The 89,617-nt window shown below is 58.5% G+C and carries 83 protein-coding genes, 2 tRNA genes and 1 other RNA gene; 59 read left to right on the top strand and 27 right to left on the bottom strand.

Annotation, left to right across the window (positions count from 1 at the left end; translation table 11 throughout):
* Positions 1–427 precede the first annotated feature (427 nt).
* The 9 genes from KKO72_RS12885 (at position 428) to KKO72_RS12845 (ending at position 6,230) form a co-directional block, all read left to right on the top strand.
* Entirely contained in the window at positions 428–793 is a 366-nt protein-coding gene (locus KKO72_RS12885; protein ID WP_214938857.1) for a DUF2513 domain-containing protein, read from the top strand.
* 56 nt (positions 794–849) lie between these two features.
* Positions 850–1,272: a PH domain-containing protein gene (locus KKO72_RS12880; RefSeq protein WP_214938855.1), complete on the top strand. Its 423-nt coding sequence runs from the start codon at positions 850–852 to the stop codon at positions 1,270–1,272.
* A gap of 8 nt (positions 1,273–1,280) precedes the next feature.
* Positions 1,281–1,919 (top strand): hypothetical protein, encoded by a 639-nt coding sequence (locus KKO72_RS12875; RefSeq protein WP_214938853.1) that lies wholly within the window; start codon positions 1,281–1,283, stop codon positions 1,917–1,919.
* Positions 1,920–2,329: 410 nt separating this feature from the next.
* Positions 2,330–2,917 carry a hypothetical protein gene (locus KKO72_RS12870; protein WP_214938851.1) on the top strand — a complete coding sequence of 196 codons (588 nt, stop codon included), beginning with the start codon at positions 2,330–2,332 and terminating at the stop codon, positions 2,915–2,917.
* A 56-nt stretch (positions 2,918–2,973) separates the two neighbouring features.
* On the top strand, positions 2,974–3,363 hold the full coding sequence (locus KKO72_RS12865; protein ID WP_214938849.1) for a hypothetical protein: 390 nt from the start codon (positions 2,974–2,976) through the stop codon (positions 3,361–3,363).
* A 50-nt stretch (positions 3,364–3,413) separates the two neighbouring features.
* The gene (locus tag KKO72_RS12860; protein WP_214938847.1) at positions 3,414–4,028 is read left to right on the top strand and encodes a LysE family translocator; all 615 of its coding nucleotides are present in this window, start codon (positions 3,414–3,416) and stop codon (positions 4,026–4,028) included.
* A 166-nt stretch (positions 4,029–4,194) separates the two neighbouring features.
* A complete protein-coding gene (locus tag KKO72_RS12855) occupies positions 4,195–4,929 on the top strand; it encodes an alpha/beta hydrolase (RefSeq protein WP_214938845.1) in 735 nt (244 codons plus the stop codon).
* A 10-nt stretch (positions 4,930–4,939) separates the two neighbouring features.
* Positions 4,940–5,500 (top strand): hypothetical protein, encoded by a 561-nt coding sequence (locus KKO72_RS12850; protein ID WP_214938843.1) that lies wholly within the window; start codon positions 4,940–4,942, stop codon positions 5,498–5,500.
* 199 nt (positions 5,501–5,699) lie between these two features.
* The gene (locus KKO72_RS12845; protein ID WP_214938841.1) at positions 5,700–6,230 is read left to right on the top strand and encodes a GNAT family N-acetyltransferase; all 531 of its coding nucleotides are present in this window, start codon (positions 5,700–5,702) and stop codon (positions 6,228–6,230) included.
* A 3-nt stretch (positions 6,231–6,233) separates the two neighbouring features.
* Here KKO72_RS12845 and KKO72_RS12840 read toward each other — a convergent pair whose 3' ends face one another.
* Positions 6,234–7,352 carry a beta-ketoacyl-ACP synthase III gene (locus KKO72_RS12840; protein WP_214938839.1) on the bottom strand — a complete coding sequence of 373 codons (1,119 nt, stop codon included), beginning with the start codon at positions 7,350–7,352 and terminating at the stop codon, positions 6,234–6,236.
* A 311-nt stretch (positions 7,353–7,663) separates the two neighbouring features.
* Here KKO72_RS12840 and KKO72_RS12835 point away from each other — a divergent pair, with 311 nt between their 5' ends.
* Complete coding sequence (locus KKO72_RS12835) at positions 7,664–9,634, top strand: type VI secretion system Vgr family protein (RefSeq protein WP_214938837.1); 1,971 nt, start codon at positions 7,664–7,666, stop codon at positions 9,632–9,634.
* 135 nt (positions 9,635–9,769) lie between these two features.
* Here the strand turns inward: KKO72_RS12835 and KKO72_RS12830 are convergent, their stop codons facing one another.
* Complete coding sequence (locus KKO72_RS12830; protein WP_214938835.1) at positions 9,770–10,240, bottom strand: SRPBCC family protein; 471 nt, start codon at positions 10,238–10,240, stop codon at positions 9,770–9,772.
* Between the two features lie 173 nt (positions 10,241–10,413).
* Here KKO72_RS12830 and KKO72_RS12825 point away from each other — a divergent pair, with 173 nt between their 5' ends.
* The 3 genes from KKO72_RS12825 (at position 10,414) to clpA (ending at position 14,217) form a co-directional block, all read left to right on the top strand.
* Positions 10,414–11,409: a tRNA-dihydrouridine synthase gene (locus KKO72_RS12825; protein ID WP_214938864.1), complete on the top strand. Its 996-nt coding sequence runs from the start codon at positions 10,414–10,416 to the stop codon at positions 11,407–11,409.
* Positions 11,410–11,445: 36 nt separating this feature from the next.
* Positions 11,446–11,808, top strand: coding sequence for an ATP-dependent Clp protease adapter ClpS (gene clpS / locus KKO72_RS12820; protein ID WP_078363265.1), 363 nt, complete (start codon positions 11,446–11,448; stop codon positions 11,806–11,808).
* An 81-nt stretch (positions 11,809–11,889) separates the two neighbouring features.
* On the top strand, positions 11,890–14,217 hold the full coding sequence (clpA, locus tag KKO72_RS12815; RefSeq protein ID WP_214938833.1) for an ATP-dependent Clp protease ATP-binding subunit ClpA: 2,328 nt from the start codon (positions 11,890–11,892) through the stop codon (positions 14,215–14,217).
* A gap of 287 nt (positions 14,218–14,504) precedes the next feature.
* Here clpA and KKO72_RS12810 read toward each other — a convergent pair whose 3' ends face one another.
* A complete protein-coding gene (locus KKO72_RS12810; protein WP_078366708.1) occupies positions 14,505–15,056 on the bottom strand; it encodes a phasin family protein in 552 nt (183 codons plus the stop codon).
* A gap of 194 nt (positions 15,057–15,250) precedes the next feature.
* Here KKO72_RS12810 and KKO72_RS12805 point away from each other — a divergent pair, with 194 nt between their 5' ends.
* From KKO72_RS12805 to KKO72_RS12785, 5 genes are all read left to right on the top strand, one after another.
* The gene (locus KKO72_RS12805) at positions 15,251–16,204 is read left to right on the top strand and encodes a histone deacetylase (protein ID WP_214938831.1); all 954 of its coding nucleotides are present in this window, start codon (positions 15,251–15,253) and stop codon (positions 16,202–16,204) included.
* A gap of 64 nt (positions 16,205–16,268) precedes the next feature.
* Entirely contained in the window at positions 16,269–16,976 is a 708-nt protein-coding gene (locus tag KKO72_RS12800) for a nitroreductase (protein WP_251140628.1), read from the top strand.
* A 245-nt stretch (positions 16,977–17,221) separates the two neighbouring features.
* Positions 17,222–17,494, top strand: a complete 273-nt coding sequence (locus KKO72_RS12795; RefSeq protein WP_214938827.1) for an HU family DNA-binding protein — start codon at positions 17,222–17,224, stop codon at positions 17,492–17,494.
* A gap of 15 nt (positions 17,495–17,509) precedes the next feature.
* Positions 17,510–17,585 (top strand) — tRNA-Val (locus tag KKO72_RS12790).
* Positions 17,586–17,644: 59 nt separating this feature from the next.
* Complete coding sequence (locus tag KKO72_RS12785) at positions 17,645–19,561, top strand: SurA N-terminal domain-containing protein (protein ID WP_214938825.1); 1,917 nt, start codon at positions 17,645–17,647, stop codon at positions 19,559–19,561.
* Between the two features lie 108 nt (positions 19,562–19,669).
* Here the strand turns inward: KKO72_RS12785 and KKO72_RS12780 are convergent, their stop codons facing one another.
* The 3 genes from KKO72_RS12780 to KKO72_RS12770 are packed head-to-tail and all read right to left on the bottom strand — an operon-like array spanning position 19,670 to position 22,886.
* Entirely contained in the window at positions 19,670–21,133 is a 1,464-nt protein-coding gene (locus tag KKO72_RS12780; protein ID WP_371736877.1) for an NAD(P)H-hydrate dehydratase, read from the bottom strand.
* A gap of 3 nt (positions 21,134–21,136) precedes the next feature.
* Complete coding sequence (locus KKO72_RS12775) at positions 21,137–22,024, bottom strand: MBL fold metallo-hydrolase (protein ID WP_214938821.1); 888 nt, start codon at positions 22,022–22,024, stop codon at positions 21,137–21,139.
* A gap of 10 nt (positions 22,025–22,034) precedes the next feature.
* The gene (locus KKO72_RS12770; RefSeq protein WP_251140627.1) at positions 22,035–22,886 is read right to left on the bottom strand and encodes an HDOD domain-containing protein; all 852 of its coding nucleotides are present in this window, start codon (positions 22,884–22,886) and stop codon (positions 22,035–22,037) included.
* 295 nt (positions 22,887–23,181) lie between these two features.
* On the opposite strand from KKO72_RS12770, the gene rpsB reads away from it, so the two are divergent.
* The 16 genes from rpsB to KKO72_RS12690 all read left to right on the top strand — a co-directional run bounded on the left by rpsB (position 23,182) and on the right by KKO72_RS12690 (position 38,323).
* The gene (rpsB, locus tag KKO72_RS12765; RefSeq protein ID WP_180129956.1) at positions 23,182–23,934 is read left to right on the top strand and encodes a 30S ribosomal protein S2; all 753 of its coding nucleotides are present in this window, start codon (positions 23,182–23,184) and stop codon (positions 23,932–23,934) included.
* Between the two features lie 87 nt (positions 23,935–24,021).
* Entirely contained in the window at positions 24,022–24,945 is a 924-nt protein-coding gene (gene tsf, locus KKO72_RS12760; RefSeq protein WP_214938818.1) for a translation elongation factor Ts, read from the top strand.
* Positions 24,946–25,008: 63 nt separating this feature from the next.
* A complete protein-coding gene (gene pyrH / locus KKO72_RS12755) occupies positions 25,009–25,731 on the top strand; it encodes a UMP kinase (RefSeq protein WP_214938816.1) in 723 nt (240 codons plus the stop codon).
* A 54-nt stretch (positions 25,732–25,785) separates the two neighbouring features.
* Entirely contained in the window at positions 25,786–26,346 is a 561-nt protein-coding gene (frr, locus tag KKO72_RS12750) for a ribosome recycling factor (RefSeq protein WP_214938814.1), read from the top strand.
* Between the two features lie 6 nt (positions 26,347–26,352).
* Complete coding sequence (uppS, locus tag KKO72_RS12745) at positions 26,353–27,081, top strand: polyprenyl diphosphate synthase (RefSeq protein ID WP_214938812.1); 729 nt, start codon at positions 26,353–26,355, stop codon at positions 27,079–27,081.
* A gap of 6 nt (positions 27,082–27,087) precedes the next feature.
* Positions 27,088–27,933, top strand: coding sequence for a phosphatidate cytidylyltransferase (locus tag KKO72_RS12740; RefSeq protein ID WP_214938810.1), 846 nt, complete (start codon positions 27,088–27,090; stop codon positions 27,931–27,933).
* A gap of 9 nt (positions 27,934–27,942) precedes the next feature.
* Positions 27,943–29,154, top strand: a complete 1,212-nt coding sequence (gene dxr, locus KKO72_RS12735) for a 1-deoxy-D-xylulose-5-phosphate reductoisomerase (RefSeq protein ID WP_214938808.1) — start codon at positions 27,943–27,945, stop codon at positions 29,152–29,154.
* A 21-nt stretch (positions 29,155–29,175) separates the two neighbouring features.
* Complete coding sequence (gene rseP, locus KKO72_RS12730) at positions 29,176–30,534, top strand: RIP metalloprotease RseP (protein WP_214938806.1); 1,359 nt, start codon at positions 29,176–29,178, stop codon at positions 30,532–30,534.
* A gap of 45 nt (positions 30,535–30,579) precedes the next feature.
* The gene (gene bamA / locus KKO72_RS12725) at positions 30,580–32,880 is read left to right on the top strand and encodes an outer membrane protein assembly factor BamA (RefSeq protein WP_214938804.1); all 2,301 of its coding nucleotides are present in this window, start codon (positions 30,580–30,582) and stop codon (positions 32,878–32,880) included.
* Positions 32,880–33,395, top strand: a complete 516-nt coding sequence (locus tag KKO72_RS12720; RefSeq protein ID WP_214938802.1) for an OmpH family outer membrane protein — start codon at positions 32,880–32,882, stop codon at positions 33,393–33,395. The genes bamA and KKO72_RS12720 overlap by 1 nt, the downstream gene beginning before the upstream one ends.
* A gap of 21 nt (positions 33,396–33,416) precedes the next feature.
* On the top strand, positions 33,417–34,418 hold the full coding sequence (gene lpxD / locus KKO72_RS12715; protein ID WP_214938800.1) for a UDP-3-O-(3-hydroxymyristoyl)glucosamine N-acyltransferase: 1,002 nt from the start codon (positions 33,417–33,419) through the stop codon (positions 34,416–34,418).
* A gap of 15 nt (positions 34,419–34,433) precedes the next feature.
* The gene (gene fabZ, locus KKO72_RS12710; RefSeq protein ID WP_214938798.1) at positions 34,434–34,871 is read left to right on the top strand and encodes a 3-hydroxyacyl-ACP dehydratase FabZ; all 438 of its coding nucleotides are present in this window, start codon (positions 34,434–34,436) and stop codon (positions 34,869–34,871) included.
* Between the two features lie 10 nt (positions 34,872–34,881).
* On the top strand, positions 34,882–35,676 hold the full coding sequence (lpxA, locus tag KKO72_RS12705; RefSeq protein ID WP_214938796.1) for an acyl-ACP--UDP-N-acetylglucosamine O-acyltransferase: 795 nt from the start codon (positions 34,882–34,884) through the stop codon (positions 35,674–35,676).
* Between the two features lie 16 nt (positions 35,677–35,692).
* Positions 35,693–36,835: a lipid-A-disaccharide synthase gene (gene lpxB / locus KKO72_RS12700; RefSeq protein ID WP_214938794.1), complete on the top strand. Its 1,143-nt coding sequence runs from the start codon at positions 35,693–35,695 to the stop codon at positions 36,833–36,835.
* Positions 36,836–36,866: 31 nt separating this feature from the next.
* A complete protein-coding gene (gene rnhB, locus KKO72_RS12695) occupies positions 36,867–37,544 on the top strand; it encodes a ribonuclease HII (protein WP_251140625.1) in 678 nt (225 codons plus the stop codon).
* A complete protein-coding gene (locus tag KKO72_RS12690; protein WP_214938790.1) occupies positions 37,544–38,323 on the top strand; it encodes an RNA methyltransferase in 780 nt (259 codons plus the stop codon). The genes rnhB and KKO72_RS12690 overlap by 1 nt, the downstream gene beginning before the upstream one ends.
* Positions 38,324–38,385: 62 nt before the next feature.
* Here the strand turns inward: KKO72_RS12690 and KKO72_RS12685 are convergent, their stop codons facing one another.
* Positions 38,386–40,752, bottom strand: a complete 2,367-nt coding sequence (locus KKO72_RS12685) for a TonB-dependent receptor (RefSeq protein WP_214938788.1) — start codon at positions 40,750–40,752, stop codon at positions 38,386–38,388.
* Positions 40,753–40,840: 88 nt separating this feature from the next.
* Positions 40,841–42,127, bottom strand: coding sequence for a sigma-70 family RNA polymerase sigma factor (locus KKO72_RS12680; RefSeq protein ID WP_214938786.1), 1,287 nt, complete (start codon positions 42,125–42,127; stop codon positions 40,841–40,843).
* Positions 42,128–42,369: 242 nt separating this feature from the next.
* Here KKO72_RS12680 and carA point away from each other — a divergent pair, with 242 nt between their 5' ends.
* The 5 genes from carA to KKO72_RS12655 all read left to right on the top strand — a co-directional run bounded on the left by carA (position 42,370) and on the right by KKO72_RS12655 (position 48,751).
* Positions 42,370–43,557: a glutamine-hydrolyzing carbamoyl-phosphate synthase small subunit gene (carA, locus tag KKO72_RS12675; protein WP_214938784.1), complete on the top strand. Its 1,188-nt coding sequence runs from the start codon at positions 42,370–42,372 to the stop codon at positions 43,555–43,557.
* Positions 43,554–44,234 carry a leucine efflux protein LeuE gene (gene leuE, locus KKO72_RS12670; RefSeq protein WP_214938782.1) on the top strand — a complete coding sequence of 227 codons (681 nt, stop codon included), beginning with the start codon at positions 43,554–43,556 and terminating at the stop codon, positions 44,232–44,234. Before carA ends, leuE begins: the two co-directional genes overlap by 4 nt.
* Positions 44,235–44,301: 67 nt before the next feature.
* Complete coding sequence (gene carB / locus KKO72_RS12665) at positions 44,302–47,601, top strand: carbamoyl-phosphate synthase large subunit (RefSeq protein ID WP_214938781.1); 3,300 nt, start codon at positions 44,302–44,304, stop codon at positions 47,599–47,601.
* A gap of 204 nt (positions 47,602–47,805) precedes the next feature.
* A complete protein-coding gene (gene greA / locus KKO72_RS12660; RefSeq protein WP_078363239.1) occupies positions 47,806–48,282 on the top strand; it encodes a transcription elongation factor GreA in 477 nt (158 codons plus the stop codon).
* A 46-nt stretch (positions 48,283–48,328) separates the two neighbouring features.
* On the top strand, positions 48,329–48,751 hold the full coding sequence (locus tag KKO72_RS12655; protein WP_214938774.1) for a DUF4149 domain-containing protein: 423 nt from the start codon (positions 48,329–48,331) through the stop codon (positions 48,749–48,751).
* 76 nt (positions 48,752–48,827) lie between these two features.
* On the opposite strand, the gene KKO72_RS12650 is transcribed toward KKO72_RS12655, so the two are convergent.
* On the bottom strand, positions 48,828–49,301 hold the full coding sequence (locus tag KKO72_RS12650) for a YhbY family RNA-binding protein (RefSeq protein ID WP_214938772.1): 474 nt from the start codon (positions 49,299–49,301) through the stop codon (positions 48,828–48,830).
* Between the two features lie 27 nt (positions 49,302–49,328).
* Between KKO72_RS12650 and KKO72_RS12645 the strand changes: the two genes are divergently transcribed.
* The 9 genes from KKO72_RS12645 (at position 49,329) to KKO72_RS12605 (ending at position 56,485) form a co-directional block, all read left to right on the top strand.
* Positions 49,329–50,021, top strand: a complete 693-nt coding sequence (locus KKO72_RS12645) for an RlmE family RNA methyltransferase (protein ID WP_214938770.1) — start codon at positions 49,329–49,331, stop codon at positions 50,019–50,021.
* Between the two features lie 99 nt (positions 50,022–50,120).
* Positions 50,121–52,040 carry an ATP-dependent zinc metalloprotease FtsH gene (gene ftsH / locus KKO72_RS12640; RefSeq protein ID WP_214938768.1) on the top strand — a complete coding sequence of 640 codons (1,920 nt, stop codon included), beginning with the start codon at positions 50,121–50,123 and terminating at the stop codon, positions 52,038–52,040.
* Positions 52,041–52,089: 49 nt separating this feature from the next.
* Positions 52,090–52,995, top strand: a complete 906-nt coding sequence (gene folP / locus KKO72_RS12635) for a dihydropteroate synthase (protein WP_214938761.1) — start codon at positions 52,090–52,092, stop codon at positions 52,993–52,995.
* Entirely contained in the window at positions 52,992–54,323 is a 1,332-nt protein-coding gene (glmM, locus tag KKO72_RS12630) for a phosphoglucosamine mutase (RefSeq protein ID WP_214938759.1), read from the top strand. The genes folP and glmM overlap by 4 nt, the downstream gene beginning before the upstream one ends.
* A 9-nt stretch (positions 54,324–54,332) precedes the next feature.
* Positions 54,333–54,836: an N-acetyltransferase gene (locus tag KKO72_RS12625; RefSeq protein WP_214938757.1), complete on the top strand. Its 504-nt coding sequence runs from the start codon at positions 54,333–54,335 to the stop codon at positions 54,834–54,836.
* A 21-nt stretch (positions 54,837–54,857) separates the two neighbouring features.
* On the top strand, positions 54,858–55,190 hold the full coding sequence (locus KKO72_RS12620; protein ID WP_214938755.1) for a hypothetical protein: 333 nt from the start codon (positions 54,858–54,860) through the stop codon (positions 55,188–55,190).
* Between the two features lie 88 nt (positions 55,191–55,278).
* Positions 55,279–55,497, top strand: a complete 219-nt coding sequence (locus KKO72_RS12615) for a hypothetical protein (protein ID WP_214938753.1) — start codon at positions 55,279–55,281, stop codon at positions 55,495–55,497.
* 91 nt (positions 55,498–55,588) lie between these two features.
* Positions 55,589–55,662, top strand: a tRNA-Gly gene (locus tag KKO72_RS12610).
* A 76-nt stretch (positions 55,663–55,738) separates the two neighbouring features.
* Positions 55,739–56,485 (top strand): heparin lyase I family protein, encoded by a 747-nt coding sequence (locus KKO72_RS12605; RefSeq protein ID WP_214938751.1) that lies wholly within the window; start codon positions 55,739–55,741, stop codon positions 56,483–56,485.
* Between the two features lie 44 nt (positions 56,486–56,529).
* Here KKO72_RS12605 and KKO72_RS12600 read toward each other — a convergent pair whose 3' ends face one another.
* The 7 genes from KKO72_RS12600 to gabT all read right to left on the bottom strand — a co-directional run bounded on the left by KKO72_RS12600 (position 56,530) and on the right by gabT (position 64,830).
* The gene (locus KKO72_RS12600; RefSeq protein WP_214938749.1) at positions 56,530–58,008 is read right to left on the bottom strand and encodes an NAD-dependent succinate-semialdehyde dehydrogenase; all 1,479 of its coding nucleotides are present in this window, start codon (positions 58,006–58,008) and stop codon (positions 56,530–56,532) included.
* A gap of 70 nt (positions 58,009–58,078) precedes the next feature.
* Positions 58,079–59,035, bottom strand: coding sequence for an agmatinase (speB, locus tag KKO72_RS12595; RefSeq protein WP_214938747.1), 957 nt, complete (start codon positions 59,033–59,035; stop codon positions 58,079–58,081).
* Positions 59,036–59,158: 123 nt separating this feature from the next.
* Positions 59,159–59,977 (bottom strand): ABC transporter permease, encoded by an 819-nt coding sequence (locus KKO72_RS12590; RefSeq protein WP_214938745.1) that lies wholly within the window; start codon positions 59,975–59,977, stop codon positions 59,159–59,161.
* A gap of 24 nt (positions 59,978–60,001) precedes the next feature.
* Entirely contained in the window at positions 60,002–61,243 is a 1,242-nt protein-coding gene (locus KKO72_RS12585) for an ABC transporter permease (protein ID WP_214938743.1), read from the bottom strand.
* Positions 61,244–61,270: 27 nt separating this feature from the next.
* Complete coding sequence (locus tag KKO72_RS12580) at positions 61,271–62,302, bottom strand: ABC transporter substrate-binding protein (RefSeq protein WP_214938741.1); 1,032 nt, start codon at positions 62,300–62,302, stop codon at positions 61,271–61,273.
* Positions 62,303–62,364: 62 nt separating this feature from the next.
* Entirely contained in the window at positions 62,365–63,456 is a 1,092-nt protein-coding gene (locus KKO72_RS12575) for an ABC transporter ATP-binding protein (RefSeq protein WP_214938739.1), read from the bottom strand.
* A gap of 81 nt (positions 63,457–63,537) precedes the next feature.
* A complete protein-coding gene (gene gabT / locus KKO72_RS12570) occupies positions 63,538–64,830 on the bottom strand; it encodes a 4-aminobutyrate--2-oxoglutarate transaminase (RefSeq protein WP_214938737.1) in 1,293 nt (430 codons plus the stop codon).
* Positions 64,831–65,085: 255 nt separating this feature from the next.
* Here gabT and KKO72_RS12565 point away from each other — a divergent pair, with 255 nt between their 5' ends.
* Positions 65,086–66,474, top strand: a complete 1,389-nt coding sequence (locus KKO72_RS12565) for a PLP-dependent aminotransferase family protein (protein ID WP_214938735.1) — start codon at positions 65,086–65,088, stop codon at positions 66,472–66,474.
* Positions 66,475–66,638: 164 nt separating this feature from the next.
* A complete protein-coding gene (locus tag KKO72_RS12560) occupies positions 66,639–67,649 on the top strand; it encodes a LacI family DNA-binding transcriptional regulator (RefSeq protein WP_214938733.1) in 1,011 nt (336 codons plus the stop codon).
* Positions 67,650–67,742: 93 nt separating this feature from the next.
* Here KKO72_RS12560 and KKO72_RS12555 read toward each other — a convergent pair whose 3' ends face one another.
* From KKO72_RS12555 to KKO72_RS12525, 7 genes are all read right to left on the bottom strand, one after another.
* Positions 67,743–69,275, bottom strand: coding sequence for a tripartite tricarboxylate transporter permease (locus KKO72_RS12555; protein ID WP_214938731.1), 1,533 nt, complete (start codon positions 69,273–69,275; stop codon positions 67,743–67,745).
* Between the two features lie 17 nt (positions 69,276–69,292).
* Positions 69,293–69,754, bottom strand: coding sequence for a tripartite tricarboxylate transporter TctB family protein (locus tag KKO72_RS12550; RefSeq protein ID WP_214938729.1), 462 nt, complete (start codon positions 69,752–69,754; stop codon positions 69,293–69,295).
* A 58-nt stretch (positions 69,755–69,812) separates the two neighbouring features.
* Entirely contained in the window at positions 69,813–70,784 is a 972-nt protein-coding gene (locus tag KKO72_RS12545) for a tripartite tricarboxylate transporter substrate binding protein (RefSeq protein ID WP_214938727.1), read from the bottom strand.
* Between the two features lie 123 nt (positions 70,785–70,907).
* Positions 70,908–71,951, bottom strand: coding sequence for an exo-alpha-sialidase (locus KKO72_RS12540; protein WP_214938725.1), 1,044 nt, complete (start codon positions 71,949–71,951; stop codon positions 70,908–70,910).
* A gap of 39 nt (positions 71,952–71,990) precedes the next feature.
* Positions 71,991–72,926 (bottom strand): dihydrodipicolinate synthase family protein, encoded by a 936-nt coding sequence (locus KKO72_RS12535; protein WP_214938723.1) that lies wholly within the window; start codon positions 72,924–72,926, stop codon positions 71,991–71,993.
* A 21-nt stretch (positions 72,927–72,947) separates the two neighbouring features.
* Positions 72,948–74,597, bottom strand: a complete 1,650-nt coding sequence (locus KKO72_RS12530; protein WP_214938721.1) for a hypothetical protein — start codon at positions 74,595–74,597, stop codon at positions 72,948–72,950.
* 48 nt (positions 74,598–74,645) lie between these two features.
* Positions 74,646–76,235 carry an FGGY-family carbohydrate kinase gene (locus tag KKO72_RS12525; RefSeq protein ID WP_214938719.1) on the bottom strand — a complete coding sequence of 530 codons (1,590 nt, stop codon included), beginning with the start codon at positions 76,233–76,235 and terminating at the stop codon, positions 74,646–74,648.
* A gap of 324 nt (positions 76,236–76,559) precedes the next feature.
* Here KKO72_RS12525 and alaS point away from each other — a divergent pair, with 324 nt between their 5' ends.
* The 7 genes from alaS (at position 76,560) to ssrA (ending at position 83,615) form a co-directional block, all read left to right on the top strand.
* Positions 76,560–79,184, top strand: a complete 2,625-nt coding sequence (alaS, locus tag KKO72_RS12520) for an alanine--tRNA ligase (RefSeq protein ID WP_214938717.1) — start codon at positions 76,560–76,562, stop codon at positions 79,182–79,184.
* Positions 79,185–79,341: 157 nt separating this feature from the next.
* Positions 79,342–80,118, top strand: coding sequence for a ferredoxin--NADP reductase (locus tag KKO72_RS12515; protein WP_214938715.1), 777 nt, complete (start codon positions 79,342–79,344; stop codon positions 80,116–80,118).
* Between the two features lie 2 nt (positions 80,119–80,120).
* Entirely contained in the window at positions 80,121–81,149 is a 1,029-nt protein-coding gene (locus KKO72_RS12510) for an adenosine kinase (protein ID WP_214938714.1), read from the top strand.
* A gap of 266 nt (positions 81,150–81,415) precedes the next feature.
* On the top strand, positions 81,416–81,718 hold the full coding sequence (locus tag KKO72_RS12505; RefSeq protein WP_214938712.1) for a high-potential iron-sulfur protein: 303 nt from the start codon (positions 81,416–81,418) through the stop codon (positions 81,716–81,718).
* A 103-nt stretch (positions 81,719–81,821) separates the two neighbouring features.
* Positions 81,822–82,532 carry a bifunctional 2-polyprenyl-6-hydroxyphenol methylase/3-demethylubiquinol 3-O-methyltransferase UbiG gene (gene ubiG / locus KKO72_RS12500; RefSeq protein WP_214938711.1) on the top strand — a complete coding sequence of 237 codons (711 nt, stop codon included), beginning with the start codon at positions 81,822–81,824 and terminating at the stop codon, positions 82,530–82,532.
* Positions 82,533–82,545: 13 nt separating this feature from the next.
* Positions 82,546–83,226 carry an HAD family hydrolase gene (locus KKO72_RS12495; protein WP_214938709.1) on the top strand — a complete coding sequence of 227 codons (681 nt, stop codon included), beginning with the start codon at positions 82,546–82,548 and terminating at the stop codon, positions 83,224–83,226.
* Positions 83,227–83,238: 12 nt separating this feature from the next.
* Positions 83,239–83,615: a transfer-messenger RNA gene (gene ssrA, locus KKO72_RS12490) on the top strand.
* 209 nt (positions 83,616–83,824) lie between these two features.
* Here the strand turns inward: ssrA and KKO72_RS12485 are convergent.
* The 3 genes from KKO72_RS12485 to KKO72_RS12475 all read right to left on the bottom strand — a co-directional run bounded on the left by KKO72_RS12485 (position 83,825) and on the right by KKO72_RS12475 (position 86,955).
* A complete protein-coding gene (locus tag KKO72_RS12485) occupies positions 83,825–84,505 on the bottom strand; it encodes a heme-binding protein (RefSeq protein WP_214938707.1) in 681 nt (226 codons plus the stop codon).
* Between the two features lie 117 nt (positions 84,506–84,622).
* Positions 84,623–85,453 carry a M90 family metallopeptidase gene (locus KKO72_RS12480; protein WP_214938705.1) on the bottom strand — a complete coding sequence of 277 codons (831 nt, stop codon included), beginning with the start codon at positions 85,451–85,453 and terminating at the stop codon, positions 84,623–84,625.
* A gap of 248 nt (positions 85,454–85,701) precedes the next feature.
* Positions 85,702–86,955: a GNAT family N-acetyltransferase gene (locus KKO72_RS12475; protein WP_214938703.1), complete on the bottom strand. Its 1,254-nt coding sequence runs from the start codon at positions 86,953–86,955 to the stop codon at positions 85,702–85,704.
* 34 nt (positions 86,956–86,989) lie between these two features.
* Here KKO72_RS12475 and KKO72_RS12470 point away from each other — a divergent pair, with 34 nt between their 5' ends.
* Together KKO72_RS12470 and KKO72_RS12465 are read left to right on the top strand one after the other, a co-directional pair.
* The gene (locus KKO72_RS12470) at positions 86,990–88,666 is read left to right on the top strand and encodes an NAD+ synthase (protein ID WP_214938701.1); all 1,677 of its coding nucleotides are present in this window, start codon (positions 86,990–86,992) and stop codon (positions 88,664–88,666) included.
* A 98-nt stretch (positions 88,667–88,764) separates the two neighbouring features.
* Positions 88,765–89,103 carry a P-II family nitrogen regulator gene (locus KKO72_RS12465; RefSeq protein WP_078365769.1) on the top strand — a complete coding sequence of 113 codons (339 nt, stop codon included), beginning with the start codon at positions 88,765–88,767 and terminating at the stop codon, positions 89,101–89,103.
* A gap of 25 nt (positions 89,104–89,128) precedes the next feature.
* Here KKO72_RS12465 and KKO72_RS12460 read toward each other — a convergent pair.
* Positions 89,129–89,617, bottom strand: a 489-nt coding sequence (locus KKO72_RS12460; protein ID WP_256445089.1) for an RDD family protein, incomplete at its 5' end; no start/stop codon positions are given.

The following is an 89,617-nucleotide window of genomic DNA, read 5'->3' as shown; positions in this document are numbered from 1 at the left end:
GGGGTGTTGCATGACTTTTTGGCCTCTGGTCATTGTTGAATAAGGGTTTTTTACTATCTTTTTTGTAGTTTCCTTACCGCTTCGGTGCGTCCACCAGAACCAATTGCGTGGCCCGAACTGCTTCGGTGGGTGGCAGGGGCGGCATTGGGGCTGCGGCCTCATACTGTCAAAGGCCCAGAAAACGGAGTTTTGGCGCAGCCAAATCGGCCGCCACCCCAAAACCTTCCCTGCTGGCGAGTGGCTGTTGCCCTCGGATAAGAAGCCAAAACGCATCGAGTTCTCAACTCCCAAAGGTTGTTGATGGAAGTGGTTTATTTGCCAATCACCCCCAAACGGGGGCTACTCAAACTGCTCAGGGCCGCTGAGAATGGGGGGAAGTAGCTAAGGCCCATTCTCCGATCTGTAGCAATTCGCAAGGAATGAGTAAATGAAGCGAGATATTGATCTGGTCCGGCAGATCCTTTTAGACGCCACATCTCACGAGAATGGCTACGCGAATAGCAACCCGAAACTCAATGGTTACACAGAGGACCAAATTGGTCACCACATTTATTTGATGCAACAAGCAGGTCTTGTCGAAGCTGCGGACTCTTCCACACTGGACGGCACGAGTCCAACAGCCTTACTTATCAGCGTCACTTGGAAAGGACATGATTTCATTGAGGCCGCACGAAGCAACTCGATTTGGTCATCTGCCAAGGAAAAAGCAAAGTCAGTGGGTGGTTCCTTGAGCTTTGACCTCATGAAAGAACTACTCGTAGCGACGGCGAAAAGTCAACTTGGCCTCTCTTAGCTGTCCGTGCGCATCCCAACATATGAACAATCAATCGACCATCAGGGGAACAGCACATGGCAAGTTATGTTGAAGATGCACTCGTCACCAACGAGAAGCTCGTCCATTCTGGGCGTGTCAGCCTGTGGTCTGTATGGCATTTGATTGTGTTTGGTGTCCTTTTGACGCCCTTGTTTGGCTTGGGCTTGCTGCTTCTCGTTTCCGCATTCATTGAATTCAAAACTACAGAGCTGGCTATCACCAACCGGCGGATCATTGTTAAACATGGTTTCATCAGGCGCCGGACCATTGAAATGAACCTCAACAAGGTCGAGAGCATTCAGGTGGATCAGGGTGTTTTGGGCCGTATGCTCGATTTTGGTACCTTGGCCATCTCGGGTGGCGGTCTTCCTCAGGCAACGGTTGACGGCATCGCCGAGCCCATGAAGTTTCGCAAAGCGTTTATTGAAGCGCAGGAATTTGCCAGTAGCCTTGCCTGAGCCGCCTCATGCACCGCCGCCACCTGCTCCTAGCTTTCCCCGTGTGCTTCACCGCACACGCGCAGAACCTGGACCTGCCTCAGGCCAGCCCAGCCGATGCGGTCAATGTTTACATCATCCCCACCGATGGCGTTTCAGTGGATGCCGTGGGTGAGATTGCCCGAGCGCTAAGCAAGGCAACTGGCCTGTGGATCAAGGCAACCATGTGGGCGCCATCCGATGGCATCGAGCCGTTTGCGGGCACCAACCAGTATCCGGCCGAGGACTACTTTCCCCTGGGGGCTCGTGTTGGCCGCATGTTGCGAGAGGTGTCGCCCAGAACCTACTACATCGTGCTGACTGACCACGACATCAACTCCAAAAGCCGCAACTTCCGCTTCCAGTACTCCAGCCACAGCCCGATGGCCAACACCTCGGTGTTGTCGATTGCGCGCCTGCTCTACACCAACAACGGTACACCGGCTAGCAACGAGGTGGTGGGTGCGCGCGTGGCCAAGATGCTGCTGCGCATCGTGGGTGAAATGCGCATGGGCTGGAAACGCAGCAGCGACCCGGCTGACCTGATGTACGCACCCATCATGTCCATCGACGATGTGGATCGTATGGACCTGGCCTACTCGCTGCATACCCATCAACCGGCGCGTTGAGGTCGGCGGCCGCATCTGCCAGCCCTGCCCGAAGCCCTTTGCGTTTTGACTGGCGCCAGCATGCAGGGAGCCGCTTATGCCGAAGAGATGTGTGGCCTGTGACGCGGTGCCAGCACAGCGGCGCGCTGCTTGACCTGATGTGCACTCCTGGGCGCAGCGGTTTTTTGCCAATTTCCCCCAAACGGGGGATACCCAAACCGGGCTGCACCGCTGAGAATATGTTGGGATGCGGCGCCAGCCAATGCTTGAAGTTGCCATGGTCTGCTTCTGTTTATGGAGCACCTAGCCCTTTTGAAATAAGGGCTGGAGTCACTTTTTGATGTAACTCTCTTGTTGGGTGCTCTGAGGGTGGTGGTACAACCCGGCGTCTGGCATCATCCCTTCCATTTCCTACCCATGAGTGACCGGCCATGAAGATAGAACAGAAGAAGCTCTCCAATCGGCATACCTTCACCTTTGGTGCAGACAGCTTCAATTTCGCCTACCGTGACAAGTCCGGATCGGGTGATGTCGACATGGTCTACGCCGACTTTCCCCTCAAATCCTCGACGCGTATTGAGCAGAATATGTGGCTCAGAAATGTTGGGTTTTTATGGGCGGTCCTGGGTCTGGTGCAGGTGGGCTACGCACTGGTCAGCGCCAGGTCTTTGAGCGGAACCGGGTTTTGGCTGCTGCTGGGCTTGGCTTGTCTGTTGTGGGCCCACTTGAGCAAGGTCACCTACACCGTTTTTTCCGCTGAACGTGGCAGCGTCTGGGTCATCCAGGATGCCAAAAGCCATGATCAGATCATTGACGAAATCCAGTCACGCAAAAAAAGCCAGCTGCTGGCTTTGTACGGCGATATCAACCTGGACAATGGCCTCGACCGAGAGGTGGGCAAGTTCCGCTGGCTGGCAGAGCAGCGTGCCCTCAGCACCGAAGAGGCCGAGCGACGCATCGCACAGGTGCAGGCCGCCTTGAGTGCGACTCTGGTCAACCCCTCCACTGCCATCAATTGATGCTATCTGCGCCAGGGTCAATCGCAGCGCCACTTGGGTTTTATGGAGGAGTCACGATGAAGCTTTTGCACAGGTTGGGTGTGTTGATGGGCATGGCAGCGGCCACGGGCGCTGGCGCCGAACAAGCCGCTGCGCCTAAGAATGACCACGCCGTTGTGGTTCATTTCGCTTATGGATCGAAAGATCTGACCAAACTCTTTGCGCTGGAAGATGAGCTTGAGAAGGCCATGCTCTCGGCAGGTGCGGGTGAATTGGACGGCAACGAAGTGAACGTGGATGGCAGCGACGGCTATCTCTTCATGTACGGCCCGCATGCCGACAGGCTCTTTGCGGTGATCAAGCCGATACTTGACAAGACGCCCTTCATGCGTGGTGCTCAAGCCCAGTTGCGTTTTGGCCCACCACAGTCTGGTGCGCAAGAAAAAACCATTGTGATCAATCCCTGACACGACAGTCCAGACGCAGCCATGTTCCACCCACCTGATGCTACAAACACATGATCTCCCTTGAGTTTCTGATCACCTCCCTGATCGTTGTGCTGATCCCCGGCACGGGGGTGGTCTACACGGTATCTACCGGCCTGGTGCAGGGCCGCAAGGCCAGCGTGTATGCGGCTTTGGGGTGCACCGCCGGGATCGTGCCGCACCTGTTGGCAACTATTCTGGGCCTGACGGCTGTGATGCACACCAGTGCGTTGGGGTTTCAGGTGTTGAAGTACGCCGGGGTGGCTTACCTGTTGTATGTGGCGTATGCCACTTGGCGGGACAAGGCCGCTTTTGCGGTGGATGGCAGCATGGCCAAAACCTCGGCCACGGGCCTGGTGACCAAGGCGTTTTTGCTGAACATTCTGAACCCGAAGTTGACGATCTTCTTCCTGGCCTTTTTGCCACAGTTTGTGCAAGCCACAGGGCCCGCGCCTCTGGTGCAGATGCTGGTGCTCAGTGCAGTGTTCATGGCCATGACGTTTGGTGTTTTTGTGGTCTACGGCTTGATTGCGCATGTGTTTCGAGAGCTTGTGATTGAGTCGCAGCGTGTGCAGCGCTGGATGCGTTACAGCTTTGCGGCGGTGTTTACCGCCCTGGGTGCCAGGCTGGCGACCAGCGAGCCGTGATGGGCAGTTCTGCCGGGCACCCTGGTCCGTGTAAAGTCGGGGCAAGATCAATAGATGGTATTTTTGCCTGTAGCCCTTATCCAATCAGCACCATGAGCTATGTTTTAGATAGTATTTTTGCAGGCTCCACCGCTTGCCTGTGTCGCCGTTCAAACCAAAACCCGCCATGCTGAGCGGGGATCATCTTGACTTTCAGGTGCCGTTCCAGGGCGCGTTGCTGCATGGCAGCCGCTGGACGCCGCTAGGTGCCAGCCACACGGCGCTGATCTTGCATGGTGGTGGCACCTCAGCCGCCGAGGGGTTTGGCGAACTGCGCCGCTTTTTGCATGCCCGCCACATCGAGACCATCGCTTTTGATGCGGTGGGGCATGGCCGCACCGGGGGCGCCCAGTTGGGCACCACGCTGGAGGAGCGGGTGCAGCAGGTGATTGCCGTTGTTCAGTCGCAGGGGCTGGTGCCCGAGGCGCTGGCGCTGGTGGGTTTCAGCATGGGGGCCTACGTGGCAGTCAAGGCCGCTGCCCAACTTGGCGTGCCGCGCCTGTGTCTGGCCATTCCGGCGGCTTATGCCACCCAGGCCTACCAGGTGCCGTTTGGCCCGCAGTTCAGCCAGATCCTGCGTACACCCGACAGTTGGGTGGATTCGGATGCGTTTGACCTGGTGGCCGATTACACCGGCCACCTGCTGGTGATATCGGCCGAAGAAGACTGCGTGGTACCGCCCGAGATTCCGCACACCTACCTGACCTGTGCCAGCAAGAGCGCCAGCCGTCAGCACCACATCATCCACCGGGCTGGCCACCAACTCAGCGAGCACTATGCGCGCGAGCCACAGGCCCGTGAAGACGCTTACGCTGCTATCGCCGCGCTGTGCCAGCAGGGTAGTCACAGATCCCCAACCTGAGCCATACACCATGGGTGTTTCTTTAAGCTGGGTTGCGGTGCAAGGGCTTTCTGCCGAAGACGCTTTGTCACGGCTGGGTCTCAAACACACCGGCAACACTTGCAGTTACCCGTTCAAGGGCATCGCCAGCCATGGCTTGTTGGCAGACTGGTTCTTGGTGATGGCTGGTCGGTGTGACCACCGTATTGGTTTGCCGCCAAGCTTGTCGACGCTGTCAGCGGGTTGCCGCTTGGTGGCCTGCGCGTTGGAAGAACATGTCAACTACGCGTCGACCGCGCTTTGGCAGGACGGCCAGATGATCTGGCGTGTTGAACACCAGGGCGACGTTGACCCCGAGAACATGTCTTGCCAGGGCCAGGTGCCGCAGCGGTTCCATGGCTTGCTGGCCACAGCGCAGCCCGAGGACAGCGAAAGCCTTGAAGGCCACTTCCACATGGATGTGCCGCTGATACTGGCCAAAGAACTCACCGGCTTTCGCCACGACGAGTCCAACCCGGTGCTGGATAACACGCCGTTTGACGAATTGCTCGACCTGCAGCCCAAAGCCCGCTGGTGGAAGCCGTGGGCCTGAGCACCGGATTGGTGATCAGATTCATGGGTTGTTTGGGCTTATAGCCCTTGTTGTAAAAGGTTCAATAGCTATCTGAGTTGTAGCAAACGGGTTTGCAGGTGCAGGCTGCCAGGGGGCTCTGCCGCCAGCCTGCGCGCGAACAGCGACAATCCAGCTCCTTTTTGATACTTTGCCGGGTTGTTGCCCGGCCTTTTTTTGCATGTCTGAACCTATTGAAGTTGAAGTCCGTCCCGCCAAAGAGCGCGACGCCAAAGTGATTGCCGAAATCCAGGCCGCTGCCGCCCAGGCCGCGTTCAAGGCGCAGTTTCCCGGCGAGCCGATGCCGGAGTTTGATTCCCTGAAAAAGAGCCAGGCCTACTGGCGCGAAGCCATCGAGTTCGCCGACCCGCAGGTGCTGGTGGCGGTGGCCGAGGGTGATGTAGTGGGTTTTGTCGGTTTTGATCGCTCACGCGACCCCAAAACACCGGCCACCATGGGAGAAATCTGGTCCATGTACGCCCGCCCGAGCCACTGGGGGCAGGGCGTGGGCTTGGCGCTGTGGGACGCCGCGCGCGACGCATTGATCGAAGAAGGCTGCACCAAGGTCACCGCCTGGGTGCCGCTGGGTTACGAGCGTGCGCTGCGCTTCTTCGACATGGCCGGTTACAAACGCGAAATGACCAGCATCAAAACGGTGCTGGTGGGCCTGACGCGGATCGAAGAGATCCGCTTCAAGCGCGACCTGAAGTAAAACTCAGAGGCGGCGTACCACCACGCTGCCAATCGAGTACCCCGCACCAAACGAGCAGATCACCCCCACCTCACCAGCGGCAATGTCTGCCTGGTGGCGGTGGAAAGCGATGATGGACCCGGCCGAGGCGGTGTTGGCAAATTCATTCAAGATCACCGGTGCATCGTCTGCTGTGGCGTCGCGCCCAAGCAGGCGCCGGCTGATCAGTTGGTTCATCGCCAGATTGGCTTGGTGCAGCCAGAAACGGCGCACCCCGCTGGGGGCCAGGTCCAGCGTGGCCAGATGGTTGCTAATGTGCTCGGCAGCCATTGGGCAGACCTCCTTGAACACCTTGCGGCCTTCCTGGTAGAACAGCTGGTCGCGGTCGTCGGGGTTGCGGTCTTCCGAGCGCGACATGAACCCGGCGTTGTTGCGGATGTTGTTGGAAAACGAGGTAACCAGCTTGGTGCCCAGCACCTCAAACGCACCTGCCGGGGCGGAGTCTTGTCGCTCCACGAGGATCGCGGTGCAAACGTCGCCAAAGATGAAGTGGCAGTCGCGGTCCTTCCAGGCCAGGTGGGGTGAGGTGATTTCAGGGTTGACTACCAGCACCGCACGCGCTGAGCCGCTACGCACCGCGTTGACCGCCATCTCGATGCCGAAGGTGGCCGAGGAGCAGGCCACGTTCATGTCAAAGCCAAAACCCTGGATGCCCAGCGCCTGCTGGATCTCGATCGCCATGGCCGGGTAGGCGCGCTGCATGTTGGCGGCAGCGCAGATCACCCCGTCCACATCGGCGGCGGTTTTGCCAGCACGCTGCAAGGAGTCTTGCGCAGCGGCCACGCTGATCTCGGCCATCAATGAGATTTCTGAGTCTGGCCGACGCGTCAGGCGCGGGCGCATGCGTGTGGGGTCGAGCACACCGGCTTTGTCCACCACATAACGCTGCTGGATGCCGGACGCCTTTTCAATGAACTCCACGCTGGAGTGAGGCACCGCTGCTAGCTTGCCTGCTGCTATGTCAGCAGCGTGTTCAGTGTTATGCAGGTCGGCATATCGGTTGAAGGTGTCCACCAGTTCGGCGTTGCTGATGATGTGGGGGGGCACATAAAGCCCGGTGCTGCTGATACAAACGCGGTGCATGAAAGGGTCTTTCTGAAAGGGAGCGCAAGTCTGGAGGGCACTTGGCCACCCGCCATTATCGAACCTGCAGCAGGCCCCGCTGTTGCATTCCTTCAACGGCCATGTCAGTCAGCCAGGGAGAGCTGGCCTGCGGGTTCAGATGCCAACGGTGTCGCTGGTGCAAGCCCGCCTGGGTGCGGCAGAATGATGATCATGGCCGGGTCGTTCTGGTTGGCTGGGGGGCCAAGCCAATGCAGCTGGGTTCCACACCCATGCCATGTGACCAGCACGCCGGTGAATAGCTTGCAACGGGTCTCAAAGGAGGTTTCAGCATGCCTAGCTTGATGGACATCGTCTCATCACTCGGAAAAGACGCCTTTGTGTTTCAGCACCTGACGGCGCGCGAGGAGTTGTCCCGACCCAGTGTGTTCGAGGTGGACATGCTCAGCGCGCAGGCGGGCATCAGCGCCGCCAAAATACTGGGCCAGCGCCTAACGCTCAAGCACGAACTCAAGGGGGGTTGCTACCGGTACTTCAACGGCTACGTGACGCGTTTTCAGCAGATGGGCACGCGCGGTAAGTTCTACGCCTACCATGCCACGGTGCGCCCCTGGCTGTGGCTGCTGACCCGCACGGCGGACTGCCGCATCTTCCAGGACAAGACCGTGCCGGAAATCGTCCTGCAGGTGTTTGCCGATCACAAGGTGGCGGACACCCGGCTTGCACTTTCCAACAGTTACCGCAAACACAGCTACTGCGTGCAATACCGCGAGAGCGACTTCAACTTCGTCAGCCGCCTGATGGAGCAGGAAGGCATTTACTACTTTTTCATCCACGCAGAAGGGCGCCATACCCTGGTGCTGGCGGATGCGTACAGTGCACACGCACCAACCAAAGGCTACGACAAGCTGCTCTTCAAGGGGTCGGCCGAACCGGTGCGCCCCGACCAGGAATACGTCAGTCAGTGGGGCCATGCCTTCGAAATCCAGCCGGGCAGGTACGAGACCGATGCCTTCGACTTTGAACACCCGAGTACCGAACTCGCGGTGTCTTCAAAGATGTCGGCAGACCATGTGCTGGCTGACTACGAGGTTTATGACTACCCGGGGGACCATCTCTCCTCGGCAGATGGTAACCGGCTGGCTCGGACTCGCATGGAAGAGTTGCAGACTTCTGTCGACGTGGTTCACGGTGAAAGCAATGTGCGTGGCCTTTCGGTCGGGGCGCTGTTCACGCTGGGTGGACAGCCTCAGGCTGATCAGAATCAGGAGTACCTGGTGCTGTCGACGATCTACAAGCTGAGTTCGGGCGACCAGGATGGCGGCGTGGCGGCAGGTGACAGCTGTGTCTGCCGGTTCACTGTGCTTAGCAGCAAGCAGCCGTTTCGACCGCGACGGACAACACCCAGGCCACTGGTGCAGGGGCCGCAGACGGCCATCGTGGTGGGGCCTGCTGGTGAAGACATCCACACCGACAAATACGGCCGGGTCAAGGTGCAGTTCCATTGGGACCGTTATGGCAAAAAGAACGACAACAGCTCCTGCTGGGTTCGCATCTCACACCCGATGGCCGGCAAGGCCTGGGGCATGGTCACGATTCCACGCATCGGCCAGGAGGTGATTGTTGACTTTCTGGAAGGGGACCCGGATCAACCGATCATCACAGGCCGGGTCTACAACGCCGATCAGATGCCGCCCTGGGAGCTGCCAGCCAACAAAACGCAGAGTGGTGTTCTGACGCGCTCGACCCAGGGTGGATCAAGCGCCAACGCCAATGCCATCCGGTTCGAGGACAAAAAAGGCAGCGAGCAGCTCTGGATACATGCCGAGAAAAACCAGGACATCGAGGTCGAGAACGACGAAACACACTGGGTTGGCCACGACCGGACGCACAAGGTTGACCACAACGAGATGATCACTGTTGGCAGCAACCATAGCCTCACCATTGGTGCGTCGCAGGTGGTCGCGGTCGGGGCTTCGCAAACTGTCAGTGTTGGCGCCTCACAATCCGTCACTGTGGGGGCCAATCTGAGCGAGGTGGTTGGTGGTGCGCAAACCAGCACCGTTGCCAAGGGCCGCAGTACATCGGTGGCTGAGAGTGACACGCTGACGGTTGGCAAGAATCTGGTCATCGAAGCGGGTGATTCGGTCACCATCAAGACCGGCAGCGCCAGCATCGTGATGAAGAAGGACGGGACGATTCAGATCAAGGGCCAGAACATCACGATCGAGAGCGCAGGCAAGATCAATGTCAAGGCGAGCGGCGACCTGGTCATGAAGGGCTCGAAAATCCTGCAGAACTGACAAAGCGGACGACGAGCGAGCTGGCGATCGCCGGACGGCCATGATCAGAGTTTTGATCTTTTTGGCCGTTAGCCCTTGTTGTAAATGCGCAATTTGCTACTTATTAGATAGCAAATAAAGATGCCGTTGTGGCTTTCAGACCTCACCACCGAATTTTTGGGTAAGGTTGGCGATGTACTGTTCCACCAGTTTCTCAAACTCGGCCTGCACTGCGGGCACCACCACCATCTTGACCAGGCTGGGCAGGGGCATGGTCACCTCGCCCTGGATTTTCAGCGTCAAATGGGTAGACGTTTTTTTGTCGACGATCTTCCAGCTGCCCGACACCAGGGCGTTGCCTTCATCGGCCACCGGAGTCCAGATGACCGAGCCCTTGGCCGGGTTGCTCACATATTTGGAGGCATAAATGGTCTGCAGCACAAACTTGGCCACGCCAATTTTGGCCATCTCCCAGCGGTACACGTTGTCACTCAGGTCCACCAACTTGTCCAGCTTGGGAAAGTGGCTGGCGGACTTGGGCACATCGGACAGCAGCTCAAACACGGTGTGATAGGCCGCCTTGACGGCAAATTCGTAACCCAGATCCAGCTTGACAGTGATGGCCATCGTTGTCTCCCAAAAAGGTGATCTGCCAGTGGCGGCGATGTTCACATCCACCAGCGCACCAGAGCAGTGCAAATGATAGCCCGCTGTGTGTGCTGGCGGCGGGCTCAATTGCCGCCACAATCTGCCCCGTGCCAAATCTGCCTAACGACTCCCCAATCTTGCTTCTGGCCCCGATGGAGGGGCTGCTGGACTTTGTGCTGCGTGACATCCTGACCCGTGTGGGCGGGGTGCAGCGCTGTGTCTCCGAGTTCATCCGTATCACCGACACCTTGTTGCCAGAGCGCGTGTTTGAGCGCCTGATGCCCGAGTTGCTGCACGGCAGCCAGACTCGCTCAGGTGTGCCGGTACGCCCGCAGTTGCTGGGTTCTGACCCGATTTGTCTGGCCGACAACGCCGCGCGTCTGGCGGCCATGGGGCCGAATGGTGTTGACCTGAACTTTGGCTGCCCCTCGCCAGTGGTGAACCGGCACCGAGGCGGCGCAGCCTTGCTGGACGAGCCCGAGTTGCTGTTCAAAATTGTGTCCGAGGTGCGCCGGGCGGTGCCTGCGCAGCAGCCGGTGTCGGCCAAGATGCGCCTGGGTCTCAAGGACGACAGCCGGGCTGAAGCCTGTGCGCAGGCCATTGAGGCGGCAGGTGCCAGCGAGCTGGTGGTGCATGCACGCACCAAAGTGGATGGTTACCGCCCACCGGCGTATTGGGAGCGAGTAGGAGACATCCGCCAGGTGGTGAAGTTGCCGCTGGTGGCCAATGGTGAGATCTGGACCGCTGCCGACGCCCAAGCCTGCCGTCTGGCCAGTGGTTGCCATAGCTTGATGCTTGGGCGTGGCATCGTGGCCAATCCGGGCTTGGCGCTGGAGATTCTGGCCGCCCAGACGCCACACGGCGCAGGCCATCTGGAGCCGGGTTCAAACGCGGACATGGTGTTGCCCTGGGAGCAATTGCTGCCTTTGATAGCCGACTTCTGGCAGCTGGTGGGCTTGCATCTGCGGCGTGATCAGCAGACCGGGCGGCTCAAGCAATGGCTTAACCTGTTGCGCCGGGTCTATCCGCAGGCACAGCTGGCGTTTGAGGCAGTCAAGACCTTTCACCACCCGGCGGATGTGGACGCTTGGCTGGCAAAGCAGATGGGTGGGCTTGAATTTTGCATTGCTGGCGCCATGTCACAGTAGTCTGCAGCATCAGAGGCGGCTCGATAAAATGAATTCATGAGCACCAAAATACCGAAAATTATTCCGCAACGCCCTGTCAAACCTGAAGTGGACGACTCAGACGGCACGGTGGTGCTGGAGCGTCGGACCCAGAAAACCAAGCCGCCCAAGCTCTACCAGGTGGTCATGCTCAATGACGACTACACACCGATGGAGTTTGTGGTGATTGTGATTCAAGAGTATTTCGGCAAGGATCTGGAAACAGCGACCCAGATCATGCTGAAGATTCACCTCGATGGCCGAGGCGTCTGTGGCGTTTACTCGCGCGACGTGGCGGCCACCAAGGTGAGTCAGGTACTGGATGCAGCCAACAAAGCGGGGCATCCCTTGCAGTGTGTCGCAGAACCGTTGGATTCCTGAGCATCTGAATCCTTGTAGAGCCGCCCTGATTTCAAATCAGATTACAGTTGACCATCGAACCGAAGCTACTAAAGGAACACCATGATTGCCCAAGAATTGGAAGTCAGTCTTCACATGGCGTTTGTGGAGGCGCGTCAACAACGCCATGAATTCATCACCGTCGAACATTTACTGCTGGCTTTGCTGGACAACCCCAGCGCAGCCGAGGTGCTGCGCGCTTGTTCAGCCAATGCCGATGACCTGCGCAAGTCGCTTGTCACCTTCATTAAGGACAACACCCCGCAGGTGGCTGGCTCCGACGATGTGGACACCCAACCCACGCTGGGTTTCCAGCGCGTGATACAGCGTGCCATCATGCACGTGCAGTCCACTGGTAGCGGCAAAAAGGAAGTCACCGGTGCCAATGTGCTGGTTGCCATTTTTGGCGAAAAAGACTCCCACGCCGTGTATTACCTGCACCAGCAGGGGGTGACCCGGCTGGATGTGGTGAACTTCATTGCCCACGGTATCAAGAAATCAGATCCACCTGAGCCCATCAAGTCTGGCGAAAGCCCGGCTGATACCGAAGACGGTGGTGCGGAGAAAAATGAAAAGTCCTCGCCGCTGGACCTGTACACCCAAAACCTGAATCAGCTGGCCAAGGACGGCAAGATCGACCCGCTGATTGGTCGCGACTACGAGGTCGAGCGTGTCATCCAGATCCTGTGCCGTCGCCGCAAGAACAACCCGTTGCTCGTCGGCGAGGCTGGTGTGGGCAAAACCGCCATCGCCGAAGGGCTGGCCTGGCGCATCACCCAGAAAGACGTGCCCGACATCCTGGCCGAGTCGATTGTCTATTCACTCGACATGGGGGCCTTGCTGGCGGGTACCAAGTACCGCGGTGATTTTGAGCAGCGCCTCAAAGGGGTGCTCAAGGCCATGAAAGACAAGCCCAACACGATCTTGTTCATCGACGAAATCCACACGCTGATTGGTGCGGGGGCGGCCTCTGGAGGTACGCTGGATGCGTCCAACCTGCTCAAACCGGCGCTGAGTTCGGGTGCCCTCAAATGCATCGGTGCCACCACCTTCAGCGAATACCGTGGCATTTTTGAAAAAGACGCAGCCTTGTCACGCCGCTTCCAGAAGGTGGATGTGGTTGAGCCAACTGTCGAGCAGACGGTGGACATCCTCAAAGGGCTGAAATCGCGCTTTGAAGAACACCACAGTGTGAAATACGCGCTGGCGGCTTTGCAGGCAGCGGCGGAACTGAGCGCCAAGTACATCAACGATCGCCATCTGCCGGACAAGGCGATTGATGTGATTGATGAGGCAGGTGCCGCACAACGTATCTTGCCGGCCTCCAAACGCAAGAAGATCATCAGCAAGACCGAGGTCGAAGAGATTGTGGCCAAGATCGCCCGCATTCCCCCTGCCAATGTGTCCAACGATGACCGCGGCAAGCTCAAGACGCTGGAGCGTGACCTGAAAAACGTGGTGTTCGGTCAAGACAAGGCGCTCGACATGCTGGCCTCCAGCGTCAAGATGGCGCGCTCTGGTCTGGGCAAGGGTGACAAGCCGATTGGTGCCTTCCTGTTCAGCGGCCCCACGGGTGTCGGAAAGACCGAAGCGGCCAAGCAGCTTGCCTATATCATGGGCATTGAGCTGATCCGCTTTGACATGAGTGAGTACATGGAACAGCACGCGGTGAGTCGCCTGATTGGCGCACCTCCCGGTTATGTGGGCTTTGACCAAGGCGGGCTGCTGACCGAAGCCATCACCAAGAAGCCGCATTGTGTGTTGTTGCTTGATGAGATTGAAAAAGCCCACCCGGCGATTTTCAACGTGTTGCTGCAGGTGATGGACCACGGCACCTTGACCGATAACAACGGGCGCAAGGCTGACTTCCGCAACGTCATCATCATCATGACGACCAATGCGGGTGCCGAGACCATGAACAAGGCCACCATCGGTTTCACTAACCCGCGTGAGGCGGGTGATGAAATGGCCGATATCAAGCGCCTCTTCACGCCGGAATTTCGCAACCGTCTGGATGCCATCGTGAGCTTCAAGGCACTGGATGAAAACGTGATCCTGCGTGTGGTGGACAAGTTCCTGCTGCAGCTGGAAGCACAACTGGCCGACAAGAAGGTGGAAGTCACCTTCACCGACAAGCTGCGTAAACACCTGGCCAAGAAAGGTTTTGACCCGTTGATGGGTGCCCGGCCAATGCAGCGCCTGATTCAGGACACCATCCGGCGGGCACTGGCCGATGAGTTGCTGTTTGGTCGCTTGATGGACGGTGGCCGCTTGACGGTGGATTTGGACGACAAGGACGAGAGCAAAACCGAGGTGTTGCTTGATATCACCCCGTTGCCCAAAAAAGAGGGCAAACCCAAGCCTGAATCACAAGAGGCGACACTCAGCTAAGTCGTCAGAGCTTCCCCTGTCAACCGGTACGAGCCACGCGTGTGGTCTGTACCGGTTTTCTTTTTGCTGCAGAGGGGGAAAAAGCACAAAAAAAAGGGTTGGCCTTACGACCAACCCTTAAGGGATCCCTGAACCTGATGGTTACGAAAGGACCCGAGGAGACAACTAGCTGAAACGCGGGGTTTCCAAATTCAAAACTGTACCAAGTATCTCAGGGTTTTCCCTTAGTTGATTAGAGGTGCACACTTATTTTTGAGTCTGTCTGCTATATGCAACAAAGATGCCAATCAGCGTTTTTTAGCTGCAGGTTTGGCCGCATTGGCTGCGGTGCTGGTCACTGCGTTGAAATTGGCTTCAGCGACATCGGTGGCTTGTTTGACCGCTTTCTGGACCGATTCCAGAGCGTTGTTGGCCGCAGCGACAGCACTTTTCAGAACAGCCACAGCCGCTTCTGAGCCGGCTGGGGCACTTTTGACAGCCGAGTCCAACATGCCGGTGAATTGTTGCTGAGCTTGCGCAGCCTGACCTTCCATCGCTTTGGTGAATTCACTGGTGGTGCCAGAGGCGATTTCGTACAGATGGCGGCTGTAGGCGGCCGTTTTTTCAGCCAAAGGCTGGAAGATGCCGGACTGCAAAGCCAACAATTCCTGGGCGTCTTTGACGCTGAGCAGGGCCTTGGCGTTGTCGCCTGTTTCGGCCAAAGCGGCTTTGGAGGCACTCATGTTGAGTTCAACAATTTTCTCGACACCTTCAAAGGCCTTGGCGGTCAAACCTAACAAGGTATCAATGTTGGCTTTTTGGGCTGCCACAATTTGTTCCACAGTCAAAATTGTTGTCATCGTCATCTCTCCATCGGTTGTGTAAAAAAGTGAGCTGCGCCGAAACCTTGCTCAGACCTAAATATGTTGCAGTGCAGCATGATTCAAATTATAGAGACAAGTTCGCGGCTGGCAAGTGTTTGTTGTTGCATTGCAGCAATTTAGGTTGTTGTACCTAAATGACCTGTCTGTCAATGCAGCGACACAATTCGGGAATGGACGCTTTTTACGCTGATCATTTTGTGTTGCCTTTGCCGCCAGGGCACCGTTTTCCGATGCAAAAGTACGCCATGCTTCGCCAGGCGCTGAGTACGGAACTGCCGGAAATATGTCTGAAAGAGGCGCCTATAGTGAGCGACGCGCAGTTGGCACTGGTGCACAGCCCAGCCTACATCCATGCCATCCAGACCGGCGAGATGAATCCAGCTGCGATACGTGAGATTGGTTTTCCCTGGAGTCTTGAGATGGCTGAACGAGCGCGTCGTTCAGTTGGCGCCACCATAGCCGCTGTAGCGTCTGCTTTACAGCAGTCTGTGGCTGCCAATCTGGCGGGCGGAACACACCATGCCTATGCTGATAGAGGCGGTGGCTTTTGTGTATTCAACGATGTCGCCGTCGCCATCCGGTGCGCCCAAAGGGAGGCGATCAGCTGTGGGTCTGAGCCATTGCGGGTGGCAGTGATCGACTTGGACGTCCACCAGGGCAATGGCACCGCGCATATCTTCCAGGATGATCCAAGTGTCTTGACTCTGTCGCTGCATGGCGAGAACAATTTTCCCTTTCGCAAGGAGAACAGCGATCTGGACGTCGGCTTGCCGGATGGCTGTGGGGATGATGACTATTTGTACGCTCTGGAGAATGCCTTGGACACGCTTGATCAGCGCCTGCTCCCCGGTTTGGTGGTGTATCTGGCAGGTGTTGACCCTTTTGAGCGAGATCGCTTGGGCCGCCTCAAGCTGACTGCCAGCGGGCTTCAAACTCGTGATGAGCGTGTGTTTGCCTGGTGCCACCATCGACGCGTGCCCGTGGCTTTTGTGATGGCGGGGGGATATGGCTTGGACATCAGTGAAACCGTCCAGCTACAGGTCGCCACCTACCGGACGGCGTTGTCGTATTGGCGCCTGGCGCAGTCCGCGAATGTCTCACAACCTCAGGCCAGTTCTTCATGAGCCGATTTCTGCTTCAATCCGTTTGTTCTTAACCTGTTCATCACCAACACCTATGACTCAAACGATGGATTTTTTGGCGGAGCAAGCCGCTGTGGACCATGCCATCACATCTCGCATGTCGGTGCGTGCCTTCAGCCCACAGGAAGTTCCAAAAACGGAGCTGATGCAGCTGCTGGCGCTGGCGAGTCGGGCGCCCTCTGGCACGAACACCCAGCCTTGGAAAGTTTATGTCCTGCAAGGTGCCAGTCGTGACAGTCTGGTGGCCAAAGTGTGTGCTGCCCATGATGTTTTACGCGCCAATCCAGAGCTGGCCGCCGAATATCGGGAAGAGTACGACTATTACCCTGAAACATGGCTCAGCCCCTACCTTGAGCGCCGCCGCGAGAATGGTTGGGGACTCTACGGTTTGCTTGGCATCGGCAAGGGTGACAAGGACAAGATGCATATCCAGCATCAGCGGAATTTCCACTTTTTTGACGCCCCGGTGGGCTTGATGTTCACCATGGATCGTGCCATGGGTCGTGGCTCGTTGCTGGACTACGGCATGTTTTTGCAGAGTCTGATGATTGCGGCGCGTGCACGTGGCCTGCACACCTGTCCACAGGCGGCCTGGAACAGCTTTGCCAACATCATCAAGCCGCACATCGGTGCCGGTGCCAACGAGTTCCTGGTGTGTGGCATGGCCTTGGGTTACGCCGATCTGTCTGATCCCGTGAACACGTTTCATACACCGCGGGTTGTTGTGAACGAATTCACGACCTGGCTAGATTGAGGCCGTTCAAGATAGTGTAGGGATGCTGCAGCATCTCCCATGCCGGGCAAGTCAGCTTGCCGCAGTTGATAAAAGTTTGCGCTGCTGTTTCGTCGGCCCATTTAAATCCGCTTAGAATTCTCGTTAGTTGGGCGGTGTAAGTTGAATGTAACTGATGCCTGAAAGTCAAAAAACCATTTGTGCGAAGCAGCGAATAGCTTGCAGCTATAAATTTCGTGAACGCCAATTTTCCTAAGAGGTAGGTTGTGAATAAAACAGAACTGATTGATTACGTAGCATCCAATGCTGACATTCCCAAGGCGGTTGCCGCACGGGCGCTCGAGGCCACGATCTCGGCGGTCAAGCTGACTTTGAAGAAGGGTGACTCCGTGTCTTTGGTTGGTTTTGGCACATTCGCCGTCGGGAAGAGGGCTGCGCGAGTGGGGCGCAATCCCCGTACCGGTGCGTCGATTAAAATCAAGGCAGCCAAGGTGCCCAAGTTTCGACCTGGTAAGGCACTCAAAGACGCCATCAACTGAATTTCGTTTTCGGTGGGGTGATTAGCTCAGTTGGTAGAGCGGCGCCCTTACAAGGCGTAGGTCGGCGGTTCGAGCCCGTCATCACCCACCACCCATGCAAAGGCGAACTCTTGGTTCGCCTTTTTTGTTTGTCCGCAGGAGAGTTGTCACATGTTCGATATTTTTCGGAAACACACCAAGATCATGATGATTTTGTTGTTTCTGCTGATCATTCCATCCTTTGTGTTGTTCGGCATTGATCGGTACAACCAGGCGGGACAGTCGGACGAGGTTGTTGCCAAAGTCGGATCTGTGGAAATCACCAAAGGACAGTGGGAGCTCGCACACAAGAACGAGGTGGACCGACTGCGCGCGGCCAGGCCGGAGTTGGATGCCAAATTGCTGGATTCACCGCAGGCACGTTTTGCCGTCCTGGAGCGGCTGGTGCGCGAACGTGTGATGCTTGTGGCTGCTGAAAAGGCCAATTTGCAGACCAGTGATGCCCGTTTGGCCAGGTTCTTGCAGGAAGACCCCACCATCGCATCTCTGCGCCAGGCAGATGGAAAGTTGGATATCGAACGTTATCGGCAGTTGGCCGCCAGCCAGGGGCTCACCCCCGCAGGTTTTGAGAACTCCGTTCGCCAGAGCATTTCCCAGCAACAGGTTGAAGCTGGCATTGGTCGATCTGGTTTTGTGGCTGCAGCGCCTGCCGATGTCGCCTTGAGTGCTTTTTTTGAGAAGCGTGAAGTTCAGGTGGCCAATTTCCTGGCCAAGGACTATGCCGCCCGTGTGAATCCGTCTGACGCTGACCTGGAGAGCTTTTACCAAGCCAATCAGGCCTTGTTTAAGTCGCCTGAACATGCCAAGGTCGAGTACGTTGTGCTGGATATGGATGCGGTCAAAAAGGGCATCAAGCTCGCTGAGGCGGATGTGCGCGCCTACTATGTGCAAAATGTCGCGCGTCTGAGCGGTGTGGAGGAGCGCCGGGCCAGCCACATCCTGATCAGTGCGCCCAAGGATGCACCGGCCGCTGATCGGCAAAAGGCCCAGGCTCAGGCACAAGCTTTGCTCAAAGCTGTTCGCGCTGCACCTGACAGCTTTGCAGATGTCGCCAAAAAGAACTCTCAGGACACTGGTTCGGCCAGCAAGGGCGGAGATCTTGATTTCTTTGCACGGGGTGCCATGGTCAAGCCCTTTGAGGACGCTGCTTTTGCGATGAGAAAGGGCGAGATCAGTGACCTGGTCGAGTCTGATTTGGGTTACCACATCATCAAGCTCACCGATGTCAAGTCACCCAAGCCGCGCAGTTTTGAGGAGTTGCGCCCAGGTCTTGAGAACGATCTCAAGACCCAGCAAGCCCAACGCAAGTTCGCTGAATTTGCGGAGCTTTTCACCAACACGGTGTATGAGCAGTCAGACAGTCTCAAACCCGTGGCCGAGAAGCTGGGTCTGGAAGTCAAGACGGTTGACCATCTGCTGCGCCAACCAGCAGCCGGTGCCACGGGTGTCTTGGCCAGCGAGAAATTTCTCTCTGCTTTGTTTGCTTCAGACAGTGTGGAGAACAAGCGCAATACCGAAGCTGTCGAAACTGCGGTCAACCAGATGGCGGCAGGGCGTGTGGTGGCCTACAGCCCAGCGAGCACACTGGCTTTTGCAGAAGTGAAGCCGATGGTGCGTGCACGTGTGGTGGAGTCGCGTGCCGTTGAGCTTGCACGCCAGGATGGTGCGGAGAAGCTGGCCATCTGGAAAAAGGCGCCTGACAAGGCGTCGTTGCCAGGGGCCGTGGTGGTGTCGCGCGATCAGACACAGAACTTGCCAAGCCAGCTTTTGACGGCAACCTTGGCTGCAGACACCACCACGCTGCCTGCTTGGGTGGGGGTCGATTTGGGGGCAAATGGTTATGCCGTGGCCCGCATCAACAAGGTGTTGCCACGTGATTTGGCAGGCCAAGCTAACGCAGCACAAGATCGTGAACAGTACGCACGGTGGTGGAATGCTGCTGAAACCCGAGCTTATTACGCGGCCTTGAAAGACCGCCTGAAGGTTGAAGTGCTGGTGCCCGTGCCAGCTGCTAGCGTTACACAATAATTGCTGCTCTAGCCCTTATTTATAAAGGGCTAGTTGCTATATAAAAAGCAGTATATTGGCTGCGCTGCATTGGCTGACACCACCGCCGTGGTGAACCGGAGACGGGGTTTAGCCGCAGCTTGGGCCACCGTTGGCAAGTTGTTTGGCGGTCAGAGCCAGCTCTGGCGGCCAGCTGTCTGCCAGGTGGCCATGCTGGTAGACCGCGCTGCAGGCCGCATCGAAGGCTTTGTGACCCGCAGCCAGTTGCGCGCCCACCATGCCCGCAAGGACATCGCCCGTACCCGCACTGGCCAGGCGGGCGTTGCCAGTGATGTTGATGACTGGTGTTTGCTCCGGGCAAGCGATCACCGTGCCGGAGCCTTTGAGCACCACCGTGCAACCAAAGCGTTGAGCCATGGCCTGGGCAGCAGCCAGCCGGTCCCCTTGGATCTGGTGTGTGCTCACCGCCAGCAAACGGGCCGCTTCCAGCGGGTGCGGTGTCATGACTGTGGCTACATTTTGCCCTCGGCGTGCTGACAAAGTAGCTTGCAGTGTGCTGTCTTTTGCTATTTCATTAAGAGCGTCTGCATCAATCACGACAGGGGATTGAGAGCTCAAAACCTCATGCAATACGGTCTGGATCACCGGTCCACCGCCGCAGCCGCACACCAGTGTCATGCTGGACAGGTCGAGCGACCTGAACGTGCGAAACATCAACTCTGGCTGTTGAGCATCCACCTTCAAAGCGTCGTCATCCAGCAGCCCGACAAATACCCGACCCGCGCCAGCATGTAATGCCGCGCTGGCGGCCAGCAAGGCCGCGCCGGTCATGCCAGGGGCGCCGCCAATCACCGCCACATCGCCATAACTGCCTTTGTGGGTGGCGTGTTGTCGGACACACGCCAAGGGGCGGGCATTCAGGCGAGCCAGGGGCGCCACAGTGTCCAGTGTGTGTGTATCAGCCGCCAAGGCATCGAACCAGATCGCACCCGCAGCATCGCGTCCCTGGGCCGTGAACAGGCCAGGCTTCAGGGTGAGCAGGCTCAAGGTATGGCTGGCTTGCACAGACAACTGGTTGGCTTGGCCGGTGTCAGCATGTAGCCCGGAGGGGAGATCAACGGACAGTATCGGCCCGCCTTGGGCGTTGATCTGCCGGATCCAGTCGGCCAAGGGACCTTGGGGTTCCCGCAGGCTGGTGCCTATGCCGAGCAGGGCGTCGATGCACAGGTCAAAGTGGCCGCTGGGCAACTTTGTCTGAATGGAAAAACCTGCGTCCAGCAGTTTTTGGTGAGCCGCTGCTGCGTCGGCGGGGGCGTGTCCTGCGTCTCCGAGCCAGGTCACCACACAGTGTTTGCCCCATTGCTGCAGGTGCCAGGCGGCTTCCAGGCCGTCGCCCCCATTGTTGCCAGGGCCGCAAGCGATCCAGATTCGTTGTGCGTGGGGTGCGATGGCCAGGGCCAGACGTGCGACCGCCAGGCTGGCGCGTTGCATCAGTGTGTGAGCGGGGAGGGTCAGGGCAAGGGCGTATTCCAGCTGCCGTGTGTGATCCACTCCGTGCAAGATGTGGTGGATACCTGGAGTGATCTTGTACACAGCCTAGAACTCGTAACTATCGCCTTCTTTGGCCAGTCGGTAGATAGGGTCTCCGGCTTGGCGCGGGTGTTCACGCAACACCTGTTCAAACACCTGGTCGAGTGCGTCGTCACTGCGAGTCGGTTCGTGATGGGTGCAAAACAACATCTTGGCCCCGGCCAGTTTGGCGTATTCGATGCTCGTGTCAAAGGTGCCGTGCCCCCAGCCTTTTTTGGCAGGGTATTCCGCATGCGTGTATGAGCTGTCAGCGATCAGAACGTCGACGCCCGCCATGGCCTGCAGGATGTCGGCAGTTTTGGCGTCGACAAAGCTCTGGTACTCGGCAAACTCGGGGTCCTGTGATTCGTAAATATTGGGTGGGGGTTCATGGTCGCCGGTGAAAAAAACCGACTTGCCATTGGCTTCGATACGGTAACCAAAGTCGATCACCGGGTGGTTCATCATGTAGGGCGTGATGGTGGCTGAACCAATTTGGATACTCTCGTTGGGTGTGAGGGTGACGTACTCGATGCGGGCTTTTAGTTCCGCTTCACGCACCGGGAAGTAGCTGTACTGCAGTTGCACCGACATCACCTGCTCGACCCCCTTGCCGGTAACCGGGTCATAAGCCCCGTGCAGGCGCAGGGTGTTGCCAGGGATGAAGTTGGGTACAAACAGAGGCAGCCCCTGGATATGGTCCCAGTGGGAATGGGTGATCAAGACGTTGGCTGTCACAGGCAACTCGGTCAGCAGAGACTGGGACAGCGGGAAGATGCCGGTACCGGCATCCAGGATGATGAGTTCGTTGTTGTCGGTGCGCACCTCAATGCAGGTGGTGTTGCCGCCGTACCTGACCGTGGCTGGTCCTGGCGACGCAATGGAACCCCGGACACCCCAAAATTTGACTTTCATGCAGCGCCTGTCATAAGGTGGCAAACAGTTTTGCGTCGTCGAAAACCGAGTTCCAGTCGTCCGATGCAGCAATGACCTGATCCAGCGTGCCGCCCATGCGTCGTTGCACTTGTTCAGGCAGTGGGTGAATACACGGGTTGCCGCCAAATCCAAAACCCAATTGTTTGCTGATCTGGTTGGCGGTGAAAACGCAGGCGAACAGGCCGGTATCGACCTGGTTGGTCTCATACTGGTGAGAGATGGTGTGGATCAGTTCGGGCGCAAAGCGCCATTTTTCAACCAACATGGCGCCTACCAGCGCATGGTCAACCCCGACCGTTTGGCGAAGGGCCTCGTGCAAGGACGACTTGTTGGTCTGACTCAGACGCAAGGCCTGGCGGAATTCCTCGGGTAAAAACTGGGCAAACACCACTTTGCCAAAGTCATGCAACAAGCCGCCAATGAAGCAGTCCATCGGGTCAGCATCGCCAATCTGGGAGGCCAACTTTCTGGCGATGCCGGCCGTGGAGAGTGAGTGAAGCAGGTACTGGTCCACATCAAAGTCAGCCGCATTGTGTTTGGGCATCATGCCGATGGCTGCGATCGCCAGCGCCAGATTCTTGATGGTGTTGAAACCCAGGTACACCACAGCATTGTTCACCGAGGTGATTTGCCGAGGCAGGCTGTAATAGGCCGAATTGACCACCTTGAGGATCTTGACGGTGACCACCGGGTCTTTGTCAATCACTTGCACGATGTCTTTGGGCGTGCAATTCACATCGCGGGTGAGTTGCAGGATTTTCTCGACACTTTTTGGGAAGGCAGGCATGCCGTCAACTGCGTTGGCGAGTTTCAGAGAAAGATCCGGGGGCATGGTCTGCATGTTCTAACACTCGCGCGTCGGGTCGTACGGCCTCATCTTTTCAAATATTGCCTGTTAAGCCGATAGTCTAGGGTATTTGTTGTCTGGGTAACCCGCGTACCCGATTGGGTGAGGAGGTGAGCTGGCGTCAGCAATGCTATACTTGACAGGCTTTGTAGATGGTGCTGGCAAGATGCTGGTGCAGTGCAAAGCAAATCGCAAACCAGCCTCATCAAGGTGTTGTGGTGGCCAGGCAGACAGATGTTTGGTCAATGCAAAACGAGCTGGATTTTAGACTTAACCTTTGGAGTTATATATGGCAGTTACTATGCGCGACATGCTGGAAGCAGGCGTCCACTTTGGTCACCAAACCCGCTTCTGGAATCCCAAGATGGCCCCCTTCATTTTTGGCCATCGCAACAAAATTCACATCATTAACCTGGAAAAATCTCTCCCGATGTTTCAGGAGGCTGCCAAGTTTGTGCGCCAAATTTCCGCAAAGCGCGGCACGGTGCTGATGGTGGGTACCAAGCGCCAAGCGCGTGAAACCGTGGCTCTTGAGGCGCAGCGCGCTGGTGTGCCTTATGTTGATCAGCGCTGGTTGGGTGGTATGTTGACCAACTTCAAGACGGTCAAGACCTCCATCAAACGCCTCAAAGACATGAAGACGCAGCAAGAAGCTGGTCTGGATGCTATGAGCAAGAAAGAGCAGTTGATGTTTGCTCGCGAGTTGGAAAAGCTCGAAAAAGACATTGGTGGTATCCAGGATATGACCGTGTTACCTGATGCCATTTTTGTCATCGATGTGGGTTACCACAAGATTGCAATTGCTGAAGCCAAGAAGCTGGGTATTCCGCTGGTGGCTGTGGTTGACTCCAACCATTCCCCAGAAGGCATTGATTACGTGATTCCGGGTAATGATGACTCTTCCAAAGCTGTGACGCTGTATGCGCGTGGTATTGCGGATGCCATCATTGAAGGTCGTGCCAATGCGATTGATGATGTGGTCAAGGCTGTGGCTGCTGAGAGTGCTGACGAATTTGTGGAAGTGAACGAGGCGACTGCCTGAGGTTCTTGCGACCCCAAAAAAGGGGGCTTGGGTGCCCCTTTTTTTTAATTCGATTTTTAACTGACTGAACTGAATCCGGAGATACAAATGGCTGCAATTACCGCAAGCATGGTGGCTGAACTGCGTGGCAAGACCGATGCCCCCATGATGGAGTGCAAACGTGCGCTGACCGAGGCTGAAGGCGATATGGCCAAGGCTGAAGAAATTTTGCGTGTTCGTCTGGGCAGCAAGGCGGGCAAGGCCTCCAGCCGTGTGACGGCTGAGGGTGTTGTGACTTACGCCGTAGAGGGTGATGTGGGTGCTTTGTTGGAAGTTAACTGCGAAACCGACTTTGTCACCAAAAATGACAGTTTCTTGGCTTTGGCCAATGCTGCTGCTTTGCTGATTGTCAAGAACAACCCTGCAGACCTGGAAGCCTTGGGTGCTTGCGCCTATGCGCAAGAAGGTTTTGGCCCCACCTTGGAAGATGTCCGCAAGGGTTTGATTGGCAAGATCGGTGAAAACATGAGCTTTCGCCGTTTCAAGCGCTTCGCTGCGGGCAACAAGCTGGCTTCCTATTTGCACGGCACCCGCATTGGTGTGGTGGTCGAGTTCGACGGTGATGAAGCTGCCGCCAAAGACGTGGCTATGCACGTCGCTGCCATGAAGCCTGTGGCTTTGTCCAGTGACGATGTGCCTGCGGATCTGGTGGCGCGCGAGCGCTCGGTGGCAGCAGCCAAGGCAGCTGAAGATGCAGCTGTGGCTACCGCCGCTGGCAAACCTGTGCAGTCTGCTGAAATCGTGGCTAAGCGCATCGAAGGTGGTGTGCAGAAGTACCTCAAAGAAGTCTCTCTCTTCAATCAACCGTTTGTCAAAAATGACAAACAGAGTGTTGAGCAAATGCTCAAGGCATCGGCAACGCAGGTGAAATCCTTCACCTTGTACGTTGTTGGTGAAGGCATTGAGAAGAAGGTGGATGACTTCGCTGCCGAGGTGGCTGCCCAGGTCGCTGCCGCCAAACAAGCTGCTTGATCGGCAGTTCCTTCCTGCCACCCAGGTCGTTTATCCATCAACCCCATTCAAAAGGAGCATCTCATGACAATTGCCAAACCTGCTTACAAGCGCATTTTGCTCAAGCTGTCAGGAGAGGCGCTCATGGGGGATGACCAGTTTGGCATCAATCGCAACACCATCGTGCGCATGGTGGATGAGATTGTGGAAGTGACTCAATTGGGGGTTGAGGTGGCTGTGGTGATTGGTGGTGGCAACATTTTCAGGGGTGTGGCCGGTGGCTCGGTGGGTATGGACCGGGCGACGGCCGACTACATGGGAATGTTGGCCACGGTCATGAATTCGCTGGCCTTGGGTGACACCATGAACAAGGCTGGGTTGACGGCTCGGGTGATGTCGGCCATTGCCATTGAGCAGGTGGTTGAGCCTTATGTCCGACCCAAAGCTTTGCAATACCTGGAAGAGGGTAAAGTGGTCATTTTTGCGGCCGGTACGGGCAATCCTTTTTTCACCACTGACACGGCTGCGGCATTGCGTGGTGCGGAAATTGGAGCCCAAATTGTGCTCAAAGCGACCAAGGTGGATGGTGTTTATTCGGCTGATCCTAAGAAGGATCCAACAGCAACGCGTTACAGCAAAATATCTTTTGATGATGCGATCTCGCAAAACCTGGGCATCATGGATGCTACGGCTTTTGCGTTGTGCCGAGACCAGAAGTTGCCCATCAAGGTCTTTTCGATTTTCAAGAATGGTGCACTCAAACGGGTGGTTCTGGGTGAAGACGAAGGTACCCTGGTGTACGCATAAGCGAGCGACAATTCGCTTTTGCTGAAATGATGACTGTGGAGTGAGGAGTAGAAGATGCCAATTGCAGATGTCAAGCGGACTGCCGAAGCCAAGATGGACCAGTCCATTGCTGCGTTTCAACACAACTTGACCAAGATTCGTACGGGGCGAGTGAATCCGGCCATTCTGGACACGGTGCATGTGGATTACTACGGCGCAATGGTGCCTATTACTCAGGTGGCCAATGTGTCCTTGCTCGATTCCCGCACACTGAGTGTGCAACCCTGGGAAAAAGGCTTAGGTGCCAAGATTGAAAAAGCCATTCGTGACAGTGACTTGGGTTTGAACCCGTCATCCATGGGGGATTTGATTCGTGTGCCAATGCCTGCCATGTCTGAGGAGCGCCGCAAGGAGCTCACCAAAGTGGTTCGGAGTGAAGGTGAGACCGCCAAAATTGCGGTGCGTAACCTGCGCCGTGACGCCAATGAGGCGGTGAAAAAGTTGGTGAAGGATAAGTTGGCCTCAGAGGATGAGCAAAAGCGCTGCGAGGCTGATATTCAAAAAGTGACCGATAAACACATTGTAGTCATTGATCAGTTGGTGGCAAGCAAAGAACAAGACATCATGGCGGTCTGACCGGCCATGGCCTACGACCAGGTGCCTCACCACATTGCCATCGTGATGGATGGCAATGGACGCTGGGCGAACAAGCGGTTTTTGCCGCGCATTGCTGGACATCGACAAGGTGTTGAGTCGCTCAAACGTTGCGCCAAAGCCTGTGATGCCAGAGGCGTTCGGGTGCTCACGGTGTTTGCTTTTTCATCCGAGAACTGGAAACGCCCCACAGAAGAGGTGTCGGGTCTGATGGACCTGTTTGCCATGGCACTGATGCGTGAGGTGAACCAACTCAAGGCTGCGGGTGTTCAATTGCGTTTTGTGGGTGACCGTCGCGGCCTGTCTCCTCGGGTGTTGCGAAGCATGGAAGAGGGCGAGACTGCCACAGCTGGTAATTCCCGATTGATTCTCAATGCCTGTTTTAATTACGGCGGTCGTTGGGACATTGCCCAGGCGGCGCGAAAGGTGGCCGATCAGGGTTTGCCTCTTACCGAGGACAACTTGAACAGTGCCATGGCGCTGGCGCATGTGCCCGACCCCGATCTGTTGATCCGTACCGGTGGTGAACACCGCATGAGCAACTTCCTGCTCTGGCAAGGTGCTTACTCCGAGTTCTTTTTCACCGATGTGTTGTGGCCTGATTTTGACGAGGCTGCGCTGGACCAAGCCATCACCTCGTTTGCCCAGCGTGAGCGGCGCTTTGGCATGACCTCGGACCAGCTCGACGGCGAACCCGTCTCGACGGGCGAGCGCTAGTCTGCCATGCTCAAACAACGGGTACTGACTGCCCTGGTGCTGTTGATGGTGCTGTTACCAGCACTCTTTTACACACAACCTGAACCTTTTTTTCTGATTGCGGCGGTTTTTATTGCAGCCGCTGGCTGGGAATGGGCACGCATGAATGGTTTGAGCATGTCCTTGTCGCTGGTCGCTGGGTGTGTGTGTGTGTTGTCATGTCTCTGGATGTGGTGGACAGGCGTATTGGTGGATGCGTGGCCACGTGTCTGGTTGTTGACGGGTACGTTCTGGGTGCTGGGCGGGGCTTGGATGCTCAAGGCGGGTGTTCCGGCGTGGTCCCGGGTGGCGCGTCCGGTGCGCCTGCTGCTGGGCTTGCTCGCCCTGTGCCTGACCTGGCTGGCTGTGGTGCAGGCGCGTCTATTGGGTATCAATTTCCTGTTGTCGGTGCTGGCCTTGGTCTGGATGGCAGACATTGGCGCGTATTTTTCTGGCCGAGCCCTGGGCGGGCGTTTCACCCGCCGCAAGCTGGCGGTCTCCATCAGTCCCGGCAAAAGTTGGGAGGGTGTCTGGGGTGGTATGGCAGGAGTGATCCTGATGGCTTGTGTTTGGCGTTATGCCGATACCGCCAACGGCGCCAGTACACCGAGTTTTTACTCCCTGCTGGGTGAGCGGGGTTGGGGTTTCATGGTGGTGGCTGTGGTGTTTATGGCCGCCATGAGTGTGGTGGGTGATCTGGTCGAGTCGCTGGTGAAACGCAGCGCTGGCGTGAAGGACAGCAGCGCCCTGTTGCCTGGACATGGTGGTGTGCTGGACCGGGTTGATGCGTTGCTGCCCACGCTGCCACTGGCAATGGTGTTGGTATCTTTCTGAGAAGTGGTCATGACAGAACAAACCGGACTGACAAAACAACGTGTGGCGATTCTGGGCTCCACCGGATCGATTGGTGTCAGCACGCTGGAAGTCATCGCACTGCATCCCGAGCGTTTTGAGGTGTTTGCCCTGAGCGCATCAACCCAGGTTGACAAGATGTTGGCGCAATGTGCGCAGTTCAAGCCGGTGTTTGCGGTCATGGCCAGTGTTGAGCATGGCAAGGTTCTTGAGCGAAAATGCAAGGAGAATGCACTTCCAACCCGCGTTCTGTATGGGCCTGAAGCTATTGAAGAAATAGCGGGCCATGCCCAGGTGGACACCGTCATGGCGGCCATTGTGGGTGCCGCCGGTCTGGCCTCTTGCCTGGCCGCCGCACGTGCGGGTAAACGTTTGCTGCTGGCCAACAAAGAAGCGCTGGTGGTGGGGGGCGACTATTTTCTTGCAGCCGTGGCGGACGGTGGCGCCAAGCTGTTGCCGATCGACAGCGAACATTCGGCGGTTTTTCAGTCGCTGCCGGACGATGCCAGCATGTGGGCCAGCCAGATCAACAAAATCATCCTGACTGCCTCTGGTGGGCCGTTTCGCCGTCGTGACCCTGCCGAATTTGCCATCATCACGCCCGATCAGGCCTGTGCCCATCCGAACTGGGTGATGGGGCGCAAGATCTCAGTGGACTCGGCCACGATGATGAACAAGGCGCTGGAAGTGATCGAAGCCAAGTACCTGTTTGGCGTGTTGCCTGCCCAAATTGAGGTGGTGATCCACCCGCAAAGCGTGATTCACTCGATGGTGCAGTACCGCGACAACTCTGTCATTGCTCAACTCGGCACCCCCGACATGAAAGTGCCGATTGCCTACGGGTTGTCCTGGCCGGACCGCGTGACCTCGGGCGCCACGGCGCTGGACTTCAGCCGCATGGCGGATATGAGTTTTGAGTCTATCGATTCCCATGGACATGCAGAACGTTTCCCAGGGCTAAAACTGGCCTGGTCCGTGCTGGACGCCGCACCGGGCAGCACGGCGGTGTTAAATGCCGCCAACGAAGTGGCTGTGGCCGCCTTTCTGGCGGGAAACATCCGTTTTGATCAGATCCATGCGGTCAACTTGGATACTTTGGCTGCTTTACTTCCCAGTCCACCTCGGTCGCTGGATGACTTGTTGGCGCTGGATGCTTTGTCGCGCCGTGCGGCTGAGTCCGTGGTGCAACGCCTTGGCCGCTGACCGCCGGCCAACCACTTTCGTATGTTGACCCTTCCCGCCTTTCTGGTGGCGATTGCGCTGCTGATTGCGATCCATGAGTACGGTCATTACCGGATGGCGGTGGCCTGTGGTGTCAAGGTGCTGCGGTTCTCCATCGGTTTTGGCAAGCCGCTGTTGCGTTGGCAAGCCACACCAACGTCCACTGAATTCGTGTTGGCACTGTTTCCGGTGGGTGGTTTTGTCAAGATGCTCGATGAGCGCGAAGGCCCGGTAGAGCCTGCGCTGAAACACATGGCCTTCAACACCCAGTCCTTGCGCCGTCGGGCCGCGATTGTGGCGGCGGGCCCGGCTGCCAATTTGCTGCTGGCGGTGTTGTTGTACGCGCTGGTCAACTGGATGGGTGTGCTTTTGCCCGAAGCCATTCTGAGTCCGCCCCCGGCCGCTTCTCTGGCCGCCAAAGCGGGCTTGGTGGGCGGGGAGCGTGTCCTTCGCATGGGTACCACGGGGGCTGAACTGACGCAGGTGGACTCGTTTGAGGACGTTCGCTGGGCGTTAACGCGTGGCGCGATGGATGGTGAAGATGTCAGCCTGGTGGTGTCTGGTGCCAGCAACACCGAACGCGAGCTGCAGTTGCCCTTGTCCACACTTGAGAGCAGCCAGGTGGATGCCGAGTTGTTCAGAAGCATAGGCATTGCCATGCCCCTGACCCGACCAACCATGGGTGAACTGCAGGCTGACGGTGCAGCGGCGCTGGCAGGTTTGCGTGAGGGTGATGAGGTGCAGTCGGTGGATGGCCAGCCCATCATCGATGGACAACAACTGCGCAGTGTCATTCGCAACTCCGCCAGCCAGGGGCAGACAAAGACCCAGCGTTGGAAGGTGCTGCGTGGGGACCAGTTGCTGGAGTTGAGCGTGACCCCAAAAACGGTGCTTGATGGTGCTCAAACGATTGGGCGCATCGGTGGCTTCGTTGGCTCCCGCCCAGCCATGGTCACGGTGAGTTATGGGCCGCTGGATGGGATTTGGCGCGGCGTGGTCCAGACCTGGGACATTTCGGTGTTGACGCTCAAGATGATGGGCAAGATGTTGGTGGGGCAGGCGTCCATCAAAAACATCAGTGGTCCGCTGACGATTGCCGACTATGCTGGCAAATCGGCTGGCATGGGTGTGATCCAATACCTGACGTTTCTGGCGCTGGTCAGCGTCAGTCTGGGAGTGCTGAACCTGTTGCCGCTGCCGGTGCTCGACGGTGGGCACCTGATGTATTATCTTTGGGAGGGCGCTACAGGTAAGCCGGTGTCCGAACGCTGGATGGAACGTCTGCAACAAGGAGGCATTGCGATTTTGATCCTGATGATGTCTGTCGCCCTTTTTAACGATCTTTCCCGCTTGCTCGGTTAATTCTTGTTGTGCTGTTTGCACAACCTACATTTCTTCATTTTCACCATGCAACTCAATCGTTTTCGCCTGAACGCACTCGCTGCGGTGGCCGCTTTGGTAATGGCCGCTCCATCGGCTTGGGCTGTTGACCCCTTCACTGTCCGTGATATCCGCATTGAAGGTTTGCAGCGTGTTGAGCCGGGCACCGTGTTTGTGTCCATGCCGGTGCAAGTCGGTGATACCTACAACGATGACAAAGGCTCAGCAGCGATTCGTGCCCTGTTTGCCCTGGGCTTGTTCAAGGATGTGCGTATTGACATCAACGGTGATGTGCTGGTGGTGGTGGTCGAGGAGCGTCCCACCGTGGCAGACGTGGAGTTCGTCGGCACCAAGGAGTTTGACAAGGAGGTGCTGATCAAGTCGCTGCGTGATGTGGGTCTGGCTGATGGTAGACCCTTCGATAAGGCTCAACTTGACCGCGCTGAGCAGGAACTCAAACGCCAGTACATCAACCGCAGCCTGTACGCGGCCCAGGTGGTAACCACGGTGACGCCGATTGAACGTAACCGGGTTAACCTGACCTTTACCGTGAACGAAGGTGAACCTGCCAAGATCAGCGAGATTCACATTGTGGGCAACAAGGTGTTCAGTGAATCCACCTTGCGCGACCTGTTTGACCTAGATACCGGCGGCTGGATGAGCTGGTACACCAAGTCCAACCGCTATTCGCGTGCCAAGTTGAATGCCGATATTGAGACCTTGCGTTCTTATTACCTGGCGCGTGGTTACCTGGAGTTCAAGGTCGACTCGACACAGGTGGCGATTGACCCCAACAAGACTGACATCGGCATCACCATCAACATCACCGAAGGTGAGCGATTTGTGGTCAGCGGTGTCAAGTTGGCTGGCAATTACCTTGGCAAGGACGATGAGTTCAAGTCTTTGGTGTCCATCCGCCCAGGCCAGGCCTACAACGCAGATGAAGTGGCCAAAACCAGCAAGGCTTTCACAGACTATTTTGGCAATTTTGGTTACGCCTTTGCCCGGGTGGAGGCCGTACCTGAGATTGACCGGACCAACAACCTGGTGACCTTGACCCTGCAGGCCAATCCGTCGCGGCGCGCTTACGTGCGCAACATCAATGTGGCGGGCAACACCCGTACCCGCGATGTGGTGGTCCGGCGTGAATTCCGTCAGCTGGAGGCCTCTTGGTACAACGGTGACAAGATCCGTTTGTCTCGTGATCGGGTGGACCGTTTGGGTTACTTTTCCGATGTGTCAGTGGAAACACAGGAGGTGGCAGGTGCACAAGATCAGGTGGATCTGACGCTCAACGTGGTCGAAAAGCCCACGGGCAGTCTGAGTTTGGGCGCTGGTTTTTCCAGTGGTGACGGTTTGGGCTTGTCCTTCGGGCTGTCGCAGGAAAATGCGTTTGGCTCCGGTAACTCACTGGGCATCAAGATCAACACCAGCGATAGCAATCAATCCTTGGTTATCAGTACCACCGACCCGTATTTCACGGATGACGGTGTTTCCAGAACCATGGACGTGTATCGCAAAGTCTCCAGCCCCTATGAGGATGAGGACTACTACAAGCTGGTGTCCTCTGGGGCGGCCATTCGTTTTGGGGTGCCTTTTACCGAGATTGACACGGTGTATTTTGGTGCCGGGATCGAGAGTACGACCATCAAGCCTGGCACGCTGTTACCCACCTCTTACAAAGCCTATGGTGATGAATATGGGTATTCCAGTTCGGCCATTCCGTTCACCATGGGCTGGGCCCGTGACAGCCGCGACAGTGCCTTGGCACCCACCAAAGGCCGTTACCAGAAAGCCAATGCCGAGTGGTCGTTTGCCGGCGATGCCCGTTACCTGCGCACCACCTACCAGTTCCAGCAGTATCTTCCGTTGAGCAAGCAGTACACAGCGGCGTTCAACGTCGAAGTGGGTGTGGGCAAAGTGATGGGTGAGCGCTCTTACCCGGTGTTCAAGAACTTTTATGGTGGTGGTTTGGGCTCTGTACGAGGCTTCGAGTCCGGTACCTTGGGGCCAAGGGATGTCAGCGACACCCACATCGGTGGCAACCGCAAGATGAATGTGAATCTGGAGTTGCTGACACCGTTCCCCGGTGCTGGCAATGACCGTTCACTGCGCATGTACGGTTTTGTGGATGCCGGTATGGTCAGTGGCAACAATGGTGGTCTGGCGATCAATGAGAACGCCAGTGCCTTGCGTGCCTCGACGGGTGTGGGTATCAGCTGGATTTCGCCAGTTGGTCCCTTGCGTCTGGCCTTTGCCAAACCTTTGAAGAAATACGATGGCGATAAAATCCAGAGTATGCAATTTCAGATCGGAACGAGTTTCTAATGAATCAATATGTACGTCAGCTGGCCTTGGTGCTGGTAGGTGGTTTGTGTTTGGCTTCGGCGCAGGCTGAGGAAGTCAAAATTGGTTTTGTCAGCACAGACCGAGTGCTCAAGGAGGCAGCCACAGCTAAAGCCGCCCAGACCAAGTTGGAGCAGGAATTTTCCAAACGTGAAAAAGAGTTGACCGATCTGGGTGCCAGCATCAAGAGTTCGGCCGACAAGTTTGAGCGTGAGGCCCCCACCTTGCCAGAGGTGCAGCGTGTCACCCGCCAGAAACAACTGCTTGAGCAAGACCGAGACTTCCAGCGGAAACGCCGTGAGTTCCAGGAAGACCTGAACGCGCGCAAGAATGAGGAGTTGCAGCAGGTGATTGCACGCGCCAACAAGGCCATCAAGGACATCGCTGCCGCTGAAAAATACGACATCATTTTCCAGGACGCGGTCTACGTGAACCCCAAGATCGACATGACCGACAAAGTCATCAAGGCGCTCAACGCCGCCACACCTGTCAAGTAACCGAGCGAAAGGTTGGCCGCAGTGGCTTTGCGTGCGGGAACCCTCGTTGAGGCACTGGGTGGTGTGTTGTTCGGAGATGCTGATCGCTTGATCGAAGGCCTGGCGCCGCTGGAAACAGCGCAGCCAGCGCAGCTGAGTTTTCTCAGCCATCCCAAATACCAGCAACAACTCGCTGTCTCCAAGGCAGGGTGTGTCATTGTGGGTCCGCAGATGCAGACCCTGGCGCAGGCACGGGGTGACTGCATCGTGACCGACAACCCTTATCTGTATTTTGCCCGTGCCACCCAACTCTGGAAGGCCAGCCTGCCGCGACGGGAAACTCCGTTGATCCACCCGTCTGCGGTGATCGACCCAGAGGCCATCATTCACCCCAGTGCACAGATTGGTGCCTTGTGTGTGGTGGAGGCCGGGGCCAGTATTGGTGCAGATACCGTCTTGAAGTCACGTGTGACCGTCAGCGAGAACTGTCACATTGGTGAACGCTGCCTGCTGCACCCTGGCGTAGTGATTGGTGCCGATGGTTTTGGTTTTGCGCCTGACAACGGCACCTGGGTCAAGATTGAACAACTCGGCAACGTGTGTATTGGCAACGACGTCGAAATCGGTGCCAACAGCTGCATTGACCGCGGAGCGCTGGCGGATACGGTGATTGAAGACGGCGTCAAGCTTGACAACCTGGTCCAGATCGGCCACAACGTGGTTGTTGGCCAGCACACAGCCATGGCGGGTTGTGCCGGTGTGGCGGGCAGTGCCCACATTGGTGCCCATTGCACCGTGGGGGGTGGCGCGGTGGTGCTCGGCCATCTGACACTGGCTGATGGGGTCCATATCTCGGCGGCCTCGGTGGCCACCCGCTCGATTCTCAAGCCTGGTCATTACACGGGCATGTTCCCCATTGACGACAATGCCGCGTGGGAAAAAAACGCCGCGTCAGTCAAACAGCTGGCCAGCCTGCGCGAGCGCATCCGTGCGCTGGAAGCCCAGGTCAAGGTGCTGGCTCCCAACCCTTCTTCCAATTTGTAAACAAGGTCAGATATCATGGATATCCATCAAATTCTCAAGCAGTTGCCCCACCGATACCCGTTTTTGCTGGTGGACCGCGTGCTCGAGATCGACAAGGGCAAAACCATCAAGGCCCTGAAAAATGTCACCATCAACGAACCCTTTTTTGAAGGCCATTTCCCCCACCGCCCGGTGATGCCGGGTGTGCTGATGCTCGAAGCCTTGGCGCAGGCCGCCGCTTTGTTGGCCTTTGATGCGCTGGACACCTCGCCGACCGACGACATGGTCTATTACTTTGCCGGCATCGACGGTGCACGTTTTAAACAACCGGTGGAGCCGGGTGACCAGCTGATTTTGTCGGTGGAACTGCTGCGCATGAAAGCCGGCATTTTCAAATTCAAAGCCCGCGCGGAAGTGGATGGCGACTTGGCGGTTGAAGCCGAGTTGACCTGCGCCATGCGCAAAGTGAGCTGAAGACAACACTATGACCACCATCCACGCCACCGCCATCGTGGACCCGGCGGCCGAGCTTGACAGCTCGGTCAGTGTCGGGCCCTACAGTGTGATTGGACCCCACGTCAAGATTGCTGCGGGCACCACGGTGGGCCCGCATGTGGTGATCGAGGGCCACACCACCATCGGGCGCGACAACCGGATCTTCCAGTTCGCCTCACTTGGTGCGATACCGCAGGACAAGAAGTACGCGGGTGAGCCGTGCGAGCTGGTCATTGGTGACCGCAACACCATCCGCGAGTTTTGCACCTTCAACATCGGTTCGCCCGGTGATCTGGGTGTGACCCGTGTCGGTGACGACAACTGGCTGATGGCCTATGTGCACCTGGCCCACGATTGCCAGGTGGGCAACAACACGATTTTTGCCAACAACACCCAGCTGGCTGGCCACGTGCATGTCGGTGACTGGGCTATTTTTGGTGGCTTTACCGTGGTGCACCAGTTTGTGCGCATCGGTGCCCACAGCATGACAGCGATGTGCACCCTGCTGTTTGCCGACCTGCCACCGTTTGTGATGTGCCAGGGCCAACCTGCTGCGGCACGTTCGATGAACTTTGAAGGCCTGCGCCGCCGTGGTTTCTCGCCAGATCGCATCTCGGCCGTCAAAGCCATGCACAAGGCGTTGTACCGTGACGATCTGACCTTGCAGGCGGCCATGGAGCGCATCGCCGGCTTAAGTGAAAACCACCCAGAGGCCTTGTCAGACGTGGAGATGATGCTGTCATTTTTGAAGCAATCATCACCCCAGCGCGGCATTGTGCGCTAGCCAGGTAGCTCCGTTCATGAACAACGCGGCGCTGGTGGCGGGTGAAACCTCTGGCGACCTGCTGGCGGGTTTGTTGCTGGACGGCCTGCGCGCGCGTTGGCCCGATTTACACAGCATGGGTATTGGTGGCCCGCAGATGGCGCAGCGCGGGTTTGAGGCCTGGTGGCCACACGACAAACTGTCGGTGCACGGTTTTGGCTGGGAGGTGTTGCGCCGGTACCGCGAGATTGTGGGCATCCGCAAACAGCTTAAACAGCGCCTGCTGGCCAATCCGCCCGAGGTGTTCATTGGTGTCGACGCCCCCGATTTCAATCTGGACTTGGAAGCGGACCTGCGCGCACAAGGCATCAAGACGGTGCATTTTGTTTGCCCCTCAGTTTGGGCCTGGCGGCCTGAGCGGCTGGAAAAGATCAAACGCAGCGTCGACCACGTCTTGTGCATTTTTCCGTTTGAGCCTGAATTGCTGGCCAGCCACGGTATCGCCGCCACCTATGTCGGCCATCCGCTGGCCCAGGTGATTCCGATGCAGCCAGACCGTGCGCAAGCTCGCGCCAAGCTCGGGCTGGCAGCTGAGGGCAGGGTGGTGGCGATTCTGCCGGGTAGCCGTGAGTCCGAGGTGCGCCATCTGGTGGATGTGTTCTTTCAGGCTGCAGCCCTTATTAAACAAGCGCAACCAGCTACACAATTTGTAGTTCCCGCGATACCCGCCTTGCAACAACGCATCGAAGCCGCGGCAGCGGCCAGCGGGTTGGGCCAGGCCTTGAAAGTGGTGCGCGGGCAGTCTCACGCGGTGTTGGCTGCCTGTGATGTCACCTTGATCGCCAGTGGCACCGCCACGCTGGAAGCGGCTTTGTTCAAGCGCCCGATGGTGATTGCTTATCGCATGGGTGCGATGTCCTGGCAGATCATGCGGCGCAAGAAGCTGCAACCCTGGGTAGGCCTGCCCAACATCCTGTGTCGCGAGTTTGTGGTGCCCGAGTTGCTGCAGGACGCCGCCACACCGCAGGCCTTGGCCAAAGAAGTTTTGACCTGGCTCGACGCCGTAGCCCATGCGCCTGCGACAATCCAGCGCCTTGAAAACCGCTTTAGCGCGCTGCATGCCGAGTTGCAGCGCGACACACCCACGCTTGCCGCCCATGCCATCGCCAGCATCCTCTAAACCCAGACCGCGCCGCGCTGCGCAGGACAGCATGCAACAAGTTGCTCTGCAATGGGAGGCCCAGGGTCTGGTTGCCGGTGTCGACGAGGCCGGCCGTGGCCCGCTGGCCGGGCCAGTGATGGCCGCCGCCGTGATTTTGGACGATCAACATCCGATCGCCGGGCTGGCCGACTCCAAACAGCTCACCGCGCTCAAGCGTGACCAGCTGTATGACGAGATTCGTGCCAAGGCTCTGTGTTTTGCCGTGGCCCAGGCCACAGTGGAGGAGATCGACCAGCTCAACATCCTGCAGGCCACGTTGCTGGCGATGCGCCGTGCGGTGCTGGGCCTGCGTCTGCCACCCAAGCTGGTGCTGGTGGATGGCAACCGCCTGCCGGTGTTGCCGATGCGTTGTGAAGCCATCGTCAAGGGTGACTCGCTGATTGCCGCGATTTCGGCGGCCTCAATCCTGGCCAAGGTCACGCGGGACCGCTGGTGTGCGGATGTTGAACTCAGTTATCCGGCTTACGGCTTTGCTCAGCACAAGGGGTATGGCACGGCGCAACATCTGACGGCCTTGCAAAGCCATGGGGCTTGCCCGCTACATCGCAAGAGTTTTGCGCCAGTGCGTGAGGTACTGGCCGTTGGGGCAGGGTGTATCGACGTGCGGGTGGCCCCCCCCAGCCATCTTGATCCGCGTGAACCCTTGGCCACGGATGCTTTGTTGTGATGACCTCTTCGAATCCCCCTTTGCTGATCAGCTCACGCGACAACCCCTTGCTCAAGGAAGTCAAACGCCTGGCGCATGGCAGCACCGATTACCGCAAATTCAGTCGCTTTTGGGCGGAGGGAGACCATTTGGTGCGTGCCGCCTTGCTGCGCGGTGTGCGCCCGGTGATTGGCATTTTTTCAGAGTCTTTTTGGCCCCTAGCCCTTGATAAATATGGGCAAGCAGCTGCAAAAAACATAGTGATTCCTGATGCGCTGTATGACGGCCTGAGCGCGCTGGAGTCGCCCGCACGCATGGGCTTTGTGTTTGACTTGCCGCCAGTGGCTTTAATCGAGGCTCAGATGGCCAGTGTGATTCTGGACAGAGTTCAGGACGCGGGCAATGTGGGTTCTATCTTGCGCAGCGCGGGTGCTTTTGGTTTCAAGCAGATCATCGCCCTCAAAGGGACGGCGGCCTTGTGGAGTCCAAAAGTACTGCGTGCCGGCATGGGCGCCCATTTTGACCTGCGCCTGGTCGAGGGTGTGACCCCCGATGCGCTTGGGGCACTGAGCTTGCCCCTGCTGGTCACCAGTTCCCACCAGGGGTCTTATCTGCATCAGGCCGATCTGCCCTGGCCCTGCGCTTGGGTCATGGGCCACGAAGGGCAGGGGGTATCGCCCGCTCTGGAGGATCGCGCAGCACAGCACATCCGTATCGCCCAGCCGGGCGGTGAGGAGTCGCTGAACGTGGCCGCCGCCGCCGCCATTTGCCTGCATGCGAGTGGCGCCGGGCGGGGCTGAAGGGGCTTAGACCTGGCGCAGGCACCAGGGGCAGATCGGCAACGACCTGCCCCGATGCGATCTCAGAACTTGTAGCTCATGTTGATGCTGACGTTGCGCGGCTCACCCCAGGTGTAGGTGCTGTACCAGTTGAAAATGGTGTAGTACTTCTTGTCGAGCAGATTGCTGACATTCAGGTTGACCGAGAGGTTCTTGTCGATCTGGTAGCTGGCCATGGCATCGAGCAACCAGTAGCTGTCAACAGTGTGTTTGACGGTGCCCAGCGTGGGATGGCTGACGTCGCCCCAGGTTTTGTCTTGCCAGCGGGCACCACCACCCAGGGTCAGACCGGGCAGGTGCTTGGGCTTGTAGGTGGCGTTCAGGGTGAACTGGTTTTCCGGGGTCAACGTCGCTATCTTTTCTCCTTGCTGGCGGGAGATCTTGTGGTTGAACCCCGCGTGGATCTGCCATTGTGGTGTCAACTCGCCGGAAACCTCCACTTCGAAACCCTTGGTGCGCACACCGTTCATGGACTCATAGGCGGTGTCGCCACTGGGCGTCAAGTTGCTGGTGGCATTGGCATAGTTGTCCTGGTCCAGCAAAAAGACGGCGGCACTGGCGTTGAGGCGGCTGTCAAAAAAGCTGCTCTTGATGCCGACCTCGTAGTTCAGGCCTTCGAGCGGATCAAGCGTTTTGCCGTTGATATCTTGCTGGCTCTGCGGCTTGTAGATGCTGGTGTAGCTGGCGTAGAGGGAATACTGCGTGTTCAGGTCATAAACGGCGCCGAGGTAGGGCACGATGACGCCTGATCTCTCGGTTGTTTCGTTTTTGTAGTTTTGCACGCGGCTGCCGGCGATCAGTTTGAGGTCGTCGCGCAGGTTGAAGCGGGCCGTGGTGTAGAGCCCGCTCTCACGGGTGACTTCCCGATTGGTGTATCTGTTGGCTGCTGGCAGGTTGTCCCAGTCAGGCTCGGCAAGGTTGCCGTTCCAGCCGTCATAGTCGCTCAGGCTGGTATTGCCCGCCCAGTAGCCCTGATTGGTCCAGGTGCGTTCCGACAGGCTGCCACCAAGCACCAGTTCGTGCGTGCGCCCGAGCAGCTCAAATGGCCCGCTGGCATACACGTCCAGGGCATCGCCCACGGTCTTGCCGACATACTTGCCTTCCCAGGTGGAGACGCCGCTGCCGTCGGCAGGATTGGGGTAGCCGCTTGCCGCAGCACCGAGTGGTGCGTTGTAGCCGTTGATCTGGTGGTTGAACTGGGCTTTGAGCAGCCAGTCGTTGTCGAAGGTGTGTTCCAGCGTGGCGAAAGCGGTGCGCGTGTATTGTTCCCAACTGCTCCAATTGGCGCCATTGTTGAAGGAACGCGGCATAGCGTTGAAGTTGCCATTGCTGTCGTAGATCGGAATGCCGCCCCAGGTCGAGCGCGTCGGGGTGTTGTCCTGGTAGTCGGCGCCGAGGGTGAGCAGGGTTGAGGGGCTGAGGTCGGCTTCGAGCACGCCATAGAAGGTTGAGGTCTTGCGTTCATAACCGTCGAGCTGCGAGTGTTTGTCTTGGTAGGCCGCCACGGCACGACCGCGCAAAGTGCCTGCTGGGTTCAGCGCGCCGCTGACATCAAGCTGGCCGCGGTAGCTGTCCCAGGAGCTGGCGCCCAGGCTCACTTCACCCTGGAATTTCTTGGTTGGCTTTTTGCGGATCATGTTGATCGTTGCACCCGGGTCGCCGCTGCCGGTGAGCAGGCCGGTGGCGCCCTTGAGCACCTCGACGCGGTCGTAGATGACCATGTCGGTGAGTGTGTTTCCCGCTGAGTAGGATGAATCCCGTTGCATCGGGATGCCGTCGTACTGGAAGTTCTGGATGGCGAAGCCGCGCGCGTAATACTCGGTGCGTTCGCTGTCGTAGGTGACGATGCTGACGCCGGGTGTGTGTGCCATCACCGCGTCGATTGAGGTCAGGTTGAAGTCGTTCATCTCCTGGCGGGTCACAACACTGATCGATTGAGGTGTCTCACGCGGGGTCAGCACCAGTCGGGTCGCGGTGGCGATGGCGCCGGGTGTGTAGCTGCCTGTTCCCTCGGTGATTTCGCCCAGTTGGTTGGCAGTGACGGTGACAGCGGCCAGGGTGCCTGCGGCGATGGTGACAGGCTCAACTGTCAAGGTCTTGCCAACCACCTGGCCGTCCAGGCCACTGCCACGCAGCAGTTGGGCCAAAGCCTGTTTGACGTTGTGGGTGCCACTCACGGCATGGGCCTGTTTGCCTTGCACCAGCTCGGGAGGGAAGGCCAGTTGCAGTCCGCTTTGCTGTGCAAATGCGGCCAAAGCCGTGGCCAGAGGCTGTGCCGGGATGTTGAACGAAACGTTTTGCGCCAGCGCGGCTTGCATTGAGAGCGCCAGGCCGAGTGCGGCGGCGGCATGTGCCAAGGTGGTGCGGCGGGACGGAAGGTGTTTTCTCATGTGTTAGTGTCTTTCAGGTTGGTGTACTCACAACCTCTAAGACCAATGAATTCCCAAAACCCTGAAAGCTTTCAATCAATGAACTGAGTTATCGCAGTGCAACCTCTAAACCGCCGTTGGGCAGTTTGATCAGTTGTACTGGCAACACGCGCGGCAGTGCGGTCAGCCAGTCGTGGGCCTGTGCAATCCGCAAGCTTCCGCTGATCTGTAACCCGTTGGCGGATGCTGCTGTTCGCAATTCGAACGGTGCGTAGCGGGCCACTTTGTCAACCACATCGGCCAGAGGCCTGGCGTCGAAGTTCAGCTCACCTTGGCGCCAAGCGGAGGCCTTGTCTGCAGCGAGGGTTGTGGCATGGCCATGCCGAAGGCGCAGACCCTGTCCCGCAAACAGCTCATAACTTTTGGGCCCAAGCTGCACCATCACGTGCCCCGATTCCACCTGAACGAGTACGGTGTCGCGGTTTTCAATCTCGACCCCAAAACGGGTGCCCAGCACCCTGACTTCAACATCAAGCGCATGCACGGTGAACGGGCGGGAGGGATCGCGTTGTACGGCGAAAAAGGCAGCGCCTTGCAGCAGATGCACACCACGCCTGTCTGCTGAATAAGCCACTTCCAGTCTGCTGTGTGCGTCCAGTGTGATCTGGGAGCCATCGGGAAGTGCTTGCTGCAGCGAGCGTCCGCGAGGTGTTGCCAGTGCGGTTTGCCAACGCATGGCCTCGCGTTGCAGGTGCTGCCACAGTGCCGTGCCTGTTGTGCCGATGGTGAAGATACCCAGCAGCGCTGCCAACGATCTGCGTCGGCTGCTGCCAGCGCCCGTGTTGACGGGCGCTGGCGCTGTGCCGCGCCAAGCGTGTAATGCGGCTTCGAGGCGGCGGCTGGCCAGCATCATGTCGCGTTCTACCGTGTTGACTGACACCCCCAGCCGTTTGGCGATATCGACCTGGTTTTCTCCATGCAGTCGGTGTGCAATCAAGACCTCTCGGGCGCGTTCGGGCATGGCCTGTAACACCGCTTCAACGCTTGTGATGGCCTGACGGTACATGGCGCCGTCGGCCACATCCGGCGTTTGTGTGGGGTACAGGCTTTCGGTCTGAGTCTGCTCATGGAGATAACCTCGTAACCAGTTACCTCGCTGAAAATGGCTCATGGCAAGGTTGTGTGCCACGGTGAAAAGATAGGCGCGCGGATCATCCAGCTGTACATCTGCATCGGGGCCCGGCTTGCGCTCGGCAATCCTCAGCCATGTATCGTGTGCCAGGGCGCGGGCTTCGTCCAAGTTATGGGTCCGCCTGGCTAGGTAGTGCACAACTTCGTGGTAATTTTGCTCAAACCCGTCGAGCAGTGTGCGTGTGGAAGTGGCGAAAACAGTCATGGCCTGTATATGACACCGTGTAAATGGGAATTGTTCGCAATTGTAGATGTTTATGTTTCATGATTGAACAGATGTCGCGCTGACCCCGTTTGGGACGATCAGACAAAGCGCGCGATATACTTGTGGGCTTTCTCATCACTACGTACGCCTAGCACCGTTCACACCGAACCCCCTTACAGAGCAATTGCAGGAGTTTTCTCTTGGACAGCTTGGGCGTACCCGTAACCATTTCGGAGAACCCAGTGCTTTTGTCTCTCAAGGGAAATACCCCCCCCGCCATCCTGGCGCTCGCAGACGGCACGGTCTATGTCGGTCATGCCATTGGTGCCACTGGCGCCACCGTAGGCGAGGTGGTGTTCAACACCTCCATGACCGGTTACCAGGAAATCCTGACTGACCCGAGCTACTGCCAGCAAATTGTCACGCTGACCTACCCCCACATCGGCAACTATGGTGTCAACCCGCAAGATGTGGAGGCCAACAAGGTCCACGCAGCGGGCCTGATCATCAAGGACCTGCCGTTGCTGGCATCCAACTTTCGTTCCACCCAGACACTCAGTGAATATCTGGTGAGTGAGGGCACGGTCGCCATTGCCAACATCGACACCCGCCAGCTCACGCGTCAACTGCGCACCCAGGGTGCACAGAACGGCTGCATCCTCGCGCTGGCTGCTGGTGAAACGGTCACCCCGGCCGTGATTGAGAAAGCTGTGGCGCTGGCTAAAGCTGCACCCAGCATGGCCGGAGCCGACTTGGCCAAGGTGGTGTCGAGCACCACGTCTTACGATTGGCTTGAGACCGAGTGGCAGCTGTTTAACCCGGCTCTGGGCAATACCCCGGGTTATGGCACGTTGACCGAGCCGCGCTTTCATGTGGTGGCTTATGACTTTGGTGTCAAGAAAAACATCCTGCGTATGCTGGCCCAGCGTGGCTGCAAGGTCACCGTGGTGCCCGCGCAGACCTCTGCAGCCGATGTCCTGAAACACCAACCCGATGGCATCTTCCTGAGCAACGGCCCGGGTGATCCGGAACCCTGTGACTACGCGATCACCGCTGCCGCCGAGCTGATCGAATCTGGTATCCCCACTTTCGGCATCTGTCTGGGCCACCAGATCATGGCGCTGGCCAGTGGTGCAAAGACCTTCAAGATGAAGTTTGGCCACCACGGTGCCAACCATCCGGTCAAAGACCTCGACAGTGGTCGCGTCTCGATCACCAGCCAGAACCACGGTTTTGCAGTGGACGAAACCACGTTGCCAGCCAACCTGCGCGCCACCCATGTCAGCCTGTTTGACGGCACGCTGCAAGGCCTGGCGCGCACCGACAAACCGGCGTTTTGTTTCCAGGGTCACCCGGAAGCCTCACCTGGCCCGCATGACATTGGTTACCTGTTTGACCGCTTCATCGCGTCGATGGAGGCGCAGGCGTGAGTTTCTACGGCGTCACCGACTTGTGGACCTACGTGGTGGGGGCGTTTGGCATCATCCTGCTGCCTGGGCCTAACTCGCTGTATGTGTTGTCGGTGGCCACCGCGCGTGGCGTGCGTGCCGGTTACCAGGGGGCCTTGGGTGTGTTTGTCGGTGACACGGTGTTGCTGATCTGTACCGCACTGGGGGCGGCCAGTTTGCTGCGCACCCACCCGGCGCTGTTTTTGGTGGTCAAGTACGCTGGTGCGGCCTACCTGTTCTGGGTCGGGCTGAACTTGTTGTGGGGTGCACTCAAAGGTCTGCGGGCAAGCAAGGACGTGTTGCAGGCCACGGTCTCAGCATCTGCGCCTGCCACGGCGGCCACCGCAGCCCATCTGCAGCAGCCGTTTCGTCGGGCGCTGGTCATCAGCCTGCTCAACCCGAAGGCGATTTTGTTTTTGCTCTCATTTTTTGTGCAGTTCATCGACCCCACATACGCCCAGCCTGAGGTGCCGTTCCTGATTTTGAGCGCCATCCTGATGAGTTTCAGCGCCGCTTATCTGACGGCGCTGATTTTTGCCGGTGCCCGCCTGGCACAGACTTTTCGGCAGCGCAAGCGCCTGTCGTCTGGCCTGTCGAGTCTGGTGGGGGCTTTGTTTGTCTGGTTTGGAAGCAAGCTGGCGACCGCCAGTCTCAATTAAGTTGATATAAAAATAGGAGCTGTCAACCCTTTTATCCATTGGGCTAGAGGCAGTTTTAGTAAAAATTATGGCAAAACGTACTGACATCCAAAGCATCCTGATCATTGGCGCAGGCCCGATCATCATCGGCCAGGCCTGCGAGTTTGACTACTCTGGCGTGCAGGCCTGCAAGGCGCTGCGTGAGGAGGGCTACAAGGTCATCCTGATCAACAGCAACCCGGCCACCATCATGACCGACCCGGCCACGGCCGATGTGACCTACATCGAGCCAATCACCTGGCAGACGGTCGAGAAAATCATCGCCAAAGAGCGCCCGGACGCGATCTTGCCGACCATGGGTGGCCAGACCGCACTCAACTGTGCGCTGGACTTGTGGCACAACGGCGTGCTTGACAAATACACCGGTGCTGCCACCGGCAAATCGGTTGAGCTGATTGGCGCCACGCCCGAAGCCATCGACAAAGCCGAAGACCGCCTGAAGTTCAAGGACGCGATGACCAAGATCGGTCTCGGTTCGGCCCGCTCCGGCATCGCCCACAGCATGAGTGAGGCCTGGGACGTGCAGCGCACGGTCGGTTTCCCCACGGTGATCCGTCCCAGCTTCACACTCGGCGGCACGGGCGGTGGCATTGCCTACAACCCCGAAGAATTTGAAGTCATCTGCAAGCGTGGCCTGGAAGCCTCGCCCACCAACGAGCTGCTGATTGAAGAATCCCTGCTCGGTTGGAAAGAGTACGAGATGGAAGTGGTGCGCGACAAGGCGGACAACTGCATCATCGTCTGTTCGATCGAAAACCTGGACCCGATGGGCGTGCACACCGGCGACTCGATCACTGTGGCCCCGGCACAGACGCTAACCGACAAGGAATACCAGATCCTGCGTAACGCGTCTTTGGCGGTGTTGCGCGAGATTGGTGTGGACACCGGTGGCTCCAACGTGCAGTTCTCGATCAACCCAAAAGACGGCCGCATGGTCGTCATCGAGATGAATCCGCGCGTGAGCCGGTCCTCGGCTTTGGCTTCCAAAGCCACGGGCTTCCCGATTGCCAAGGTGGCGGCTAAGCTGGCGGTGGGTTACACGCTGGACGAGCTGCGCAACGAAATCACCGGCGGCGCCACGCCTGCCTCGTTTGAGCCGTCGATCGACTACGTGGTCACCAAGATCCCGCGTTTTGCCTTTGAGAAATTCCCCGCTGCCGACAGTCGCCTGACGACGCAGATGAAGTCGGTGGGTGAGGTGATGGCCATGGGCCGTACCTTCCAGGAATCGTTCCAGAAAGCCCTGCGCGGCCTGGAAGTCGGTGTGGACGGCATGAATGAAAAAACGCAGGACCGTGAGTTGCTCGAGAAAGAACTCGGTGAACCCGGCCCAGACCGCATCTGGTACGTCGGTGACGCGTTTGCTGCGGGCTGGAGTGTTGACGAGGTGTTTGACATCACCAAGATCGACAAGTGGTTCCTGGTGCAGATCGAGCAGATTGTCCAGCTGGAGCTGGAAATCGAGCGCCTGCCACAACCGGCGATTGGCACGGCTCTGGACAGCATCGATGCCGCGACGCTGCGAGCTTTGAAACAAAAAGGCTTCTCGGACCGCCGACTGGCCAAACAGTTCAAGACGACCGATACCGCTGTGCGCGCCCGCCGCCACGCTTTGGGCGTGCGCCCGGTCTACAAACGCGTCGACACCTGTGCTGCCGAATTTGCCACCAACACCGCGTATCTGTACTCCACTTACGAGGCTGAAGGCTCTGAATGTGAGGCGCAGCCCACCAACAAGAAAAAGATCATGGTGCTCGGTGGTGGCCCGAACCGCATTGGCCAGGGTATTGAGTTTGACTACTGCTGTGTGCATGCTGCACTCGCGATGCGTGAAGATGGGTACGAGACCATCATGGTCAACTGCAATCCAGAAACCGTGTCGACCGACTACGACACCTCGGACAGGTTGTACTTCGAGCCGCTGACGCTCGAAGACGTGTTGGAGATCGTCGACAAGGAAAAGCCGGCCGGTGTGATCGTGCAATACGGTGGTCAGACGCCCTTGAAACTCGCGCTGGACTTGGAGGCCAATGGCGTGCCGATCATCGGCACCAGCCCCGACATGATTGATGCGGCCGAAGACCGTGAGCGTTTTCAGAAGCTGCTCAACGAACTCAAATTGCGCCAGCCGCCCAACGCGACCGCCCGTACCGAGGCTGAGGCCCTGGAAAAAGCGTCCGAACTGGGTTACCCGCTGGTGGTGCGCCCAAGCTACGTGCTCGGTGGCCGCGCCATGGAAATCGTGCACGAACAGCGCGACCTGGAGCGTTACATGCGCGAAGCGGTCAAAGTGTCACATGATTCGCCAGTGCTGCTGGACCGTTTCCTGAACGACGCGATCGAGTGTGATGTGGACGCGGTGCGTGACTCGGTCGGCCGGGTCTTCATCGGCGGGGTGATGGAACACATCGAACAAGCCGGTGTGCACAGTGGTGACTCGGCCTGCTCGTTGCCGCCGTATTACCTGAAACAAGCCACCGTCGATGAGCTCAAACGCCAGACCGCGGCCATGGCCGAGGGCCTGAATGTGGTCGGCCTGATGAATGTTCAGTTTGCCATCCAGCAAAAGGACGGTCAGGACATCATTTTTGTGCTCGAAGTCAACCCGCGTGCCTCGCGCACCGTACCCTTTGTCTCCAAGGCCACTGGCATCCAGTTGGCCAAGGTCGCGGCACGTTGTATGGTCGGCCAGACGCTGGACGCGCAAGGTATCGGCGCCGAGGTGCATCCGCCGTATTTCTGTGTCAAGGAAGCGGTCTTCCCGTTTGTCAAGTTCCCCGGTGTGGACACGATTCTTGGCCCTGAGATGAAATCCACCGGTGAGGTGATGGGTGTGGGCAAAACCTTTGGTGAAGCCTTTGTCAAGTCACAGATGGGGGCCGGCTCCAAGCTGCCGCGTCCATTCAAGGCCGATGGTTCACCGAGTGGCAAAGTGTTTATCTCGGTCAAGGGCAGTGACAAACCGCAGGCGATCGAGGTGGCGAGGGCGCTCACTGCTATGAATTTTGCTGTGGTGGCCACCAAAGGCACGGCAGCATCGATCAACGCCGCAGGTGTGCCTTGTGCTGTGGTCAACAAGGTCACCGAAGGCCGCCCACACATTGTGGACATGCTCAAAAACGACGAGATTGTGCTGGTGATCAACACCGTGGAAGAGCGCCGCAACGCGATTGCCGACTCTCGCCAGATCCGCACCTCGGCGCTGCTCAACCGCGTGACCACCTTCACCACGATCGCCGGGGCCGAGGCGGCGGTGGAGGGCATGCGTTGTATGGACTCGCTGGATGTGATTTCGGTGCAAGAGATGCACGCGCAATTGAAGGGTTAAAAGAGTCGTCAACACGCCTAATTCGCGGCATAATTGAACAACACCGCCGGACGGCAACGTTCGGCGGTTTCATTTTGGCTTGCGCAAAACCGTTCCCACAGTCTGCTCCCACCTGGCGGTACCCCTTGTGTCTGCCGGGGTGGTCTCTCTGTTGGGATGGTTTTGTGTGTGTCTGGTTGAACTATTTTTATAACGGAGCTTCACGTGGCGACACTTCCCATCACCAAACGCGGTGCAGACAAACTCAAAGCTGAGTTGCACCAACTCAAAGCCTTTGAACGTCCAGCGGTGATCAACGCGATTGCCGAAGCACGGGCACAGGGTGATCTGAGCGAAAACGCCGAGTACGAAGCCGCCAAGGATAAGCAGGGTTTTGTGGAAGGGCGCATCCAGGAGATTGAAGGCAAGCTCTCGGCGGCACAAATCATCGACCCAGCCGACTTACACGCCGATGGCCGCGTGGTGTTTGGCTCGACCGTGGCGTTGGAAGATGAAGACACCGGTGATAAAGCCAGCTACCAGATTGTGGGGGAAGACGAAGCTGACATCAAACTCGGCCTGGTCAATGTCAACAGCCCGATTGCCCGCGCCCTGATTGGCAAAGAAGTCGGTGATGTAGCCGAAGTGCAGGCGCCTGGTGGCCTGCGCCGCTGGGAAGTGATCAGCGTCAGCTACCTGTGATGGTCTGGGCCTGGTTGCGCCAGCGGGTGAAAGCAGGCCTATTTTCATGAGTTCATTTTTGCCGCGTATGTCGGTCTGGATTGCCGCTTTGTGGTGGGGCAGCCTGACCACGGTGGCTGGGTATGTGGTGCCGATGTTGTTTGCCCACCTGCCCAGTCCGGCCATGGCTGGCAACATGGCGGCCAAACTGTTCACCGCACAGACTTGGGTGGCGCTGGTGTGTGGCCTGTGCTTGTTGATGGTTTCAAGGTCAAATCAGCCTCTGACCCACGTAGAACGTGCGCAAGCAGCTATTGTTTATGTAGTTCTGGGGATGTTGCTGGCTTTGGCGTCAGAGCTGGCCGTGGCGCCGCGTATCGTGGCACGTGAGAATTTGCCGCTTTGGCACAGCGTGGGTGTGGGGCTTTACATTGCGCAGTGGCTGTGTGCAGGCCTCACGTTCAAGAAACTGCTTGGCAGAGCCGGTTGATCAGAGATGTTGGGTGTCAAGCGACCCGTGGGGTGCACGGATCGCAGCGTTGGCAAACGCCGATGAGCGCAGTGGCTCAGTTCTGGTTGCGTTTTTTGATGCTGACGGGTTTCTTTTTGGCGCGCTTGATCTGGCCGCCGGAAGTCAGGCGCTGGTTGCCCAGTACCCGCAGGGTTTTGACTTCGGGGCGTTGGCCGCCTCGTTTGCTGAACTTGAGGACTTTCACGTCCTTGGGGCCAGGCATTCGGTCTTCGTCAACGGTTTTTTCGCGCTCGGGCATGGGCCGCCAGAGCACCAGCAATTTGCCAATGTGCTGGATCGGCGCCGCGTTCAGTTCGTCGGCGAGGGTGGCAAACATGGTTTCGCGGGCGGCGCGGTCATCGGAAAACACCCGCACCTTGATCAGCCCGTGGGCATTCAGGGCGGCATCGGTTTCTTTTTTGACGGCAGCAGTCAGGCCGTCACCACCGATCATGACCACGGGGTCGAGGTGGTGCGCGTCGGCGCGGTGTGATTTGCGCTGGGCAGGGGTCAGTAATATTTGAGGCATGGCCGTATTATCGGCGAGATACACAAAATGAAATCAGCAGTTAAAAGCAGCAAGGTCAACCGCGCGTGGCTCAACGACCACGTGAACGATACCTACGTCAAATTGGCCCAAAAAGACGGTTATCGGGCCCGTGCGGCCTACAAACTCAAGGAAATTGACGAAAACCTGCACCTCATCAAGCCTGGGCAGCTGGTGGTGGACCTGGGTTCCACACCGGGCGCCTGGAGCCAGTATGTGCGGCGCAAGATGTCGCCCAAGTTGGCACAGGGTGGTGGTGGTGCAGCGGGTGCGTTGAATGGGCGCATCATTGCCCTGGACATCCTGCCGATGCAGCCGATTGAAGACGTGTTGTTCATCCAGGGGGACATCCGTGAAGATGATGTGCTCGCTGAATTGGCTGGCCATTTGCAGGGTCAACTGGCTGATCTGGTGATCTCGGATATGGCGCCCAATCTGTCAGGCATCGATTCAGCCGATGCCGCCCGCGTTGAGCATTTGGTGGAACTGGCGCTTGAATTTGCGCAGTTGCACCTGAAGCCACAAGGTGCGTTGGTGGCCAAGGTGTTTCATGGAGGCAGTTATGACAGCTTGGTCAAACGCTTTCGCGAGATGTTTGTGACGGTCAAGTGCATCAAGCCAAAGGCCTCGCGGGACCGTTCATCCGAAACTTTTCTGGTGGGGCTGGTGCAAAAAAATGCAGCATTTCCATGCACTCGCTGAGGATGATCCCTTCTCTGTGCTGGTTGCATGAACCTGAAAAGCCTAGAATTGTGCCCTTGAGTTTTTAACGCCTGTCATGCGTTTTTATTGGAGCTTCGCTTGAACAATCCATGGTTTTCAAAAATTGCGGTCTGGCTGGTCATCGCGATGGTGTTGTTTACTGTCTTCAAACAGTTTGACACTCGCCCGGCCGCGGGTGCGGCGTATGTGGGTTATTCCGACTTTCTGGAGGAAGTTCGCAACAACCAAATCAAGAGCGCGGTCATTCTGGAAGGGCAAAACGGCACGGAAATTGTGGCCACCACCAGTGATGATCGACGCGTCCGCACCACCGCCACTTACCTGGACCGTGGTTTGGTGGGTGACCTGATTGCCAATGACGTCAAGTTTGATGTGCGCCCTAAAGAAGAGGGCTCGCTCCTCATGACCCTGCTGGTGAGTTGGGGTCCGATGTTGTTGTTAATTGGTGTCTGGGTGTATTTCATGCGTCAGATGCAAGGGGGCGGCAAGGGCGGAGCGTTCAGCTTCGGCAAAAGCAAAGCCCGTCTGCTCGATGAAAACACCAACACCGTGACTTTTGCCGATGTGGCTGGTTGTGATGAGGCCAAGGAAGAAGTCAAGGAAGTGGTCGACTTTTTGAAAGACCCGGCCAAGTTCCAGAAACTCGGCGGTCGTATCCCGCGCGGCTTGTTGCTGGTGGGCCCGCCCGGCACTGGTAAAACATTGCTGGCCAAGAGCATCGCCGGTGAAGCCAAGGTGCCATTTTTCAGCATCTCGGGTTCTGATTTTGTCGAAATGTTTGTGGGCGTGGGCGCATCCCGGGTGCGTGACATGTTCGAGAACGCTAAAAAGAACGCACCTTGCATCATCTTCATCGACGAAATTGATGCGGTCGGCCGCCAACGTGGCGCTGGTTTGGGCGGTGGCAATGACGAACGCGAACAAACCCTTAACCAGATGCTGGTCGAGATGGACGGTTTTGAAACCAACCTGGGCGTGATTGTGGTGGCTGCCACCAATCGCCCCGACATTCTGGACGCCGCTCTGTTGCGTCCGGGCCGGTTTGACCGCCAGGTCTATGTGACCTTGCCAGACATCCGTGGTCGCGAGCAGATCCTGAATGTGCACATGCGCAAGGTGCCGGTCAGCGCCGATGTGAACCCTGGCGTGATTGCCCGTGGCACACCTGGGATGAGTGGTGCTGATCTGGCCAACCTGTGCAACGAAGCTGCCTTGATGGCGGCCCGGCGCAACGCCCGCACGGTGGAGATGCAGGACTTCGAGAAGGCCAAGGACAAGATTCTGATGGGTCCCGAGCGCAAGAGCATGGTCATGCCCGAGGAAGAGCGTCGTAACACCGCCTACCACGAGTCTGGTCACGCCCTGATCGGCAAGCTGTTGCCCAAATGTGACCCGGTGCACAAAGTCACCATCATCCCGCGTGGTCGCGCGCTGGGTGTGACGATGAGCCTGCCGGCGCAAGACCGATATAGCTACGACAAAGAGTTCATGCTCAACCAGATCAGTATGCTGTTTGGTGGCCGGATCGCCGAAGAAGTGTTCATGAACCAGATGACCACCGGTGCCAGCAATGACTTCGAGCGCGCCACCCAAATCGCCCGCGACATGGTGATGCGTTACGGCATGACGGCCGCCCTGGGCCCGATGGTCTACGCCGAGAACGAAGGCGAAGTGTTCCTGGGTCGCTCGGTGACCAAAACCACAAACATGAGTGAAGAAACCATGCAGAAGGTGGATGCCGAAGTGCGCCGCATCATCGACGAGCAATACGCCCTGGCGCGCCGCCTGATCGAAGAACACAGCTCCAAGATGCACGCCATGGCCAAGGCCTTGCTGGAGTGGGAAACCATTGACAGTGAACAGCTTGACGACATCATGGCGGGCAAGGAGCCGCGTCCGCCCAAGGACTGGACACCGCGTATGCCAACGGCTGGTTCTGACACTGGCAGTGGCGGTACCCCCGCTGTGAAAACCGACGCTGCACCACACGCAGCCTGATTCAGGCAAAAAAAGAAAACGGGGCGCGAGCCCCGTTTTTTTGTTGACCATGTATTGGCAAACCACCCGCTTCCAGATTGACCTGAGTGCCCCGAAGGTGATGGGCATTGTCAACGTCACGCCCGATTCTTTCTCGGATGGTGGCCACCATGACAACACAACAGCGGCACTGCGGCATGGCGAGGCCTTGGTAGTCGACGGAGCCGACATTCTGGACATTGGCGGCGAGTCGACGAGGCCCGGTGCGCCACCTGTGGGATTGGCGGAGGAACTGGCGCGGGTCGTGCCGGTGGTCAAAGAGGCTGTCAAGTTGGGTGTGCCGGTATCGGTGGACACCTACAAACCGCAGGTCATGCAGGCCGTGCTGGACCTTGGTGCCGACATCATCAATGACGTCTGGGCCTTGCGTTGGCGTGATGCGCAGGGTCTGGCCGACGCCACTCGCGTTGTGGCGGCCCATCCGAGTTGTGGTGTGTGCCTGATGCACATGCACCTGGAGCCCCAAACCATGCAAGTTCAGCCCATGCAGGGTGATGTGGTTCCCCAGGTACTCTCGTTTCTGGAGCAATCAGCCCTGACTCTATGCGGGCTAGGGGTTGAAAAGACCAGAATTTTGCTGGACCCGGGCATCGGCTTTGGCAAAACCGTGGCACAGAACTTTGCGCTGCTGGCCCGCCAGTCCGAGCTGCTCGCAGCGGGCTACCCCTTGTTGGCAGGGTGGTCACGCAAGTCGTCACTGGCGGGTATGACAGTGCGCGCGGATCAGGGTGAGAAGCTCGCCCCCCAGGAGCGGCTGGCGCCCAGCCTGGCAGCCGCACTGTGTGCTGTGCAGCAGGGTGCGTCGGTGGTGCGTGTGCACGATGTCAAGGAAACCGTGCAGGTTTTGAAAGTGCTGGCCGCTATAAGATCAACCCAACTCTCTCCGATGGATTCACAAGGACACACCGCTTCATGACGCGTCAATATTTTGGAACCGATGGCATTCGTGGCACCGTGGGGCAAAGCCCCATCACCGCCGATTTTGTGTTGCGTCTGGCGCATGCGGTGGGGCGCGTGCTCAAACGCTCCGAGGCGCGGCCTACGGTGCTGATTGGCAAAGACACCCGGATTTCGGGGTACATGCTGGAGAGTGCGCTCGAGAGCGGCTTCAATTCGGCCGGGGTCGATGTGGTCTTGCTGGGCCCCTTGCCCACACCCGGCGTGGCCTACCTGACGCGGGCGCAGCGCGCCTCGCTGGGGGTGGTGATCAGTGCCAGCCACAACCCGTTTGATGACAACGGCATCAAGTTCTTCAGCGCCCAGGGCACCAAGCTCTCCGATGACTGGGAGCGTGATGTGGAAGCGGTTCTGGCGATGGACCCGGTCTGGGTGGATTCGGCCAATCTGGGCCGTTCACGTCGCCTGGATGATGCCGCCGGTCGTTACATCGAGTTTTGCAAAAGCACGTTTGCCAACAACCTGACGCTCAAAGGGATGCGCATCGTGGTCGATGCCGCCCATGGCGCTGCCTACAACATCGCGCCCAAAGTGTTCCATGAACTGGGTGCCGAGGTGATTGCCATTGGTTGTGCACCCGACGGTCTCAACATCAACCGCGGCGTGGGCGCGACCCATCCCGAGGCGCTGGTGGATGCCGTCAAGGCACACCGGGCGGACATGGGTGTGGCACTTGATGGCGACGCTGACCGGCTGCAGATTGTGGATGCCCAAGGGCGGCTGTACAACGGTGACGAGTTGCTCTACCTGATGGTGGATGACCGGCTGCGCCGTGGTGAAGCGGTGCCCGGTGTGGTGGGTACTTTGATGACCAACATGGCAGTGGAGTTGGCCCTGATTGCGCGAGGTGTCACCTTTGTCCGAGCCAAAGTCGGTGACCGTTATGTCCTCGAAGAGCTCGAAAAAAACCAGTGGCTGCTGGGTGGTGAGGGTTCCGGGCATTTGCTGGCACTGGACAAACACTCCACGGGTGACGGCCTGATTTCTGCCCTGCAGGTGCTGCAAACCGTGGTGCGCAGCGGCCAGAGCCTGGCTACTTTGGTCAAGGAGGTGGTGTTGTTTCCCCAGACCATGATCAATGTCCGTTTACAACCGGGTCAGGACTGGAAGGCCAGTCCGCAGCTGGCACCAGAGACCCGAGCGGTCGAGGGCGAATTGGGTCAAAGCGGGCGGGTGCTGATCCGCGCCAGCGGTACCGAACCCCTGGTGCGGGTCATGGTCGAAGCGCGTGACGCCACCCAAGCCAAGGCATGCGCCCAACGTATTGCCAAAACCCTTACAGCCTGAGATCAACCTATGAGCCACACCCCAAGCTTGCGCCTGTGTCGTGCTGACTACACCAACCCGGTCCATGCGTCTGCCCTGGTGGGTTTGCTGGATGCCTACGCCCAGGACCCAACCGGTGGTGCGGAGCCCTTGTCAGAATTCACCAAGGCCAATTTGCCTGCTGCCTTGCAGGCGCGCCCCACTATTTTCAGTGTGCTTGCTTTTGATGATGCGCAAGCGGGTTTGCCCGTGGGCCTGGTCAACTGTGTTGAGGGTTTCTCGACCTTTGCCTGCCAGCCGCTGGTGAATATCCATGACGTGGTGGTGGCCGCCAGCCACCGCGGGCTGCGTATTGCGGAGCAGATGCTGGCTTTGGTGGAACAGCTCGCTCGTGAGCGCGGTGCCTGCAAACTGACGCTGGAAGTGCTCTCGGGCAACACACCGGCATCCAAACTGTATCGGCGCATTGGGTTTGACAACTACCAGCTCGAACCCAGCATGGGCCACGCCCAGTTCATGCAAAAGTGGCTCTGAAGCCACCAGCAAGCATACACCATGTCCTGGCTCAACAAACTTCCGGGTTATCAGAGAACGCCTTACGGTTTTGAGTGGCGTTTGCTCAAACGCTTACCACATGTTCTGTTGGCTGGCACCTTGTTGCCTGCGCTGGCGGCCTGGCTGGCGCGGTTTTTGCTGACGCAGGGCAGCGCCTCCGAAATTGAACGACGTGTTCAGGCGTTTGATTTCTTGATGGTGGGCATCGTGGCTTTTGTCTGGACGGCTGTTTTGACAGTTGGCATTGGCTGCATCATTGTCTGGCTGATGAAAGGACCAGCGTATGTGGCTGATGGTTACGAGGTGTCGCATAGCGACAAGCCCAAGCTCTGAATCCGAGACGGGTGTGGGCTGCTCAATAGCCCTTGTTACAAAGTGGGTTTGCTCACGTGGCTGAGTTGCCCTTAAAGTTGCAAGCAACATGTTGTTCAAGAAATTGTTAAAACGTCAAGAGCCGGTGCCGGTCAAAGTCGGCACAGGGTCAGCTGTTTCCGAGAACTTGGCCCGCAAGTCGGCAGACCACGTCCTGCATGAACGGCGGCGTTTTCCGCGTCCCATGCCCATCCCCGAGGTCATCGAACACGATTGGGATGTTTGGGTGAATCTGACAAAAGACAGAACCTCTAAAAAATCAGATTAAGCATCTGATGCAATGCTGTGGTGCTGTTTCAAAATCACCTCAACAGACTTGCTTGGGGGCGCTGTACTTGCGGGTTAAAATACTTGGCTACGCGGGTGTAGTTCAATGGTAGAACGGCAGCTTCCCAAGCTTCATACGAGGGTTCGATTCCCTTCACCCGCTCCAGTCTTCGCGTTTTTTGCTTCAAAACGCATCAAGAAATTCGATAAAATCGTCGTCATCGCTTGACAGCTCAGCCACCGTGAGACCGACCCGTTGGATCACCTCTTTGGCAATCGTGCTGTCAGTCATTTCTACTTTGACTGCGCAGGCCCAGGAGTCGGCCCCCTGGTCCTTCAAACGCAGTTTGAACACCTCGGCTTATGGCTACACGCTGGTGGAAGACAACACCGATGGTGCACCCATCGCCAAGGTCGAGCGGTTTGAGGTCAGGTCAGGTGACTGTGGCGCACAACCCGGCTGGTCGGACTGCGACAGTGACCGTGAACGCTCGGAGCTGTCCGAAAACGGCAGCGCGCCACCCGGCAGCGAATATTGGTATGGCTGGTCTTTTTATCTGCCGCCCAACCATCCCACTATATATCCCGCCAAAGTGGCCTTCGGGCAATTTCACCAGCGCAACAGCAGATCACCGGCGTTCATGTTCCAGAACGATGCAGGTGGTTTGCTGATCGACAAGAATTTTGGCCACAGCACCGAGCGCGTCCCGCTGATCAGCCAGGACGATCTGCTCGGGCGCTGGCATCACATTGAGGTGCATGCCAAATGGGACAAGCTCGACGGGTTTTTCAGGGTATATGTCAATGGTGCTCTCAGGTACGAGACCACTGGCAGTACAACGTCGGGCGCGGGCATCTACTTCAAATACGGGCTCTACCGATCTTTCCTGTCCCGTTACAAAACACGTTTTGGCACACAGGAGGTGCCCACCCAAGTGGCTTTGTTTGCCAAGGTTCGCCGCGCCACCACCCGCCAGGGGCTGCAATAACGCCCATGCACCCGGTTGGCCAACCGGGTTAACAAGCTCGGTGTTTACTTCAGGATGTCACCAATACACAGGTACTTGATTTCCACGTAGTCATCCATGCCGTGGTGTGAGCCTTCACGGCCCAGGCCGGACTGTTTGACACCCCCAAAGGGCACGTGTTCGGTCGCCAGAATGCCGACATTGGCGCCGACCATACCGTATTCCAGCGCTTCGCTGACGCGCCAGATGCGTCCGACGTCTCGGGTGTAGAAATAGCTGGCCAGGCCAAATTCGGTGGCGTTGGCTGCGTCAATGGCTTCCTGCTCAGTGTTGAACTTGAACACCGGGGCAAACGGACCAAAGGTTTCCTCACGGGCGCACAACATGTCAGCCGTGGCTTCAGCCACCACGGTTGGCTCGAAGAACTGCCCCGTCAGGCGGTGGCCACCTGCGACCAGTCGGCCACCTTTGGCCAGCGCATCCTGTACATGGCGCTCCACCTTTTGCAGCGCGGCTTCTTCGATCAGCGGGCCCTGGTTGACACCGTCGTCAAAGCCGTTGCCCACCTTGGCGGTCTTGACCTTGGCCGCAAATTTGGCCACGAACGTGTCGTAGACACCGGCCTGCACATAGATCCGGTTGGAGCAGACACAGGTCTGGCCGGCGTTGCGGTATTTGCTGGCAAAAGCGCCTTCGACCGCGCTGTCGATGTCGGCATCGTCAAACACGATGAAAGGCGCGTTGCCGCCGAGTTCGAGCGACATTTTCTTGACCGTGGGGGCCGACTGTGCCATCAGGATACGACCCACTTCGGTGGATCCGGTGAAGCTGATGTGGCGCACGATGTCGCTGGCACACAAGACTTTGCCCACGGCAATCGAGTTGTCGGCGTCGGCGGTGACCATGTTGAGCACACCGGCCGGGATGCCCGCGCGGATCGCCAGTTCGGCGGCTGCCAGCGCGGTCAAGGGCGTCAGTTCGGCTGGTTTGATGACCACGGTGCAACCCGCAGCCAGGGCCGGGGCCACCTTGCGCGTGATCATTGCAATCGGGAAGTTCCAGGGCGTGATCGCAGCGCACACCCCAATCGGTTGGCGCAGGATCAGCAGGCGGCGGTTGTTGTCGAACTGGGGCAGGGTTTCGCCGTTGACACGTTTGGCTTCCTCGGCAAACCATTCAACAAAACTCGCGGCGTAGGCGACTTCACCCTTGGCCTCGGGCAGGGGTTTGCCTTGTTCGGCGGTCATGATGCGCCCCAGGTCGTCCTGGTTGGCCATGAGCAAGTCGAACCATTTGCGCAGGAGGATGCTGCGTTCCTTGGCGGTTTTGCTGCGCCAGGCTGGCCAGGCCGCGTTGGCGGCGGCGATGGCGGCTTCGGCATCCAAGGGACCCAGGTTGGCCACGTCGGCTAACTTTTGGCCGGTGGCCGGGTCAAGCACGTCAAAGCGGCCGGCACCCGTGACCCAGGTGCCGTTAACCAAGGCGTCCGTCTTGAGCAGGCTGGGGTCTTTGAGCTGGGAAAGAGGGGAAAGCGTGGTTGACATGAAAACTCCTGAATTTATAAAAAATACGTCTCTAGCCCTTATTCAATAAGGGTGAGTAGCTTCTGAATTGCTAGCGTTTGAGTACCCCCGGCAGCACACACAACATCTCGAACAGCAGGTTGGCGCCCAGCAACGCGGTGTTGCCAGATGGGTCATACGGTGGCGACACCTCGACCAGATCACAACCAACGATGTTAAGCCCGTGACAGCCGCGGATGATCTCCAGAGCCTGCGGCACCGACAGACCGCCAATCTCGGGCGTGCCGGTGCCACCGGCATAGGCTGGGTCGATGCCGTCGATGTCAAAACTCAGGTAACACGGCGTGTTGCCAATGGTGGCGCGCACCCTTTGCATCAAAGGCGCGAGCGACTGGTACCAGACTTCGTGGGCGGGCACCAGGGTAAAGCCCTGCTGGCTTGGCCAGTCAAAGTCGTCTGCGGCGTAGCCACTGCCACGCAGGCCAATCTGGAACACCTTGGGGCCATCAAGCAGGTTTTCTTCGACCGCGCGGCGAAACGGTGTGCCGTGGGCGATGCGTTCACCAAACATGTCGGGGTTCACATCGGCATGGGCGTCAACATGGATCAGCGCCACCGGGCCGTGTTTGGCCGCCACTGCGCGCAGGATCGGCAGGGCGATGGTGTGGTCGCCGCCCAGTGTGAGGGGGGTGCAACCGGCTTCCAGCACCTTGTTGTAGAAGTTGGTGATGATGGGCAGGGATTTGACGAGCGAATAGGTGTTGATCGGCACGTCGCCCAGGTCAGCCACCTGCAGCGTGTCAAACGGCGCCGCGCCGGTGGCCATGTTGTAGGGGCGAATCAGTGCCGATTCGGAACGGATCTCACGCGGGCCAAAACGGGTGCCTGGCCGGTGGCTGGTGCCGATGTCCAGTGGTACACCGATGAACGCGGCATCCAAGCCCTGTGGCGTTGTGGCGACCGGCAAACGCATCATGCTGGCGATGCCGCCAAAACGCGGCATGGCATTGCCAGACAAGGGCTGGTTTTTGGGAGCGGCTGGGTTCATGGATGGGTTGTTTGTTGTCTGAATAGTTACAACGCAGGCTGTAAGTGAAATTGGCCTCTAACCCTTATCTCACAAGGACTATCAGCTATCAATCCAATACTATGACAGAGACCACAGGGATACCTAGCGCCGCCGCCCACGCAACCACTCCAGCACCAGCAGCAAACTGGTGGTGAACAGGATCAGCAGTGTGGCCACCGCTGCGATGGTGGGCGAGATGTTTTCGCGGATGCCGGTAAACATCTGGCGCGGCAGGGTGGTTTGCTCGGCCCCGGCCAGGAACAGGGTCACCACTACCTCGTCAAACGAGGTGGCAAAGGCAAATAACGCGCCCGAGATCACGCCCGGTGCAATCACCGGCAAGGTGATGCGTCTGAAGGTGTTGAACGGTGTCTCCCCCAGGCTCAGTGAGGCGCGGATCAGGTTGTCGTTGAAGTTGGCCAGTGTGGCCAACACCGTGGTCAGCACAAAGGGTGCGCCCAAGGCAGCATGCACTGCGATCAACCCGACATAACTGTCGGTCAGGCCCAGCGGTGCAAAGTACAGGTAGGTGGCCACACCCACCACGATGATCGGCACCACCATGGGTGCAATCAGCACCGCCATGAGCAGGCCCTTGAAGCAGAAGTCGGTACGCGCCAGGCCGACGGCGGCCAGTGTGCCCAGCACGGTGGCGATGATGGTGGCCGCAGGTGCCACGATGAAGCTGTTGCGGGTGGCGTTGGCCCATTCGGGCGCGTTGAAGAGGTTTTCATACCAGCGCAGCGACAGACCGGGCATGGGGTAACTCAGGAAGGAGCTGCTGGAAAACGACAGCGGGATGATCGCCAGGATCGGGGCCACCAGGTAGATGAGCACCGCCACGCAGACCAGGCGCAGCGTCCACCAGCCCGCCTTGTCGGCCAGGGTGTAGTACAGGGGAAATTGGGGCAGCTTGAACATGGGTGTCTTCCGATTGCAGTGCTGTTAGGCCAGGGCCAGGTCGGTTTTGCCCAGACGGCGGTACACACCATAGAGCAGCATGGTGGTGGCCAACAGCAGAGCACCGAGTGCGCAGGCCATGCCCCAGTTGACTTCCACGTTGGTGTAGCGGGCGATGTAATAACTCAGCATCTGGTCATCGGCGCCGCCGAGCAGGGCTGGCGTGATGTAGTAACCAATCGACAGGATGAACACCAGCAGGGCGCCTGCACCGACGCCGGGCAGGGTTTGCGGCACATACACGCGGGCGAAGGCGGCCAGCGGCGCACTGCCCAGCGACACTGCAGCGCGCACATAGGTGGGGGGCACACTTTTCATGACGCTGTAGAGCGGCAGGATCATGAAAGGCAGCAGGATATGGGTCATGGAAATGATCACGCCGGTGCGGTTGAACAGCAGCTCCAGCGGTTTGCTGATGACACCGATGTCGATCAAGGCGGTGTTGATCAGCCCTTCGGACTGCAGCAGCACAATCCACGCGGCCACGCGCACCAGGATCGAGGTCCAGAACGGCACCAGCACCACAATCATCAGCAGATTGGCCTGGCGCTCAGGCAGGGTGGAGAGCCAGTAGGCCAGCGGGTAAGCCAGCAGCAGGCACATCACGGTGATGATCAGGCTGACCTGGAAGGTGCGCAGCAAAATGCCGCCGTAGGCGCGTTGTTCTTCGGGCATGCGCGCAATATCACCCTGGGCATCGCGGCGCAGATCGACCGACGCCAGCAGGTAGTCGGGTGTCCAGCGTGAGCCGTTTTTGGCGATGGCTTGCCAGAATTCTGTTTCTGCCCAGCGCGGGTCTTTGTCCAGAAGTTGTTGGCGCACCGCTTCTGCATCCCCTTCGATGGGCAGGGCCCGGTAGGCGCCCATGATGAGTGAGCGGGCACCGGGCGCTTCGGTGTTGAGGCGGCGCGCCAGGGCGCCAGCGTCCGACGTGTCGGGCAGGTGGGACAGGTCTTTCACCAGCGCGGCATAAGCGCCAGCGCTGGGTTGTGACTGGCGGTCCCAGGTGGCCAAGGCCTTCACCGTGGAGGGCAGGGCCTTGGCCACCTCAGGGTTTTCCACCGCGCGCATCAGCAGCGCAGCTATTGGGACCAGCAGCGTCAGCAGCAGAAACACCAGCAAAGGCACCGTCAGCGTGAAGGCCCGCCATTTGCGGCGTGACTGTGCACGCGCGAGTGCGGCGCGCAGGTCGCCCAAGGGCGGGTTGGCACTGGTTGGCATCGGCATGGTGGGCTGCTCCTGAGCTGCGGCGGTTTACTGGGTGGCCCAGGCGGCGAAACGTTTTTCCAGAGCCTCGCCCTGGTCAGCCCAGAACGTGGTGTTGAACTGCAGCGCATCCTTGGCGTTTTTGTCCGAGGTGGGCAGGTTGTCGAGCACCTTCTTGTCCAGCTTGGCCAGGGCCTTCTTGTTGGTCGGGCCGTAGGCGATGTTCTGGGCGTACACGGCCTGGTTTTCCGGCTTGGAGGCGTAGGCTATGAACTTGTAGGCAGCGTCTTTCTTGGCCGTGCCCTTGGGGATCACCCAGTAGTCCAGGTCATAAATGCCGCCGGGCCAGTAGATCTGCAGGTTGCGGCCTTCGCGGTTGGCGGCGTCGACACGGCCGTTGTAGACGGTGGAGAGCACCACGTCACCAGCCACCAGGAATTGGGGCGCCTGGGCACCGGCTTCCCACCATTGGATGCTGGGTTTGAGCTCGGTCAGCTTTTTGAAGGCACGTTCGGCACCGTCTTTGGTCGCCAGCACCTTGTACACGTCGGCCGGTTTCACGCCGTCGGCCAGCAGGGCAAATTCGAGGTTGTAGCGGGCACCCTTGCGCATGCCGCGTTTGCCGGGGATCTTCTTGGTGTCAAAAAAGTCGGCCCAGCTCGTGGGGGCGGTCTTGAGTTTGTCGCCGTTGTAGGCCATCACGGTAGACCAGACGAACACACCCACGCCACATTCGCTCACCGCAGAGGGCAACAGGTCGGCTTTGGGGGCGATCTTGCTGTAGTCGAGTTTTTCGAACAGGCCCTCGTCGCAGCCACGGGCCACGTCGGGGGATTCCACCTCGACCACGTCCCAGGTCACGTTCTTGGTGTCGACCATGGCCTTGATCTTGGCTTGTTCACCGTTGTATTCCACAGCGGTCACCTTGATGCCCTCTTTGGCAATCGGTTCGTAATAGGCCACTTTCTGGGCATTGGCGTTGGCGCCACCGAAGTTCACCACAGTGATGGCTTCTTGCGCGTGCGCCGACAGGGTGAGGCAGGCTGACAGGGATGCCAGTGCGATCAGGCTTTTTTTCATGGGGAACAGTTCCTTTGGGTAGTGGGTGAAGGGCAGGGAGGGAAAACGGAAGTGCAAACAGCTCACACGGCGTAGATGCGGGTGTACTCGGGCGGGAACGCCAGGTACACGGTGCTGCCAGGCTCGGGCGGGTGTTGGGCACAGGGGTGGATCAATGCGAGTTTGACCACCGCCTGGGGCTGATCGGGCCCCAGCTTGCACAACAGGCGCACATGGTCACCGTAATAAACAATGTCTACTACCTGGGCCGTCAGGCAGTTGGATTGGCTGGGTACGTCCAGGGACAAGGCAATACGTTCAGGGCGGACACAGGCCTCCACCTTTGCGCCGCTGGCACTCTGGTTGATGTTGAGTCCGCGCAGGCTCACCCCCAGGCCACTGAGGTGGATGCTGCTGGCATCCTGCCCCAGCGTGCCGCGCAGCACCGTGCTGTCGCCCACAAAACCGGCCACAAAGCGGTTGGAGGGGGTCTCGTACAGCGACTGGGCATCGGCCAGCTGCTGGATGATGCCTTCGTTGAACACCGCCACCCGGTCACTCATGGTCAGGGCCTCACCCTGGTCGTGGGTCACGTAGACAAAGGTCACACCCAGCTGGTGGTGCAGCTCCTTGAGCTCGATCTGCATGTGTTCACGCAGCTGTTTGTCCAGCGCACCCAGCGGCTCGTCCATCAGCACCAGTTGCGGGTTGAACACCAAGGCCCGCGCCAGCGCCACACGTTGTTGCTGGCCGCCCGAGAGCCTGGCCGGCAACCGGTCCCCCATGCCCGAGAGGCGCACCATGTCCAGCGCCTTCTTGACACGCTGTTCCTGCTCGGCCTTGGGCACATCGCGCACCGTGAGCGGGTAGGCCACGTTTTGCGCCACGTTCATGTGGGGAAACAGCGCGTAGTTCTGGAACACCATGCCAAAGTTGCGTTTGTGCGGTGGCGTGCCGGTGATCTGGCGGCCATTCAACAAAATGTCTCCGGCGGTGGGCGACTCAAAACCAGCCAACATCATCAGCGTGGTGGTCTTGCCCGAACCCGATGGCCCGAGCAGCGACAAAAATTCACCACTCTGGATATCGAGGTTCAAGTCACGCACCACCAGGGTGCTGCCGTCGTAGGTCTTTTGAATGCCGGAGAAGCGGACCAGGGGTTCGGATAAGGCCATTATTTGCTATTCTTTCAAAAGCACTATAAGCCCATGGAATAAGGGCTACAAGCTGTTTTAGCTACGCAAATAGTGTGCCAGTCAGGCCGTTGCTGCCAGGCAGGCTTCGATGATGTCCAGGCCCTCATTCACTATGGCGTCGCTGGCGGTCAAAGGCACCAGAATACGCACCACATTGCCATACGTGCCGCAGGTCAGCAGGATCAAGCCACGCTTGGTGGCCTCCGCTGCCAGCGCTTTGGCCAGTTCTGCACTGGGTTGGTGCGGATCACCGTCTTTGCACAATTCAAAGGCCACCATCGCACCCAGACCGCGCACGGCGGCAATGCGTTTGTCCTTGGCTGCCATCGCTTCCAGACGCGTCACCAAGTGGGCGCCCATGCTGCGGCTGCGTTCCAGCAAGTTGTCTTTCTCGAACACATCCAGCACCGCCAGGGCGGCGGCGCAGGCGATGGGACTACCGGCGTAGGTGCCACCCAGACCACCGGCAGCCGGGGCGTCCATCACCTCGGCGCGGCCCACTACCCCGGAGATCGGGTAACCACCCGCCATGGACTTGGCCATGGTGATCATGTCGGGTGCCACACCGCTGTGTTCGATGGCAAACCAGGTGCCGGTGCGGCCAGCGCCGGTCTGGATCTCGTCCACAATCATCAGGATGCCATGCTGGTCACACAGGGCACGAACCCGCTGCAAAAAGTCTGTGGGTGCCACATTGAAGCCACCTTCACCTTGCACCGGCTCCACAATGATGGCTGCCACGCGGCTGGCTTCGACATCGTTCTTCAAGATCGACTCGATGGAGGCAATCGAGTCGTCCACACTCACGCCGTGGGTTTCGTTAGGGAACTGGGCGTGAAAAATTTCGCCAGGGAAGGGGCCAAAGCCGGTTTTGTACGGCGCCACCTTGCCGGTCAACCCCAGGGTCAGCAGGGTGCGGCCATGATAGCCGCTGGTGAAGGCGATCACCGCGCTGCGTTTGGTGTGTGAGCGGGCGATCTTGATCGCGTTTTCCACGGCCTCGGCACCCGTGGTCAAGAAGAGCGTCTTTTTGGCAAAGTCGCCGGGCGCCAGGGCGTTGAAACGTTCGGCCAGTTCCACATAGGACTCGTAGGCCAGCACCTGGAAGCAGGTGTGGGTGAACAGGTCGATCTGCGCTTTGACGGCTTCCTTGATCTCGGGGCGGCCATGGCCGGTGTTGAGTACCGCAATACCACCGGCAAAGTCGATGTAGCGTTTGCCCTCCACGTCCCAGATTTCGGCGTTCTCGGCCCGTGCGATGAACACTTCGTGGCTTTGACCCACACCACGGGGGATAGCGGCTCTGCGGCGGGCCATCAGGTCGGCATTGGTTTTGAGGGTTTTGGTCAACATATTTCTCCTAAGCAGTGGGTGATTTAGAAAACACAGTTGATGCACTGTAGAGTTGTTGATCTGGATCAACCATATACAGTGAAGCCTATTTTGAGGATGTACTGTGCAGGCCCCGCACACAATACAGTCCAACCCTATGACTGACACACTTGGCCCAATCCGCGCTATTTCCTTGGGATGCACACATTGAACACGCCGTATCGGGGCACGAGCCTGGACAATGTGGCCATCGTCCGCCCACCCAACAGATTACTCATGTTGACACTGAACCCCCAGAGTTCCACACCCCTGGTCCTGCAGATCGTGGCAGGTTTTCGCGCTGACATCGAAGACGGCTCACTGCGGCCCGGCTCCAAGGCACCGTCCATCCGCCAGTTCGCCCACGCCCACAATGTGAGTGTGTTCACCGTGGTCGATGCCTATGACCGCCTGGTGGCCCAGGGTTATTTCTCTTCCCGGCCGCATTCGGGCTTTTTTGTCAAGAATCGACCGCTGTCGGTGGCGGCGGTGGCGGGTGACGGCCCGAACTTCAATTTTGATTCGATGTGGTACCTGCGCCGCATTTTTGAGAACCGGGCACTGCGGCTGAAGCCGGGCTGCGGCTGGCTGCCGGGGGACTGGCTTTTTCAGGACGGCGTGCGCCGGGCGCTGCGCAGTCTGGCCACCGAAGAGACGGAGCTCAGTGGTTATGGTGAACCCAAGGGATACCCACCTTTGCGCCAACTGGTGTGTGAGATGTTGGCCGAGCAGGAAATCTCGGTGCCGCCCGAGCAGGTGTTGTTGACCCAGGGCTCCAGCCAGGCCATGGACTTGGTGGCGCGCAGACTGATACGCCCGGGCGACGCGGTGCTAGTGGATGACCCGGGCTACCCGAACCTGCTGTTTTCACTGCGGTTCTTGGGCGCGCGCCTGATTGGTGTGCCACGCACACCTAACGGCTACGATCTGGCCGAGCTGGAACGGCTGGTGATCGAAGAGCAACCCAAGGTGTTTTTCACCCAGCCACGGCTGCACAGCCCGACGGGCTCGATTGCCCAGCTCTCGCATCTGCACCGGGTGATGCAGCTGGCTGACAAACACAACTTTCTGGTGGTCGAGAACGACATCTACGCCGATCTGGACCCGGAGCCCCGTCCGTCCCTGGCCAGTCTGGACCAGCTCAACCGCGTCATCTACATCAGCAGCTTCTCCAAAACCATTTCACCCAATATCCGGGTCGGTTATGTGGCGGCCAGCCCGGATCTGCTGGAGGACCTGGCCCAGCTCAAGATGATTTCGGGTTTGACCTCAAGCGAGTTCAGTGAACGCTTGGCCCACGGAGCATTGACCGATGGCCGCTGTCGCAAACATGTCAAGGGTCTGCGCGAACGCCTCGCCAAGGCCCATGTGGCCACCGCCTCCCTCTTGCTCAAGGCCGGGTTTGAAATATTTTGTGAACCCAAGGCCGGCATCTTCTTGTGGGCCAGGCATCTGGCTCTGGAGGACTCGGCTGAGCTGGCTTACAAAGCGGCTGAACAGGACATTTTGCTGGGCCCCGGCCACCTGTTCAGCCCGGATTTGCGCACCAGCGCATGGATACGTTTTAACGTTATTTTTTGTGACGACCCGGCCATCTTCAGCTTTCTGGAGGGCTGCACGCGGTGAACTGGTTTGACCAGCCAGATGTGGTGTCAAAGAGCCCTTTTTTGCCCAACGCAAAGCCGGTTTTTGGGGTCTGCCTGTGGTAGAGTCCCTAGGGAAAACCCTTCAGAGCGTGCTCTAAGTATTGCCAAAAAAGCGGCTGTTGATCTGTCACCAAACACCGTCCCATGAGCGACTACACACGCCTGACCATCCATGACATCGCCAGCATGGCGGGTGTCTCCCGCACCACGGCCAGCATGGTGCTCAATGGCCGCGCCAAGGAATTCCGGATTGCGGCAGCCACCCAACAGCGTGTGCTGGAAGCCGCCCAAAAAACCAATTTCCAGCCCTCCCATTCGGCGCGGGCCTTGCGCTCGGGTTACAGCAACACACTGGGTCTGGTGATTCCCGAACTGACCAATCTGGCGCTGGCCAGTCTGGCGCAGGCGATGGAGCCGATTTGCCATCAGGCTGGTTACCAGTTGCTGGTGGTGTCGAGCAACGATGACCCTGAACAGGAGCGCGCGGGTATTGAACACCTGATTGCCAGACAGGTGGATGGCTTGATGGTCATGCCCTGTTCGCCCGACCCCAAGGTCTACCTCAAATGGCGTACACGTTTGCCCTTGTGTCTGGCCGACCGTCGGGTGAACGACAAGTCCTTGACCCATGTGATCACAGACGCCACCGGCGCGGTGACCGACATGGTCTCTGACGCGCTCAAGGACGGTGCCGGGGAGGCGTATTACTTTGGCGGACAACCCTATCTGTCTCCCAGCATCGACCGGCTCAAAGGGTTTCGTGCGGCCTTGGCTTCCGCTGGCCTGGAGGAGCAGCCTGGCTGGGTGCGTGCGCGTGACTACCGCCGCAGCAGTGGTTACGCGATGATGCAGGATTGTTATCAAGAGCTGGGGCGTTATCCGCGCGTGTTGTTCACCGGGTCGATGACGCTGCTGGAGGGGGCGCTGGCCTTCATCAGCCACAACCAGCACTTCAGCATTGCACCGCAGCGCATCATCACTTTTGATGACCACTCGCTGCTGGACTGCCTGCCTCTGAAAATAGATTCGATCGAGCAGGACAGTCAGGCCCTGGCACAGGCCACGCTGGCAGGCCTGATTGGCTTGATCAACAAACAGACACCGGTTTCCCAGACCGTGCCGGCCCATTTGCACTGGCGCAGCCGCAAGGCCTGAAGACGCTCAGAGCACCTCCTCAGTGTAAAAAAAGCGGCCAGAACGGCCGCTTTTTGCTGGGTACAACAGGCAGTGACGACACCGCCCGCTGTGTTATTCCGGTGAGTTGACCTGGGCGAGGACCGGGCCACCACTGCGTTTTTTCCACCAGGCCCAGACTCTCGGGCCGACGATGGGAATGAACAGGGTGAACACCGCGATAACCAAGAAGCTCAGGCAGATCGGACGGGTGAAAAACACCGAGTAGTCACCGTTGGACATGGCCAGTGTGCGGCGCAGATTGGTTTCCGCCATCGGCCCCAGAATGATCCCGATCACGATGGGCGACATCGAGAAGTCCAGCTTGATCAGGATGTAACCGAGCACACCCGCCGCCATCATGACAAACACGTCAATCATGGTGTGGTTCACCGAGTAGGCGCCCACGGCGCACAGTGTCAGGATGATGGGGACCAGCACACGGCGTGGCACATCCATGATCTTGGTGGACAGCCGCAAACCGGCAAAACCAATACAGCCCATCACGATGTTGGCAACCATCAGACCGATGAAGATCGTGTTGACTTCCACTGGGTGCTCGGTAAACAGCAGCGGTCCCAGAGACAGGCCTTGCACCATGAAGGCCCCCATCATGATCGCGGTGGCGCCATCACCCGGTATGCCCAGGGTCAACAAGGGCACCATGGCTCCGCCTGAGACTGCATTGGCGCCCGCTTCTGGCGCCGAGGTACCTTCGATCGAACCGTGGCCAAATTCCTCGGGGTGTTTGGACCAGCGCTTGGCTTCGGTGTAGGAGATGTAGGAGGCAATGTCACCTCCGGTGCCTGGAATCGCCCCGATGACGGTGCCAATGGCCGAGGAGCGCAGTTGTGTCGGGAACACGCGTTTCAGGTCGGCCCAGGTCGGCAGAATCCGTTTGATGGCCACCTGCACCTTGCGGTTTTCATCACCCCGGAAGTTGTCCTCCATGCTGATCATGCCTTGTGAGAAGGCAAACAGTCCCACCAGAATCGGCACAAACGAGATGCCACCCATCAGGTAGACCGAATCAAAGGTGAAGCGGAAACCAGCGGTCATCGGATCCAGACCCACAGTGGCAATGGCCAGACCCAGGCAGCCGCCCATCAGGCCTTTGATGATCGATTGGGACGACACACTGGTGATGATGCTGATACCAAACACAGCCAGCGCAAAGTACTCGGGCGCCGACAAGCCCACCGCCACCTTGGCCAGCAGCGGTGAGATCAGGATCAGGCAGATGGTGCTGAAGACGCCGCCAAACACCGACGAAGTGGTGGACAGACCCAGCGCACGGCCAGCTTCTCCCTTCATGGCCATCGGGTAACCATCGAGGATGGTGGCCGCAGACGCAGGGGTACCTGGGGTGTTGATCAGAATCGCCGAGATCGAGCCACCATAAATGGCGCCGCAATACACCCCCAGCAGCATCAGGATACCGGTCATGCCCTGGAAGGAGAAGGTCAGAGGCATCAACAAGGCAATACCCATGTTGACGGTGAGTCCGGGCAGGGCGCCGATGATGACGCCAGCCAGTGTGCCCAGAAAAATCATCAGCATGGCGTTGAAGCTGAAGACAACCGAGAAGGCGGAAAGAATATCGTTCATGGTTTCACCTTCGTTGTTTATTCAAGAAACACCGAGGTCGGCAACGTGGTGTTGAAGACGAGGGCAAAGAAGACGTAAATGACCCCGACCACCCCAACAGCAAGCAGCGCAGAAGCCCACAAGCGACGCTCCCCCATCAACATGTTCATCGTCGGAACAAAGGCCAGTGTGGCCAGCACAAAACCAGCTGCTGTTAACAGTCCCCCGTAAACCACCGACACCGCTGCAGCCAGATAGGCTTTGCGAACCACCGCAGAGCCCAGATCCACGGTCTTGTCTTTGTTGATGTGTGGAGACAGCCACACCTCCAGGAACTGCAGCACACCCAGGCCCACAAACAGGTAAGCGATGATGCTTGGCCAGTAGTTTTCGCCCGGCACACCGTTGTCATCCCAACCTGCAAGATTGCGGCTGAGGTAAATAATCAGCAGACCCAGCAGTACCGAGACTGATGCCACGACCAAGTTGTATTTCTTCATGTTGAATCCTCTTTATGCTGGCCCGGTCACATCGCAGTCGGGCCAGTTTGATCAGAATTTATTTTTTCTTGGATTCTTCGATCAGGTCTTTGTAGGTGTCGTGGTCTTCTTTCATCATGGCCGCAGCGGCATCACCTGCAATCACCACCGGCATGATCCCTTGTTTCATCATGGCAGCCTGGAAGTCTGGCGATTTCACCGTGGTGGTAAAGGTAGCAACCAGTTCTTTGGTGATGTTCGCTGGCAGTTTGGCGGGTGCCGCCAGCACGGCCCAGGCACGCATGTTCAAGCCCAGATCCTGCCCCAGGGCTTCCTGGAACGTGGGCACCTTCGGGAACAGATCAAAACGCTTGGTGTCCATCACCCCCAGAAAACGCAGCGCACCGGCGTCCACCTGGGATTTGGCTGCACCGGGGGTGGTGATGACCGCGTCAATGTGCCCGCCCACCAGTGAGGCAATGGCTGGGCCAACCCCTTCGTTGTAGGGGATGTGGTTGAACTTAACGTTCAGCTTGCGTTCGATGTTGAGGGCGGCCAGATGGTATATCGCACCCATGCCGGAGTTACCCACCTTGATCTTGCCGGGGTTGGCTTTGGTGGCGTCAATGAATTCTTTGAGGGTTTTGTAAGGAGAGTCGGCCTTGACCACCACGGCGCACGGGTCGGCAATGGCGGCCACCAGCGGCGTGAAGTCGGCGTAGGTGACGGGCGACTTGCCTTCATGCGGAAACATCGCCAGTTCAACCGTCGTCATCACCAGCTTGTAACCATCGGGCTTGGCCCGAGCCACTTCGATCAACCCAGCCACACCGTTGCCGGCGGGTTTGTTGTCGGGCACAAACATCAGGCCTTTGGGCATGGCGTTTTTGCTGTACTCGATCAGGGTTCGTGCGGAAGTATCGGTACCCCCGCCCGGGTTCTTCGGAATCACCACCTCAATGTTTTTGGTCGGGTAAGTCAGGGTCTGGGCGAAACTTTGTCCCACCACCACCGACAGCGCAGCTGCCAACACCAATGACATTTTTCTCATGACGCGATCTCCTTCTTTGATAAAAAGTTCTCTCTCTCTTTTTTGCTACTTGGAGCGAGCAAAACAACTCATACCTTCATCGTTCAATCTTTCAATTTATGGGCAGCTTGGCTGTCTGCGTGTTCAAGGTAAAACCAGGTGCTGGTACACGATGTTTCGCCGGTTCCAGGTGTAGCTCAGATGCACATGGCGACCATCGGCAATGATGGCCGGGTAAGAAAACTCGCCTTCCTGTGTTTCCATGTCCAGCTCCGTGGTCCAGCTGGCACCGTTGTCGGTGGACAGTGACAAGGAAATCGGGTAGCGCCGCCCCCAGTTGCCTGCCACCGGGTTGGACACCAGGGCGAGGTCCCCGCCGTCGCAGCGCACCAGGTCGATGCCACTGTTGTTGTTGGGCAAGCCGATGGCATACGCCGCGCACCAACTGTGGCCATAGTTGCTGGAGTCACTGCGGTAGATGAAGCCGCGCGTGCTGCGCATCAGCATGTGGACCTGACCCGGTGCCGACTCCCAAAGCGTTGGCTGGATCACCCCGTCCCACTGGAACACCCGTTTGACATCGGTTTCCCAAAGCGCATTGGCGGCCAGTCCGCTCCAGACTTCGGTGCTGCCCGCGTTGACAGGCTGCAGGTGGGTGATCGGCACATCCACCTTGTGCCAGCTTTGACCCTTGTCGGCCGAGATGTCGGCAAACACATCCCAGGTGGTTTCGGTTTCAATCGAGCCTGGCGCCAGCCACTCGCCGTTGCTCATCACGATCAGCTTGTTCTTGACGGGACCACGTGGCAAGGTGTCACCGGGCACCAGTTCCTGTACAGCTGCCCAGGTCTGTCCTCCGTCATGTGACACCGTCCAGCGCGTCACCCAGTTGTGCACGGTTGGCCCCACCTTGTAGAACAGCCAGACCGTGTCACCTTCGGCATGGAGTACCGGGTTCCAGTGGGCCAGGCCGTCCTCGGCGATACATCTCACCGGTGCCTGCCAGACGCCACCCAGCGTCGACACCAGCCAGATCGCCACATCACCTGCGCCTTCGCGTTCACCCGCAAAAAAAGCCACCAGCAGTTCACCATTGGGTAACTTCACCAGGGTGGAGGCATGGCAGTTGTTGAAGTAGCCATGGTCCTGCGGCAGCAGAAAACACTTCTCAGAGTTGATAGATTTCATGTCAAACACCCATTGTCTCGTGGCCACTGCCGCTTTTTGTCAGTTCAGGATGCCCAGCTGGTTTTTCAGTGTTTCGCCCAGTCGCAGTGTTTGCTGCACCGTGGACTGAAAGTGGGCCGAGTAGTAGTTGCCAGCTTCGCGGGTGCGGCTGGCGACTGACTTGAAGTTGCCCAGGCTGAGCTGATAGTCCTTGGCACAGATCGGGTAGTCCAGGTACTCCAGCAGGGATGCGGCCGAAAGGTAGTCCGAGACCGCCTGTGCACTCTCCGGCGCGGTGTCCCAGTTGTCACACAACCAGACATACAACTCGGGGTGGAAGTTGGTCATCACACCGCTGTAGCCGTGTGCGCCTGCCTGCAGCGAGGCCAGCAAGGTCTGGCCGTTGGCATTGGCGATGTGCAACCGGCTGCCTTTGATGAGATCCAGACGCTGGCGGATTTTTTCGATCTGGCAGCAGGTGTCCTTGATGAAGGTGTAACGCCCGCTCTGGGCGCACCAGCTCACCACCTCATCCGAGAGCAGGCGCTTGTAGGGGTGCGGGCATTCGTAAATGCCCAGCCCCACTGTGTCGGGGATGGCCGCCGTGAGGGTTTGCAGATTGGCCAGCACCACATCATCACCCTCGCTGGGCGAGGCCAGACGGTTGCTGATCAGGATCACACTGTCCACACCGGTCTCGGCCATCTGGCCGACCTGGTCGATCTGCTGCGGCAGGCCGCAGGCGGTGTGGCCGGAGGCCACCACCGGCACACGCCCATCGACATAGTCCAGCACAAAACGTGTCAGCTGTAGCGACTCTGCTTCCGAGAGAAAAAACATCTCGCTCGATTGGCAGTTGGCAAACAAGCCATTCACGCCCGCCTGGATGTACCAGTCAATGAGTTTTTCCAACGACGCCCAATCGATGTTGCGCTGTTCGTCAAACGGGGTCAGCATGACCGGCCAGACACCCGTGTATTTATCGTTATGGTTCATTCAAAAATCCTGGGTTGAAGCTCAGAGGCAAGCGTTGGCGTCACCCGCTACAAAAACGCGGATATTTTGCGTCAGCGCCTGCGCGACAAAAGCACGCAGCACATCTTGCAGTTTGTCTGCATCCACGTAGGCGATGGTGATGTGGTTGCTTTGGTGACCGGCCATCAGTTCATCACGGCTGACACCGTCGAGCACACAGTTGAGCAGCGGCCACTCATAGGTGGTGGCGCGACGGCGGCGCTCGAACTCGGCAGCAGGCAGTTCCACCGCCGTGCCGGTACCAATGTGCATCACCACCTTGGTGCCTTCGTAGTGGGCGCGGGCCCAGATCATTCGGCCCGCCTTGCCCTGGCCTTGGATCGACGAGCCCCCCTTGGGGAAGTACATCGCGGGTTGGCGATAACCGGAGGCACCGGCAATACCACCCTTGAGGTGTTCGAACGGCACCGAGCCCGAGATTTCAAAGTCCCAGTAGAAGATGCCTTCAAACTCGCTGCCCCAACGGATGTCGTGCAGTGTGGTTTCCGCAGGCAGACCGAAGGAGTCCAGCAGGCGCCACAACATGGTCTGCGGAATCGCGGTGCCCATGTCCACCTCGTTGATGCAGGGGATGGCTTTGCCCGCACGGATGATGTTGCCAGCTTCGTCCGGAATCGGGAAACGTTCTCTGGAGCCGATGGCGCCTTCGGCAAAGTCGGAGGCTGCGCACGAATGTGCCAGCCCCTGCTGGTACTGCACACCCACGGCAGACAGGCCAAAACGCTGGGTGAAACGGCCCATGGCAACCATCATGGCGCATTGTTCGAGCACCTGGTCACGTGTCAGCTCCTTGGCCGGATCGGTGCCAAAGTTGAACTTCATGCCGCGTGCTTCATACCAGGCCAGACATTCCTCACGCAGAGCTTGCGGCACCTTGGCCATTTCCACCAGCAGGGCGGACTGCGACAGGCTTTCCATCGGCATGCCGATGTCAACCAGGGCTTTTTGCGGGAACACGCCATTGATCATGCCCATACAAAAGCTGTCAAACAGCCCCATGATCTCCTTGTGTTTCAGCACATAGTCACCCACCTGGCGACCCATGGCCCAGGCCGGAGTGGCGCTGGCCGGGTGTGCGTTGTCGACAGCTTTCAGGTAAGTGGTGTCATGGGTGATCTGCTGGGTGGTCAGCCAGGAACTCAGGCCGCTGTAGAAAAACTCATCGTTGAATTCAGCAGACCACAGGCGCGAGTAGGACTTGCCCAGGCTGGTCAGTGTGCCAGCCATACACAACATGCCAACAAGGCCGGGCCAGGTGCCGTCAAAGTTGGCCAGCAGCAGCACCGGACCACGGTGTTTGGCCAGGCTGGGTGCCAGATGGTGCGAGTACTGCCAGGCAGTCAACAGCACAATCACCGGAGCGTCCGAGTCAATCGTGGCAAACAGGTCGCTGCCTTCGCGCTGGCTGCTGATGAAGCCATGGCCCTTGTCGCCTTTGTACAGGTGGGCGCGTTTGATCTTGTAGCCCAGGCGCTGGGTCACAGCTTCTTCTAGCCGGACTTCAAACTTGGCCTGTACCGGCCAGCATTCCACATTGGCAGATTCGCGAAGGTCAGCGTTGGTGACCAGCAATACTTCTTTGTCGGCCACGGTGAGCACCGGGCTGGAGGGGGGCAGGGTCAGGGTCAGCATAGGGATGTCCTTTTCTTAATCAAAATGGGTTGTCAGGGTTAGGGGTGTTCAAGACCAGTCGCGCATCGCCGCACGGCTGGTCAACATGTCTTGGTAAAGCTGCAAATACACCGCGTACTTGGCGTCGTGGAAGGCTTTGGTTTGGGGGCGAGCGGCCAGGCTGCCACCCGCTTGCACCATGGCCGCAGCAGCCGCAGGCAGGGAGGTAAACACCCCGCTGGCCGCCGCACCCAACAGGGCAGCACCCAGGGTCACAGCGTCTTCCTCGCTCACCAGATGGATCTCGCAACCGGTGGCATCGGCGTGTTCACGCAGCCAGTAGGGGTTTTTGGTGCCACCACCACACATCAGGATGCGGGTGATCTGGTGGCCAGCGTTGTTCATGCTCTCGATGATGTGGCGCGTGCCATACGCCAATGCCTGCAAGGTGGCCAGGTACAGGCGCGCCAGGGCGTCGCGCCCGGTTTCCAAGGTCAGACCCACCACCACGCCACGTGCGTCCGGGTTGACGCGGGGAGAGCGGTTGCCGTGGTGGTCACCCAGCACATGCAGGTGGCGGGTGGGCCAGGGTTCACGCGCTTCGAGGTCGGCCAGCCACCCATTCAAGACAGTGTAGACGTTGGTTTGCTGTGCTTGCGCGGTCGACTCCAGTAACGGCCAGGCGTCGCTTTGGCGCAAAGTCCAGTCGAGCAGGGCGCCTGCCGCACTTTGGCCGCCTTCATTGAGCCAATACCCTGGCAGCATGGCGCCCCAGTAAGGGCCCCAGACACCCGGCACCATCACTGGCGCCTGGCTCACCACCATATGGCAGTTGGAGGTGCCGCCAATGATGGCCAGACTGCCCTGTGGTGCGGTGCCGACCAGGGCCAGGCCACCCGCATGGGCGTCGATGATGCCGGTGGCCACCACAGTGCCCGCAGGCAAACCCAGTTCGCGCGCTGCCAACAGGCCCAACTTGCCCGCCGCCGAGCCCAGGGGCAACACACGGGTTGGTAATTTGCCGGGCAGATCGTCCAGGCCCACCGCCTTGAGCAAGCTCTCGCTGAAACGGTCCTCATGGGCCAGATAGTTCCATTTGCAGGTCAGGGTGCAGACACTGGCCGCGTCGTTGCCGCAGGCGCGCCAGACCAGGTAGTCCGCCAGGTCGAAGAAGCGCCAGGTGCTGGCATACCGCTGCGGGAAATGCTGCTTGAACCACAGCACCTTGGGCAGCTCCATCTCGATGCTGACTTCGCCGCCGACGTACTTCAAAGCTTCGTCTTTTGTAGCATTAATCGCTTTTGTTTGCTGGGCTGCACGGTGATCCATCCACATGATGATGTCGTGATCGGGGGCGCCGTCCTGAGCCAGAGAGACCGGCTGGCCATCGACATCCACCGCCACCAGGGAGCAGGTGGCATCCACACCCAACGCCACAACCTTTGTGGCATCGATGCCCGGGGTGGCCAACGCTTCTTGCAGCGCGGCACAGGTTTGTGCCCAGATGTCGGTAGACGACTGTTCGACAAACAAAGGCAAGGGTTTGAACTGCTGGATGGCACGTGTGGCAAAGGCCACGCGCTGGCCTTGTCGATCAAAAATCCCGGCCCGGACACTGGCTGAGCCAACGTCAATACCTACAAACAGTTCATCGCTCATATTTCGTCCGATGGAGTAGCTAATACGTGTTAGCACTATATCTGAAGAAGTTAAAAAAACGCAAGCCCCGAAAGATTTTTGATGTTTGTCTCAGTCCGTTGACATACGTCGAGCTTGCGCAACACGCGCAGCGCGGCTGTTGATGGGGTCGCAAGAAACCGCCGCTGACAAGGCTTGTGTCGCCAGCGACGCAGTGCTTGATGCGGGGGAAGATGGACCAAGCAGCCAGGCTGCTGCAAGCAGCGGCGATAATGGCGGGCTGTGCCCAGGCTTTGACCGCTCTCGGGCCAACCATTTCACCCTTTACCGCTTGACCCATTTGCCATGACCACACCAACCATCAGTGTTGCCGACATCCGCAAGACCTTCCTCGACTTCTTTGCCTCCAAAGGCCATACCGTGGTGGCGTCGAGCCCGCTCGTCCCCGGCAACGACCCGACACTGATGTTCACCAACTCGGGCATGGTGCAGTTCAAGGACGTGTTCCTGGGCACCGACAAACGCTCTTATGTGCGCGCCGCCTCAGTGCAGGCCTGCCTGCGTGCCGGTGGCAAACACAATGACCTGGAAAACGTGGGCTACACCGCACGCCACCACACCTTCTTCGAGATGCTGGGCAACTGGAGTTTTGGTGACTACTTCAAGCGTGAGTCGCTCAAATGGGCGTGGGAGTTGCTGACCGAGGTCTACAAGCTGCCCAAAGAGCGCCTGCTGGCTACGGTGTACGCCGAAGACGAAGAGGCCTACAACATCTGGACCCAAGAGATTGGCCTGCCGCCCGAGCGTGTGATCCGCATCGGTGACAACAAAGGTGCGCGTTACAAGTCGGACAACTTCTGGATGATGGCCGACACCGGCCCCTGCGGTCCATGCTCCGAGATTTTTTACGACCACGGTGACCACATCCCCGGCGGCCCCCCGGGCAGCCCTGACGAAGACGGTGACCGCTTCATCGAGATCTGGAACAACGTGTTCATGCAGTTCAACATGGCCGAGGACGGCTCGGTCACGCCGCTGCCTGCACCCTGTGTGGACACCGGCATGGGCCTGGAGCGCCTGGCGGCCATCTTGCAGCATGTGCACAGCAACTACGAGATCGACATTTTTGACGCGCTGATCAAAGCCGCTGCACGTGAAACCCACAGCACCGACCTGAGCAACCCCTCACTCAAGGTGATTGCCGACCACATCCGCGCCACCGCCTTCCTGGTCAGCGACGGTGTGTTGCCCAGCAACGAGGGCAGGGGCTACGTGCAGCGCCGCATCATCCGCCGCGCCATCCGACACGGCTACAAACTCGGCCAAAAAACGCCGTTTTTCCACAAACTGGTGCCCGATCTGGTGGTGCAGATGGGTGTGGCCTATCCGAACCTGGCGTCCCAAGCGGATCGCATCATGGAGGTGCTGCGGGTCGAGGAAGAGCGCTTCTACGAGACACTGGCCACCGGTATGCAGATTCTGGACGATGCCCTGGTCGACGGCGTCAAGCTGCTGCCGGGTGAGGTGGCGTTCAAGTTACACGACACCTTTGGCTTCCCGCTGGATCTGACCAATGACGTCTGCCGTGAACGCGGTGTGACGGTGGACGCCGCCGGTTTTGAAGCCGCCATGGAAGCGCAAAAAGCCAAAGGCCGCGCCGCTGGCAAGTTCAAACAAGACAAGGCGCTGGAGTACACCGGTGCTGGCAACGAGTTTGTCGGTTACGACCACCTCACAACCACTAGCGAAGTTGTAGCTATCTATGTAGACGGCACAAGGGCTGAGGCCTTAAATGAAGGTCAATCTGGTGTGGTGGTTCTGGCGACCACCCCGTTCTACGGCGAAAGTGGTGGTCAAGTGGGTGACGCTGGCGCCATCTTCTCTGACCACGCTTTGTTCGAGGTGGCCGACACCCAAAAAATCAAGGCCGATGTGTTTGGCCACCACGGTGTGCTCAAAACCGGCAGCCTCAAAGTGGGCGACGGTGTCACCGCCCATGTGAACGCCAGCCTGCGGGTCGCTACTCAGCGCAACCACTCGGTCACCCACCTGATGCACAAGGCGCTGCGTGAGGTGCTGGGCAGCCATGTGCAGCAAAAGGGCAGTTTGGTCAACGCCGAGCGCACCCGTTTTGACTTTGCCCACAACGCCCCGGTGACCGACGCTGAAATCCGCGAGATCGAAGCCCGCGTGAACGCCGAAATCCTGAGTAATGCCGCGACGAAAGCACGTGTGATGGACATCGAATCGGCCCAACAAACCGGCGCCATGATGTTGTTTGGTGAAAAGTACGGCGAATCGGTGCGGGTGCTCGACATTGGCAGCAGCCGCGAATTGTGCGGCGGCACCCATGTGCAACGCACCGGTGACATTGGTCTGTTCAAGATCGTGGCCGAGAGCGGTGTCGCCTCTGGTGTGCGCCGCATCGAGGCGGTGACCGGTGACAACGCCTTGCACTATCTGCAGCACCTGGAAGACAGCCTGAGCCATGCTGCAACTGTGTTGAAAACCCCGGTGGCCGAGGTGAATGAACGCATCCTCTCGGTGCTGGAACACGTCAAGGCCCTGGACAAGGAACTGGTCGCCCTCAAGGGCAAATTGGCCAGCGCCCAGGGTGACGAACTGCTGAGCCAGGCGCGTGAGATCAAAGGTGTCAAGCTGCTGGTGGCGCGCCTGGAAGGTGCTGACGTCAAGACACTGCGCGACACCATGGACAAGCTCAAGGACAAACTCAAGACCGCCGTGGTGGTGTTGGGTGTGATCGACGGTGCCAAGGTGCAAATCGCCGTGGGTGTGACCGCTGACACCACGGCCAAGGTCAAGGCTGGTGAGCTGGTGAACTTTGTCGCGGCGCAGGTCGGTGGCAAAGGCGGCGGCAAGCCCGACATGGCCATGGCTGGCGGCACCGAACCCGCCAAATTGGCCGACGCGCTGGCCAGTGTGTTGGCCTGGGTTGAGCCCAAGCTGTAAACGCTATTTAAGTCGTAGCTAATAGCCCTTATGGTAAAAGGGCTAGAGGCCCATTTATCATGTGATTTTTCCGGCTGAGTTGATTTATGTCAGGCCCGCCGTGGCCTGGCCTTTTACACTCGCACACTTTTGTTTTATCCACAATTCAAGGCGACCCATGAGTGCATTTCTGAATGAAACCGTTTTAAGCGTTCACCACTGGACAGACCGACTGTTCAGCTTCACCACCACACGTGATCAGGCTTTGCGCTTTTCAAACGGCCACTTCACCATGATCGGCCTGCGCCTGGAGGGTGGCAAACCGCTGCTGCGCGCCTACAGCATCGTCAGCCCCAACTACGAAGACCACCTGGAGTTTCTGAGCATCAAGGTGCAAGACGGCCCGCTCACCTCCAAGCTGCAGCACATCAAAGTGGGTGACCAGATTGTGGTTGGCAAAAAGCCCACCGGCACCTTGCTGATTGACTATCTGCTGCCTGGCAAAAACCTGTACCTGTTTGGTACCGGCACCGGCCTGGCGCCGTTTTTGAGCATCGTGCGCGACCCCGAAACCTACGAAAAATTTGAAAAAGTGATTCTGGTGCACGGTGTGCGGGAAGTGGCTGAACTGGCCTACCACGACTATCTGACACAAGAGCTGCCCGACCACGAGTTTCTGGGCGAGATGGTCACTGCCCAAATGCTGTATTACCCCACGGTGACCCGTGAGCCCTACAAGAACCAGGGCCGTATCACCGACCTGATCACCACCGGCAAGCTGCAGGCCGATCTGGGTCTGCCCAAGTTTGACCCCGAATACGACCGCGCCATGATGTGTGGTAGCCCGGCCTTGTTGAAAGACCTGAAACACATCTTGGAAACCCGTGGTTTCCTGGAAGGCAACACCACCAAACCCGGTGACTTTGTGGTCGAACGCGCTTTTGTGGAGCAATAAACATGAGTCACCATGACGTTTACGCCATCGGCAATGCGCTGGTGGACTCGCAGTACGAGGTGTCTGACGCACAACTGCAGGCTGCGGGCGTTGAAAAACGTCATATGACCTTGATCGACGCGGCCCGTCGCACCGAGCTGCTCAGCCATGTGTATGGCCTGCCGGTGCACCGCACCGGTGGCGGCTCAGCTGGCAACACCGTGGTGGCGGTGGCCCAGTTGGGCGGCAAGGCTTTTTACTCCTGCCGCGTGGCGGACGACGAACTCGGCGAGTTTTACACCCAGGATCTGATCTCACACGGTGTCGCCACCAACTTGACGCACACCCGCGCGCCGCAGGGCCAGACCGGCAGCTGTATGGTGATGGTGACGCCGGACGCCGAACGCAGCATGAGCACCTTTTTAGGTGCCACCGCCGACATCGACGCCAGTGCCTTGCATCCGCTCGACATTGCCAAGTCCAAGGTCTATTACATGGAGGGTTACCTGGCTGCGTCGCCCACCGGGCTGGATGCCGCCATCAAGGGCCGTGCCATCGCACGTGAGGCTGGTGTGGCACTGGCCACCACGCTGAGCGACATGACCATGATCAACTTCTGCCGCCCAGGGCTCGACGCCATGGTCGGCAATGCAGAGACCGGCCAGCTGGACTACCTGTTTTGCAACGAAGAGGAAGCCCAGGTCTGGTGTGGCAGCAAAGATCTGGCGCAGATCTGCCGCCAACTCAGCCAGCAGGCGAGGGTGGTGTGTCTGACCCGCAGTGCCAAGGGCTGTGTGGTGCTGGAAGGTGATCAAACCACCGAGGTGCCTGCCGCACAGGTCAAAGCCATCGACACCAATGGTGCCGGTGACATGTTTGCGGGTGCATTCCTGTACGCCGTCACCCATGGCCACAACCATGCCCAGGCCGCCTGGCTGGCGAATCAATGTGCCGGGCGTGTGGTGTCGCAGGTGGGTAACCGCCTGCCCCAGGCAGACATGAACCAGCTCAAGGCCTCATTTGCGGGTTTTGTCGCTGACAGCGTGGCCTGAACCGATCCCTTACCGTGACCCGCTTGCGGCCGCGCGGGTACGTTTGGCGCTGTGCCGCAGCGTCTTGTGACTAGTCAGCTCTGGTGATACCAAAGACGGGCTGGGCCTCGCAAAGACCTGTATTTCCCAAACTTAGTTTTGACTTAATTGATGGGTTTTTGAGATAACCCGGCTGTTTTTTTCTCAGGCTGCGCCGATAATCTTTTGCGCAGCTGCCAGCACGGGATGCCAGCCGCAGTTTTATCAACTACTCAGGAAACAGACCTATGACAAATCGTCGCGTATTTATTCTGCAATCAGTGGTCGGCACCAGCGCATTGGCTTCTGGCATGGCCATGGCCGCAGCCCCCTTGGTCGCTGAAACAGATGCCAACGCCAAGAGCTTGGGCTATGTAGCTGATTCGGCAAAAGCGGACAAGACCAAGTATCCCAAGCACACCAAGGATCAGTCCTGTTCCACCTGCGCCTTGTACCAAGGCAAGACCGCTCCTCAAGGGGCCTGTCCTTTGTTCGCTGGTAAGGAAGTTGTTGCCAAGGGCTGGTGCAGCGCCTGGGCTAAGAAGGCATAAGCTCACATGCCCCACAAAACCCACCCTTGCGGTGGGTTTTGTTTTTTAAGGGTACACGGTGTCTACACGGCTTTTTTCAGCCTAAATTTCCGATAATCCAGTCATGAACACAACGATCAACGCCGACGCGGCTGAACTGGCCAAATTTTCTGAACTGGCCCACCACTGGTGGGACGCAGAGGGCGAAATGCACGCCTTGCACAAGATCAACCCGTTGCGCCTGGGTTGGATCAACGGCCTGTGCCCTCTGGCTGGCCTGAATGTGCTGGATGTGGGTTGTGGCGGCGGTATCCTGACCGACTCTTTGGCGCGTGCAGGCGCCACAGCCACTGGTATTGACCTGTCTACCAAGGTCTTGCGCGTGGCGCAGTTGCACGCGCTGGACGCACAAACCCAGAACGTGCAATACCGTGAAATCAGTGCTGAAGCCTTGGCTGCCGAGAAACCCGGGAGTTTTGACGCAGTCACGTGTATGGAAATGCTGGAGCATGTGCCTGACCCGGCCTCGGTCGTACAAGCCTGTGCGACGCTGGTGAAGCCCGGTGGCTGGGTGTTTTTCTCCACCATCAACCGCAACCCCAAGTCGTTTGTGATGGCCATTGTGGGTGCCGAGTACGTGCTCAACATGGTGCCGCGTGGCACCCATGAATACGCCAAATTGCTTCGTCCAAGCGAACTGGCAGGGTTCTGCCGCCAGGCTGGCCTCACGGTGTCACACAGCAAGGGCTTGTCATACAACCCGTTCACCCAGCGTTTCTGGCTCAATGCGGACACCAGCGTGAATTACATGCTGGCGGCCCAAAAACCCGCCTGAGCCGCTGAGCGTGATGACCACTCCCACCCGGTTCACCGATGTGAAGGCGGTGCTGTTCGACCTGGACGGCACCTTGATCGACAGCGCCCCAGACCTGGGCGCAGCCGCTGATTTGATGCGCACCACACGGGGTTTGCCCTCGATGGACCTGGCGGCCTACCGACCGATGGCTGGTGCCGGAGCGCGTGGCATGCTGAACATCGCGTTTGGCATGGACACGGACCACCCCGAGTACAACAGCTTTCGGGAAGAGTTTTTTACCAACTACGAGCAGCGGCTGACGCAAGACACGCTGGTGTTTTCCGGTGTGGCACAGCTGCTGGATGACCTGGTGCAACAAGGCACCCCGTGGGGTGTGGTCACCAACAAGTCGACCCGCTTCACCACACCGCTGACCCAGGCTATGCCACTGTTTGCCTCAGCTGGCACCATCATCAGCGGAGACACCACGGCCCATGCTAAGCCCCATCCCTTGCCTTTGCTGGAGGCGGCCAGACGTCTGGATGTGCCTCCCGAGAGCTGTGTTTATGTGGGAGATGACGAGCGCGACATCGTGGCCGGGTTAGCTGCCGGTATGAAAACCGTCGCAGCCACCTACGGTTATCTGGGGAAAAAGTCCGACACCAGGCAGTGGGGCGCCCACGCCACGATTAATTCTGCCCTGGAGCTCTTGCAATTGATCAGTCGGCCCTAAAATGCCAAGCTTGGGGCTGCACTGGTTTCGACGTGGATTCGGACGCGCAGCAGGGCATGTCGAGCTGAATGCGCTCGTAAAACAGATTCAAAAAAACTAACTGCAAACGACGAACGTTTCGCACTCGCTGCTTAATTGCTAGTGAGCCTCACAACAGCAAGCCGATAGGCTGGGCAAGGGCGGCGCAAGCTGTCCAGGCTGTGGGGTAATTTCATTCGGCTGGGTCTGCCTTGGGTAACTTAGGGCAGGTCGAGAAAATAGGTTGCTGGCGATTTGCATAGCGTGCCACTGCGCGATGTGAAAAGCGAGATCCAAATCAGACGGCTACACATGTAGAACTGTTCGAAGAAGGTTTGCGGACGGGGGTTCAAATCCCCCCAGCTCCACCATATACGGCTCCACTTAGGACCACAAAAGACGAAAAACCTCTAAGCAATCAACGGCTTAGAGGTTTTTTATTGTGCATACGGGACAACATGAGGCGACTTTGCTGTCCAAGCCCGAAATCTGGTGATGGCGTGCGGCTGCGCCAAGGTGGTTAATCCACCATGGGCAGATTTGAGGAAAGTTTGTCTATCAGCACTGAGTGCCAACACGCTCATGGTGTGTTTTCCAGGTGCAGCCAAATTTCATTTCGCCGCAAGAACCATGGCGTGAACGGCGCGTTGTAGCGGGAATACACGGCTTCGCCCACCCAAACCAGGTCAGCCGCGCGCAAAGCAGCCTGTAGTTGGCTCAGATGCTCGTCATAGTTGGCATCTGACCAAAACCCTGAGTAGCGGATGACCGCCACGCGACTGGGCGCGATGTCTTGCAGCGTGATCCGCGCATCCAGAGGCTCAGGCGCGCTGGCCATGGAGACGCCTTTGGGCAGAACGAACTGCACCCGAAAGCCACCGAGTGCCGCTGTCTGGGTCACGGGCGCGGTCATATCCAATTTGACCGGTTCAGCCGCCTGCGTCACTGGCGCGGTCATTGCCAATTTGCGCTCGCCTTTGTTTTTGCCAAAGATGTAGCCAGCCAGAACAGGAAAAGCCTGACCGCCAGCGTCCGCAGCAGGCCCGGGTACCATGATCTCGGCGGCGGTGTAGGCGTCGTAGTCGCGTACTTCGATGCCTTCAAACTTCCGGACGACCTTGTAGCTGGGTTCTTCGGTCGCGTGACTTGCCACGGGAAGTGCAAACGCGACGAGGCCACACAGTACTGCCCCGGCAGCAACGCCGTACCTCATGCCTTGACAGGTTCGTACACCGCGTCGCAGTTGGCTGTTGATCTTCATGTGCGATGGTCCTCAGGGTTGTGGGATGTCAGTATGGACTATTCATGGACGACAAGACGTGCGCCAGCGCACCAGACGCACACGATGCGTGAGACCAGATGAATGGCAGGGGCCAGCTCAATGCCAACTTGCGGGGTCCACCTTGTAGTAGCCCTTGAGCTCGTCGTACAGCGCGGGGTATTGCTCAGCCGTCTCTGTGGCCTGCTCAAAAAAGGTTTCTGTGGCCACTGCAAAAAACTCTGCCGGGCTCTGGGCGCCGTAATGGTTGAACAGCCCCTGTTCGCCGCGCTGCACTTGGCTCTGCAGTTGGGCATAGGCTTGGCTGAACACCTGTTTCCAGCGTTGCGGGCTGTGCTGCGTATCGCCTGCCGCTGGCGGTGGCGCACCCTGGGCGGCGCCGTTTTCCTGGTCCAACTGGTGAGCAAACTCGTGCAGCACGACATTGCGGCCATCATCGACCACCGCCGCACCCTCCAGAGTGTCTTGCCACGACAAGACCACCTGTCCTTGTTCCCACGATTCACCAGACAAGGCTTGGCGCTGGTCTTGCTGCATACCAATACCGTCGGTAACCGTGCGCTGAACGACAAACGCACCGGGGTACACCAGAATCTGCCGCACATGAGCGAGATGCGCCATGGAGCGATTCAAAACCAGCAAACAGGCTTGCGCCGCAATCACGACGCGCATTTCTTCAGTCACTTGCAAGCCATCACACCCGATGAAGGCTTTTTCTGCAATGAAGACTTGGATGCGCTTTTTCAGTTGCAGCTGCAAGTCCACCGGCAGGCGCCTCAGGAAGGGCACACGGCGCCGCAGTACCTTGCGCCAATGCGCCGGAAACGGATGTGCCAGCACCCTCCGCTGACGGTAGGCGCGAAGCCACGGTTGTCCCAGAAGCACAAGCACAAAACCCAAGGCCAAGGCACACAACAAATAAAACGCCACTTGTATCCCTTCTGGTCCAGTCCTAGACAAGAACGGTAGCTGGGATTGTTTCTGCGCTTTTCAATACAGACGTTCTGTTTGATGCGTGGGAGCAGGTTTTGTATGGGTGGCAGCCAGATGCAAATGCACTGATCCACCACTCGGACAGTGGCTCACAGTATGTTTCCATTATGTAGATCGAAGTCGTGTTGCTGCACGGTCCTAGGCTTGACGCTTAGGGACAAATGAGTTGGAAACGCAACGAGGCCTCAGCGGTTTGCATCGACCTTGAACGGGCTGTGCCGCACCAGCTCATCGACGTACTCGCCAATGCCTTCGCGCTCCTGCGTCAGGAAGTTGTCGACTGCCGCAAAAAACTGCGGGTGCGCCAGCCAGTGGGCGCTGGTGGTGGTGACGGGCAGCAGGGCGCGGGCGAGTTTGTGTTCGCCCTGGGCGCCGCCTTCAAAACGCTGGTAGCCGTGTTCGATGCACCACTGCAGCGGCTGGTAATAACAGGCCTCAAAGTGCAGGCAATCCACGCGCTCCAGTGCGCCCCAGTAGCGGCCATAGGCAACACGTTCGGTGGGGTGTGTGGTGCCAGTTGCGACAGTGTCATGCTGACTTGTGGATAGTTCTGAGGCTTTTTGCCATGTAGCCTTTATGCTACTTTCGTTGATAGCTAGCAAACTTGCAGCAATGGGCCGCCCATCACGCTCGGCGATGAAGAGCACCCAATCCTCGGGCATGTCGCTTGCCATGCGCTGGTAGAAGGCGCGGTTGAAGTAGGGCGGGTTGCCGTGCTCCAGGTAGGTGCGCTCATAACAGTGGTAGAAAAAGTCCCAGTCGGTCGGCGTGATGGCCGTGCCTTCCAGCACCCGAAAAGTCACGCCAGCCTCCATCACCTTGCGCCGCTCTTGGCGGATCTTCTTGCGTTTGTCCTGTGACAGGCTGGCCAGAAATGCGTCGAAGCTGGTGTAGCCGGGTTGGCTGTTGGACCAGTGGAACTGGATGGTGTGGCGCAGCAGCAGGCCGGCTTGGGTGAGTGCTGTCACATCCTCGTCGCTGGCAAACAGCGCGTGCAAGCCTGTCAGGTGCTCGGCGGAGCACCAGTCCAGCACCGCATGGACCAATGCCAGGCGGTCTTCTGGCGTGTGTGCCAGCAAGCGGCTACCGGGCACCGGGATGAAGGGCACGGCACACACCGCTTTCGGGTGGTAGGACAAACCATGCTGGTGGTAGGCGCGCGCCCAGCCCCAGTCAAACACAAACTCACCCTGCGAGTGGGACTTGATGTAGATCGCGCAGGCTGCATGCAGCTTGCCCAGGCGCTCCAGCAGAAAGAAACGCGGTGTCCAGCCGGTGGCCGTGGTGGCACAACCCGTGCTGTGCAGCGCGCTCAAGAAGGCGTGGCGCATGAAGGGGGTGGGCTGGCTCTGGGCAAACAGCAGGCCATCCCAGGCCTGAGCGTCCACCTCCAGGGGTGAATCCAGCACCCGGATGACATAATCATTTGACTCGGACATCTGTTCTTTTTTCCTTCATTGCATCAAGCTTTCCATGACGCTCAAACTCTGCATTGCCCAACTCAACCTGGTGGTGGGTGATCTGGCCGGTAATTCGCAAAAAATCATCCAGGCCGCCCAACAGGCCTACCAAGACGGCGCCCGCCTGGTGCTCACCCCAGAACTCTCGATTTGTGGTTATGCCGCCGAAGACCTGTTTTTGCGCGCCGCTTTTATTGCTGCCTGTGATGATGCCGTGAAAGCCGTGGCGGCTGCGCTGGCCCCGTTGAAAGACCTCTCTGTGGTGGTGGGCCACCCGACAGGGGGCGACAGCCGCACCAAGTCGGTCGCGGTGCAGCAACGTTTCAACACCGCCAGTGTGTTGCGTGAAGGGCAGGTGGTGGCGAGTTATGCCAAACGCCAACTGCCCAATTACCAGGTGTTTGACGAGCGCCGTTATTTCTCGCCCGGGCAGGACGTGTGTGTGTTTGAGGCCGGAGTGGCGGGCCACACCGTCAAGGTCGGCCTGCTGATTTGTGAAGACGCCTGGTTTGCCGAGCCTGCACGCCAGACGCGTGATGCTGGTGCTGAACTGCTGGCAACCATCAACGCCTCGCCCTTCCATGTGGGCAAGGGCTTTGAGCGTGAACAGATCATGCGCGAGCGGGTGCTGGAATGTGGCTTGCCACTGGTCTACGCCCACCTGGTCGGTGGGCAGGACGAGGTGGTGTTTGAGGGCCACTCGTTCATTCTGAATGCCGACGGCTCATTGGCCGGTCGCGCCCCGAGTTTTGTAGAAAATGGCCTTCTAGCCCTTATAGAAGAAGGGCAGACAGCTATGAATATCATATCAAGCATCGCGCCAGACCGCACCCCTGACGAAGACCTGTGGGACGCGCTGGTGCTGGGTGTGCGTGACTACATTGGCAAAAACGGTTTTCCGTCAGTGTTGCTGGGCTTGTCGGGGGGCATCGACTCGGCCTTGGTGCTTGCGATTGCGGTGGACGCGCTGGGCAAGGATCGGGTGCGTGCGTTGATGATGCCCTCGCCCTATACCGCCGACATCAGCTGGATCGACGCGCGCGAGATGGCCAAGCGCCTGGGTGTGCGTTACGACGAGTTGTCGATCGTGCCCGAGTTCGAAGCCTTTAAGGCGACGCTGGCGGGTGAGTTCAAGGGCTTGGCAGAAGACACCACCGAAGAAAACATCCAGGCCCGCATCCGCGGCACGCTGCTGATGGCTTTGAGCAACAAGTTTGGCAGCATCGTGTTGACCACTGGCAACAAGAGCGAGATGGCCACCGGTTACTGCACTCTGTACGGCGACATGGCCGGTGGTTTTGCGGTGATCAAGGACCTGGCCAAAACCACGGTGTTTCGTCTGGCGCGCTGGCGCAATGCGCATGACCCGTATGGCACCGGTGCTGAACCGATCCCTGAGCGCATCATCACCCGCCCGCCGAGTGCCGAGCTGCGCCCGGACCAGACCGACCAGGACAGCCTGCCGCCTTACGAGGTGCTGGACGCGATCCTGGAGCGTTACATGGAAAACGACCAGAGCATCGAGGAGATCATTGCCGCCGGATTTGAGCGTGCCGATGTGGAGCGGGTCACGCGGCTGATCAAGATCAACGAGTACAAACGGCGCCAGTCGCCGGTGGGCATCCGTGTCACGCACCGCAGTTTTGGCAAAGACTGGCGTTACCCCATCACCAACTGCTTTCGGGCGTGAGAGAGCTGCTCTCATGCACAATCAAGGTGCATGTCAGCCGCCGACGCTCGGCCGGTTGCACCAGGAATTTGCGTATCTAACCATCAACGAGGACATCCATGAAACAAATTACCGCCATCATCAAACCCTTCAAACTCGAAGAGGTGCGTGAAGGTTTGGCCGAATGTGGCGTGACCGGCCTGACCGTGACCGAAGTGAAAGGTTTTGGCCGTCAAAAAGGCCACACCGAGCTCTACCGTGGGGCGGAATATGTGGTCGACTTTTTGCCCAAGGTGAAGATCGAGGTGGTGGTGAACAGCCAGGATGTCGAGCGCTGTGTCGACGCCATCGTCAAGGCCGCCCACACCGGCAAGATTGGTGATGGCAAGATTTTCATCACCCCGGTGGAGCGGGTGGTGCGTATCCGCACCGGTGAACTGGACCAGTCCGCGATCTGACGCGTCTGTCTGGGCTGGACCAGACTTATTTTTTGCTGGGCAGGGCAGTCACCAGCTGGGTGCCCGCCAGCGCATCGTGCCAGAACTGCTGGCGCGGGTGAAAGCGGCTCAGAATGGCCCACACCGCCACCCAGCCCAGCGTGATCACCGTGGCCTCAGTGCCAGGCAGATCAAGCATCCAGGCTGCCAGCAGCGGCGGCAGCACCCACAACCAGCAGCACAGGTAACGGAGCAGGGCACGCCCTTGTGTGAGGGGCTGACCCCTTAGGTCCAACACGCGGATATGCCAGGTTTTCATGGCCAGGGTCTGCCCTTTGGACCACAACCAGCCAAAGTAGATGCCAAACACCACAAAAATAAAGGCCTGCAGTGCATGGCGGTTGTCCATCGCGTTTTTGGTCTGGCTCAGGGCGCTGAACAGATAACCGGCAATAAACACCACACCAAACAGCAACATGCCCTCATACAGCCAGCACGCCATGCGTCGGCGCAGGCTGGGGGTGGCGAGGGGGGC

Source organism: Rhodoferax sp. U11-2br, assembly GCF_018619435.1.
Lineage (GTDB): Bacteria > Pseudomonadota > Gammaproteobacteria > Burkholderiales > Burkholderiaceae_C > Rhodoferax.
The sequence above is the reverse complement of the archived record's forward strand: the minus strand, read 5'-3'. Positions and strand labels throughout refer to the sequence as shown.

Coding starts and splice junctions, on each gene's coding strand:
- gabT (WP_214938737.1), bottom strand. CDS start 64,830: ATGTTGACCAAAACCCTCAAAACCAATGCCGACCTGATGGCCCGCCGC.
- KKO72_RS12770 (WP_251140627.1), bottom strand. CDS start 22,886: ATGCAGACCATGCCCCCGGATCTTTCTCTGAAACTCGCCAACGCAGTT.
- KKO72_RS12645 (WP_214938770.1), top strand. CDS start 49,329: ATGAAATCAGCAGTTAAAAGCAGCAAGGTCAACCGCGCGTGGCTCAAC.
- KKO72_RS12885 (WP_214938857.1), top strand. CDS start 428: ATGAAGCGAGATATTGATCTGGTCCGGCAGATCCTTTTAGACGCCACA.
- rpsB (WP_180129956.1), top strand. CDS start 23,182: ATGGCAGTTACTATGCGCGACATGCTGGAAGCAGGCGTCCACTTTGGT.
- KKO72_RS12495 (WP_214938709.1), top strand. CDS start 82,546: ATGACCACTCCCACCCGGTTCACCGATGTGAAGGCGGTGCTGTTCGAC.
- KKO72_RS12550 (WP_214938729.1), bottom strand. CDS start 69,754: ATGAAGAAATACAACTTGGTCGTGGCATCAGTCTCGGTACTGCTGGGT.
- glmM (WP_214938759.1), top strand. CDS start 52,992: ATGACGCGTCAATATTTTGGAACCGATGGCATTCGTGGCACCGTGGGG.
- KKO72_RS12515 (WP_214938715.1), top strand. CDS start 79,342: ATGAGTGCATTTCTGAATGAAACCGTTTTAAGCGTTCACCACTGGACA.
- KKO72_RS12580 (WP_214938741.1), bottom strand. CDS start 62,302: ATGAAAAAAAGCCTGATCGCACTGGCATCCCTGTCAGCCTGCCTCACC.
- KKO72_RS12865 (WP_214938849.1), top strand. CDS start 2,974: ATGAAGCTTTTGCACAGGTTGGGTGTGTTGATGGGCATGGCAGCGGCC.
- KKO72_RS12690 (WP_214938790.1), top strand. CDS start 37,544: ATGACCTCTTCGAATCCCCCTTTGCTGATCAGCTCACGCGACAACCCC.
- KKO72_RS12825 (WP_214938864.1), top strand. CDS start 10,414: ATGGAGGGGCTGCTGGACTTTGTGCTGCGTGACATCCTGACCCGTGTG.
- KKO72_RS12740 (WP_214938810.1), top strand. CDS start 27,088: ATGCTCAAACAACGGGTACTGACTGCCCTGGTGCTGTTGATGGTGCTG.
- KKO72_RS12505 (WP_214938712.1), top strand. CDS start 81,416: ATGACAAATCGTCGCGTATTTATTCTGCAATCAGTGGTCGGCACCAGC.
- KKO72_RS12560 (WP_214938733.1), top strand. CDS start 66,639: ATGAGCGACTACACACGCCTGACCATCCATGACATCGCCAGCATGGCG.
- KKO72_RS12620 (WP_214938755.1), top strand. CDS start 54,858: ATGTCCTGGCTCAACAAACTTCCGGGTTATCAGAGAACGCCTTACGGT.
- KKO72_RS12585 (WP_214938743.1), bottom strand. CDS start 61,243: ATGCCGATGCCAACCAGTGCCAACCCGCCCTTGGGCGACCTGCGCGCC.
- KKO72_RS12720 (WP_214938802.1), top strand. CDS start 32,880: ATGAATCAATATGTACGTCAGCTGGCCTTGGTGCTGGTAGGTGGTTTG.
- frr (WP_214938814.1), top strand. CDS start 25,786: ATGCCAATTGCAGATGTCAAGCGGACTGCCGAAGCCAAGATGGACCAG.
- KKO72_RS12680 (WP_214938786.1), bottom strand. CDS start 42,127: ATGACTGTTTTCGCCACTTCCACACGCACACTGCTCGACGGGTTTGAG.
- KKO72_RS12575 (WP_214938739.1), bottom strand. CDS start 63,456: ATGGCCTTATCCGAACCCCTGGTCCGCTTCTCCGGCATTCAAAAGACC.
- ubiG (WP_214938711.1), top strand. CDS start 81,822: ATGAACACAACGATCAACGCCGACGCGGCTGAACTGGCCAAATTTTCT.
- KKO72_RS12545 (WP_214938727.1), bottom strand. CDS start 70,784: ATGAGAAAAATGTCATTGGTGTTGGCAGCTGCGCTGTCGGTGGTGGTG.
- KKO72_RS12875 (WP_214938853.1), top strand. CDS start 1,281: ATGCACCGCCGCCACCTGCTCCTAGCTTTCCCCGTGTGCTTCACCGCA.
- lpxB (WP_214938794.1), top strand. CDS start 35,693: ATGAACAACGCGGCGCTGGTGGCGGGTGAAACCTCTGGCGACCTGCTG.
- dxr (WP_214938808.1), top strand. CDS start 27,943: ATGACAGAACAAACCGGACTGACAAAACAACGTGTGGCGATTCTGGGC.
- KKO72_RS12625 (WP_214938757.1), top strand. CDS start 54,333: ATGAGCCACACCCCAAGCTTGCGCCTGTGTCGTGCTGACTACACCAAC.
- fabZ (WP_214938798.1), top strand. CDS start 34,434: ATGGATATCCATCAAATTCTCAAGCAGTTGCCCCACCGATACCCGTTT.
- KKO72_RS12860 (WP_214938847.1), top strand. CDS start 3,414: ATGATCTCCCTTGAGTTTCTGATCACCTCCCTGATCGTTGTGCTGATC.
- KKO72_RS12830 (WP_214938835.1), bottom strand. CDS start 10,240: ATGGCCATCACTGTCAAGCTGGATCTGGGTTACGAATTTGCCGTCAAG.
- bamA (WP_214938804.1), top strand. CDS start 30,580: ATGCAACTCAATCGTTTTCGCCTGAACGCACTCGCTGCGGTGGCCGCT.
- KKO72_RS12485 (WP_214938707.1), bottom strand. CDS start 84,505: ATGAAGATCAACAGCCAACTGCGACGCGGTGTACGAACCTGTCAAGGC.
- KKO72_RS12530 (WP_214938721.1), bottom strand. CDS start 74,597: ATGCTGACCCTGACCCTGCCCCCCTCCAGCCCGGTGCTCACCGTGGCC.
- KKO72_RS12465 (WP_078365769.1), top strand. CDS start 88,765: ATGAAACAAATTACCGCCATCATCAAACCCTTCAAACTCGAAGAGGTG.
- KKO72_RS12870 (WP_214938851.1), top strand. CDS start 2,330: ATGAAGATAGAACAGAAGAAGCTCTCCAATCGGCATACCTTCACCTTT.
- rseP (WP_214938806.1), top strand. CDS start 29,176: ATGTTGACCCTTCCCGCCTTTCTGGTGGCGATTGCGCTGCTGATTGCG.
- speB (WP_214938747.1), bottom strand. CDS start 59,035: ATGAACCCAGCCGCTCCCAAAAACCAGCCCTTGTCTGGCAATGCCATG.
- KKO72_RS12590 (WP_214938745.1), bottom strand. CDS start 59,977: ATGTTCAAGCTGCCCCAATTTCCCCTGTACTACACCCTGGCCGACAAG.
- pyrH (WP_214938816.1), top strand. CDS start 25,009: ATGACAATTGCCAAACCTGCTTACAAGCGCATTTTGCTCAAGCTGTCA.
- KKO72_RS12470 (WP_214938701.1), top strand. CDS start 86,990: ATGACGCTCAAACTCTGCATTGCCCAACTCAACCTGGTGGTGGGTGAT.
- carB (WP_214938781.1), top strand. CDS start 44,302: ATGGCAAAACGTACTGACATCCAAAGCATCCTGATCATTGGCGCAGGC.
- rnhB (WP_251140625.1), top strand. CDS start 36,867: ATGCAACAAGTTGCTCTGCAATGGGAGGCCCAGGGTCTGGTTGCCGGT.
- KKO72_RS12800 (WP_251140628.1), top strand. CDS start 16,269: ATGGATTTTTTGGCGGAGCAAGCCGCTGTGGACCATGCCATCACATCT.
- KKO72_RS12540 (WP_214938725.1), bottom strand. CDS start 71,951: ATGAAATCTATCAACTCTGAGAAGTGTTTTCTGCTGCCGCAGGACCAT.
- KKO72_RS12685 (WP_214938788.1), bottom strand. CDS start 40,752: ATGAGAAAACACCTTCCGTCCCGCCGCACCACCTTGGCACATGCCGCC.
- alaS (WP_214938717.1), top strand. CDS start 76,560: ATGACCACACCAACCATCAGTGTTGCCGACATCCGCAAGACCTTCCTC.
- KKO72_RS12525 (WP_214938719.1), bottom strand. CDS start 76,235: ATGAGCGATGAACTGTTTGTAGGTATTGACGTTGGCTCAGCCAGTGTC.
- KKO72_RS12565 (WP_214938735.1), top strand. CDS start 65,086: ATGTTGACACTGAACCCCCAGAGTTCCACACCCCTGGTCCTGCAGATC.
- clpS (WP_078363265.1), top strand. CDS start 11,446: ATGAGCACCAAAATACCGAAAATTATTCCGCAACGCCCTGTCAAACCT.
- KKO72_RS12850 (WP_214938843.1), top strand. CDS start 4,940: ATGGGTGTTTCTTTAAGCTGGGTTGCGGTGCAAGGGCTTTCTGCCGAA.
- KKO72_RS12775 (WP_214938821.1), bottom strand. CDS start 22,024: ATGAAAGTCAAATTTTGGGGTGTCCGGGGTTCCATTGCGTCGCCAGGA.
- KKO72_RS12840 (WP_214938839.1), bottom strand. CDS start 7,352: ATGCACCGCGTTTGTATCAGCAGCACCGGGCTTTATGTGCCCCCCCAC.
- KKO72_RS12655 (WP_214938774.1), top strand. CDS start 48,329: ATGAGTTCATTTTTGCCGCGTATGTCGGTCTGGATTGCCGCTTTGTGG.
- KKO72_RS12880 (WP_214938855.1), top strand. CDS start 850: ATGGCAAGTTATGTTGAAGATGCACTCGTCACCAACGAGAAGCTCGTC.
- KKO72_RS12785 (WP_214938825.1), top strand. CDS start 17,645: ATGTTCGATATTTTTCGGAAACACACCAAGATCATGATGATTTTGTTG.
- KKO72_RS12510 (WP_214938714.1), top strand. CDS start 80,121: ATGAGTCACCATGACGTTTACGCCATCGGCAATGCGCTGGTGGACTCG.
- KKO72_RS12835 (WP_214938837.1), top strand. CDS start 7,664: ATGCCTAGCTTGATGGACATCGTCTCATCACTCGGAAAAGACGCCTTT.
- KKO72_RS12810 (WP_078366708.1), bottom strand. CDS start 15,056: ATGACAACAATTTTGACTGTGGAACAAATTGTGGCAGCCCAAAAAGCC.
- KKO72_RS12535 (WP_214938723.1), bottom strand. CDS start 72,926: ATGAACCATAACGATAAATACACGGGTGTCTGGCCGGTCATGCTGACC.
- KKO72_RS12650 (WP_214938772.1), bottom strand. CDS start 49,301: ATGCCTCAAATATTACTGACCCCTGCCCAGCGCAAATCACACCGCGCC.
- KKO72_RS12855 (WP_214938845.1), top strand. CDS start 4,195: ATGCTGAGCGGGGATCATCTTGACTTTCAGGTGCCGTTCCAGGGCGCG.
- uppS (WP_214938812.1), top strand. CDS start 26,353: ATGGCCTACGACCAGGTGCCTCACCACATTGCCATCGTGATGGATGGC.
- lpxA (WP_214938796.1), top strand. CDS start 34,882: ATGACCACCATCCACGCCACCGCCATCGTGGACCCGGCGGCCGAGCTT.
- folP (WP_214938761.1), top strand. CDS start 52,090: ATGTATTGGCAAACCACCCGCTTCCAGATTGACCTGAGTGCCCCGAAG.
- KKO72_RS12805 (WP_214938831.1), top strand. CDS start 15,251: ATGGACGCTTTTTACGCTGATCATTTTGTGTTGCCTTTGCCGCCAGGG.
- KKO72_RS12845 (WP_214938841.1), top strand. CDS start 5,700: ATGTCTGAACCTATTGAAGTTGAAGTCCGTCCCGCCAAAGAGCGCGAC.
- KKO72_RS12555 (WP_214938731.1), bottom strand. CDS start 69,275: ATGAACGATATTCTTTCCGCCTTCTCGGTTGTCTTCAGCTTCAACGCC.
- KKO72_RS12615 (WP_214938753.1), top strand. CDS start 55,279: ATGTTGTTCAAGAAATTGTTAAAACGTCAAGAGCCGGTGCCGGTCAAA.
- KKO72_RS12600 (WP_214938749.1), bottom strand. CDS start 58,008: ATGTCAACCACGCTTTCCCCTCTTTCCCAGCTCAAAGACCCCAGCCTG.
- clpA (WP_214938833.1), top strand. CDS start 11,890: ATGATTGCCCAAGAATTGGAAGTCAGTCTTCACATGGCGTTTGTGGAG.
- tsf (WP_214938818.1), top strand. CDS start 24,022: ATGGCTGCAATTACCGCAAGCATGGTGGCTGAACTGCGTGGCAAGACC.
- KKO72_RS12475 (WP_214938703.1), bottom strand. CDS start 86,955: ATGTCCGAGTCAAATGATTATGTCATCCGGGTGCTGGATTCACCCCTG.